We start from the raw sequence: 102,390 nt of genomic DNA, 5'->3' as shown, positions 1-102,390 counted from the left end.
CGCGAACGGCGACCTGTCGCAGAAGATCACTGTTGACGCGCAGGGCGAGATCCTGGAGCTGAAGAACACCGTCAACACGATGGTGGACCAGCTCTCGTCCTTCGCCGACGAGGTGACCCGGGTGGCCCGCGAGGTCGGCATCGAGGGCAAGCTGGGCGGTCAGGCCCAGGTCAAGGGTGTCTCCGGCACCTGGCGGGACCTCACCGAGAACGTCAACCAGCTCGCCTCCACCCTGACCACCCAGCTGCGCGCGATCGCCCAGGTCTCGACGTCGGTGACCCGGGGCGACCTCACCCAGCGGATCGCGGTGGAGGCGCAGGGCGAGGTCGCCGACCTGAAGGACAACATCAACCAGATGATCGTCACGCTCCGGGAGACCACCCACAAGAACGCCGAGCAGGGCTGGCTCGACTCCAACCTGGCCCGCATCGGCGGTCTGCTCCAGGGCCAGCGCGACCTCGGCGAGGTCTGCCGGATGATCATGATGGAGGTGACGCCACTGGTCGACGCGCAGCTCGGCGCGTTCTTCCTGGCGGACAACTCCGAGGGAGTGATGCGGCTGCGGTTGACCGCGTCGTACGGCTACGTGTCGCGCGGACACGATGTGACCTTCGGGCCGGGCGAGGGGCTGGTCGGGCAGAGCGCGCTCTCCCGGCGCACCATCCGGCTCGGCGCGGCGCCGGACAGCCGGATCACGCTGCGGTCGGGACTGGCCGACACCCCGCCGCAGGACCTGGTCGTGCTGCCGGTTCTCTTCGAGGGCGAAATGCTCGGCGTGATCGAGTTCGCCAGCGTGACCCCCTTCTCCGAGCTGCACCTCGCCTTCCTGGAGCGGCTGGTCGCCACCATCGGCATCGCGGTCAACACCATCCAGGCAAACCGCCGTACCGAGGAACTGCTCTCCCAGTCCCAGCGACTGGCGCACGAGTTGCAGGAGCAGTCGGCGGAGTTGCAGCGCACCAACGCCGAGCTGGAGGACAAGGCCAAGCTGCTGTCCGAGCAGAAGGCGAACATCGAGACCCAGAACCGGGAGATCGAACTGGCCCGGCTCGGCCTGGAGGACAAGGCGCAGCAGCTCACCCGAGCCTCGGCGTACAAGTCCGAGTTCCTGGCGAACATGAGCCACGAGCTGCGTACGCCGCTGAACTCGCTGCTGCTGCTGGCCCGGCTGCTCGCCGAGAACTCGGAGCGCAACCTGACCCCGAAGCAGATCGAGTTCGCCCGCACGATCCACAGCGCCGGCTCCGACCTGCTCTCGCTGATCGACGACATCCTGGACCTGTCCAAGATCGAGGCGGGCCGGATGGATGTGGAGCCGACCGAGGTCCGGTTCACGGAAATCCGCAGCTATGTCGAGCAGGCGTTCGCCCCGCAGGCCGAGGAGAAGGGCCTGGACTTCCAGGTGCGGATCAGCAAGGATCTGCCGCCTGCGGTGGTCACCGACGCCCAGCGCCTTCAGCAGGTCCTGCGCAACCTCCTGTCGAACGCGGTCAAGTTCACCGACAACGGTGCGGTCACGCTGCGCATCTCCCGGGCGCCGGAGCACGCGGTCTTCGACGTACCGGCGCTGACCAACGCCCGGCAGGTGATCGCGTTCACGGTGATCGACACCGGGATCGGCATCTACGACGACAAGCTGTCGCTGATCTTCGAGGCGTTCCAGCAGGCTGACGGCACCACCAGCCGCCGCTACGGCGGCACCGGGCTGGGCCTGTCGATCAGCCGGGATCTGGCCCGGCTGATCGGCGGTACGATCACCGTCAGCTCGGCGCCCGGCCAGGGCTCGACGTTCACTCTCTACCTGCCCGACGTGCTGGCACCGGACGCGGTGGTAGCGCCGGCACCACCCTCGCCGCAGCGGGCCGGTCTGCCCTCGTCGCTGCTGATGCCGCCGGTGGAGCTGATGCCGGAACGGCCGGAGGTGCCGACGACCCGCCAGTTGGACGGGGCCACCGTGCTGATCGTCGATGACGACGTGCGTAACGTCTTCGCCCTGACCAGCGCGCTGGAACTGCACGGCATGACCGTGCTCTACGCGGACAACGGGAACGACGGGGTACGCCTGCTGGCCGAGCACCCCGAGGTGGACATCGTCCTGATGGATGCCATGATGCCGGATCAGGACGGGTACGAGACGACCCGGCAGATCCGGCGCAACCACCGTTTCGCGGAACTGCCCATCGTCTTCCTGACCGCCAAGGCGATGCCCGGTGACCGGGAGTCGGCGATCGCGGCCGGGGCCAGCGACTACATCACCAAGCCGGTAGACCTGGACGAGCTGATCGAGTTGATGGGCTCCTGGATCAGTGGCAGCCGAACCGAGGAGGGCTCGTGACGCAGGTGGCGAAGGCGCTGCTGGTCGATGACCGCCGGGAGAACCTGATGGCACTGGAGGCGATCCTCCAGGGTCTGCCGGTGCAGTCGGTCGCCGTGGAGAGCGGGGAGGCGGCGCTGAAGCAGCTGCTGGTCGACGACTTCGCGGTGATCCTGCTGGACGCCCAGATGCCGGACATGGACGGCTTCGAGACGGCCAGCCACATCAAGCGGCGGGAGCGTACCCGGCACGTACCGATCATCTTTCTGACCGCCGCCGACCGGGACGCCCAACTGGCCCTGCGCGGCTACGCGGTCGGGGCCGTGGATTACCTGACCAAGCCCTTCGATCCCTGGGTGCTGCGTGCCAAGGTGTCCGTCTTCGTCGAGTTGTGGACCAAGACCCGGCAGCTGGCGGTGCAGTCGGAGATGGTGCGGGAACGCGATGCCCAGTGGCGGCTGCTCTCCGACGCGGTCGACGAGGCCACCACCCTCCTCCGCACCAACGAGGACGCCCCCGAACCCGACGCGATCTCCCGCGCTCTAGCCCTCCTGGAACAGGCCCGCTGGGGCCCCACCCCCGACTAGCCCGGTCAGGGGGTGTGGGTGTTGTTGCGGATCATCAGGGCGCTGCGGAGGCCGGTGATGTCCAGGACGCGGAGCAGGAAGTCGCCGACGTTGGTCAGGATCAGCAGGCTCTGCGAGTGACTGGCCTTGCGACTGAGGACCACCAGCGTCCCCAGGCCCTGCGAGTCGCAGAAGGTGACTCCGCCGAGGTCGAGCACGATCCGCGGCGGCGGCTCGGCGAGAATCTCATTGACGATGGTCGACAGCTGGGTGGCCGTGAGCATGTCGATCTCACCGGCGAGGCGTAACACGGCTTCGTCGCCAGCCCGGTGTACGGTGATGGACAGTTCGGCACGATCCACCTGGCCAGCCTATCGCGATCTCGCACGCCCGGCCTGTCGAGGCGAGCGGTCGCTCCATCGGCGTGCCGCAGGTGAGCCGGGTAACCCCGATCAGGGGTACCTGCCGATCCGCGATCAGGCGCTGACACAATGGCCACATCGTGACCGAGGTGTTTTCCGCCGGCTCCGACCGTTACCCGGTCGACGCGCCGGCCTCAGCGGCCCTGTTCGACCGCGCTCGCGCCATCGTGCCGGGCGGGGTGAACTCCCCCGTGCGCGCCTTCCAGGCGGTCGGCGGCACACCACGCTTCATGGTCCGGGGTGAGGGGCCCTGGCTCCACGACGCCGACGGGCGGCGCTACGTCGACCTGGTCTGCTCCTGGGGTCCGCTGATTCTCGGCCACGCCCACCCCGAGGTGGTGGCCGCCGTGCAGGCCGCCGCCGCGAAGGGCACCAGCTTCGGTACGCCGACCCCGGGCGAGGTCGAGCTGGCCGCCGAGATCGTCGAGCGCACCCCGGTCGAGCAGGTCCGGCTGGTCAACTCGGGCACCGAGGCGACCATGTCGGCGATCCGGCTGGCCCGCGGCCACACCGGTCGCTCGAAGATCATCAAGTTCGCCGGCTGCTACCACGGGCACGTCGACGCGCTGCTCGCCTCGGCCGGTTCCGGCGTGGCGACCCTCGGGCTGCCCGACTCTCCCGGCGTCACCGGCGCGGCGGCCGGCGAGACCATCGTGCTGCCGTACAACGACATCGCCGCGGTCGAGGAAGCGTTCGCCGCCGAGGGCCAGCACATCGCCGCCGTGATCACCGAGGCGGCGCCGGGCAACATGGGCGTCGTCGCCCCCCGCGACGGGTTCAACGGCGAGCTGGCCCGGATCGCCCATGCGCACGGCGCCCTGCTCATCGTCGACGAGGTGATGACCGGCTTCCGGGTGTCCCGCTCCGGCTGGCACGGCCTCGACCCGGTCGACGCGGATCTGTGGACGTACGGCAAGGTCATGGGTGGTGGGCTGCCCGCCGCGGCGTTCGGCGGGCGCGCGGAGATCATGTCGCGGCTGGCTCCCGCCGGCCCGGTGTACCAGGCCGGCACCCTCTCCGGTAATCCGCTGGCCTGCGCGGCCGGGCTGACCACCCTGCGGTTGGCCGACGACGCGCTCTACCGCCGGCTGGACGACACCGCCGCCGTCGTGGGCAAGCTCGCCGCCGACGCGCTGGCCGCCGCCGGGGTCCCGCACCGGCTGTCGTACGCGGGCAACATGTTCTCGATCTTCTTCACCGATGCCGACGTGGTCGACTACGACAGCGCCCGGACCCAGCAGGTGCCCGCGTTCAGGGCGTTTTTCCACGCGATGCTCGCCGCCGGGGTGTACCTTCCGCCGAGCGCTTTCGAGTCCTGGTTCGTCTCGGCGGCGATCGACGATGCCGCCCTGGAGCAGATCGCCGCCGCCCTGCCGGCGGCGGCCAATGCGGCGGCAGCGGCAGGTCACGGGGGGTAGCGGTGAGCGCGAGGAGTGAGCCGGTTTTGCGAGCCCCGCAGTCGCGAACGGAGATAAGCCCGGTGAGCGCGAGGAGTGAGCCGGTTTTGCGAGCCCCGCAGTCGCGAACGAAGGGGGCGCAGCCGTGAGTAAGACGGTGGTCCACGTGCTTCGGCACGGCGAGGTGCACAACCCGGACGGCATCCTCTACGGCCGACTGCCCGGGTTCCGCCTCAGCGAGCTGGGTGTCCAGATGGCCAAGGCCGCCGCGCAGGGGCTCGCCGACCGTGAAATCGTGCATGTGGTGGCCAGCCCGCTGGAACGCGCCCAGCAGACCGCCGAACCCGTCGCCGCCCAGTTCGGGCTCCCCGTCGGCGTGGACGAGCGACTGATCGAGAGCGCCAACTGGTTCGAAGGCAAGAAGGTCTCGCCCGGCGACGGCTCCTTCCGCGACCCGCGCAACTGGTGGGTGCTGCGCGACCCGCTCACCCCATCCTGGGGTGAGGCGTACCGCGCGATCGCCGAGCGGATGTTCGCCGCCCTGCACGCCGCCCGGGTCGCCGCCGAGGGACGCGAGGCCGTGCTCGTCTCACACCAGTTGCCGATCTGGACGCTGCGTCGGCACGTCGAGCGCAAGCGGCTCTGGCACGACCCGCGCCGCCGGCAGTGCGGGCTGGCCTCCCTCACCACCTTCCACTTCGACGGCGCCAAGGTCGTCGGCATCGGCTATTCCGAACCCGCCGCGCACCTGGTGGCGATGTCGCCGACCGGGCGGACGGCCAAGGGAGCCTGATGGCTGCCCGGAGGTTGGCCGCCGGCCTGTTCGCCGCCGTGACCGCCACGCTGCTTTTGACCGGCTGCTTCGGCGACGGCGGGAAGCCGGAGTGCGACAACGTCGACGGCATCGTGGAATGCCGCCCGGAGCAGCGCTCGGCCGCCCCCAAAATCGTGGGTGAGCTGCTCAAGGGCGGGTCGTACGACGTGGCGGAGCAGCGTGGTCAGGTCGTCGTGGTCAACTTCTGGGGTTCCTGGTGCGCGCCGTGCCGGGCGGAGGCCGACGACCTGGAGGGCACCTACCAGGCGACCAAGGACTCCGGGGTGACCTTCCTCGGCATCAACGTGCAGGACAGCCGGGACAAGGCGATCGCCTTCGAGGAAGGCCGGGTCAGCTACCCGAGCATCTTCGACCCGGGCAGCCGCCTCGCGCTCGCCATGGACGTCCCGCCGAACACCGTCCCGGCCACCGTCGTCCTCGACCGGGAGGGTCGGATCGCCACCGTGATCCGGGCGGCGGTCCGGCAGGAGGGCCTGCAACCCATCGTCGAGCGGGTCGCCGCAGAGTCGCCCGCCCCGGCCGGCCAGCGCTGATGGGCGAGACGTTCGGCCAGCTCGCCACCTCGGGCCCGCTGTTGCTGGCGGTGGGTGCGGCCGCCCTGGCCGGCCTGGTCAGCTTCCTGTCGCCCTGCGTACTCCCACTGATGCCCGGCTACCTCTCCTACGTGACCGGCCTCGCCGGTGCCGACCTCGAACGCCGAGGTGCAAGGAAGGGCACCTTATTAACGCCTGCGGTAGAGGAAGGGCCCCCTGTTAACACCGCCGGCGGTATGGGTACGGCGGTACGTGAGCACGCCCCGGCCCGCCGGACGGTGAAGGGCCGGGTGCTCGCCGGGACGCTGCTCTTCATCGCCGGCTTCACTGCCGTCTTCACCGCCACCGCCGTCCTGTTCAGCGGCATCGGCCGCGTCTTCTTCGACTACGAGCGGGCGCTGGAGATCGCCATCGGCGGTCTTGTGGTCGTGCTCGGGCTGGGCTACCTCGGGATGCTGCCCGGGTTCCAGCGTGAGTTCCGGATCAACCGGCTGCCCGCGGCCGGCCTGGCTGGCGCTCCGGTGCTGGGCGCGGTGTTCGCGCTGAGCTGGATCCCGTGCACCGGGCCCACCCTGGCCGCCGTGCTCGGCATGGCCACCACCAGCGGGCAGATGGACCGGGCGGTGGTGCTGGCCGTGGCGTACTGCCTCGGGTTGGGGATCCCGTTCATCCTCTTCGGGCTGGGCTTCGAGCGCCTGCTCGGCGTGTTCCGGACGGTACGACGACACAGTCGTTGGGTCACCCGGATCGGCGGCGTGTTGCTGATCATGATCGGCCTGGCGCTGGTCACCGGCGGCTGGACGAACGTGGTGATCTGGCTGCAGACCACCTTCGGCACCGGCGAGGTGAGCATCTGATGACCGCCGTGGACGACCGGCCGAGCGCGCCGGCTGCGGCACCCCGGCGCCGCCCCAACCCGCTGCTGGCCCTGCTGCGCAACTCGTGGCGGCAGCTGACCAGCATGCGTACCGCACTGGTGTTGCTCTTCCTGCTCGCGGTCGCCGCCATCCCCGGCTCGGTGCTGCCGCAGCGCGGCGTCAACCCGGAGGACGTGCGCGACTTCTACACCGCACACCCGGACCTGGCTCCGTGGCTGGACCGGGTCGGCGCGTTCGAGGCGTTCAGCTCGGTCTGGTTCTCCGCGATCTACCTGCTGCTGTTCACCTCGTTGATCGGGTGCATCACGCCCCGGCTGCGCGATCACGTCCGGGCGCTGCGCGCCAGCCCGCCGGCCGTACCAAGACGGCTGGAACGGCTGCCGCAACACGCGGTGCTGCCCGCGCCGGACGGCGGAGCGGCAGCGGTCGCCGAGACGCTGCGGCGCCGACGGTGGCGGGTGGTGGTCCGCGGCGACGAGGTCTCCGCCGAGAAGGGCTACCTCAAGGAGACCGGCAACCTGATCTTCCACACCTCGATGGTGGTGGTGCTGGTCGGTGTGGCGCTCGGCTCCTGGTACGGCTGGCACGGCAACCGGCTGCTCGTCGCCGGCGCGGATCACGTCTTCTGCAACACCGGTCAGCAGTACGCCGAGGCGTCGTTCGGTCCGCGCGTCGGCGACGACCTGCCCGGGTTCTGCATGCGGTTGGACGAATTCGACGCCCGGTTCCTGCCCAGCGGCCAGCCCTCGTCCTACAACGCAAAGGTGACCGTCGACGAGGACGGCGGTTCGCCCCGCCCGGCGGAGTTCTCGGTCAACTCGCCGTTGCGGCTCGACGGCGCGAACGTCTACCTGCTCGGGCACGGGTACGCCCCGGTGATCCGCTACACCGACCGGTTCGGCAACAGCCAGCACAGCGCCGTGCCCTTCCTCAACAGCGGCGACATCGGGCTGACCAGTGAAGGGCTGGCCGCCTTCCCCGACGCCAACGTCAACCCGGACACCGGCGAGCGGGACCCGAATCTCCAGGTGGCCTTCTCCGGCCTCTACCTGCCGACCGCCCCACAGGAACCCCCGTTCACCCGGTCGGAGCACCCGGCCGAGCAGAACCCGCTGCTCGGCCTGGTGGCCTACCGGGGCAACCTGGGCCTGGACGGCGGCATCCCCGGCTCGGTCTACCAGCTCGACCAGCGGCAGCTCCGCAACGGCCGTCTCACCGAGATCGGCACGAAGGAGCTGCGGGTGGGGGAGAGCTGGACGCTGGACGACGGCACCGTGGTCGAGTTCCTGGGCACCGAGCCGTACATCGTCCTGTCCGTGCGCCACGACCCGGGCGCGACGCTGCTGCTGGTCAGCTCCGTCGGACTGGTGCTCGGGTTGATGGGTTCGCTCTTCGTCCGGCGTCGGCGGGTCTTCGCGCGGGTGCTGCCGGCCGGTTCCGGCGACCCCGCCAGTGGGTCTCCGACGGACGGTAGTAGTTTGGTCGAGGTGGCGGGTTTGCCGCGTACCGAACATCCCGGTTTTGCTGACGAGTTCGCCGAGCTGGTGTCCGCGATCGGCGGCCGGCGGGCCGATGCCGCGACCGGGGCCGAGACGCCGGCCGCGACCGGGGCCGGAGCGCCGGCCGGCACCGGAGCCGGGGCGAGCGCCGAGGCGCGAGAAGGAGCCGAGTGATGTCCGCACTCTCCGACCGAGTGATGTCCGCACTCTCCGATCAGGTGGTGTCGATCGCCACCATGGTGTACCTGCTGGCGATGATCAGCCACGCCGTCGAGTACGCCCTCGGCGCCTCGCGGGCCCGGGCCGTCGCGGCACCCGCCCGCGAACTGGTGGGCGCGGCGATCGGCGGCTCGGCGGCCGACGCTTCGGCGGGCACGGCCGGTGGTGCGGTGATCGGCGTGGCCGACGGTGGTGCGGTGGTCGGCCCTTCGACGGGCGCGATCGGCGGCCCGGTGGCGGTCGGAGAGGCGGTGCCGGCGATCGGCGTCGCAGCCGACCCGGCCTGGCGTACGGCGCAACGGGCCGAACTGGCCGGCCGGATCGCGGTCGGGCTGACCGCCCTCGGCGCCGCGCTGCACCTGGTCGCGCTGGTCACCCGCGGTCTCGCGGCGGACCGGATGCCGTGGGGCAACATGTACGAGTTCGTGCTCACGGTCTCGTTCATCGGGGTCGCCGCCTGGCTGGCGGTGCTGGTGAAGGTGCCCTCGCTGCGCCGGCTCGGGCTCTTCCTGACCCTGGTCATGGTGCTGCTGGTGGCCACCGCCGAGCTGGTGCTCTACACGCCGATCGTGCCGCTGGTGCCAGCGCTCAACTCGTACTGGTTCATCGTGCACGTTTCGACCATCGTCTTCGCCTCCGGGCTGTTCCTGCTGGGCGTGGTGCCGGCGGTGGCGTACCTGATGCGGGCCGGCTACGAGCAGGGCAAGCGCAGCTTCCCGTACACCCTGGCCAAGCGGCTGCCGGCGGCGGCCAGCCTGGAGCGGCTGACCTTCGTGCTGCACGCCTTCTCGTTCCCGATCTTCACTTTCGCGGTGATCGCAGGGGCGATCTGGGCCGAGGCGGCCTGGGGGCGGCCGTGGGGCTGGGACCCGAAGGAGACCTGGGCCTTCATCTCCTGGGTGGTGTACGCCGGCTACCTGCACGCCCGCGCCACGCCGAGCGTGCGGCGCAACGTCGCCACCTGGCTGGCCATCCTCGGCTTCCTCACCGTGCTGATGAACCTCTTCGGCGTGAACATCTTCTTCGAGGGCCTGCACTCCTACGGCGGCCTCTGACCGTGATCGGCGGCCCGAGGGCCACCGATGACCTGCGTACGGCCAGCCGCGGCCGTCCCGACGTGATTCTCGTCGACCCTGCGCGCCTCTACTTCGGCGACTGACGGACGGTCGATGCGGGTCGGTGCCGGAGCGTCTCGCTCACCCGGAGGGTGACCTGGTAGGCGACCTCCGGCACGTCGGCCAGTTCGATCCGCTCCGACCGCAGCGCCAGCTGGGCGTGCAGTTCCCGAGCGATGGCGTCCCGCAACTCGACCTGCAACGGCGACAGCCCGTCCGGCTCGCCGACCACGTACGCATCCGACATGGCGCCAGCCTGGCACCGGCACGACCGGGCAGCCAGTTTCGGTGAGTTGTTCCACTGCCACGGCGTGCGTCAGCGACCACATGCATCTCGCCCGCCGAGACCGGTTCAGCGCCGGGGGGTGCGGGGGGCGGCCCAGCCGAGGAAGCGGTCGTGCAGGGCGGCGGGCTTCGGCACGTTCTGCGGGTCGAGGCGGTACAGGTCCTCGACGGCGTCGTACAGCCTCGCGGCGAGGTAGATGGACAGGGTGATGCGGTCGTTCCGGTAGTCGGTCAGCAGGGTGAGCCGGGCGGACGCGCAGGGCCAGGGCGCGGCGCAGGCCCGGCACAGCCAGAGCGGCCGGAGCGGCAGGTGGGACTGCGACGTCATCTGCGTACCTCCGCTGCGGGGTTCCCGGTTGGAGGCGGGGCCGTCCGTCGCCGACGTGCCGGACGGCCCCGCTTCGGTTCCACCCGTCCTTTTGGCGCGGATCCGGGCGGTTCCGATGTGCACAGTCTGGTGAGCAGACGACTACTGTCGGAAGGCATCCGGTCGCCCCGTGCGGTGGGCGCGGGCAACGGTGAAGGCCGTGAGAAACGCGGTCTGTGCTGGTGAGGAGTGGTGTGCATGGATGAGCGGTCGCGGATGCTGATCGAGGAACTGCGGCACATGCGGGCGGCGCGGAAGATGACCCAGGAGGAGTTGGCCCGAGCGATCAACTATTCGCCGTCGACCGTGGCCATGGTGGAGACGGAGGCGCGTAAACCGCCGCCGGGCTTCTGGGAGCGGGCGGACGTCGCGCTCGACACCGGCGGCGCGTTCACCCGGCTGCTGGCCCGGCTCGGGTCGCCACAGTGGATGCGCGACTGGGAGGCCAACGAGCGGCAGGCCACCGTGCTCCGCTCGTTCCAGAACACGGTGGTGCCGGGCCTGTTGCAAACTTCGGCGTACGCCCGCGCGCTGTTCCGCAGCATCGGTCTCTATGACGAGGAGGAGGTGGAGCGGCGGGCCTCGGCGCGACTGGCCCGGCAGGCGGTGCTGACCGGTGAAAATCCACCGCAGCTCGTTGCGGTGCTGGACGAGCACGTGCTGCGCCGCCCGGTCGGCGGCCCGCTGGTGATGTGCGAGCAAGTGCGCCGGCTGGTGAAGCTGGCGGTCGAACAGCCCCGGGTACGGCTGCATGTGGTGCCCGCCTCGGTCGGTGCATATCCGGGTGTCGCCGGGGCCTTCGTGCTGGCTACCCTTCCCGGTGGGGAGGACGTCGCATACCTGGATGATCAGCTCAAGGGTCAGGTGATCGACCACACCGAGGACGTGCTGGCGATCCGGGCCTCCTGGGAGGCGATCCAGGGCGAGGCGTTGCCGCCCCAGCAGTCGATCGAGTTGTTGACGGAGGTGGCGGAGTCATGGCGGAGCTGACCGGTGCCCGGTGGCGTACCAGCACCCGGAGCAGCACCAACGGCGGAGATTGCGTCGAGGTGGCGGACAATCTGCCCGGCCTGGTCGCGGTACGGGACAGCAAGGACCGCGACGGCGGAGTGCTCATCTTCGGCCCGGCGGCCTGGCGCACCTTCGTGGCCTCGACCCGCAGCCACTGACCGGCCGAGCGGAAGATCCTCGCCGTTTCGCCGGAATCGCGGTAACCGGCACCTGATACCGCCACCTTGCCGGAACGGCGTCAGCCGGGATCGGCCGGGGCTGACCGAGGGGTCAGCCGGCGAACCAGCCGGGTACGTCGAGCCGGAACCAGTTGGCGGGGGTGACGGTACGCAGGTCGTCCTCCAGCGCGGCGACTCGCTCCGCGCCGAGGATGGCTACCCAGCGCTGCCGCAACTCGTCGAAGATGACCGCAGACCGATGCAGGCCGTCGAGGCCGTGCGGAGTCAGTCGTACCAGCTTGCGCCGAGCGTCGTGCGGATCGTCGACGCGTTCCAGGTAACCGAGGGCGACCAGCCGGTCCACGGTCTTGCCGGCAGCCTGCTTGGAGACGCCCAGCCGGTGGCCCAGCTCAGAGGCGGTGGTGCCCTCGGCGCCGACGGCTTGGAGCACGAAGCCGTGCAGCGGGCGCAGCTCCGCGTGGCCCTGCCGGGCCAGTTCGGCGTGCAGGTCGTCGATGAGGGTACGGAAGCCGGCCAGCAGCAGCAGGGGCAGCAGGAAGCCGGGCCGCTGCGGGTCAGGCGTCTGCGGGTCAGGCGTCTGTGGGTCAGACGCTCCCGGGTCAGGCGTTGCCAAGTTCGACAACCTGGTTTACGGTTTGGTCAACCACGTTGACCAAGCTACGGCAAGGACCGTGTCATGTCCAAGCACGTCTTCACCGTCCACACCACCGACACCGCGCCAGAGGCCGCCCGGTCCACCATGAACGGCGTACGCCGCGCGCTCGGCCACCTGCCCGGCGCGGTCGGCCTGATGGCCGAGTCACCGGAACTGCTCAACGGCTTCCTGACCGTCAACGGCATCTTCGAGAACTGCGGGCTGAACGCGGTCGAGCGGGAGGTCGTGGTACTGACAGTCGCCGTTCGGAACGAGTGCCACCTCTGCGTCGCCATGCACACCGCCACCCTGACCCGGCACGGCGGCGCACCTGATCTGATCGACGCACTCCGCGCCGACGCGCCCCTGCGCGACGAGCGGCTGGAGGCGCTGCGGCGCTTCACCCACGCAGTGCTCGACCACCGGGGCGCGGTACCCGACAAGGAGCTTTCCGCCTTCTTTGCCGCCGGCTACCAGCCCCGGCACGCCCTGGATGTGGTGCTTGGCGTCGGCACCTACACCATCTCCACCTTCGCCAACCGGCTCACCCGGGCGCCGCTGGACCCGCCCGTGGCCGCGTACGCCTGGGAGCCGGCAGCGTGAGGAATGTTAAAAGGGGGCCCTTCCTCTACCGCAGGCGTTAAAAAGGGGCCCTTCCTTTCCGTCAGGCATTCAGGAAGGGCAGGAGGAGGGCGGTGAGTTCGGCCGGTTGCTCCTCGAAGAGCCAGTGGCCGCTGTCCTTGACGACCTCACCAGTCACCGAGTTGGCGTACCGGCGGACCTGTTCGGCCACCTGGCCGCCGAGGCTCGCCTGTGCGCCGATAGCGAGCACCGGCATGGCCAGCATCGACTTTCGGTACTCGGCGTTGTCCGCGATGTCCTGCGCGAACGCGCGGAAGCACTCGAAGCTCGCCCGCAGGTGAGCCTCGTCGCGCAGGTGCCGGGCGTACTCCTCGATGTCCGCCGCGTCCAGGCTGCCCTTGCGGATCATCAGCGAGTCGGTGAACCGGTCGACCCAGAGCGCCTCGCGGCCGGCGACGAGTTGTTCAGGCAGCCCGTTGGTCAGGTTGAAGAACCCGAAGTTCCACACCGCCGGGCCGGCGGCGGTCAGCGCCGGAAAGGTGTAGATGCTCTCGTCGGGGATCGGCGCCTCGCTGAGCACCAGCCGGCTCACCCGGTCCGGGTGCGCTGCGGTGTACGCGTACGCGACCATGGTCCCGACGTCGTGGCCGACCAGCCGGAGGTCGCGGTCCAGGCCCAGGTTGCTGAGCAGCCCGTGCAGGTCACCGGCGAGGGTCTTCTTGTCGTAGCCGCCGGGCGGGGCGTCGCTGCCGCCGAAGCCCCGCAGGTCCGGGGCGATCACCTCGAACGATCGCCCCAGCTCCGGCAGCACGTGACGCCACATGTACCAGGTCTGCGGATACCCGTGCAGCAGCACCAGCGTGGGCCCGCTGCCGCCCCGGACGTAGTTGACGGCGACGTCGCCGATCTGCGCACGCTGCTCGGTGAACCCCGCCGGAACCCGTCCGTCACCCATCGCCGCCTCCCGCCTCGTCGGGTGGCTCGACTACCCGGCCGGCTCCCGTCCATGCGGACTCCGGCTGCACCTGCAAAGATCGTCACCGTTCCGCCGGAATCGCGGTGACCAAGCGTCCTGGATACCGCCACACCGCCGAAACGGTGCGCATCTCAGCTGCCGATGGCCAGATTGGTTCGTCGCGGTCGCGTGTGCGGGCGGGCGATCTCCGCGGGATCCGGCGGCACGGCTTCGAGAAGCGAAGCGTACGTGCCAGCGGAGGTCAGCCGGCCCGGCCGCGTGTACCGGGAAAAGTTTGTCCGGTCGTGATCACTTTGCGCTCCTGCTCCGATGTCGAGCAGTAAGCATCGCAGAGCATTCCGGCAGGTGGTGTCCGCGGGCGACCCAATTGCCGCTCTCTGCCGGGTGTTAATAGGGGGCCCCTGCTCTACCGGAGGCGTTAATAGGGGGCCCTTCCTTGCATCTCACAGCACCCGGCGTGGGTGGGGTGGTGGGGGGTGGGGGAGACTTGCTGGCATGGCGGCTCGTGGGTTTCCGTACACCGACCTCAAGGACTTCCTGGCGGCGCTGGAGCGCGAGGGCGAACTACGCCGCGTCGGCGTGCCGGTCGACCCGACGCTGGAGATCAGCGAGATCGTCACCAGAACGGTCCGCGCCGGCGGGCCGGCGCTGCTCTTCGAGCAGCCCACCCGAGGCGAGATGCCGGTGGCGATCAACCTTTTCGGCACCGAGAAGCGGACCGCGATGGCGCTCGGTGTCGAGTCGCTGGACGAGATCGGCAACCGGATCGGCGAGATGCTCAAGCCGGAGCTGCCGGTGGGCTTCTCCGGGATGATGGGCGGCCTGGGCAAGGTGATGCAGCTCAAGTCGATGCCGCCGAAGAAGGTCAAGACCGCTCCCTGCCAGCAGGTGGTCTACCGCGGTGACGACGTCGACCTGAACCGGCTGCCCGGCCTCCAGGTCTGGCCGGGCGACGGCGGGATCTTCCACAACTTCGGGCTGACCCACACCAAGCACCCGGAGACCGGCAAGCGGAACCTCGGGTTGTACCGACTCCAGCAGCACAGCCACAACACACTCGGCATGCACTGGCAGATCCACAAGAACTCCACCGCGCATCACGCCGTCGCGGAGCGGCTCGGCCAGCGGCTGCCGGTGGCGGTCGCCATCGGGGCCGACCCGGTGGTCGCGTACGCCTCCACCGCCCCACTTCCCGCCGACATCGACGAATACCTGTTCGCCGGGTTCCTGCGCGGTGAGCGGGTGGAGATGGTCGACTGCCTGACCGTGCCGTTGCAGGTGCCGGCGCACGCCCAGGTGGTGCTGGAGGGCTACATCGAGCCGGGTGAGCGGCTGCCGGAGGGGCCGTTCGGCGACCACACCGGCTTCTACACCCCGGTCGAACCGTTCCCGGTCATGCACGTCGAGGCGATGACCATGCAGCGGAACCCGGTCTACCACTCGATCGTCACCTCGAAGCCGCCGCAGGAGGACCACGGCCTCGGAAAGGCCACCGAACGGATCTTCGCGCCGCTGCTGCGCTTCCTCATCCCGGACATCGTCGACTACGACCTGCCGTCCGCCGGGGTCTTCCACAACTGCGCGATCGTGTCTATTCGTAAGCGGTACCCCAAGCACGCGCAGAAGGTGATGAACGCCATCTGGGGTGCCCACATGATGTCGCTGACCAAGCTGATCGTGATCGTCGACGAGGACTGCGACGTGCACGATTACAACGAGGTCGCCTTCCGCGCCTTCGGCAACGTCGACTATGCCCGCGACCTGCTGCTCACCGAGGGCCCGGTGGACCACCTCGACCACGCCTCGTACCAGCAGTTCTGGGGTGGCAAGGCCGGAATCGACGCCACCCGCAAGCTGCCCGAGGAGGGCTACCACCGGGGTTGGCCCGAGGAGATGACCATGGCCCCCGAGGTGGTCTCGCTGGTCGACAAGCGCTGGAAGGAGTACGGCATCTGATGGCGACCGCCGCCGCCGACAACCCCCGCGATCATGCACTTTCGGTCGCCGATTCGCCGGATCTGTCCAACTCTGTCCCGACGGCAAGTGCAAGATCGCGGGGGCGGGTGGGGGCGTTTCTGAGGCTCGTGGCGATCGAGCACTCGGTGTTCGCGTTGCCGTTCGCTTATCTCTCGGCGTTGACGGCGATGACCGTGCACGGGGGGCGGGTGCGGTGGGTCGACCTGCTCCTGATCACGGTGGCGATGGTGGGGGCGCGGACGTTCGCGATGGCCGCCAACCGGATCCTGGACCGGCGGGTCGACGCGCGGAACCCGCGTACGGCCAATCGGGAACTGGTCACCGGTGCGGTGAGTCTGCGGACGGCCTGGACCGGCGCGGTCGTCGCCCTCGTGGTGTTCCTGGCCGCCGCCGCCCTGCTCAACCCGCTCTGCCTGGTGCTCGCGCCGCTGGCAGTGGTGCCGCTGGTGGTCTACCCGTACGGCAAGCGGTTCACCAACTGGCCGCACGCCATCCTGGGCGTCGCGCAGATGGTCGGCCCGGTTGGCGCCTGGCTGGCGGTGACCGGCACGCTCGCCGGCTCCGGGCCGGCCTGGCTGCTCGGCGCCGCCGTCGGCCTGTGGATCGGCGGCTTCGACCTGATCTACGCCTGTCAGGACGCCGAGGTGGATCGCCAGATCGGCGTGCACAGCGTGCCAGCCCGGTACGGCCTGCGGTTCGCGCTGCACGCCTCCACCGTCGCGCACGTGGTGACCTTCGCGCTGTTCGGCTGGTTCGGCGTGCTGGTCGGCTTCGGCTGGCTCTGGTGGATCGGGTTGGCGCTGACCGCGGTCGCCTTCGGCTACCAGCACCTGGTGGTGACGCCGACCGACCTGAGCCGGGTCAACCGGGCGTTCTTCACCGCCAACGGTTTCGTCGGCATCGCGCTGTTCCTCTTCGCCCTGCTCGACCTGGTCATCCGCCTCGGCCTGCGGGCCTAGCGGCAGGGGCGGCGGAATGCGCGAACCATGGGTGGTCGGTGTGTCCGGGGCGTCCGGCACGCCGTACGCGGCGGCGGTCGTTCGCGGGCTGCTCGACGCCGGTGCGTCGGTGGACCTGATCGTCTCCCGGGCCGCCCGGTTGACCGTGCTGGACGAGACCGGACGGCCGTTCCGTGACGCGCACTGGTCCGAGGACCTGGCCGCCTGGCTCGGCCGTGACCTCGACGGCGCGGACGTGCGGCACTGGCCCGCCGGTGATCTGGCGGCCGGGCCGAGCAGCGGCTCCTACCCGGCGCGCGGCATGGTGGTGGTGCCGGCCAGCACGGCAGCCTGCGCCGGCATCGCGATCGGCCTGTCGAAGGACCTGCTCCAGCGGGCCGCCGAGGTGAACCTCAAGGAACGCCGACGAGTGGTCGTGGTGCCCCGGGAGACGCCGGTGACCCGCAGCCACCTGGAGCACCTGATCACGTTGCACGATGCCGGTGCGGTGGTGATGCCGGCCAGCCCCGGCTTCTACGGCGCTGGAGCCGCCGCCAGCGCGGCCCAACTGGTGGACTTCGTGGCGGGCAAGGTGCTCGACGCACTCGGCGTGCCGCACACCCTGTTTCACCGCTGGACCGGGACGCTGAACGCGGACCGGCCCTGACGATTGGGACGCTGAACGCGGAGCGGCCCTGACGATTGGGACGTTGAACGCGGACCGGACCTGACGACCGGTCCGCGTCCCGATCCGGATTACTCAGTACATGCCGGCGTTGGCCGGTCCCGGCCCACTCGACGGAGCCGGGCCCGCGTTTCGCGGCCGGTCCATCTCGTCAGTCTCTTCCAGCATGCCCTCCCCCTCGAGCAGGGCCCGCACCTCGGATTCCCGAAACCGGCGATGCCCTCCTGGAGTCCGGATACTGCCGATCCGGCCCGCCGCCGCCCAGCGCGTCACGGTCTTCGGGTCAACCCGAAACAGCGCGGCGACCTCACCCGGTGTCAGCAGGCGATCTCCAGTGTCCACAGCCCCCTCCTCGCGTCGACGAAGCCCCCGGCTGAACACACTGCCCCCGGCCGGTGCGAGCCCAGAGCCGTCATGAGGGACGTATGGCAATTACAGCACCAGCGACCTGGCCTGTCCGCCAAACGCGAAAAACGCACTGAGTGGGAGGTTAGTAAATGGTAGCGGCTCTCCGCCCTCTCGACCCCGAGTATGCGAGCTGTAACCCACTGCCATGTGCAACGGATGTCGGAGTCCGAGTGTTACGCGGCGGCGACTAGGGTCTACAGTCCGTGGACGCCATCGACCTCAGCCTCGTGGACCTACTCCGCGGCAACGCCCGCCTGTCGTACGCCGAACTGGCCCGTCAGGTCGGACTCTCCGCACCGGCCGTGCACGAACGGGTCGGCAAGCTGGAAGCCGCCGGTGTCATCCGCGCCTACCGGGCGGAGGTCGAGCCGGAACGCATCGGGCTGAACGTGACGGCCCTGATCAGCGTCGTGGAGGATTCCGGCGCGGACACCGACGACGTGCTGGAGGCGTTCCGCGCGATCCCGGAGATCGAGTCGTGTTACTTCATGGCGGGCGTCGAGTCGTTCCTGCTCAAGGTCCGGGTGGGCACCATCGCCGAGCTTGAGCGGCTGATCGTACGGCTGAACCGCACGCCCGGCGTCGCCTCCACCCGGACCAGCATCGCCCTCTCCACCAAGTGGGAGAACCGTCCGCAGCCGGTGGTGCCGTCCTCCTGACCCGCTGCTACCCCGGCCCGCTCGGTCAGCGCCCGGTAGCCTTCCTGAGCGTGACTCAGCTTGACCGGTTCGACGAGGCCAGCCGGCGGTGGGTGATCGAGGCCATCGCGGCCGTCGAGGCGGACGCGAACCGGTCCGCCGACACTCACCTGCTGCCCTTCCCGCTGCCCAGACAGTGGGGGATCGATCTCTACCTGAAGGACGAGTCGGTCCACCCCACCGGGTCGCTGAAGCACCGACTGGCCCGGTCGCTGTTCCTGTACGGGCTCTGCAACGGCCGGATCGGGCCGGACACCACGATCGTGGAGGCATCCTCGGGCTCCACCGCGGTCTCCGAGGCGTACTTCGCCCGGATGCTGGGGCTGCCCTTCATCGCGGTGATGCCCGCCACCACCTCGCCGGAGAAGATCGCCCAGATCGAGTTCCAGGGCGGCCGGTGCCACCTGGTGCAGGACCCGGCGAAGGTGGTCGTCGAGGCTCGCTGGCTGGCTGAGGACTCCGGCGGCCACTTCATGGACCAGTTCACCTACGCGGAGCGGGCCACCGACTGGCGGGGCAACAACAACATCGCCGAGTCGATCTACGCGCAGCTCGCGCTGGAGCGTCATCCCGTGCCGGTCTGGGTGGTGGTCGGCGCCGGGACCGGCGGCACCAGCGCCACCATCGGCCGGTACGCCCGCTACCGGCGGCTGCCCACGAAGCTCTGCGTGGTCGACCCGGAGAACTCCGCGTTCTATCCCGCCTGGCAGGCGGCGGACTGGTCGGTGCGCACCGGGCGGGGCTCCCGGATCGAGGGGATCGGCCGGCCGAGCGTGGAGGCGTCGTTCCTGCCCTGGGTGGTGGATCGAATGGTGCAGGTGCCGGACGCTGCCTCACTGGCCGCCATGCGAGCCGGCTCGGCGGTGCTGGGCCGGCGGGTGGGCGGGTCGACCGGCACCAACCTGTGGGGCGCTTTCGGGCTGATCGCCGAAATGCTGGCCGCCGGGCGTACGGGCTCGGTGGTCACCCTGATCTGCGACGCGGGCGACCGGTACGTCGACACGTACTACGCCGACGAGTGGGTGGCCGCCCAGGGCCTCGACCTGGCTCCCCACCTGGCCACCATCGACCGTTTCCTGACCGACGGCACCTGGCCGGCCTGACGCCGACGGCCGCGCCACCGCACCTACCGCCCGCTACCGCACCTCGGCCCGCTACCGCACCTCGGCCCGCTAGCGCGCCGCCGCCCGCTCCGCCAAGCCGGGATATTTCAGCACGTACCCGTCGGCGTCCACATCGATCTCGGCGGCGAAGCTGCCGCTGGCGTAGCGGAACCGCTGCGGGCCCAGGGCGGTGTAGACCTGCTCGGCGGGCAGCACGGTGAGGCTTGGCAGCAGCACCCAGGCCACGCTGAGCCGGTGGCTCGTGTCCGCCGGGGCGGCGGCCAGGCCGAGCCGGCGCAGGGGCAGCGTGTTGAACAGCGGCGAGCCGCCCAGGTCCAGGTCGAGGGCGTCGGCGAGCCGGTCGGGGTCCTCGACGCCGGGCAATCCGGCCGGGGCGCGCCCGCCCGCGGCCAGGACCGCGTCCAGGTCGCCCTGCTCGGAGGCGGTCACCCGCCACCGCTGCGTCGCCCGTTCCAGGCGTACGCTGCGCCGCCACCCGGCTCCCTCGACCTCGACCTCCAGGCGGACGCTTACCCACTGCGGGTCGGTCACCAGGCGGTAGCGGCACGTGTAGGGAACCGGGTCGGCGGCCAGTTGGGTGCCGTGCGCGGTGAGCCCCTGGCCGTCGTCGACCAGAGCGTGCTCGGCGCCAGCGGTGTCGATCCGGGTCCACAGCAGCGACTTCGGCATGAGCCGGACGTTACGCCACCGAGGGCGGGCCGGGCAGTGCATGCGGCACAGCCCGCCCGCAACGGATGGTTCAGCGGGTGTGCGTACGCGGCCGTCCGCCGTACCGGCGTTCACCGGTGGGCCGATCGCCGAAGCGGCGCGGGCCACTCGGCCGGCTGGGCCGGCGAGGTGCCTCGGGCTCGACGCGTACCGGCACTCCGCTCGGCTCCCGTGCTCCGACCAGCTCGGCCAGGGCCGGGTCGCCGGCGCGTACCCGAACCTCCGCCGGCTGCACACCGGCCTTTTCCAGCATCGCCAGAGTGGTGCGGCGCTGCTTCGGCAGCACCAGGGTGGCCACCGCGCCCGTCTCACCGGCGCGGGCGGTCCGGCCCGCCCGGTGCAGGTAGTCCTTCGAGTCCTTCGGCGGGTCGACGTGCAGCACCAGCGAGATCCCGTCGACGTGGATGCCCCGCGCCGCCACGTCGGTGGCGATCAGGACGTTGGTCCGCCCCTCGCGGAACTCGGCCAGAGTGCGGGTACGCATCCGCTGGGTCTTGCCGCCGTGCAGCCCGCCGGCCCGTACGCCGACCGCCGCGAGCTGCGCGACGAGCCGGTCGACCCCGAGCTGGGTACGGGCGAAGACGATGGTCCGGCCGGCGCGCGCGGCGATCGACGCGGTCACCGGGAACTTGTCGCGCGGCGGGATGAGCAGCAGATGATGGTCCATGGTGGACACCGCAGCGGTCGGCGGTGCGGTGGAGTGGGTCACCGGGTCGGTCATGAAGCGCTGCACCAGCGCGTCCACGTCGGCGTCCAGAGTGGCCGAGAAGAGCAGCCGCTGCGCGTCCGCCGGAGTCTTGGCCAACAGTTCGGTGACCTCGGGGAGGAAGCCCATGTCGGCCATCTGGTCCGCCTCGTCGAGCACGGTGATCTCGACGTCGTCGAGGCGGCACACGCCACGGGCGATCAGGTCGGCGAGCCGACCCGGGGTCGCCACCACGATCTCCACGCCGCGCCGCAGGGAGTCGATCTGGCGGTCGTACGGCACTCCGCCGACCGCGGTCTTCAGGAACACGCCGACGGCCTTGCCGAGCGGCAGCAGCGCGTCGTTGACCTGCATGGCGAGTTCCCGGGTGGGCACCAGGACGAGGGCCCGCGGGTGCAGCGGCCGGGCTCGCCCGCCGTCGGCGATCCGGGCCAGCATCGGCAGCCCGAAGGCGAGGGTCTTGCCGGAGCCGGTCTGCCCGCGGCCCAGCACGTCCCGCCCGGCGAGAGTGTCCGGTACGGTCGCCCGCTGGATCTCGAACGGCGTGTCGATGCCCTGCCGGGCGAGAGCGCGGACCAGTGGCCGGGGCAGGCCGAGCGTTTCGAAGCTGATCGAGTCGTCGCGAGCGCTGGTGTCGGCCGGCTGTGGGCCCGCAGACAGGTCGAAGGAAAGGGAAGACGTGCTGAAATCAGCGGAGGTGGTCAAGAAATGCCTTTCGAGCGGGGCGCATCTTCGCGACGTCCCGCTGCGACGCGATGCCGCCGGATCTTCCGCAAGAACGCCCATGGGCGTGCGGTCGCACGCCGGGTCAATGATCACCGACAAGTGTACGGCGAACATCGCGTACCTGCCCGAGCCGCCCGGGGGCAGTGGGCCGACTCACCGGTTTGTCCGTAACCCGCCGCTATCCGGGCGGACCGCTGGCCACGCTGCTCAGCGCGTCGTTGGCCAGCAGCACGACCAGTACGCTGATCCCCACGAGCAGGGCCAGTGCGATGGCCATCACAATCACCACGCGGAGCGTGCTGGTGGAGGCCTCGCCTGCGCTCTCCGCCCAGCCCTGGGCCAGGATGTGCCCGGTCAGTGATCCGGAATTCTCCTCGCCCGCCGGGAACGCCACGGTGGCGGAGCTCGCCGCGTCGCCGTAGTACGCGCTCAGACCGGACCCACCGGAAGCCGGTGCGTCCGGCGTAGAGGCGCTGCCCGGGTGCTGCCGCCGGTCGGCCAGAGCCGAGGTCGACGCGGGCACGGCCGGCGGTAACTCGCCGTGCGGACCGGGCCCGACGCCGGCCGGCATCGGTGCCGGCGGAAGCAGGCCGGGGCGGGACGAGGGGCGCGGTGCTGCCCCCGGTGAGCTGGGCGACGGCTGGTCCCGCCGCCCGGTGGAAGAGGTCGGCGGCGGCCAGACCGGCAGCGCGGGAGAGGGTACCGGCACGCTCTCGCCCGCTCCGCCCGGCCCCGCTCCGACGCTCTGGGTCGCGGTGAGGGGCGGAGGCGGAAACGGCGGCGCTGGCATCGGTCCCGGCGGTGGTGGCGGCGACGGCAGGGGTGGTCCCGGGGGCGGCGTGGGTGGGCCGGGAGAGGGTGGCGTGGGACGGGGGCCGGGCGGCGGCGCGGGCACCGGCCCTGGCGGGTACGGCCCGGGTGCCGGTGGCGTCGGCGCAGGAACGGGCGGTGTCGGCGACGGTGGTGTCGGCCCGGGCACGGGCGGTGTCGGCGCGGGCGCCGGCTCAGGTGCCGGCGGCTCCACGGGCTCGGGTGCCGGCGGCTGGGCGGCTTCCGATGGTTCCGAGTCGACCGTCGAGCGGTAGACGCCCGAGGGTTTGCCGCCGATTCCGACGGCGTGCGCCTCGTCCACGCTCACCCGGCTCATCGCGGGCACTCGGACACTGGCTCGTGCCGGCTGCGGGGCGCCGTGCTCCGGGCGGTGCCCGGCCGGAACAGCCGGTGTGGCGGCTGGGTTGCGGGACCCTGCCGTGCCGTCGTCGGGTGTCGCGGCCCGGCGGACACCGGCCCGGCCCACCGCCGGTTGGCTTCCCGTCGCCGCCTTCACCGGGGAGCGTTCGTCAGTCGGGGCGGGAGCCGATCCACGGTAGCCCGCCGGAGTCTCGTGCTCGGTCATCCTCGCCTCCGCGCCACGCTCGCACCCGGACCCGTACCGCCGGACCGGGGAGTGCCTGATTGACACCGTGCCACATGCCGACGGCGTCGCACACCCGGAGTGCCCACAGTGCTCCCGTGGGGGGTGCCTCCTTACAGCGGAGCCCTCGACCTGACAGATCGAGGGCTCGGCGTGTGGGCTCAGGCGCGTCGCGACCTCTGTAGCGGCCACCCTGCCAGGCGGCCAATGCGGCGACCATCTGGGCGGCCACGGCGAACGCCAATAAGAAGGTGTCGACGTGTCTCATTGGGTCACCGACCGGATCCAGCCCAGGAATCGGCAGTACAGCTCGAAGCCGTCGGGCTTGGCTCCGAGCCGCTCCAAGTCGCCTGTCGCCTCCCAAAGCAGCTCGGCCATGTCGACAGCGAAGAGCTTGCCCCGACCGACGTACTCAGCGGCGATGTGGGGGCGCGCGACATCGCAGGGCCAGGGGTTGGCACAGGCGGCACAGAACCAGAACGGCTTGACGGCTACGTGATTTTGCATCTTGGGCTCCTCCCGGGCGGACGGGGGCGGCACCCCCACCCACCGGGCTCCGCCTCCAGCAGGCGGGGGGCCTACTCCGATCTCAACCCGGCGCTTGCCTCCCTGTCAATTGTGGCAGGCCCCTTTGTGCCGCCAGATATGGCAGCCGCATAGGGAACGCCGATTTGGGTAGGCACGGCCGTGTCTACCTTCACGGATATGGGCGATGAGGTACCCGGCCCGCTGGTCGGTCCGGGCGAGATTCAGCAAATGCTTGGCGTCGGGCGGTCACGGTTCCGCCAGCTCGTCTGGCATCCCGCCTTTCCCAAGCCGTTTCAGACCCTCATGGGCGGCTCCGTCTGGCTGAAATCCGAGGTCGAAGCCTGGATCGCCGAGTACCGGCAGCCACGCCCGCCCGCAGACGACGACGAGCAGGGCTGACGAGCCCTCCCGGAGCCACGGGGACAAACGGATGGAGGCCGGCGGGTGCCGTAGCACCCGCCGGCCCCTCGTGGCCTCCGGAAAACCGGTCAGGCCGGGCTTCACTTACCCTTCTCGGCAACCTTCCGGTTGCCCTTTTTGTCGTGGTAGATCGCCGAGCCGTCCGGCATCGGGGTGCCCGGGTAGGTCCAGCGCTCGACCTTGATCTCCTGGTTCAGCCACCGTAAAAGCGGGCCGGCTGTCCTCGCGGGGGGTGCCGGTTTCGGCGGAACCCTCCTGCTGATCTTCGCCGCGTTCCAGTTCGTCATGGGCGCGAACGCCTAACCGGTGTGGGTCGCGCGGACGCCCCGAGCGGGTGCGGTCCACCCGAGGACGTGGGGGTGGGGGGTAGGTCGGCATGCCCCGAACAGGAGTACCCCCTCCAGTTCAGACGGAAGGTTCTGGCCGACGGCGAGGGGGTAACGGCGCGGACAAAGCGGGACATGAAACCAACCCGGGGGGGCTATATCCAGAAATCCTTGACATGGCCAAGACCGGGCTGACATCTTGCGAAGCAAGGCGGAGCGCGCGTGGCAGTACCTCCTCCACAAGGGAGGATTCTGTCTCGAAAGGGGTACCCCCTCAGTGGGTAGCGACGTCACGACCCGGGTTCTGCTCTTGGTCTCCGCAATCCTGGCCGCCTGCCTCATCGGTCTGGCCGCTAGCTGGTCGGTCTGGTCGGCCGATCCTCGCGTCGGTAAGGCGCTCCTCACTTTCGGCGCGGCGTTCGGCGGCACGCTGGCTTTGATGATCACGGCGTTCAATTTCGTCATGCAGTCGGACGCCTGACACCCTCGCCTCCGGGCGATCCCTGGCGGGGGCTGGGGTCGCCCGGAGGGTGTCGGGCAGAACAAACAGCGTCCGTATCGCCACCCATGGACGTATTGCGACGATGTCCACAGTGCTCCCGGGTGTATCCCGTCGGTCTCGGTCGGCGGCCGCCCCAGCCCGGGAAGGCGATCGAGGCCGCGGCCGGTCAGGAACCGCCGAGAGTGGACGTGGTGACCGACGGGCTGCTCTCGTCAGGAGTGCGGCTGCTCGCCGCCGTGGTCGGTGCGGTGCTGCTGTCATCGTTGCCCGGCGGCTCGTCGTCCGACGGGCTCGGGACCGGCGGGGGGGTGCGGGTCGGACTCGGGGCGGGTGCGGTGGTGCGGCTCGGAGTCGGGCTCGGGGTGGGCGTGGTGGAGCCGGTCGGGCTCGGAGTCGGTGTGGTCGGCTTCGGCTTCGGCTTCGGCTTCGGTGTGGTCGGCGTCGGCTTCGGCGTGGTGCTCGGCGTCGGAGTCGGCTTGGCCGTCGGAGGCTTCGATGGCGTGGGCGAGGCCGACGGGGCGGGCACCGCTCCGACCACCCGGGTCGCGGCGTAGAGCCGGGACCAACTGGGGGTCGAGATCTTCACCACTTCCCTGCTGTTCGGTGCGTGGATCATCTTGCCGCCGCCGATGTACATCCCGACGTGGTGGATGCTCGTCCAACTGCTGCCGGAGGCGAAGAAGAGCAGGTCACCGGGGAGCAGGGCGGTCCGGGGCACGGTCCGGGACCGGGTCGCGCGGTACTGGTCGCGGGAGATGCGCGGCAGCTGGTAGTAGCCCGCCGAACGGTACGCCGCAAACATCAGCCCCGAGCAGTCGAACGTGTCCGGGCCTTCGGTGGCCCAGACGTACCTGTCGCCGAGCTGCTTGTGGGCGTACGCGACCGCGGCCAGCGCGGTGGGATGTGCGGCCAGCCCGTTCGTCGGCTGGTTGACATAGCCGGCACCGATCTGCTGCTCGGCACGCTCCTGCTGGCGGGCCAGCTCGACCAGTTGCGCGGCGTTGTCCTCGCGCAGCTTGAGCAGCTTCGCCTCTTCGTCCCGCAGCGCCTTCTGAGTGGCGGCGTACTGCTCCTGGACGCCCCGCAGCCGGGACTCGGCCGCCGCGTGCGCCTGAGTCGCCACCTGCTCGTCGGTGCGGGCGCGAGCCAGCTCACCGGCGGCCGGACCGGTGGCACCCTCGACCCGCTCACCGAGGTTGACCCGGCGGAGCAGGTCCAGATGCCGCAGGTCGGCGGCGAAGTCGCCGGGCGGCAGGGCGGCATCGACCTTGATCGCCTCGGCGGCGGCCTGGTCGGCGCGCTGCTGGGCCTGGGTGAGCGCGGCTCGGGCGAACTCCAGGTCGCGCTCGGCGGTGCGGAGTTGGCCCTCCGCCTCGACGCGCTGCTGCTCCAGCTCGAGCAGGCGGGTGCCCAGCTCGCCGACCCGGGCCTCGGCGGCGAGGATCTGGGTTTCGAGCGCACTGGCGCCGGTGGGGACGCTCACCGCGCTCGGGGCGCCGGCGGCGGGTGCGCCGCCGGGCAGCTGGAGCGGGCCGGTCAACACCGGGCGGGAACCGGTGTCGGGGACCGTGACGGGCACGCCGGGCTCGGCGTACGCCGGGGCGGCGAGGACGGCGCTGGCGACGGCGCTGACCAGGGCAGACCAGAGCATCGGTCGCAGCACCGGCGAGACCACCGGAACCCTCCGCCGCCGTCGCCCGTGTCCCCTGTCGACCATTCCGCCTCCCGTCCGGCGCGTTGTGCCCCGTCGTGATGAACGCGGCTGTTCGGGCGACGAGAGTGCCGTGCCCCACTCTGTCTTACCCCACCCGCCCCCACGGTGTCGATGTCCGGAGGGGCAACAGCAGCTGAGAGTTGCCTGAGCTCTCCGCAACGTTGACCCGTCCTTGCCCACCGTCGACGGACCGCGCTGTGAGCTGCCGCTGCGCCCGACGTAGGCTCGGTTGGTGACCGGGACCCGGTCGCGACCGCAGGGAAGGACGGGGCTTTCGATGGACGCCGGACTCAAGCGCGAGCTCGAAGCGAAGGTGTACGCCGGGGAGCGACTGACCCGTGAGGACGGGATCGCCCTCTACGCCAGCGACGACCTGAGCTGGCTGGGTCGGCTGGCCCACCACAGGCGTACCGAACTCAACGGCGACCGGGTCATGTTCAACGTCAACCGGCACCTGAACCTGACCAACGTGTGCAGCGCGAGCTGCGCGTACTGCTCCTTCCAGCGCAAGCCGGGCGAGAAGGACGCGTACACGATGCGCATCGACGAGGCGGTCCGCAAGGCCAAGGAGATGGAGGACGAGCAGCTCACCGAGCTGCACATCGTCAACGGACTGCATCCCACGCTGCCCTGGCGTTACTACCCGAAGGTGCTGCGCGAGCTGAAGGCGGCCCTGCCGAACGTCAAGCTCAAGGCATTCACCGCGACCGAGGTGCAGTGGTTCGAGAAGATCAGCGGACTGGGCGCCGACGAGATCCTCGACGAGTTGATGGACGCCGGCCTGGAGTCGCTGACCGGGGGCGGTGCGGAGATCTTCGACTGGGAGATCCGCCAGCACATCGTCGACCACGCCTGCCACTGGGAGGACTGGTCGCGCATTCACCGGCTGGCCCACAGCAAGGGCATGAAGACCCCGTCAACCATGCTCTACGGCCACATCGAGGAACCCCGGCACCGGGTCGACCACGTGCTGCGACTGCGTGAGTTGCAGGATGAGACCGGTGGCTTCGTGGTCTTCATTCCGCTGCGCTATCAGCACGACTTCGTCGACTCGGCGGACGGCAAGATCCGTAACCGGATCCAGGCCCGGACGACGATGGCCTCGCCGGCCGAGTCGTTGAAGACCTTCGCGGTGTCCCGGCTGCTCTTCGACAACGTGCCGCACGTCAAGTGCTTCTGGGTGATGCACGGGCTCTCGGTGGCCCAGCTGTCACTGAACTTCGGCGTGGACGACCTGGACGGCTCGGTGGTGGAATACAAGATCACCCACGACGCCGACGCGTACGGGACGCCGAGCACCATGCACCGGGACGACCTGCTGCACCTGATCTGGGATGCCGGATTCCGCCCCGTCGAGCGGAACACCCGCTACGAGGTGGTTCGCGAGTACGATGCCGCGCCGAGCCTGGCGCAGCGCCGGGCCGAGCCGCAGCAGGTATGGGCCTGAGCGATCCCTTCGGCGGACCGCGTGGGGCTGCGGACGATGGCGCGGCGGCAGGACCTGTCGTCCGGCTGACCGGCCGGCGAACCGGTGCCGCCGAAGGTTCGCGTACCCTCGTCAGGGATGAGTGAGCAGCAGAGCGCGTTTCCCCGCCGGGACGCCGACGGTCGCATCCGTGCCCTGGGCGACCTGCTCGGCGTCGGGCTCGCCGGGGTGGTCATCGGGCTGCTGGTGCTGGTGCTCTTCGACGCGGTCTTCGCCTCGTTCGGGGCCGGTGACGTCGGTCAGGCCAACGGCTGGTTGGCGGTGATTCTGCCCGCCTGGCTGTTCCTGGAGGATTTCCGCGCCTGGGAGTTCGGCGCCGCCCGGGTGGTGGCCGCACTGGTCGCCCTCGCGGTGGCGGGGGTCTCCGGGCTGGCGTTGGCCGGCCTGACCGCCGGGCTGCCGCCGCTGCTGTCCGGCGGGGTGGCGGCGGCGACGTTCACCGTGGTGTACGCGATGATCTGGTTCCCTGGCGTCCGCTGGCTGGTTCGGCGGACGGGCTGAGCCCGGTGGGCCGGCACGGCAGGATGAAGAGCGCCGTCGGCTGGACGGCGGAAAATGGAGTGACGACGTGAGCGAGGCGACAGCATGAGCGCGGCGGTCAAGTACACGCTGGGCCGGATTGGGCTGTTCGTGATCGTGGTGGCAGCCCTCTGGCCGGTCGACATGAACATCTTCCTGAAGCTGATGGTGGCGCTGCTGTTCTCCGCTGCGCTCTCGTTCTTCCTGCTCAAGCGCTGGCGCGACGAGATGGCCGAGGAGATGGCCGTTGCCGCCGTACGCCGTCGCTCGGAAAAGGAGCGGCTGCGGGCCGCCCTGGCCGGCGAGGAGCAGGCGACCGAGGAGCAGGCGACCGAAGAGCAGGCCGACCAGCCCGGCGGCTCCTCCCAGCAGGGGCGCGGCCCCTCGGCGTGAGCCGTCCGGCTCGCGGTGCCCGGCTCCGCGCAAGAGCGGGCCGGGGAACCATGTCGCCGACGGGACGATCCGACTGGGATGACCCCAAGAACGATCGATATTGATATGACCATGTGACCGGTGGTGGGCTGTCCACCACCGAGCGGGAACCCCCCGCGCCTCGAGGAGGTTGTCCATGGCCTTCCGCACAATCCCCGTCCGCCGCACACTGGCGCTCATCGTGGCCGCCGGGCTCGGCCTGCTCGCCGTCTCCGCGCCACCGGTCTCCGCCCGGCCCGCCCCCGACCGAAACGAGCAGCCGGCCGCCGCGCCCTACCGGGTGCTCGGTCCGAGGACGCTCGCCGACCGAACCGCGGTCGCCCGTACCGGCGCCTCGATCGACTACTCCGAGCACGGTGTGCTGCACGTCTCGGCCACCCGCGCCGAGGCCGCCGCCATCACCCGGCTCGGATTCCGGCTGGAGGAGGTCGCCGCGTTGCCGACCGACCGGGGCCACGCCCACGGGGCGGTCGGCACCCTGGCGTTTCCGCCTGCCGACGCGAACTACCACGACTACGCCGAGATGATGGCCGTGGTCAACCAGGTCGTCGCGGACCACCCGTCGATCGCCCGCAAGATCAGTATCGGCAGGTCGTACGAGGGCCGTGACCTGGTGGCGGTGAAGATCTCCGACAACGTCGCCACCGACGAGAACGAGCCGGAGATCCTGTTCAACGCACAGCAGCACGCCCGCGAGCACCTGACCGTCGAGATGGCGATCTACCTGCTCAACCTCTTCACCGACAACTACGGCTCCGACTCCCGGATCACCAGCCTGGTCAACAACCGGGAGATCTGGATCGTGCCGACCGTCAACCCGGACGGCAGCGAGTACGACATCGCCACCGGCTCCTACCGGTCCTGGCGCAAGAACCGCCAACCCAACAGCGGATCGTCGTACGTCGGCACCGACCTGAACCGGAACTGGGGCTACAACTTCGGGTGCTGCGGCGGCTCGTCCGGCTCGACCTCCTCGGAGACCTACCGGGGCCCGTCGGCGTTTTCCGCACCCGAGACGCAGGCGCTGCGCAACTTCGTCAACAGCCGGGTGGTCGGCGGCGTGCAGCAGATCAAGGCGAACATCGACTTCCACACCTACTCCGAGCTGGTGCTCTGGCCGTACGGCTACACCTACAACGACACCGCCCCGGGGATGACCGCCGACCAGTACAACACCTTCGCCACCCTCGGGCGGCAGATGGCGGCCACCAACGGCTTCACCCCGCAGCAGTCCAGCGACCTCTACATCACCGACGGCAGCAGCATCGACTGGATGTGGGCGACGCACGGCATCTGGGCGTACACCTTCGAGCTGTATCCGCGCTCGGCCTCCGGCGGCGGTTTCTACCCGCCCGACGAGGTGATCCCGCGTGAGACCTCGCGCAACCGCGAGGCGGTGCTCATCCTCGCCGAGTACGCCGACTGCCCGTACCGGGCGATCGGCAAGCAGGCTCAGTACTGCGGCGGTGGCGACGGGACCACGGTCTGGTCGGACACCTTCGAGACCGCGACCGGCTGGACGATCAACCCCAACGGCACCGACACCGCGACCTCGGGTCAGTGGGAGCGGGGCGCCGCGCAGGCCACCAACTCCAGCGGGGCCAAGCAACTCACCCCGTACGCCGGCAGCAACGACCTGGTGACCGGCCGGCTCGCCGGCGCCGCGGCGGGTGACCACGACGTGGACGGCGGCGTCACCAGCGCCCGGTCCCCGGCGATCACGCTGCCGTCCAGTGGCGCGTTGACGCTCTCCCTGGCCTGGTACCTGGCGCACGGCTCGAACTCGTCATCGGCCGACTACTTCCGAGTCAGTGTGGTGCACAGCGGCGGCACCACGGCACTGCTCACCCAGGCCGGCGCGGCCAGCAACCGCAACGGTGCGTGGACGGTGTCCAACCTGAACCTCACCCCGTACGCCGGGCAGTCCATCCGGATCCTGGTGGAGGCCGCCGACGCCTCCACCGCCAGCCTGGTCGAGGCGGCTGTGGACAACGTCACCATCACCGCCTCCTGAGCCGGCGGGGCCCCGCCACACCCCCTCGCGCGGGGCCCCGCCCCCGGGGGCCAAACGGACAAAGGGTTTCCCTTGGTCCTCCTCCGGGCACCGTTGCGCCGGGACCGTGGCCCGCTCGCCGGGCCGCGGTCCCGGCGTGCGCTACGGTCTTACCGACCCGCCGCAGCGAAGCCGGTGCGAAACCGGCGCTGTCCCGCAACTGTGATGCCCCCAACGGGGGACGAGCCAGGTCGCCTGGGGCGGGTCGCGACTCGCGCTCTCGAGGAAGGGCGCCTCGCGGACGGGCGCACAGGCTCCCTGTCGGCGAAGCACCGCACTCCTCGACCGACAGGAGGACCGATGTCCAGACGTACCCCCCGGATCTTCGCCGCCACCCTCGCGGTGGCCGCGCTCGCCCTCGGTGCCTGCGTCGAGCGGACCACCGAGACACCCGCCGCCAGTGGCAGCCCGACCGCCGCCGCCTTCCCCGTGACCGTCGGGTCGCTGACCCTGGAGCAGCGCCCCGAGAAGATCGTCTCGCTGGCGCCGACGGCCACCGAGATGCTCTTCGCGATCGGCGCCGGTCCGCAGGTCATCGCCGTCGACGACCAGTCGAACTTCCCCGCGGACGCGCCCAGGACCGACCTCTCCGGCTACCAGCCCAACGCGGAGGCGATCGCTGCGAAGGACCCCGACCTGGTGGTGCTCAGCGACGATCGCAACAAGATCGTCGAGCAGCTCGGCGCGCTGAAGATTCCGGTCTACCAGACTCCGGCGGCGCAGACGCTCGACGACTCGTACCGGCAGCTCACCGAATTGGGCACGCTCACCGGCAACGCCACCGAGGCGGAGGACGTCGTCCAGCGGATGAAGGACGACATCGCGAAGCTGGTCGCCGAGGCGCCGCAGCGGGACAAGGCACTCACCTACTTCCACGAGCTGGGCCCGGAGCTGTACACCGCGACCAGTAAGACCTTCATCGGCTCGATCTACGCTCTCGCCGGCCTGGAGAACATCGCCGACGCGGCCGACGCCGACGGCAAGAGTGGCGGTTACCCCCAGCTCTCCCAGGAGGTGATCGTCCAGGCCAACCCGGACTTCGTCTTCCTCTCCGACGTCAAGTGCTGCCAGCAGAGCACCGCGACGGTCAAGGCGCGCAGCGGTTGGTCCGGCATCAACGCGGTCCGGAACGACCAGATCGTGGAGCTCGACGACGATGTGGCATCCCGCTGGGGGCCACGCGTGGTGGACCTGCTGCGGACCATCGTGGACGCCACCGCCAAGGCGTCCGAGTGACCGACGGCAGCCGTCGCGTGCCGGTTGCCGTTCGTTGCGTGCCGGCTGCTCGTTGCGCGTCGGTTGCCGTTAATAAGGGGCCCTTTCCATGCACCAGGCGTTAAAAAGGGGCCCTTCCTTCCCGCCGGCCGTGATCGTGCGGCCGGCGGGGCTGCGGAAGCGTTGGCTTGCGGTCGGTGCGTTCGCGGTGCTCGTCGCCCTGGTGGCCGGCGTTTCGCTCGGCCCGGTCAGCCTGCCGCCCGGCAGCGTCGCGATCGAACTGCTCAACCTACTGCCCGGGGTACGCCTGGACAGCGGGCTGACCGAGCGGGAGATCGCCATCGTCACCGAGTTGCGGCTGCCCCGGGTGGTGCTGGGCCTGCTGGTCGGTGGGCTGCTCGCCCTCGCCGGCGGCGCGTACCAGGGGGTGTTCCGTAACCCGCTGGCCGACCCGTACCTGCTCGGCGTAGCCGCCGGGGCCGGGCTCGCGGTCACCGTGGTGCTGACCCTCGGCGTCGGGTCGGGCGGGGCGCTGAGTGGGCTGCCGGTCACCATCCCGCTGGCCGCCTTCGTCGGATCGCTCGGCGCGGTCACGATGACGTACCTGCTCGGGGCGGCCGGCGGACGCAGCCGCTCGCCGGCCACGCTGATCCTGGCCGGGGTGGCCGTCTCCGCGTTCCTTTCCGCCGGGCAGACGTACCTGCTGCAACGTCACGCGGAGAGCATCCAGGCGGTGTACTCCTGGCTGCTCGGTCGGCTGGCCACCGCCGGCTGGCAGGACGTCCGGCTGGTGCTGCCGTACTTCCTGGTCACCAGCCTGGTCGTCCTGCTGCATCGGCGTGAGTTGGACGTGCTCTCGGTCGGCGACGACGAGGCGGGCAGCCTGGGCCTGCACCCGCAGCGGTCGCGGTACCTGCTGATCGCCGCGGCCTCGCTGGGCACCGCCGCCGCGGTCTCCGCCTCCGGCCTGATCGGCTTCGTCGGCATCATCGTGCCGCACACCGTCCGGCTGCTCGCCGGGTCGAGCTACCGGGTCATCCTCCCGCTGTCGCTGCTGTTCGGAGGTGCCTTCCTGGCCCTGACCGACGTGGTGGCGCGGACCGTCGCCGCACCGCAGGAGATTCCCATCGGGGTGGTCACCGCGCTGCTCGGCGGCCCCTTCTTCGTCCTGGTGCTGCGCACCGCCCGGCGGGTGTTGACATGATCCCGACGCCACCCGGCCCGGGGACCGGGACCGAAGCCGCCAAGATCGGGGCGCCGCCGGCCGTGGAGGTACGTGATCTGCACGTTCGGCTGGACGGCGTACCGATCCTCACCGGCGTCGACCTGACCGTGGCAGCGGGCGAGTGGGTCACCGTGATCGGCCCCAACGGCGCCGGCAAGTCGACCCTGCTGCGCGCCGTCGGTGGGCTGCTCCCCGCGCCGGATGCCGTCCGGATCTTCGGTACGCCCCTGGGGGCCCTGCGTCGCCGGGAGCGGGCGCGGGTGGTGGCCACGGTCGCCCAGTCCCCGGTGGTGCCGCCCGGGATGGCGGTGCTGGACTATGTGCTGCTCGGGCGTACCCCGTACATCCCGCCGCTCGGCCGGGAATCCGCCGCCGACCTGGCCGTCGTGGACGAGGTGCTGGGCCGGTTGGATCTGATCGATTTCCGCACCCGCGAGCTGGCCACCCTCTCCGGCGGGGAACGGCAACGGGTCTTCCTGGCGCGGGCGCTTGCGCAGGGCGCCACCCTGCTCCTGCTCGACGAGCCCACCAGCGCGCTGGACATCGGTCATCAACAGGAGGTCCTCGAACTGGTTGACCGGTTGCGCGGCCAGCACGGCCTGACCGTGCTGGCCACCATGCACGACCTCTCGATCGCCGGCGAGTACGCAGATCGGATGGTGCTGCTCGCCGCCGGCCGGGTCGCCGCCGCCGGCCCTCCCCGTGAGGTCCTCACCGAGCAGTTGCTCTCCCGCCACTACCGCGCTCACGTGAAGGTCATCCCCACCCCCCACGGTCCCCTCGTCCTCCCCACCCGCCCTGGCCGCCACCCCTGAACCCTCGCGATCTTGCAGTTTCTGCCTCCACATAAGACTTGAAACGGGGCAAACAAGCGACCAAAAGTGCAAGATCGGCGCGGTCAGGGGGTGAGGGCGATGAGGGAGAAGAGGGCGCCGTCGGGGTCGCGGAGGGCGGCGATGCGACCGGCGGGGACGTCCCTGGGCGGGACCAGAATGGTGCCGCCGAGTTCGGCGGCGTGCGCCGCGGTGGCGTCGGCGTCGGCAACCGAGAAGTACACGGTCCAGTAGGCCGGTGAGTCCGCCGGGAACTCGTCGCTCAGCGGCGGCATCATCCCGGCCACCATCCGGTCGCCGAGCCGCCACCCGGTGTACGCGACCTGCCCCATCGGCTCCTCCTCGGGCTGCCACCCGAAGACCAGCTCGTAGAAGGCCCGTGCCCCCTCGGGGTCGGGAGTGACCAACTCGGTCCAGCTCATCGCGCCGGGGACGTCGAAGACCTCGGCACCGGCGAAGGTCATCGGCTGCCAGACGCTGAACGCAGCGCCGGCCGGGTCGGTGAAGACCGCCATCCGGCCCCGGTCGAAGACCTCCAGCGGGGGCACCACCACCTGCCCGCCCGCCCGTTCCACCCGACTGGTGACCAGGTCGGCGTCGTCGGTGGCGACGTACGTCGACCAGATCGGCACCTGCTCCGGCACGGCTGGCGGGCCGACTCCGGCGACGGCCCGGCCGCCCAGCAGGAAGACCGTGTACCCGCCCGCCTCAGGTTCCGGCTCCACCCGACCGGTCCAGCCGAACAGCTCCGGATAGAACCGCCGTGCCGCGTCCAGGCCGGGTGTGGCCAGGTCGGCCCAGCAGGGCGTGCCCGACGGGACGCTGGCCACGGCCACCCCTTTCCGACCTCGGGCGGCCACCGTCCGGCCACCCTCCCCGGCATCGTGGCACCGCGTGCCCGTCGCCCGGGGGGCAAATGGGGCGAACGTCAGCTGAACCGGCGACCCTCGTCCCGCCGATACGCCCAGGCGGCGAGTGCGGCCAGCACCACGACCCAGACACCGAGCATGACCAGCGACCACGGGTTGACCGAGTGATCGCCGACAGCGGCCCACATCAACTCCACGGCGCCTCGGGTGGGCAGGTACGGCGCGATCGACTCGATGAAGCCGGGTGCGGCACCCGGAGCCGAGAGCAGTCCGCCGCCGAAGGCGAGCGGGAAGAAGACGAGCTGGGCCACCACGATCGCCGCCTTGCTCGGCAGCGCGTACCCGATGCTCAACCCCATCAGCGTGAACGGCACCGAGATCAGCCCCACGGTGGCCAGTGCCAGCAGAAACGCCCCCGGGGCGATCCGGGCCTCGGTCAGCGTCGCCGCGATGACCACCACGGGAATCAGCGACAGGTACGTGATGACCAGGCCGGCCGAGATCCGGCCGGCGAAGCGCGGCGCCGGCCCGGCGGGAAGCGTACGGGTGAACGGATCCCAGGGCTGCGCCCGATCCTCGGCGACGCCGATGCCGTACTGGAAGATGTTGGCGCTCATCACCGAGAAGGTGACCATCGAGGCGGTGGCGAAGGTAGCGCCGACCGGATCCTTGCCGCCGAACGGCACCACGAAGAAGAGCATCGCGGCGGCCGGGAAGAACGCGCTGCCGAAGATCGCGATCGGGATGCGGACCGTCTCCAGCAGTTGGTAGCGGGCATGGGTCAGGGCGAGTGGCACGGCGATCTCCTCAGGCGGATGCCGGCGCGGCGGCGGTGTCGGCAGTATCGGCGGTGTCGGCAGTATCGGCGGTGCCGGCGGTGGTGATGGCGAGGAACGCCTCCTCCAGCGAGGTCGGCCTCACCTCCAGGTCGCGGAACTCGATCCCGCTGGTGACCAGGTCCCGGACCAGTTGGTCGGCGTCGGAGGTGAGCAGATGGGTACGACCGTCGACCCGCTCGGTGCGGATCACACCGGGCAGCGGCGGCAGGTCGTCGGCCGTGAGGCTGACCCGGCGTACGCCGACGACCGCCCGGATCGCGTCGACGCTGTCGTCGGCCAGCACGCGGCCGTGGCCGATCACCACCACCCGCTGGGCCAGCGCCTCCACCTCCTCCAGGTAGTGGCTGCTCAGCAGCACCGTGCCGCCGTCGGCGTGGAACGTCCGGATCGCCTCCCACAGGGCGTGCCGGGCCTCCACGTCCAGGCCGGTGGTCGGCTCGTCGAGCACCACCAGCCCGGGTCGACCGACGAAGGCCAGCGCCACCGCGAGCCGGCGCTTCTGCCCGCCCGAGAGACCGCCCGTCTGCCGACGCACCAGCTCGCCGAGGCCGAACCGGTCCAGCAGTTCGCCGCGCGGGATCGGATCCGGGTAGTGGGCGGAGACAAAGTCGACCACCTCACCGACCCGCAGCGTGCCGGGCAGCCCGGTCTCCTGCGGGGTGACGCCGAGGCGACGCCGTCTCGTCGGGTCACGCGGGTCACCGCCGAAAAGCTCCACCCGCCCGGAGGTCGGGCGACGTAGCCCGACCAGCAGGTTGATCAGCGTGCTCTTCCCGGCGCCGTTCGGCCCCAGCAGGCCGACCACCTCTCCCGCCCGCACGTCGAGGTCGACCTGGTTCAGCGCGAGGGTGCTGCCGTAGCGGCGGCTGACCCGGTCAGCTCTGGCGAGGGTCACCGGCGCCTCCTTTCAGTTGTTCAGTACCGGTCTACCCGGTGGGCGCAAGCGGGGACCGGTCGAGCAGCGGTGCGGGCAGCGGCTCGGCGTGCAGCACCGACAGCCGGGACACGGCGCGGGTGAGCACCACGTACAGCCGGTGCAGCCCGCGCGGCTCGGCCGACACGATAGCGGCTGGCTCGACGACGATGACGTGGTCGTACTCCAGGCCCTTCACCAGGGTGGCCGGCAGCACCGCGACCCGCGCCGCGGGCCGCAGGTCGTCGGCGGTCGCGGTCTCGACGCCCGCCGCCGTCAGCGCCGCCCGCAACGGCGCCACCGCCTCGTCCTCGACGATCACCCCGACCGAGCCCTCGTGCGCCAGCGCCGCCCGGACCTCGGCCACCGTCGCCCCCGGAAGATCGGTGACGGTACGCACCACGAGCGCGCCGTCGCGGCGCAGCGACTCGGCCGGCGGTACGTCGACGGCGAGCGCCGGCAGCAGCCGGTTGGCGAAGGCGAGCACGGCTGCGGGCACCCGGAACCCGACCGTCAACGGCACCACGGCCGCGTCCGGCTTGCCCAGATGACGCAGAGTCTCCCGCCAGTCGGTGGCAGCCCACGGCGCGGTCGCCTGGGCCAGGTCACCGAGCAGGGTGAGCGATCCGTGCTCGCTGCGTCGGGCGATCACCCGGCACTGCATCGGGGAGAGGTCCTGCGCTTCGTCCACCACGACGTGCCCGTATCCGGCGGGGCGCTCGATCAGCCCGGCCGCCTCGTCGATCAGGACGGTGTCGGCAATCGTCCACCGGGTGGCCTTCGGTGTCCGTCCCAACTTCGTGCCGCCGCTCGCCCTGCCGGCCGTGCCCGCGCCGACATCCGCCCGGCCGGTGGCCCCGCCGGCCGTGTCCGTGCCGGTCGTGCCGGTGAGCAGGGCCTGTTCCTCCGGGGTGAGCAGCCCGTCGGCCGCGTCGGCGAGCCGGGCGGGGTCGGCGTACAGCGCGTGCACCAGGCTCTCCGGGGTGAGCGCCGGCCAGACGGAGTCCAGGAAGGTGGTGACCGGCTTCGACCGGCCCATCCGGCGCAGCCAGGCGTCGCTCGGCGACTCCGCCCGCCGGGTTTCGGCCTGTCGTTGCAGCAGGCCGACCACCCGGGCCCGGACCCGCTCCCGGCCCACGGCGTACGGCAGCTGCTCGGCCCGGGTCTGCTGCACCAGCCGGTGCAGCGGCTCCAACCCGATCCGCCAGCGGAACGAGCCGTCGGAGACGACGATCGCTTCGGTCGGCTCGCCGACGTACGCGTCCATTGCCCGGCGCAGCACCTCGGCCATCCGCGCGTCGTGCTTGACCACGGCCACCGCCGGTGGGTCCACCGCCCGCACCGCGACCCGGTCGACCAGATCCTCGACGGTGGCCTGCGCGACCTCCACCTCGCCGAGGGCGGGCAGCACCGCCGCGATGTACGCCAGGAAGGTCCGGTTCGGGCCCACGATGAGCACCTTCGACCGGCGCAGCCGTTCCCGGTGCGAATAGAGCAGGTACGCGGCCCGGTGCAGCCCCACCGCGGTCTTCCCGGTGCCCGGCGCCCCCTGCACGCAGATCGAGTCGGCCAGGTCGGCGCGGACCAGTTCGTCCTGCTCCGGCTGGATGGTGGCGACGATGTCGCGCATCGGTCCGACGCGGGGCCGCTCGATCTCCGCGGTGAGGAGCCGGCTGGCGGTGCCCAGTTCCTCGCCCTGATCCAAGCGCTCGTCCTCGAAGCTGGTCAGCGTCTCGTCGCTGAAGCCGAACCGGCGGCGCACCGCGAGGCCCTGCGGGTCGCGGGCGCTGGCCCGGTAGAACGCCCGGGAGACCGGCGCCCGCCAGTCGAGCACCAGCGGTTCGCCCTGCTCGTCGGTGACGTGCCGGCGGCCGACGTGGTACCGCCGCCCGGCGTGGTCGGCGTCCGCGTCGCCGAAGTCGAGCCGGCCGAAGAAGAGCGGAGTACGCGGATCGTCGACCAGTTCGGCCACCCGCCGGGCGAGATGTCGGCCGAGCTGTTCGGCCGTGTACGCGTCACCGGCGACCCTGTCACCGGTGACGAAGAGCGCCTCGGCGCGCTCCCGCATCCGGCGTAACGCCCTGCGGGAGATGTCCATGTGTTCGCGTTCGGCCTTGAGACCGGCGTCGAGGTCGGGTGCGGGCACGATGCGATTCCTCACGGAGGTTTCTGTTGTTCGCTCGCGTGTCCGGGGGCGGTTGGCCGTCGCCCGGCGCGGGGACGTCCGCTGCGGTGCGTGCTCACCGCGGCCGTCAGGCGACGGGGAATCCTACTCCGCGCAGCGGCGCCGGCAACCGCATTCTCTTCCTGAGCAGGGATCATGAGGAGATGACGGAGGCCCACCCCGAGCTGCCCCGGGTGACGATCAGCGACCCGCAGACGCTGCGGGCGCTCGCCCATCCGGCCCGGCTCGCGATCATGGAACATCTCGCGACGACCGAAGGCGCGGTGACCGCCACCGAGTGTGCCGAGGTGGCGGGGTTGTCCCCGAGCGCGACCAGCTACCACCTCCGGGCGCTGGCCCGGTTCGGGCTGGTGGAGGCGGCGCCGAGCCGGGGGGATGCCCGGGAACGGTTGTGGCGCAGCACGGTGCAGTCGTGGACGATCGACGCCGGCCAGGCTGCCGCCCCGTCGACCCGCGAGGCCGAGCGGAGCCTCGTCGAGGTCTTTCTGGCTCGCGAGCTGGAGCGCAGCCGCGACTGGTTGCGTCGGGCGCCGGACGAGCCGGAGGAGTGGTATCGGAACTCGATGCTCAGCGAGTCGTTGCTGCTGCTCACGGCCGAGGAGTTGGCCGAGGTGAACCGCGCGGTGCTGGAGGTGCTGCGGCCGTATCGCAAGCGGAGCCGGACCGATCCGCCGCCGGGTGCCCGCCGGGTGGCGATCCAGTACAAGGCGCTGCCGCTGGACTGAGGGCTTGTATCGACCAGATGTGAAGCATTACTTTCGAAGTATGTCTTTCATATCTGGCGGATCGCGCTGGTCGGACGTCGGCCTCGCCACCGCCGCCCGGGGCATCGCCACATGCGGCGACTTCCTCGCCGCCAGCACGCTGACGCTGACCCTCCAGGCGGCTGGTGCCGGTGGCATCGCCGTCGCCGGGGTGTTGCTGGCGGCCACCCTGCCGCTGGTGCTGTTCGCCCCGTTGACCGGGCGGCTCGCCGATCGGGTGGACAGCCGGATCCTGCTGACCAGTGCCGGCCTGGCCCAGTCGGTGATCTGCCTCAACCTGGCGTACGCCGGGCACCCGCTGCTGGTCATCGGCCTGGTCGCGCTGCTCGCCACCGGCCTGGCGGTCACCCAGCCGGTGCTCTCCGCCCTGATCCCCGCGATGGTGCGTCCCGTCGACCTGCCTCGGGCGGTCGCGCTCAACCAGACCGCCGGCATGCTGGGCGCGCTCGCCGGTCCGGCCCTGGCCGGTTTCCTGGTGGGGTGGTTCGGCAGTCGGGTGCCGCTGTTGGTGGGCGCGGTGAGCTACCTCGCGCTCGTGGTCGCCGGGCTGCTCATCCGCACTCGTCGGGGCGGCGCCCGGCCTGCCACATCGGTATCGGCTGACACCTCGATGCCGGCCGTTGCGGATGCGAGCGCGGCCAACTGGCGGTTGCGCCGGGACCCACTGCTGGTGGCGATGGTGGCCACCCTGGCCGGGGTGGTTTCGGCGGTTGGGGCGATCAACGTTGTCGAGGTCTTCTACATCCGGGAGACCCTCGGCGCCTCCGCCGCCGTCTACGGCCTGGTGACCGGGGCCTGGACGCTGGGCATGCTCTGCGGTGCCTGGATCTTCGCCCGGCTGGCCCGGCGGTTCACCGACGACGCCACCCTGATCCAGGGCGGTCTGCTCCTGCTGGCCGGCTGCTGCGTGATGGTGCTGGTCTCGGTGACGGTGCCGGTGGCGCTGCTGCTGGTGCCGATCTGGTTGCTCGGCGGCGTGTGCAATGGCGGCGACAACGTCTTTCACAACGTGGTGGTGGCCCGGCGGGTGCCGGAGGCCGTACGCGGACGCGCTTTCGCCGCGATCGGCGCGGCCGTGCAGGGCGCGGCGATGGTCGGTTACCTCATCGGCGGGCTGCTGCTGGAGGTGAACGAGCCCCGGCCGCTGATCGTCGGCTGCGGGGTGGCCGGGCTGCTGGTGCTGCTCGGCTTCGTCCGGCCGGTTCGGCGGGCGATCCGGCTCGAACGGAGCCGTGTCGCCGCGATGTCGCCGGCTGCGGGGTTGGCCACTTCAGTGCCGGCCCGCTGAGCAGGTCACGGGCGGCGGAGATACGGTCAGGGAATGGTCGAGCGCGTCGCCCGCCCCCGGGTCGGGCACATCCAGTTCCTGAACTGCCTGCCGATCTACTGGGGGTTGATGCGCTCGGGTGCACTGCTCGACGTCGATCTGCACAAGGACTCACCGGACCGGCTGAACGCCGCGCTGGTCGCCGGTGACCTGGACATCGGCCCGATTTCCCTGGTCGAATATCTGCGCCACGCCGACGAACTGCTGCTCCTGCCCGACCTGGCGGTCGGCAGCGACGGTCCGGTGCTGTCGGTCAACCTGGTGAGCACCAGGCCGCCGGCCGAGCTCGACGGTGCCCGGGTGGCGCTCGGCTCCACCTCACGGACCGGGGTGCTGCTCGCCCAACTGCTGCTCCGCGAGCGGTACGACGTCCGGCCGGACTACTTCCGCTGCCCGCCGGATCTGACCCAGATGCTGCTGGAGGCGGACGCCGGAGTGCTCATCGGCGACGTGGCCCTGCGCGCTCTCTACGAGGCACCCCGCCGCGGGCTGGCCGTGACCGACCTGGGGCAGGCCTGGCGGGAGTGGACCGGGCTGCCGATGGTCTTCGCCGTCTGGGCGGTCCGCCGCGACTTCGCCGCTGCCCATCCCGGCCTGGTCAAGGAGGTGCACGAGGCGTTCCTGCGCTCGCGTGACCTGTGCCTGGCCGAGCTCGACCAGGTCGCCGAGTCGGCGGCCCGCTGGGAGTCCTTCGACGCGGCCACCCTCGCCTCGTACTTCCGGGCGCTGGACTTCTCGCTCGGCGACCGCCAGGTCGCGGGCCTGCGCGAGTTCGCCCGCCGCGCCGCCGCCCTCAACGAAACCCCCGCCCTCCCCCCCACCGGCCCCCTCTTCTTCCCCCACTGACCATCCACCCCACCCCCCCACCCCCACCCCCCCACCCCCACCCCCACCCCCACCCCTTACCCCCGCCTCCCTGCCCCGCGATCTTGCACTTTGGGTCGCCGTTACGCGGCTTATGCCCTAAATGCGGCGACGGAAAGTGCAAGATCGGCGGGCAAGGGGAGGGGGAAGAGGGGGAGGGGGAGGGCGGGGTGGTGGGGGTGGGGAAGGGGAAGGGGTTAGGGGCGGGTGAGGAGGGACTCGGTGATGGTTTGGCAGTTGTCCATGCCGTACTGGTAGCCCTTGTTGATGGGGTAGCGGAGCATCACGCCCATCGTCCAGGTGTCGCCGATGGCGAGGCAGTTGACGTGGATCTCCTGCTCCCGTGTGCGGTCGACCCAACCGTTCTTGATGGCGATCTTCTTGGCCTGGGCGGCCGGGAACGCCTTGCGGATGCCGAAGTCGCCGGCCCCGCGTACCAGCCGCATCTCGTTGAGCAGCCACTTGGTCCACTTCGGGCCGGCGGCGGTGCCCTCGGCGATGCAGTTGCCGAGCCGGGCGGTGTCACGGGGGGACAATTCGGTACGGCTCCAGCCGAGATCGCTGGAGACCTTGCTGTCGGTCAGGTCGCAGATCGACAGCAGCCGTTTGATCGAGGCGGACCGGCCGATCTGGGTGTAGAGCTGCTCCGTACGTTCGTTGTCGCTGTCCCTGATGATCCTCGTCAGGTCGTCCAGCTTCGCGTTGCTCGGGGTCTGCCCGGCGTCGGCGGTGCGACGCAGGTAGTCCGCCACGATCCAGGCCTTGATCAAGGATGCGGTGGTGTTGGTCTCGGCCATGTTCTTCGAGCCGATGATCTCACCTGAGCGTCGGTCCAGGACGCTCCAGCCGTACCAACCGTCGATGTCCAGGTCGAGCTTCTTCGCTTCGAACGGCAGCGGTTCGGGCTCGGGCGACGGACTCGGCGACGGCGACGGCCGGCTGCTGCGGTCGGTGAGGCTGCCGGTGCGCCCGGCCGGTGACTCCCCCCGACCCCAATCGGCAACGGCGGTGGATTCGAACGGCGAACCGGGCAACAGACGCAACGAGACCAGGACCAGTCCGATCAGCACGCAGGCGATGGCGATGAGACGTAACGGTGATGTCTCGCCCTCACGGCCGCCGCGGCCCCGGGCGGCCATCAGAGCTTCCCGATCGGCGGCTGCGGCACCTTGAGGGCGCCGCCGGGCTGTGGGGTCACGAGTTGGGACGCGACACTGGCGCAGACGTCCGATCCGTAGTCGAGCCCGCTGCTCTGCGGGTAACGCAGCATCACTGCGAGACTCCACTTCTCAGTCACTGCGAGGCAGTTGACGTGCCAGTTGCCGTCGTAGTTGAGGGGCGTCCAACCGTTCTTGATGCTCACCGGACCCTGACTGGTGATCGACTCGGGTAGACCGTCGATGATGCCCCACCTGCCGCCGCCGGATTGAAGATGCTGGTCCGAGGCGGCGGTGCTGCCGCGTACCTTGCTCATCTCGGCGAGCACCCACTTGGTCCACTTCCGGCCGGCGGCCTTGCCGTCGGCGATGCAGTCGCCGAGCCGAACAGCGTCGCGCGGAGACATCTGGGTGAAGCTCCACCAACCCTCGTAGCCGGGGACGTTGCCCCGCTTGGTGTCGGTGAGGTCGCAGATTTTGATCGCCCGTTGCATCACCGGCCCGAGCTTGCCGCCGGCTGGCACCGCGTACGAGCCGCCGGCGGCCGAGTAGACGCGGTTGGTGGCCTCGTCGTCGCTGTCCCGGATGGCCCGGCTGGCCGCCTTCTTCAACGACTCCGGCGGCTCCTTGTCGCCGAGTTGGCGCAGGTAGTCGGCGACGATCCAGGCCTTGATCATCGATTCGGTCGAACTGGTGTCGGCCAGGTTCTTGGAGCCGGAGATCTTGCCCGACTCGCGTTCCATCAGCGCCCAGGAGAAGAACTCACCCTTGAAGTTCACCGAGACTTTGCCGGCTGCGAGGGTCGGTGGCGGCGGAGGCTCGGGGGTGGGCACGGCGACGGTCTCCTGGCGGGCGGCCGCCGCGCCGGCGGAGAGCCGGGCGTACGCCGCCGGCACCAGCATGGCGCCGCCGAGCAGGACCGCCGTGACGGCGAACACCAGGATCACGCGAGATCGCATGAGCGGGTGAGCTCCAGATATTCAGGGCCGGGGGGACCGGCTTGCTGCCAGGACTGACCGGTGGGGATCGCCTCGGACCAAGGGGGAAGCCGGTCAGCCCGGCAATCGTCTTCAGCCGATCGGTATGACGTGGGAAGTCTACGTGCGGATTGGCGACGCGTCAGGATCCGGCACCGGGCAAATCGCCGTCAAGGCGGGACAACCGGCCGCTATGCGTTGGTTGCGAGGATTCGCCGCCTTCTGGTGACCCAAGTCATAGCGAGGTGGAGCTACAGCAGGCTACTGGATGGTGACGATCTGCGCTCTTCTAATGCTGTGACACCCCCTGGCATGTTTATGTCTCAGCTGTAACACTAAGGGCATGTACGGCAATGATTCCCCGGGCGAGGACGTGCCCGGCGATCTGCTCAGCGAGGTCGAGGCTGCGGAGGCGGCGCTGCGCGCCGCTGCGGAGCGGGATCGCGGCGCGGCCGACCCGGGCGCGGATTTGGCCGCCTACTTCGCTGAGATCATCGCCGCCGACCAGAAGATCGAGCCGCGCGACTGGATGCCGGAGCGCTACCGCCGGACGCTGATCCGGCAGATCGCCCAGCACGCCCACTCGGAGATCATCGGCATGCAGCCGGAGGGGAACTGGATCAGCCGTGCCCCGTCGCTCAAGCGCAAGGCGATCCTGCTGGCCAAGGTACAGGACGAGGCGGGCCACGGCCTCTACCTCTACGCCGCCGCCGAGACCCTCGGCGTCAGCCGGGACGAACTGGTCGAGCTCCTGCTGGACGGTCGACAGAAGTACAGCTCGATCTTCAACTACCCCACCCTCACCTGGGCCGACGTCGGTGCCATCGGGTGGCTGGTGGACGGCGCGGCGATCGTCAACCAAGTCCCGCTCTGTCGCTGCTCGTACGGCCCGTACGCCCGCGCCATGATCCGGGTCTGCAAGGAGGAGTCGTTCCACCAGCGGCAGGGCTACGAACTCCTGCACACCCTGGCGCACGGCACCCCGGCGCAGAAGGCGATGGCGCAGGACGCGGTGGACCGCTGGTGGTACCCGTCGTTGGCCATGTTCGGCCCCCCGGACAGCGACTCCACCCACTCCGCCCAGTCGATGGCCTGGAAGATCAAGCGCTTCTCCAACGACGAGTTGCGCCAGCGCTTCGTCGACATGTGCGTCGGCCAGGCGGAGGTGCTCGGGCTGACCATCCCCGACCCGGATCTGCGCTGGAACGACGAGCGGGGCGCGTACGACTTCACGCAGCCCGACTACGACGAGCTGATGCGGGTCATCTCCGGTGACGGGCCGTGCAACCGGCAGCGGATGGCCCACCGCCGGCGCGCCCACACCGAGGGCGCCTGGGTACGCGAGGCCGCCGCGGCGTACGCGGCAAAGCAGCGGAGCAGGGAGAAGGTAACGGCGTGAGTCAGGAATCCTCACCTCTCTGGGAGGTCTTCGTCCGGGCCCGGCGCGGGCTCGCGCACAGCCACGTCGGCAGTCTGCACGCGCCCGACGCCGAGGTCGCCCTGCGCAACGCCCGCGATGTCTACACGCGTCGCCAGGAGGGAGTGTCGATCTGGGTGGTGCCGGCGGGCGCGATCACCGCCTCCAGCCCGGACGAGAAGGACGCCTTCTTCGACCCGGCTGCCGACAAGGTCTACCGCCACCCCACCTTCTACGAGGTGCCAGAAGGGGCAGCCCACCTGTGAGCGCGAGGAGTGAGCCAGGTTTGCGAGCCCCGCGGTCGCGAACGGAGATGGCCCTGTGAGCGGTCCCTTCGCCTTCACCCTCGCTCTCGGCGACGACGCGCTGATCGCGGCGCAGCGGCTGGCCGAGTGGACCACCCGGGCGCCGGAGATGGAGGAGGACATCGCGCTGGCCAACATCGCCCTCGACCAGCTCGGCTCGGCGCGGCTCCTGCTGACGTACGCGGGCGAGCTGGAGGGCGCCGGCCGGGACGAGGATGCGCTGGCGTTTCTCCGCGACGACCGCGAGTTCCGCAACTGCCTGCTGGTCGAGCTGCCCAACGGCGACTTCGCGGTGACCATGGCGAAGCTGCTCGCCCTGTCGGCGTACCAGCTTCCGCTCTACACCGCGTTGGCCGGCTGTGCCGACGAGCGGCTGGCTGCGATCGGCGGCAAAGCACGCAAGGAGTCCGCGTACCACCTGGACCACGCGGCGCTCTGGGTGAAGCGGCTGGGCGACGGGACCGAGGAGTCGCACCGGCGGATGCAGGCCGGCATCGACCAGGTCTGGCCGTACGTCCACGAGTTGTTCGCCGCGCAGCCGGAGGCACCGGTCGACCCGGCCACCCTGCGGGGCGAATTCGACGCCACCGTCGCCGCCGTGCTCGCCGAGGCCACGCTCGCCGCGCCGCAGTCCGGCTGGACACCGGCCGGCGGGCGGGACGGAGTGCACACCGAACACCTGTCGTACCTGCTCGCGGAGATGCAGGTGCTGCACCGCGCCCATCCCGGGGCACGCTGGTGAGCAACGCTTTCCAGGTGGTGGCGGCGGTGGTGGATCCGGAGATCCGGGTGGTCACCATCGCCGATCTCGGCATCCTGCGAGCAGTCGAGGAGGACCCGGTGACGGGCCGGGTCGTGGTGACCATCACCCCCACCTACACCGGCTGCCCGGCGATGGACGTCATCCGGGCCGATATCCGGCGCGCGCTGGCCGCCGCCGGTCACCCCGACGCCGAGGTGCGTACGGTGCACAGCCCAGCCTGGAGCACCGACTGGATCACCGACGCCGGGCGGGCCAAGCTGGCCGCCGCCGGCACCGCCCCGCCGGCCCCGGTCCGGCGCGACGGGGTCGTACCGTTGACTCTGTCCGTCCGTTGCCCCCGCTGCGGCTCGCCGGAGACCGAGCAGCTCAGCCGCTTCGGCTCCACCGCGTGCAAGGCACTCTGGCGCTGCCGCGCATGCTCCGAACCCTTCGACCAGGTGAAGACGCTGTGACTGTCACCATCACCCGCCCGGTCCGCCGCCGGCCGGTGTTCCATCCGCTGCCCGTCACCGCCGTGGACCGGCTCACCTCCGATGCCGTCGCGATCACCTTCGCGGTGCCCGAGGAGCTGCGTCCGGCCTTCGCGTTCCGCGCCGGCCAGCACCTGACGGTGCGCCTGCCCGTCGGAGCCGGCGGCACGACCGGTGCGGACAGCCTCGCCGGCACCGCCGCCACGGGTGCCACCGGCACGGGCGGCACCGCCGACAGTGCCAGCACGGGCGGCACCGCGGGTTCCGGTGGCGAGGACGTGCGCCGCTCGTACTCCATCTGCTCCACCCCCGACGAGTTGGCCCGACACGGCCGGCTGCGGATCGGTGTGCGGGAGATTCCCGGCGGGGCCTTTTCCTCCTTCGCCTGCAAGGCGCTGCGGTGCGGAGACACCGTCGAGGTGCTGCCGCCGCTGGGGCACTTCACCACGGCGTACCGGCCGGACCGGGTCCGCCGCTACGGCGCGGTCGTCGCCGGTTCCGGCATCACGCCGGTGCTGTCGCTGGTCGCCACTGTCCTGGCCGTCGAGCCGGCCAGCACCTTCACCCTGGTGTACGGCAACCGCACGGTCAACAGCGTGATGTTCGCCGAGGAACTGGCCGACCTGAAGGACCGCTACCCGGCCCGGCTGCATCTGGTGCACGTGCTCTCCCGCGAGCAGGGCGAGTCACCCCTGCTGTCGGGCCGGATCGATGCCGAGCGGCTGGGCCGGCTACTGGACACCATCGTGCCCGGCGACGCGATCGAGGAATGGTTCCTCTGCGGCCCGTACGGGATGGTGGTGGACGCTCGCGCGGTGCTGACCGCGCGGGGCGTGGCGGAGTCGGCGGTGCACACGGAGCTGTTCCACGTCGACGCCCCGCCGGAGCCGGTCCGCCGCCCCGATGAGGCGATCAGCGGCACGGACGTGACGATCGTGCTGGACGGACGCTCGTCGAACTTCACCATGCGCCGGGACGAGCGGGTGCTGGACGCGGCGCTGAAGGTCCGCAGCGAGCTGCCGTACGCCTGCAAGGGCGGGGTCTGCTCGACCTGCAAGGCGAAGGTGGTCACCGGCGAGGTGACGATGGCCCGCAACTACGCCTTGGAGCCGGACGAGGTGGCCGCCGGCTATGTCCTGACCTGCCAGTCCAGCCCGCTCACCGACACCCTCACCATCGACTACGACGCGTGACCCGCGTTTGCGTCACCGTTTCGCCGTGACGGCGGTGTCCCGACCGCTTGGACACCGCCGTACCGAGGAAACGCAGTCGATTGCGGTCCAGTAGGTCAGGTCGGAGTGGTGCTCGGTCAGCGTCACCCGTTCGCCGCACGCCTCCTCGATCAGCTTCACGGCGTCGTCCAGGTGGGCCGGGTAGTGGTCCCAGTCCGTGTCGCGGAACAGGTGCAGGCCGGCCTCGCCCCGGTCGTCGCCGAGCGCTTCGGCAGCCTCCGGTGACACCAGTACCACCGTGTAGCGGGCCGCCTCGATCTCCGCCTCCGACGGCTGCGGCTGGTCGGGGCCCGGGCATCGGCGGAACCGCTCGATCACCGACGGGATCGGCCCCGGCGAGTCGGCCGGGTCGTACGGTTGAAGCCAAATTGGCTGATGTGCCTTCCGGATGTGTCGCTCCACAGACGACTCCTGCCGATGACAGCGAAGGAAAGCAACGTTGCTTGCAACGGTTGCGGATCGGCGAGATCAAGTCACCGCCGAGTCGGCGCGGCTCGTTGCGCACGGAGCACGAACGGGAGTGAGCCGTGATTATCGATGTCGAGCTGTCGGGCGCGGCCTGGCGCAAGTCCAGCCGCAGCGGCTCCAACGCCAACTGCGTCGAGGTGGCCGAGCTGACCCGGGCGGTCGCCATACGCGATTCCAAAGACCCGATCGGCCCGGTGCTGGCTTTCGAACACCCGGCCTGGGCATCCTTCGTCGCCGCCTTCGGGCGGCGCGGCTGAGCGGCCCGCAGCGGCCCTACTCCTTGTTGCGGTTTGGCGGGGCATGTTCGTTCTGGGCTGACGGCCATGCCGTAGAGGTCGAGTGGATCATCATTCCGGCTACCGCCCTTGTCCGGGGAGGGAGAGCCTGCCTGCGCCTTGGCTGCACGCAGGAGGCGATTTTTGCCAAGACTCGACGAAATGGCAGCGATGCCGACGCTCATGGGTGCGGTAGCGTGGACATGTGCTGATCAGGTTCGAGGCTAGCAACTACCGGTCGATCTCCAGGGGCATCGAGCTGTCGATGGTGGCTGTGGACCGAGAGCGGGAAGCAGCTCGGGACTACCCACACATCGGGGAGAGCCTGCTGACGCTGGCAGCGGTCTATGGCCCGAACGCGTCCGGAAAGTCGAACGTCGTCAGCGCGCTTGCCTGGTTGCGTGATGCGGTCGAAGATTCGCATCGTTTCTGGGAGGACGAGATTCCGCTGGAACCTTTCGTGCTTGGAGCGGGTGCGGCCGGATCCAGCGAATTTGTGCTCGACGCCACGGTCGATGGAGTGCGCTTTGAGTATGTTGTGGAGCTTGACCGAGAACGAATCCTGTACGAGGGTCTTTTCCACTATCCAGCGAAGAAGCGCCGCCGAATCTTCGAACGCGAAGGTGTCGAGTTGAAGCTGCAGCGTGGCCTTGGTGGCTTGTCGGGCACGCGTGAGTTGCTGACCGAAAGAACGCTGGTTCTTTCTGTCGCGCGACGCTTCGATGAGCCGTTGGTGTCGGACTTTGCTGGACAGTTATTGCGTTTCCAGGTGCTTGGCCAGGTGCCTGGGCGAGCTGATGCTGGAAATTTTTCCCCCGACGGCCGACGAAGGCTTAGGACAGTCGCATTCGGCGGGTCGAATACCCATTCTTGGTTCGACGGCCCGGATGTCGATCAACCATCACTTCTTTCACCTGCGGATGACGAAGAGGCAGGATGGTCTACCCTGAGTAGACGACAGCGGGCGCTTGCCCTGCTGCGCCTCGCCGATCTCGGGATTGAAGATGTCGTAATCGACGAGCAGAAAGTAGTCTACCCCGGTTCTGGTCAGGCGATGACTCAGCGTAGGTTGCGTCTTGTTCACAGATTTGGCGAAAGCTCCATGCCGCTCGACTTTATTGCCGAGTCGGAAGGAACGAGGACCTGGTTCGGGCTGATCGGGCCGGTGTTGACCGCGTTGCAGGCAGGATCGGTCGTCATCTTCGACGAGCTGGACGCCAGCCTCCATCCGACGCTTTCGGCCGAGTTGTTGCGCATTTTCCGCAGCCCGGTCACAAATCCGAATGGCGCTCAGCTCATCTTCACCTCTCACGACACCAGCCTGCTCAATCACCTCAACCGGGACGAGGTGTGGTTTACCGAGAAAGGGCTCGACGGTGCGACCCGCCTCGGCGCACTTGCCGACTTCGGAAGTGAACGGGTGCGCAAGTCGCAGAATCTCGAGAAAGCCTATCTGCATGGACGATTCGGCGCGCTGCCCTTTGTTGATCAGGCAGAGTTGCTGCGAGCGCTCGGTCTGATCGGCTGATCGCGATGACGCAGCGCCGACGCGGGGCAAGGTCTATTTCGCGTACTGTCGCCCGTCGCCCGGAACTCCGCACGATTGTGGTGTTTTGTGAGGGGAAGAATTCTGAGCCCGACTACGTCAACGGATTGAAGAGGCTTCCGGAGATTGTAGATAACACTGCCCTCAATCTAGAAATCCATCCTGAGCAAGGGGTGCCGCTGACTTTGGTCAAGATGGCCGCCGAACGGCTGGCCGACCCGGAGGTGGATGAATGCTGGTGCATTTTTGACGTAGAGTGGCCGAAAAATCACCCGAACCTGTTCGCTGCCAAGCAGCTTGCGCAGGCAAAAGGTGTTGGCTTGGTCATCTCGAACCCGTGCTTCGAGGTCTGGCTCATCCTGCACCACCGCGATTTGACAAAGTTCGTCAGCACCGCCGAGGCCGAGAGTATGAGCCGCAAGCTGGACGGGCGGGCCGGAAAGAGCGTAGACAGCGCAATCTATATGCCGCTACGGAAGCAGGCGGTTCGTCGCGCCGAACTCCTCGAGCGGCGGCATGCGCGAAACGATACTTCCTTCCCCGACGATAATCCGTCATCTGGAATGCACCACTTCCTTCGCGCGTTGGAGCAACGATGAAAGCCCCACGGGGCTTTGAGGCCTTGAAGGGGAGTGGGTCACAGGCCAGGAGCGCCCTCGGTGGCGCACCGAGGCTCGGCGTAGGCTCGGGGGCGTGATGGTCAGCCGGGAGATCGAGGACATCCTGCAGCGTGGCGCGGACGGTGGGCGGATCACGCCCGAGGAGGCGCTGCTGCTCTACACCGACGCGCCCTTCCACGCCCTCGGCGAGGCGGCCGACGCGGTACGGCGTCGCCGATACCCGGACAACATCGTCACGTACCTGATCGACCGCAACATCAACTACACCAACGTCTGCGTGACGGCGTGCAAGTTCTGCGCGTTCTACCGGGCGCCGAAGCACAAGGAGGGGTGGACCCACCCCACCGAGGAGATCCTGCGCCGCTGCGGCGAGGCGGTCGAGCTGGGCGCCACCCAGGTGATGCTCCAGGGCGGCCACCACCCGGACTACGGCGTGGAGTACTACGAGGAGCTCTTCTCCTCGGTCAAGAAGGCGTACCCGCAGCTGGCCATCCACTCGATCGGGCCGAGCGAGATCCTGCACATGGCCAAGGTGTCCGGGGTGAGCCTGGACGAGGCCATCGCCCGGATCAAGGCCGCCGGGCTGGACTCGATCGCCGGCGCCGGCGCCGAGATGCTGCCGGAGCGCCCCCGCAGGGCGATCGCGCCGCTGAAGGAGTCGGGCGAGCGCTGGCTGGAGGTCATGGAGCTGGCGCACCGGCAGGGCATCGAGTCGACCGCGACGATGATGATGGGCACCGGCGAGACCGCCGCCGAGCGGATCGAGCACCTGCGGATGATCCGCGACGTGCAGGACCGCACGCGGGGCTTCCGGGCCTTCATCCCGTGGACGTACCAGCCGGAGAACAACCACCTCAAGGGCCGGACCCAGGCGACCACCCTGGAATACCTGCGCCTGGTGGCGGTGGCCCGGCTGTTCTTCGAGACCGTGCCGCACCTGCAGGCGTCCTGGCTGACCACGGGCAAGGACGTCGGCCAGCTCGCGCTGCACCTGGGCGTCGACGACCTCGGCTCGATCATGTTGGAGGAGAACGTCATCTCCTCGGCCGGTGCCCGGCACCGGTCCAATCTGCACGAGCTGATCGGGATGATCCGCACCGCCGACCGGATCCCCGCCCAGCGGGACACCCTCTACAACCGGCTGGCCGTGCATCACACGCCCGCCGATGACCCGACCGACGACCGGGTGGTCTCGCACTTCTCCTCGATCGCGCTGCCCGGCGGTGGGGCCGCCCGTTCGCTGCCGCTGGTCGAGGCGAGCTGACCCAGACCCGGCAGACTACTGACCGTTACCGCTGGCGCGACATCGCGTCAGCGGTGTGAATCCCTGCTGTGGTCAGCCAAACGGCTAGGCGAATCATCCATCCGGTTTGAAGCATCGGCCGGCTCGACGCGCCGACGGGCGCGGCAGGGTAACAAGACCCGTCAATCGGACAATCCTTAAGTGGCCATTAGCAGAGCAGCTTGTAACGGTTGTGAATCGGGGTGGCGGGAGTGATCGTGGGCGGCTAACGTCCCCGCCCGTACGCTTCCATTCACCCCACGGGGGAGACCATTCCATGATCTTCCGTAACCGCCGCGCTGTCAGCGTGGCTGCGGCCGCGCTGCTCGCCTCGGGCGCCTTCACCGCCCTGGGCGCGCCGGCCCACGCCGCTGGCACCGAGACCGACCTGGCGGTCACCGCGGCCGGCACCCGGGTCACCTCCGGCGTCGCGGGCAAGGTTGGCTGGGTCAAGATCGCCAACCAGGGTGAGGGCACGCCGAGCAAGGTCCTCCTGAAGGTCGACACATCCAAGGTGGACGCGGCCAAGCTCGCGCTGGAAGTCTTCACCGACGAGGGCGAACTGTGCCGTCCCACGAGCGACCGGACCTCGGGGCTGTTCTCCTGCGAACTCGCCGCGATCCCCGGGCCGGGCGAGACGACCGAGGTTCCGTTCGTCCTGTTCAAAGCCACTGAAAAGGTCACCGAGCCGTACCGCGCCCCGGTGACGATCAGCATCGAGTCGGCCGACGACACCGACGACAGCAACAACAGCGTCGACGTGGACGTCGAGTTGACCCCGGAGAGCGGCGTCGACCTGGGCGTCTGGGTTCCTGACGTGAAAACCCGCTTCGACCTCGACACCTTCGAGGAAGGCCCGCTGCGTCCCGGCGACACCGCCGTCATCTACAGCCAGGTCATCAACCAGGGCGACCGGATCGCCAAGGGCGTCAAGCTGACCTACCAGCTGCCGAAGGGGGTCTCCTTTCTTCCGATCGAGGGCTGCGAGGTCAGCGCCGACGAGCGCAACGCCGTCTGCGTGGACAAGAACTTCCCGTTCGAGCCGGACACGATCCTGATCCTTCCGCTGCTGGTCGAGGTGAGCGAGGACGTCGAGGCTCCGGTCACGCTGAAGAACGGCTCGCTGGAGGCCACCTCCTTCGGCGTGATCTCGATCGACGCCCAGGTGACCCAGCAGCAGAAGAACCGCAAGCCGGCCTTCGCGAAGGCCGAGGTGCGCTCCGCTGAGGACCCGGAGTTCGCCGACCTCGACCCGTCCGACAACGTGGACGATTTCGCGGTGATCGTCTCCGCGCCGAGCGACGGTGGCGGGGGCGGTGGCGGCCTGCCGGTCACCGGCGTGCAGGCCGGCCTGATCGGTGCGGTCGGCGCGGGCGTCGTGCTCGCCGGTGTGGCGATGTTCCTGGTCGCCCGCCGTCGCCGGGTGGTCGTGGTCGCCCCCGCAGACGAGAAGACCAACGACTGAGGTTCGTCCTCTATCGGCCCCCACGGGCCGTTTACATAACGCAAGGCAGTGCGGGCGGGATGGGTCACCATCCCGCCCGCACTGTGTGGTGGGCGGGACCCGCCGACCCTGGGCGCGCGGGGCCGGAGGGCGGGCTGGCAGAGTGGAGGAGTGAGCCGTACCCCGCAGGGCCAGCGCGCCAGCCTGGACAAGCAGCCGCACGAGGTCGCCGCGATGTTCGACGGTGTCGCGGCCCGATACGACCTGACCAACACCGTCCTCTCCTTCGGACAGGACCGGTTCTGGCGGAGGGCCACCCGGGCCGCGCTCGAACTGCGTCCCGGTGACCGGGTGCTCGACGTGGGCGCGGGCACCGGTGTCTCCACCGAGGAGCTTTCCCACTCCGGGGCGTACGCGGTCGGCGCCGACCTGTCGCTCGGCATGCTGTACGCCGGCAAGCGGACCCGACCTGACGTGCCGTTGCTGGCCGGGGACGCCCTGCGGCTGCCTTTCGCCGACGCCAGCTTCGACGCTGTGACCATCTCCTTCGCGTTGCGCAACATCAACGACACCGATGCGGCGCTGCGCGAGCTGGCTCGGGTGACCCGGCCGGGTGGCCGTCTGGTGATCTGCGAGTTCAGTACCCCGGTCAATCCCGCCTTCCGCACCGTCTATTTGTCGTACCTGATGCGTTCCCTGCCGGCGGTGGCGCGGACCGTCTCCAGCAACCCCGATGCGTACGTCTACCTCGCCGAGTCGATCCGGGCCTGGCCGGATCAGCCCGCCCTGGCGGCGCGGGTGGGCGCGGCCGGTTGGCGCCGGGTGGCGTGGCGCAACCTGAGCGGTGGAGTGGTGGCCCTGCATCGCGCGATACGGGCCTAAATCCGACATTCGCCCCCGATGGGCTGATTTGGCCCTTTTGCCGGCGTAGGCTGGCCAGCATGACGGATCCGAGGGATGTGGCCACCGGCGATGCCGCTGAGTTGGTGGATCAGCTCCGGGAGTTGGCCGGCGTGGATCCTGCCGAGGTGCGCCAGGTGGTCTCCGAGGTGCTCGCGGCCCTCGACCGCGCGGCCGGCGGCGCGTTGCGCGAACACCTTCCGGAGACCATCCGCGCCGGTCTCGACGCCGTCAGCCCCACGCGTGGCTGACGAGCCGCCACCACGCGACGCGCCCTTCCCGTCGGACCGGCAAACCGAATATGATCAACATGGGAGGCGGCGAACCGGAGGAGGTTGCGCTGCCCGAGTGGCCTCCAGGTGCCGTATCTGGAGGCGATTCCGTCTGCCCCCAGCAGGTTAGGTTGCCCTAACAAGACGAGCGTACGGCGTTGGCATAGACTCGTCCCGGCTGGCTTGTGAACCATTTCACGAGCATGCGGGGAGGAGGCGCGGATGACCGCGGTGGAGAACGACGCCGACGTGATCGTCGTGGGCGCCGGTCCCGGTGGTTCGGCGACCGCGTACCACCTGGCGCGACACGGCGTGCGCGTGCTGCTGCTGGAGAAGACCGAGTTCCCCCGGGAGAAGGTCTGCGGTGACGGCCTGACCCCGCGTGCGGTGCGACAGCTCGTCCGGATGGGCGTGGACACCTCGCCCGAGGCGGGCTGGCTGCACAACCGTGGCCTGCGGGTGATCGGCGGCGGCGTCCGGCTGGAGCTGGACTGGCCGGATCTCGCGAGCTTCCCGAACCACGGTCTGGTGCGCACGCGGCTGGACTTCGACGACCTGCTCGCCCGGCAGGCCGTGAGCGCGGGCGCGGCTCTGCGTACCCGGGTCAACGTCATCGGCCCGGTGCTCGACGGCGACGGCCGGGTGATCGGGGTGCAGGCCGAGGAGGGCCCGGACAAGGCCCCCGCCACCTTCCACGCGCCGATCGTGGTCGCCGCTGACGGCGTCTCGGGCCGATTCCCGCTCGCCCTCGGACTGGCCAAGCGGGAGGATCGGCCGATCGGCGTGGCGGTGCGGCGCTACTACCGCTCCGAGGTCCGCCACGACGACGACTACCTGGAATCCTGGCTGGAGCTGCGGGCCAAGGGCACCGGCGAGCTGCTGCCCGGGTACGGCTGGATCTTCGGTCTCGGCGACGGCCGGGTCAACGTCGGCCTCGGCATCCTCAACTCGTCGTCGGCCTTCGGGAAGACCAACTACCGGCGGTTGCTCTCCGACTGGTTGGCCAACACACCGCCGGAGTGGGGGATGGCCGACGAGGCGAACGCCGAGGGGTCGATTCTCGGCGCGGCGCTGCCGATGGGCTTCAACCGGGTGCCGCACTACACCCGTGGGGTGATGCTGGTCGGCGACTCCGGTGGGATGGTCAACCCGTTCAACGGCGAGGGCATCGCGTACGCGATGGAATCCGGCGAACTGGCCGCGGAGATCGCGGTGCAGGCGCTGGCTCGACCGGCCGGTGCCGAGCGGGAGCGGGCGCTGATGGCGTACCCGCAGGAGCTGAAGACCCGGTTCGGCGGCTACTACCGGCTGGGCGGGATCTTCGTGAAGCTGATCGGCCGGCCGGAAATCATGCGCGTGGCGACGAAGCACGGCATGCCCCATCCGACGCTGATGCGCTTCGTGCTCAAGCTGCTGGCCAACCTCACCGACCCCCGTGGCGGTGACGCGATGGACCGGGTGATCAACGCGATGACCCGGGTGGCGCCAGCGGTCTAGGCGCAAGGTCGACCCCGCCGACCGCTGCCGGCTGGGATGTGAATAGTGTGAATTTCGCCAAGAACGAGGGCAGGGAAGGACGAGCAGGAGAAGAAGATGTCGCTCTCGCCTTACGTACCCATCATCGGGCTGTTCGCCCTCGCCGCGGCCTTCGCGCTGTTCTCGATAGCCGCCGCCCGGTTCACCGGACCGCGTCGATACAACAAGGCCAAGCTCGAAGCCTACGAGTGTGGGATCGAGCCCAGCCCGCAGCCGATCGGCGGGACCCGGATCCCGGTCAAGTTCTACCTGACGGCGATGCTCTTCATCGTCTTCGACGTGGAAATGATCTTCCTGTACCCGTGGGCGGTCTCCTTCAACGCCCTACCGCTGTTCGGGTTCGTGGCCATGTTGGTGTTCATCGGTGCGGTCTTCGTCGCGTACGCCTACGAGTGGCGGCGCGGCGGCCTGGACTGGGACTGAGAGGGGAACGCAGATGGGTATCGAGGAGAAACTTCCCGCCGGCGTTCTGCTCACCTCGGTGGAGAAGCTGGTCAACTGGTCGCGCAAGTCGTCGGTCTGGGGCGCCACGTTCGGCCTGGCCTGCTGCGCGATCGAGATGATGGCCGCCGGTGGCCCGCACTACGACATGGGCCGGTGGGGCATGGAGGTCTTCCGTGCCTCGCCCCGGCAGGCCGACCTGATGATCGTCGCCGGCCGGGTGAGCCAGAAGATGGCCCCGGTGCTGCGCCAGATCTACGACCAGATGGCCGAGCCTCGCTGGGTGCTCTCCATGGGCGTCTGCGCCAGCAGCGGCGGCATGTTCAACAACTACGCCATCGTGCAGGGCGTCGATCACGTCGTGCCGGTCGACATGTACCTTCCCGGCTGCCCGCCCCGGCCGGAGATGCTCATCGACGCGATCCTCAAGCTGCGCGAGAAGATCGGCCACGAGCCGCTCGGGCCGAACGGCCGCAAGATGCTGGCTGCGCGCGAGGCCCGTGGTGACGTGCCGGTGGTGCCGTACGGCTCGATGCCGTCGTCGTACCGCAGCGACAAGGCCCGCCGCGCGGAGTGGACGAAGGCTGTCCGCGAGGGGCGCGAGGAGCAGCTGCGGATCGAGAACTGGATGAAGGCCCAGAACCACCTCCAGCCGTACCGGGGGATCAAGTGACTGACTCCAAGCCGACCTCCGGCGGCGTCCCGGTTCCGGTGACGCCGGCCGGGGCCACCAGCGGCGCACCCGCCGAGTTTCCGCCGTCCAGCCCGGCCGGCCGCGGCATGTTTGGCAACCAGGGCACCGGTGACACCTCGGGCTTCGGCGGCCTGGTTCGCCCGCGCCAGCCGATCGAGGACTCACCCCGGCCGTACGGCGGTTACTTCGACGAGGTCCGCGACGCGCTGGAAGAGGCGTACCCGGCCTTCGGCGAGGCGATCGAGCACGTGGTGGTCGACCGCGACGAGCTGACCCTGCACATCCGCCCCGAGCGGATCGCCGAGGTCTGCCAGGTGATGCGGGACGACCCGGCGCTGCGGTTCGAGCTCTGCTCCTCGGTGTCCGGCGTGGACTACCTGGGCGCGGACGCCCGTCGGCTGCACGTCGTCTACCAGCTCACCTCGATGACCTACCGGCGGCGGGTGCGGCTGGAGGTCGCCGTCACCGCCGAGGACCCGCACGTGCCCAGTGTCACCTCCGTCTACCCGACCGCCGACTGGCAGGAGCGGGAGGCGTACGACATGTTCGGGGTCGTCTTCGACGGCCACCCGGCGCTGACCCGCATCCTCATGCCGGACGACTGGGAGGGTCACCCGCAGCGCAAGGACTACCCCCTCGGCGGCGTGCCCGTGGAGTACAAGGGCGCCGAGATCCCGCCGCCCGACAAGCGGAGGTCTTACCAATGACCACGTCCAACTACGCCACCGAGCGCGAGACCACCGAGGGCCGCGTCTTCACCGTCACCGGCGGGGACTGGGACGATGTGGTCTCCGGCGTCGACCCGATCAACGAGGGTCGGATCGTCGTCAACATGGGTCCGCAGCACCCGTCCACGCACGGGGTGCTGCGGCTGGTCCTGGAGCTGGAGGGCGAGACGGTCCGGGAGGTCCGCTCGGTCATCGGCTACCTGCACACGGGCATCGAGAAGAACCTCGAGTACCGCAACTGGGTCCAGGGCTCGACCTTCGTGACCCGGATGGACTACCTCTCCCCGATCTTCAACGAGACGGCGTACTCGCTGGCGGTGGAGAAGCTGCTCGGCATCACCGACGACGTGACCGAGCGGGCCAACACCATCCGGGTGCTGATGATGGAGCTGAACAGGATCTCCTCGCACCTGGTCTGGGTGGCCACCACCGGCATGGAGCTGGGTGCCATCTCGATCATGCTCTACGGCTTCCGGGAGCGCGAGTACATCCTGGAGATCTTCGAGCTGATCACCGGCCTGCGGATGAACCACGCGTACGTCCGGCCGGGTGGCGTCGCCCAGGACGTGCCGGACGAGGCGATCGTCAAGATCCGTGAGTTCCTGAAGGTGATGCCGAAGCGGCTCAAGGAGTACGAGGACCTGCTCTCCGGCCAGCCGATCTGGCTGGAGCGGACGCAGAACGTCGCGGTGCTCGACGTGACCGGCTGCCTGGCGCTCGGCGTCACCGGGCCGGTGCTGCGCTCGGCGGGCCTGGCCTGGGACCTGCGCAAGACGATGCCGTACTGCGGCTACGAGACGTACGAGTTCGACGTGCCGACGCACGCCGACGGCGACGTCTGGGGCCGCTACCTGGTCCGGATGGCCGAGATCCGCGAATCGCTCAAGATCATTGAGCAGGCGTTGGACCGGCTCAAGCCGGGTCCGGTGATGGTGGCCGACAAGAAGATCGCCTGGCCGGCGCAGCTGGCCATCGGCGTCGACGGCATGGGCAACTCGCTGGAGCACGTCGCCAAGATCATGGGGCAGTCGATGGAGTCCCTGATCCACCACTTCAAGCTGGTGACGGAGGGCTTCCGGGTGCCGCCGGGCCAGGTGTACGTCGGCATCGAGTCGCCCCGCGGCGAGCTGGGCGTGCACGCGGTTTCCGACGGTGGCACCCGGCCCTACCGGGTGCACTACCGGGAGCCGAGCTTCGTCAACCTCCAGGCCCTCCCGGCGATGGCCGAGGGCGGCCTGATCGCCGACGTTATCGCCGGCGGCGCCTCGCTGGACCCGGTAATGGGAGGTTGTGACCGGTGACTGCTTTCACGGACGAGACGCGGGCCCGGGCTCGGGAGATCATCGCCCGCTACCCGGCGGACCGGTCCCGCTCGGCGCTGCTGCCCCTGCTGCACCTCGTGCAGGCCGAGGAGGGCTACGTCTCCCCGGCTGGCGTGGCGTTCTGCGCCGAGGTGCTCGGCTTGAACAAGGCCCAGGTCGGTGCGGTGGCCAGTTTCTACACCATGTACAAGCGCCGGCCCACCGGTGACTGGCTGGTCAGCGTCTGCACCAACACGATGTGCGATGTGCTCGGTGGCCAGAAGGTGTACGACACCCTCGCCGAGCACCTGGGCGTCGGGCACGACGAGACCACCGCCGACGGGAAGATCACGCTGGAGCACGCCGAGTGCCTGGCGGCCTGCGACTACGGCCCGGTGATGACCGTCAACTACGACTACTTCGACGGCGTCGACCCGCAGACCGCAGTGGACCTGGTCGACGAGTTGCGCGCCGGCGGTCGGCCCACCCCGAGCCGGGGTGCCCGCCTCTGCACGCTCAAGGAGATGTCCATCCAACTCGCCGGCTTCGCCGACGAGCGCGAGGGCGCGGTCGCCGACGGCGTACCGGGCGAGCCGACCCTGCGCGGCCTGCGGCTGGCTCAGCAGCACGGCATCTCGGCGCCGGGCTTCGACCCGAACGCCCCGATCCGCAGCGGTCAGGCCGGCGACAAGCCGGCGCCGGCCACACCGGCGAAGGCCGCGCCGACCGGCAGCACCGCGCCCGACGTGCCGGCTCCGGACCGCAAGTCACCACAGGTACGTACCGCCGAGACCCGGCAGCCGGACGCGAAGACCGCCGTGCCGGACGCCCCCGGCACCCGGGTCCCGACCGGCGGCACGCCTCCCACGCCGCGCGACGCACAGGCGGCGGAGGCAGCCGGAGCGGCGGCCAACAAGCCGGCCGGTGACGCCAAGCCTGCCGGCGATGACGCCGAGGCGCAGAAGCGCAACCTCAGCGAAGCGGAGTCGACAGCCATCGGTTCCGCGAACGACAAGGGGGCCAAGAAGTGACCACGCCTCGGCCGGAGACCCTGGCCAAGCTGACGCCGGTGCTGACCAAGCGCTGGCTGTCGCCCGACGCCTGGCGGATCGGCACCTACGAGAAGCTGGACGGCTACGCGGCGCTGCGCAAGGCGTTCAAGGCACACCCGGACGACCTGATTCAACTGATCAAGGACTCCGGGCTGCGCGGGCGCGGTGGCGCCGGCTTCCCCACCGGCCTGAAGTGGGGCTTCATCCCGCAGGGCGACGGCAAGCCGCACTACCTGGTGGTCAACGCCGACGAGGGCGAGCCGGGCACCTGCAAGGACCTGCCGCTGATGACGCACGACCCGCACTCGCTGGTCGAGGGCGTGATCATCGCGTCGTACGCGATCCGGGCCAACCGGGCCTACATCTACATCCGGGGCGAGGCGGTGCACGCCGCGCGGCGGCTGCGCAACGCGGTGAACGAGGCGTACGCCAAGGGCTACCTCGGGCGGAACATCCTCGGCTCCGGTTTCGACCTGGACCTGGTGGTGCACTCGGGCGCCGGGGCGTACATCTGCGGCGAGGAGACGGCGCTGCTCGACTCGCTGGAGGGCTTCCGGGGGCAGCCCCGGCTGCGCCCGCCGTTCCCGGCGACGCACGGCCTGTACGCCAGCCCCACCGTGGTCAACAACGTCGGCACCATCGCCAGCGTGCCGTACATCGTGCTCGGTGGTGCGGACTGGTGGAAGTCCATGGGCACGGAGAAGTCCTCCGGGCCGATGATCTACTCCCTGTCGGGCCGGGTCGTCAACCCCGGTCAGTACGAGTGCGGGCTCGGCATCACGCTGCGTGAGCTGATCGAGCTGGCCGGCGGCATGCAGCCGGGCCACAGCCTGAAGTTCTGGACCCCGGGCGGCTCGTCGACCCCGCTGCTCACCGCCGAGCACCTGGACGTGCCGCTGGACTTCGAGGAGGTGGCCGCTGCCGGCTCGATCCTCGGCACCACCGCGACCCAGATCTTCTCCGACCAGGACTGCCCGGTCTACGCGACCTACCGGTGGCTGGAGTTCTACCACCACGAGTCGTGCGGCAAGTGCACCCCGTGCCGGGAGGGCAACTACTGGATGGTCCGGGTCTACCGGCGCATCCTCGCCGGCCAGGGCACCCACGAGGACCTGGACACCCTGCTCGACACCTGCGACAACATCCTCGGTCGCTCGTTCTGTGGCCTGGGTGACGGCGCTACCAGCTCGGTGACCTCGTCTCTGAAGTACTTCAAGCAGGACTACCTCGACTACATCGAGGGCCGGACCGCGCCGAGGTTGTCCGACAAGCAGCTGGTGGGAGCCCACTGATGACGGACGTTGCCAAGTCGACCGAGACGGTCACGCTCACCATCGACGGTGTCGAGGTCACCGCTCCCAAGGGGGCGCTGCTGATCCGCGTCGCCGAGCAGATGGGCACCGTGATTCCCCGGTTCTGCGACCACCCGCTGCTGGCCCCGGCCGGCGCCTGCCGGCAGTGCCTGGTGGAGGTGGAGGGGCAGCGCAAGCCCGTCGCCTCCTGCACCCAGACGGTTGCCGAGGGCATGGTGGTCCGTACCCAGCTCACCTCTCCGGTCGCCAAGAAGGCGCAGGAGGGGGTCATGGAGCTGCTGCTGCTCAACCACCCGCTCGACTGCCCGATGTGCGACAAGGGCGGCGAGTGCCCGCTGCAGAACCAGGCCATGTCGACCGGGCGTACCGACTCCCGGTTCCACGAGCACAAGCGGGAGTACCCGAAGCCGCTGCCGATCAGCACCCAGGTGCTGCTCGACCGCGAGCGGTGCGTGCTCTGCCAGCGCTGCACCCGGTTCTCCGAGGAGATCGCGGGCGACAAGTTCATCGACCTGATGAACCGCTCGTCGGCCGAGGAGATCAACATCTACCGGGACGAGGTGTACGGCGGGGAGGGCGACGAGGGAGACGTCCCGTTCAACTCGTACTTCTCCGGCAACACCGTGCAGATCTGCCCGGTCGGCGCACTGACCGGCACCCAGTACCGGTTCCGCGCGCGCCCGTTCGACCTGGTCTCCAGCCCGAGCGTGTGCGAGCACTGCTCGGCCGGCTGCGCCCAGCGCACCGACTGGCGGCGGGGCAAGGTGATGCGCCGGCTGGCCGGCGACGACCCGCAGGTCAACGAGGAGTGGAACTGCGACAAGGGTCGGTGGGCCTTCCAGTACGCTCGCGCCGCCGACCGGCTCACCACCCCGCTGGTCCGCGACCGGCGCACCGGTGAGCTGCGCGAGGCGTCCTGGAGCGAGGCGCTCAGCGTCGCCGCCGAGGGGCTGCGCGCCGCGCGGGACGGCGCCGAGGGCACCGCGGTGCTCACCGGCGGGCGGCTGACCGTCGAGGACGCGTACGCGTACGCCAAGTTCGCCCGGATCGCCCTGCGCACCAACGACATCGACTTCCGGGCCCGCCCGGTCTCCCGTGAGGAGGCCGATTTCCTGGCCAGCAGCGTCGCCGGCCGCACCGATGTCACCTACACCGATGTCGAGAACGCCCCGGCCGTGGTGCTGGTCGGTCTGGAGCCCGAGGAGGAGTGCCCGATCCTCTTCCTCCGGCTGCGCAAGGCGTACCTGAAGAACAAGCTGAAGGTGTACGCGATCGCGCCGTTCGCCACCCGCGGCCTGGAGAAGCTCGGGGCCAAGCTGGCCCGGGTGGTGCCGGGCGAGGAGGCCGGCGTGCTCGCCGAGCACGCGACGGTCGCCGAGGCGCTCAGCACCGAGGGCGCGATCCTGATCGTCGGCGAGCGGCTGGCCACCGTGCCGGGTGGTCTCTCCGCCGCCGCCGAGGTGGCCGCCCGGACCGGCGCGAAGCTGGCCTGGGTGCCGCGCCGCGCGGGTGACCGCGGTGCCGTCGATGCCGGCTGCCTGCCGAACCTGCTGCCCGGTGGGCGACTGGTCACCGAGCCGGCCGCCCGCGCCGAGCTGGGTGAGGCGTGGGACATCCCGGCCGGGGTGATCCCGAGCCAGGCCGGCCGGGACACCGACGGCATCCTCGCCGCCGCCGCCTCCGGCCAGGTCGGTGCCCTGGTGGTGGCCGGGGTCGACCCGGCAGACCTGGCCGACCCGCGCCTGGCCGAGCAGGCCCTGGACGCGGTGCCGTTCCTGGTCAGCCTGGAGCTGCGGGCCAGCGCCGTGACCCGCCGGGCGGACGTCGTGCTGCCGGTGGCGCCGGTGGTCGAGAAGGCCGGCAGCTTCCTGGACTGGGAAGGCCGGCTGCGTCCGTTCGACGCGGTGCTGGACACCGCCGCGATGACCGACGGCCGGGTGCTCGACGCGCTCGCCGCCCAGTTGGACGTGCGGCTGGGCACCGGGGACGTGCTGAGCGTCCGGCGCGAGCTGGGCGCTCTGCCGGCGACCCGCACGGATCGCCCGACCGCCCCCACCGTCGAACCGGGCACCATCCGACAGCTCGGCTCCGGTGAGGCGATCCTGGCCACCTGGCACCAGCTGATCGATCTGGGCAGCCTCACCGATGGTGACGAGCACCTGGGCGGCACCGCCCGCCCGCCGGTGGTCCGGCTCGGCAAGGGCACCGCTGAGGCGCTCGGCGTCGCCGACGGTGACCCGGTGACGGTGGGCACCGACCGAGGAGCCCTCACCCTTCCGGCGGCGATCACCGAAATGCCGGACGGCGTGGTCTGGCTGCCCACCAACTCGCCCGGCTCGACCGTGCGCCGCAGCCTGGGCGCGACCTCCGGCGCGGTGGTGCGGATCTCCGTACCCGACAGGACCGGGTCGGTCGCTGCCGACGTGGCCGGCCGGCCGGGACCGCTCCTCAACTCCGGGGGTGTCGCATGAACCTGGCCCAGGCGCCGTCGCTGACCGACTTCGGCCACGATCCGTGGTGGCTGATCCTCGGCAAGATCGTCTTCGCTTTCGTCGTCGCCCTGCTCGGCACGCTGCTCGGTGTCTGGTTCGAGCGACGGGTCGTCGGCTTCATGCAGGTGCGGCCCGGCCCCAACCAGCTCGGCCCGTTCGGTCTGCTGCAGACGCTCGCCGACGGCTTGAAGATGGCCTTCAAGGAGGACATCCTCCCGAGGGCGGCGGACAAGGTCATCTACTTCTTCGCCCCCGCCATCTCGATGATCTGCGCGGTCACCATGTTGTCGGTGATCCCGTTCGGCCCGATGGTGAGCGTCTTCGGTCACCAGACGCCGTTGCAGGTCACCGACGTGCCGGTGGCGGTGCTGGTGGTGCTGGCGCTCTCGTCGATGGCGGTGTACGGCATCGTGCTCGCCGGCTGGGCCTCCGGCTCGACCTACCCGCTGCTGGGTGGTCTGCGCTCCACCGCCCAGCTGATCTCGTACGAGGTGGCGCTGGGGCTGTCCATCGTGGCGGTGTTCATGCTCTCCGGCACGATGTCGACCAGCGAGATCGTGGCCGCTCAGGGCACCGGTCCCCAGCTGAGCCTGTTCGGCGCCGACATCACGATGCCGGGCTGGTACGCGCTGCTGCTGTTCCCGAGCTTCGTCATCTTCTTCATCTCCATCGTCGGCGAGACCAACCGGCCGCCGTTCGACCTGCCCGAGGCGGAGTCGGAGCTGGTGGCCGGCTTCATGACGGAGTACAGCTCCCTGAAGTTCGCGCTGATCATGCTCAGCGAGTACGTCGCGATGGTGGCCATGTCGGCCTTCACCGTGACGCTCTTCCTGGGCGGCTGGCACGCGCCGTGGCCGCTGAGCATCTGGTCGGGCGCCAACTCCGGCTGGTGGCCGCTGCTCTGGTTCTTCGGCAAGGTCGTCCTGCTGGTCTTCGTCTTCGTCTGGCTGCGCGGCACGCTGCCCCGGCTGCGGTACGACCAGCTCATGCGCCTCGGCTGGAAGGTGCTGATCCCGATCAGCCTGGTCTGGGTCGTGGTCCTGGCCTGGCTGCGCACCGTCGACGACTGGGAGACGAAGAGCCGCCTGTACGCCGTCGGCATCCCGGCCGGCATCCTGCTGCTCGCGGCAATGTTCTGGCCGAGCCGTAAGCCGCAGCCGCAGCCGACCCTCGCCGAGCAGGTCGAGAACCGGCCGCCGGGCAGCTTCCCGCTGCCCCCGATGGATCTTCAGGTACCACCGAGCCCGCGCACCCGGCGCATGGTCGCCGAGCGGGAGCCGGCCAACGTTCCCGCCGGCCAGGACTCTGAGGAGGTGTGACGTGGGCGCGATCACCGGAACGTTCAAGGGCTTCGGGGTCACCTTCTCGCACATGTTCAGGAAGGTCGTCACCACCGACTACCCGTTCAAGCCGCCGACGCCGGCGCCCCGTTACCACGGGCGGCACATCCTCAACCGGCACCCGGACGGGTTGGAGAAGTGCATCGGCTGCGAGCTGTGCGCCTGGGCCTGCCCGGCGGACGCGATCTACGTAGAGGGTGGCGACAACACCGACGAGCAGCGGTTCTCGCCGGGTGAGCGGTACGCCAGCGTCTACCAGATCAACTACGCCCGGTGCATCTTCTGCGGGCTCTGCATCGAGGCCTGCCCGACCCGCTCGTTGACCATGAGCAACGAGTACGAGCTGGCCCGGGACAACCGGCAGGACCTGATCTTCACCAAGGAGCAGTTGCTGGCGCCGCTGCTGCCGGGGATGGAGCAGCCGCCGCACCCGATGCGCCTGGGAGACAGCGAGAAGGACTACTACGTCGGCAGCCTGACCAACCCGGGCACCTCGGCCGGGGCCGAGCACTCGCCGATGGGGCCGGGTCGCTACCAGGTGGACGAGCACCCGGGCGTCACCTTCCCCGGTGCCGAGCAGGCCGCCCAGCGGGCCGCGGCGGAAAAGGGAGAGACGGCATGACCACGTCGACGGTGCTCGCCGCCACGGGGGCGGTCTCCGGCGGCGAGGCGGTGGCCTTCTGGATCCTCGCCCCGCTCGCGCTCGCCGGCGCGATCGGCATGGTCGCCGCCCGCAACGCCGTGCACTCGGCGCTCTGGCTGGTGCTGACCATGCTCAGCCTGGGCGTGTTCTACGTGCTCCAGGCGGGGCCGTTCATCGGCATGGTGCAGATCATCGTCTACACCGGCGCGATCATGATGCTCTTCCTGTTCGTGCTGATGCTGGTGGGTCGGGACGCCTCGGATTCTCTGATCGAGGTGTTGCGCGGCCAGCGCATCGCCGCGATCGGCCTGGGGATCGGCTTTGCCGCCCTGCTCGGCAGCGGGATCCACCGGGCCACCCAGGGCACCCCGCCGGTCGGTCTGGAGCAGGCCAACGCAGGCGGGAACGTGCAGGGCATCGCCCGGCTGCTCTTCACCGACTACCTCTTCGCGTTCGAGCTCACCGCAGCGTTGCTGATCACCGCCACCATCGGCGGCATGATCCTGGCGCACGTCGAGCGGCGCAAGGAGGACAAGCGCGACCAGGTGGCCACCATGAAGGCCCGCTTCGCGCCCGGCAACTACCCCGGGCCGAAGCCCGGCCCGGGTGTCTTCGCCACCTCCTCGTCGGTCGCCACCCCGGCCCGTCTGCCGGACGGGCGGCTGAGCGACCTGAGCACGCCGGACATCCTTCCGCTGCGGGAGTTGACCGCCGAGGAGACCTCGCTGAAGGGCACGGAAAAGTGAGCGACTTCTTCTCGGTCGAGCCGAACTACTACCTGGTCCTCGCGGCGGTGCTGTTCACCATCGGTGCGGCCGGGGTGCTGGTTCGGCGCAACGCGATCGTGCTGTTCATGTGCGTCGAGCTGATGCTCAACGCGGCCAACCTGACGTTGGTCACGTTCAGCCGGATGAACGGTGACCTCAACGGCCAGATCATGGCGTTCTTCGTGATGGTGGTTGCGGCGGCCGAGGTCGTGGTCGGGCTGGCCATCATCATGGCGATCTTCCGCTCCCGACGCTCCGCCAGCGTCGACGACGCCAACCTGCTGAAGTACTAGAGGGGCCCACCGGTGGACGAAATCTTGACGTACGCCCAGGCTGCTCCGGCCGAGACGGTCTCGTACGCGACGGCCGACGGCCTGCTGAGCAACGTCTGGCTGCTGGTGGCGATCCCACTGGTCAGCGCGGCGGTGCTGCTGCTGCTCGGTCGGCGGGCCGACCGTTGGGGGCACTGGCTCGGCGTGGCGGCGGTGGGTGCCGCGTTCCTGCTCGGCCTGGCTTCCTTCCTCGGCCTGCGTGGCCTGGAGAACAAATCGGTCCAGCTGAGCCTCTGGGACTTCATGGTGGTCGGCGGCCTGCACGTCGACTTCGGCCTGCTGTTCGACCCGCTGGCCGGGGTCTTCGTCCTGCTGATCACCGGCGTGGGCTTCCTGATCCACCTGTACGCGGTCGAGTACATGGCCGTCGACGCGGGCCGGCGACGGTTCTTCGCGTACTTCAACCTGTTCATCGCGGCCATGCTGTTGCTGGTTCTCGGCAACAACTACGTGATGCTGTACTTCGGCTGGGAGGGCGTCGGTCTGGCGTCGTACCTGCTGATCAACTTCTGGTACACCAGGCCGGCTGCGGCCACCGCCGGTAAGAAGGCGTTCCTGATGAACCGGGTCGGCGACGCCGGCCTGGCGATCGCCATCTTCATCATGTTCGCCACCCTGGGCACCACGCAGTACGACGAGGTGTTCAACGGCGTCGGCGCGTTGACCGGCGGCACCGTGCTGGTGCTCGGCCTGCTGCTGCTGCTCGGCGCGGCCGGCAAGTCCGGCCAGTTCCCGCTGCAGGCGTGGCTGCCGGACGCGATGGAGGGCCCGACCCCGGTGTCGGCGCTGATCCACGCCGCGACGATGGTCACCGCCGGCGTCTACCTGATCGCCCGTTCCAACATCATCTTCTCGGCCAACAGCACGCTGCAACTGGTGGTGGTCAGCGTCGGTGCGCTGACCCTGCTGCTCGGCGCGATCATCGGCTGCGCCAAGGACGACATCAAGCGGGTGCTGGCCTGGTCGACGGTGAGCCAGATCGGCTACATGTTCCTCGGCGTCGGCCTGGGCGGCGCGGCGTACGCGCTGGCCATCGTGCACCTGCTGGCGCACGGCTTCTTCAAGGCCAACATGTTCCTCGGCGCCGGCTCGGTGATGCACGCCATGAAGGATCAGGTGGACATCCGCCGCTTCGGCGGCCTGTCCAAGTACATGAAGATCACCTGGCTGACCTTCGGCGCCGGCTGGGTGGCCATCATCGGCATGTTCCCCTTCTCCGGCTACTTCTCAAAGGAGCCGATCATCGCCGCCGCATTCCAGCGGGAGGACTGGACGGCCTGGCTGTTCGGCGGCGCGGCGGTGCTCGGCGCCGCACTGACCGCGTTCTACATGACGCGGCTGTTCGTGCTCACCTTCCACGGCCCGAAGCGTTGGACCACGGACATCGAGCACCCGCACGAGTCCCCGCCGCTGATGACCGTCCCGCTGATCCTGCTCGGCATCGGCTCGCTGGGCGCCGGCTGGCTGCTGGCCACCTCGGTTCCCGACTGGCTGACCGCCACCGGTGGCCTCGCGGCCACCGAGACGCACCACGAGGCGGTGCTGCCGCACTGGGCGATCGTGGTGCTGTCGCTGGGCGTCACGGTGCTCGGCGCGGTGCTCGGCTGGTTCCTGTTCCGCAACGGCACGGCGACCGCGCCGCAGCCGGCCGGGGTGCTGGTCACCGCCGCCCGCAAGAACCTTTACACCGACGCGGTCAACGAGGCGGTGTTCGAGAAGCCGGGCATCTTCCTCACCCGGGCGCTGGTCTACCTCGACAACCGGGGCATCGACGGGCTGGTCAACGGGCTGGCCGCCGGAATCGGCGGTGGCTCGGGTCGGCTCCGGCGGTTGCAGACCGGCTTCGTCCGGTCGTACGCCACCTCGATCCTGACCGGCGCGTTGCTGGTGATGGCCGCGTTCCTGGCCGTACAGGCGGGGTGGTTGGCGTGATCGACCTCAGGAGGCTGTCGGCCTCTCAGGCGGCCGTCGTCGACGGACCGCGCTTCGACGACGGAGGTAAGGCCGCATAATGTCCGACTTCCCGTTCCTCTCGGTGCTCACCGCGGCGCCGCTGGTCGGCGCAGTGGTGGTCGCCCTCCTGCCGCGCAGCCGGCCGACCCTGGCCAAGCAGGTCGCGCTCGGCTGGTCGCTGCTGGTGCTGGCGCTGTCGGTGGTCATGTGGGTGACCTGGCAGGTTGATGGCCACCGCTTCCAGTTCCGCGAGTCGTACCCGTGGATCCCCAACTGGGGGGTCAACTTCACCTTCGCCGCCGACGGCATCGCGCTGGTCATGCTGATGCTGATCGCGGTGCTGGTGCCGCTGGTGATCCTCGCCTCCTGGCACGACGCCGAGTCCTCGAAGCGGTCCGTGCCGACCTACTTCGCGCTGCTGCTCGTCCTCGAGTGCACGATGCTCGGTGTCTTCGCCGCCGCCGACGTCTTCCTGTTCTACGTGTTCTTCGAGGTCATGCTGGTGCCGATGTACTTCCTCATCGGCAGCTACGGCGGCCACCAGCGGCAGTACGCGGCGGTCAAGTTCTTCCTCTACTCCCTGGTCGGCGGCCTGTTCATGCTGGCCGCGGTGATCGGCCTCTGGGTGCTCGGCGGAAAGACCTTCGACTGGGTCGCGCTGTCCCAGGTGGACATCTCCACCGGTGCGGAGCGCTGGCTGTTCCTCGGGTTCTTCGTCGCCTTCGCCATCAAGGCGCCGTTCTTCCCGTTCCACACCTGGCTGCCGGACGCCGGTGGCGCGGCCCCGGCCGGAGCCGCCGCGCTGCTGGTCGGCGTGCTGGACAAGGTCGGCACCTTCGGCATCCTGCGCTACTGCCTGCCGCTGTTCCCGGAAGCGGCCCAGTGGTTCGCGCCCTGGGCGCTGGCGTTGGCGCTGGTCGGCATCATCTACGCCGCGCTGCTGGCGGTCGGTCAGAACGACCTGAAGCGGCTGGTGTCGTACACGTCGATCGCCCACTTCGGTTTCATCGGCGTGGGTATCTTCGCCTTCACCACCCAGGCGGGCACCGGCGCGGTGCTCTACATGCTCAACCACGGCCTCGCCACCGGCCTGCTCTTCCTGGTGGTGGGCATGCTGGTCGCCCGCCGGGGCTCGGCGCTGGTCAGCGACTTCGGTGGCGCCGGCAAGCTGGTCCCGGTGCTGGCCGGGGTGTTCTTCTTCGCCGGTCTCGCCTCGCTGGCGCTGCCCGGCACCGCGCCGTTCGTCTCCGAGTTCCTGGTGCTGATCGGCACGTTCACGGTGAACAAGCCGGTCGCGGTGATCGCCACGCTGGGCATCATCCTGGCCGCGGCGTACGTGCTGTGGATGGTGCAGCGCACCACGCAGGGCACGCTGAACCCGGCACTGACCGAGATCGACGGCATGAAGCGCGACCTCAACCTGCGCGAGAAGGTCGTGGTCGCCCCGCTGATCGCGCTGATCGTGCTGCTCGGCTTCTACCCGAAGCCGGTGACGGACGTGATCAACCCTGCCGTCCAGGCGACCATGGAGGACGTCGGCCGCACTGACCCGGCCCCGTCGGTAGACACCGTCCAGGAGGCAAGCCGATGACCGAGTTCGAACTGCCGCCGATCGACTATGTGGCGATCGCACCAATTCTGATCATCATGGGCGCGGCGGTGCTCGGGGTGCTGGTCGAGGCGTTCGTGCCCCGGCGGCTGCGGCACCCGGTCCAGCTGCCGCTGGCGCTGCTGGCGGTGCTCGCCGCGCTGACCATGGTGGTGGTCAACGCCGACAAGCGGGTGATCACCTTCGGTGTGATCGCCATCGACGGCCCGACGCTGTTCCTCCAGGGTGCGATCCTGGTGCTGTCGGCGGTGGCGCTGCTGCTGGTCGGTGAGCGGGCGATCGAGCGGGGCGGGGCGTTCGTCGCCCAGGCCGCCATCACCGCTGACTCGCCGGACGACCGGCGGCAGGCCGAGCGCGCCGGTGGGGCGGGCGAGGTCTACCCGCTGGTCACCTTCGCCGTCGGCGGCATGCTGATCTTCGTGTCGGCCAACGACCTGCTGACCATGTTCATCGCGCTCGAGGTCTTCTCGCTGCCGCTCTACCTGCTCTGCGCGCTGGCCCGCCGCCGGCGGCTGCTGAGCCAGGAGGCGGCGATGAAGTACTTCCTGCTCGGCGCGTACGCCTCGGCCTTCTTCCTGTTCGGGCTGGCGCTGCTCTACGGCTTCACCGCCGGCATGGGCGACCGCCAGGCCGGGGTCGACTTCTCCACCATCCACGCGGCGGTGGCCAACTCGACGCAGAGCCGGGTACTGCTCTTCGCCGGCATGGCGCTGGTCGCGATCGGCCTGCTGTTCAAGGCGGCTGCCGCGCCGTTCCACGTCTGGACGCCGGACGTCTACCAGGGCGCGCCGACCCCGATCACCGGCTTCATGGCGGCCTGCACCAAGGTCGCCGCCTTCGGCGCGCTGCTGCGGGTGTTCCACGTCGCCTTCGAGGGGGCCCGCTGGGACTTCACCCCGGTACTCGGCGCGGTGGCGGTGCTCACCATGCTGGTCGGCGCAGTGCTCGCGGTCACCCAGACCGACATCAAGCGGCTGCTGGCGTACTCCTCCATCGCCAACGCCGGATACCTGCTGGTCGGCGTGCTGGCACCGGGCCCGGAGGGGCTCTCGGGCACCATGTTCTACCTGGTCGCGTACGGCTTCACGGTGCTGGCCGCGTTCGCGGTGGTGACTCTGGTGCGCGACGCCGACGGGGAGGCCACCCACCTGTCCCGCTGGGCCGGCCTCGGGCGGCGCTCGCCGCTCTACGCCTCGCTGTTCACCTTCATCCTGCTCGCCTTCGCGGGCATCCCGCTGACCAGCGGCTTCATCAGCAAGTTCGCGGTGTTCGGCCCGGCCCTCAGTGGTGGGCAGGTCTGGTTGGTGATCGCCGGCGTGCTGACCAGCATGGTGCTGGCCTTCCCCTACCTGCGGGTCGTGGTGATGATGTGGCTCTCGGAGCCCGGCGAGACGACCCCGACCGTCACCGTGCCTGGCGGGCTGACCTCGGCGGCGCTGGCCATCGGGGTGATCGCCACCCTGGTGCTCGGCGTCGTTCCGGGGCCGCTGCTCGACCTGGCCACCGGAGCTGCGGACTTCGTTCGGTAGCCGCGAAAGCGGTTCCCGCGAGGGCCGGTCCCGCACCTGTGGGCTGGCCCTCGCCGCGCCTCCCCGGTCCGGTGCAGGTAGAGCCCGTGTGGCATGGTGGAGACGTGGTGATTCGGGGTGACGAGCGTGCAGGTGCCACCGCTTCCGGCGGCCGCCGGGGCGGAGGCGGCCCGGTTCATTTCGGCGCGCTCGGCCTTCGTCTCGTCGATGCCCGCACCGAGGAATCCGTGCTGGGCCTGCTCGAGGGCGTCGAGGCGGAGCTGCGGGACACCGTCGCCAGTGCCGATCCGTTCGTGACCGAGGCGGCCCGGCACCTGGTGGAGGCCGGCGGTAAGCGGTTCCGGCCGCTGCTGGTGGCGTTGGGTGCCCAGTTCGGCGATCCGACCCGCGCGGAGGTCGTCTCGGCCGCCGTGGTGGTGGAGCTGACCCACCTCGCGACGCTGTACCACGACGACGTGATGGACGAGGCTTCGGTGCGCCGGGGGGCGCCGAGCGCCAACTCGAGGTGGACCAACTCAGTGGCCATTCTGGTCGGTGACTACCTCTTCGCCCGGGCCGCGGACGTCGCCGCCGAGCTGGGCCCCGAGGCGGTACGCCGGCAGGCGCGCACCTTCGCCCGGCTGGTGCACGGTCAGATCGCCGAGACCGTCGGTCCCCGCCCCGGCGACGACCCGGTGGCCCACTACCTGCACGTGATCGCGGAGAAGACCGGCTCGCTGATCGCCACCAGCGCGCACTTCGGCGGCCTGTTCAGCGGGGCCGCGCCGGAGCACGTGGCGGCGCTCGCCGGGTACGGCGAGACCATCGGGCTGGCGTTCCAGCTCTCCGACGACCTGCTCGACATCGCCAGCGAGTCGGCGGAGTCCGGCAAGACGCCCGGCACCGATCTGCGGGAGGGTGTGCCGACCCTTCCGGTGCTCTACGCCCTCGCGTCGGACGACGCGGACGCCGCGTCCGTGCGGCTGCGGGAGATCCTGGCCACCGGCCCACTGACCGACGACGCCCTGCACGCCGAGGCGCTCAACCTGCTTCGCGAGAGCCCAGCGCTCAAGCACGCCCGCGAAACCGTCCGCAGTTACGCCGAAGACGCCCGCGCCCAGCTCGCACCTCTGCCGAACACCCCCTCCCGGCAGGCTCTCGAGTTCCTCTGCGACCACATCGCCGATCGCACCAACTGAACCGCACCCACTACGGCCACGGCGACCGCGCTGGTGCGGACGGGATGCGCGACGGCTTCGAGGGTGCGGATCGGGGCGGTGTGGGGCATAGTGAGGCCAACCTATGCCAGCCGCATCTCCGCGACGCAAAGTGCGGCCGAAATCACCTCGCGTACGTGATGACCTTGGACGCTCCACCCGATCAGGCATTTCGCGACGGGCCGCTTTTTCATATGGTGTAAGTCCCCGGTGGCGGAGGTGGTTGTGCGTGACCCCCTGGCGGAACCTTCGGATCTGATCCGGAGCGTCTCCCGCGCACTGCGAGTGCTCGAGTCGGTCGGTCGTGCCCCCCGCGGGCTCACGGTGAAGCAGATCGCCCGGCGATGCGAGCTGACTGTGGCGACCACGTACCACCTGGTTCGCACCCTCGCGTACGAAGGCTATGTGATCCGCCGGGAGGACGGCACCTACATCGTCGGCTTGGAGGTCGCCGACCGCTACCGCGAACTGGTCGCCGCGTTCCGCGGTTCACCCGCGATCGGGGAGAACCTGCGCCGGACGGCCCTGGAGACCGGTTGGAGCCACTACCTCGGCCGGTTCGTGGGCGGCCAGGTGGCGATCACCGCCGTGGCGGAGGGAAGCCGCTCGCCGCACCTGGAGGAACTCATCCCCGGGTTCGACGAGGGGGCGCACGCGACCGCGCTGGGCAAGGCCCTGCTCGCCACGCTCACCGCCGAGCAGCGCCTTCGCTATCTGCGCGACTACGGCATGCGGCCGTTCACCAGCGCCACCCTGACCACTCCCGAGGCGTTCGAGGCCGACCTGGCCGCAGGGGAGCGGCGCGGGATGCAGTTGGAGATGGGCCAGTACCGGCAGGGGGTGGCCTGCGCCGCGGTGCTGATCAGCCCGGACAAGGACATGGAACGGCGGACGGTGCTGGCCTGCGCGCTGCCGGCCAGCGAGATGATGACCTCCGCCCGGGTGGTCCGGACGAGACTGCTCGCTGCCGCCCGTACGCTCGCCGAGTGTCTGGCCGCCGAGAACTGAGCACGACGGCCCTCTCCCTGGTGGGAAGAGGGCCGTCGGCCAGCGGCGGTCAGCTACCGATCGGTCCGCCGTCCAGCCGCCAGGTGACCACCACGCCCGGCTTGGCGTAGTCGCCGTCGGGCCAGGTGGAGGCCGGGTTCTCGACCGTCGCGCCGGTGATCTCGCCAGGGTGCTGCACGGCCACGAAAACCGAGCGGTTGTCGTCGGTGATGAACGGTCCGCAGGTCTCCGCGCCGTACGGCACGGTCAGGAACTGCTTCAGGTGACCCCGCTCCGGCCCCTGAAGGGCGGTGGCGAAAAGGCCGTCGTTGCTGCCCAGCGCGTTGCCGTCAGTGGAGATCCACAGGTTGCCGGTGGCGTCGAAGGCCACGTTGTCCGGGCAGGAGATCGGCGAAACCTTGGTCTTGTCGTATCCGGCGAAGTAGGTGGACTCGTCCGCCGGATCGCCGCAGACGATCGGCAGCGACCAGGTAAAACTCTCGGCGGTGTTGTCCGCCCGGTCCTCGACCAGCTCGAGGATCTGCCCGTGCCGGTTGGCGGTACGCGGGTTGGCCTCGTCCGGCTTAGGGTTGCTGCCGACACCCCGGGCGGTGTTGTTCGTCAGTGCCACGTACACCTTGCCGGTGAGCAGGTTCGGCTCGACGTCCTCGGGCCGGTCCATCTTGGTGGCGCCGACCTTGTCGCCGGCGAGCCGGGTGAAGGTGAGCACCTCGGCGGCGGTCATCCCGGCCACGTGCGAACGCGTGCCGCTGACCAGCTTGATCCAGCGGCCCTTGCCGTTGAAGGCCCCGTCGCTCGGCAGCCTGCCGGACCCGTCGATCTCGTCGGCGCTGGTCTGCTCCAGCCGGGCGACGTATAGGGCGCCGGACTCCAGCAGGGTCAGGTTGTGCCTGCGGGCGACCGGAGAGGAGCCCTTCATGAACTTCTTGTCCGAGACGAACTTGTAGAGGTAGTCGAAGCGCTCGTCGTCGCCCATGTACGCGACCACGTGCCCGCTTCGGGCAACGATGACGTTCGCGCCCTCGTGCTTGAACCGTCCCAGCGCGGTGTGCTTACGCGGGCGGCTGTCCGGGTCGTACGGGTCGATCTCCACGATCCAGCCGTGCCGGTTCGCCTCGTTCGGGTGCTTGGCGAGGTCGAAGCGGTCGGCGGCGCGGTCCCATTTCCGGTTGCCGCTGGGGTAGCGGGCGGTGGTGTTGATGCCGTAGCGGGCCAGCCGGGATTTCTCGGCCTCCGGCGCACCGTCGCCACCGACGAAGTACTGGTTGAAGTTCTCCTCACCGGAGAGCACCGTGCCCCAGGGGGTCACCCCACCGGCGCAGTTGTTCAGCGTACCGATGACGGTGCGGCCCAACGGGTCGGCCGCAGTCTTCACAAAGGCCGAGCCGGCCGCCGGGCCGGTCAGCTCGAAGGTGCTGCTCAGCGCATCGACCCGACGGTTGTACTGGCGGCGGCCGGAGGTGACGGTCCGCCACTGGCCGGTGCCGTCCACCCGCTCGATCTCCACCACCGACATGCCGTGCGCGGCCATCGCCACCCGTACCTGCTCGACGGTGAGCGCGTCGTGGCTGGTGAAGCCCGGGAACATCAGGTCCTCGTTGGTGTACTCGTGGTTGACCACGAGCAGTGCGCGCCGGCCGGCCTTGTCCAGCGGCAGCACGCCGACGTAGTCGTTGTTGTAGCCGAACTGCCGGGCCTGAGCGGCGGCGGTCTGCCGGCGCAGGTCGAACTTCGGCGCGCCGGGCAACACCGGGTCGCCCCAGCGGATCAGCACGGCGTGGTCGTAGCCGTTGGGCACCACGAAGGTGTCCAGGGTGTTCGGCGGGATGGGCTGGAAGGTCAGCGCACCGCTGCCGATGCCCTTGCCAGCACCGCCACGCGACGCGGCGGCTGCGGGCGGCGCCGGAGAGTTCGGCGCCGCGGCGGCGGCACCGGCACCGGCCGCCGTCCCGGCGGCACTGCCGAGGCCGAGCACCAGGGCGCCGACCGTACCGGCGCGGACCACGCCGCGGCGGGAGACCTCGGCGCTCACCAGATCGCCGAAGTACGCGTTGTCCGAGGTGTTGGGGACCGGGTGATCACAAGCGTTGCCACAGCGGTAGAGACAGGTCATGACGTCGCGACTGCCGTGGCGGGGGGTGGCCAGCAGCGGCAGCAGTCGGGGACGGTCGCTCATGTGCGAAAGCCTCCTGAGGTTCGGAGCACGCCGGCGCAGCTCACCGGCGCATACCCGCCGGACGCTAGGAGGGCCTGGTGAGCGCGGGTCGGCCTCGATCTGAACCGGCGATGAACCTCGCTGGGAATCCCAGGTTGAGCTGGGGCTGAACCGATCGGCGTGACCGCACGTATCTCCGGTCGTAACGCCGCGCCCGCTCATACGAGAGCGAGGAGAGGACCATCAGCGACCACGACGCCCACCTGCTGCGCGCCCTGCACGACGAGCACGGCGAGGCGCTGTACGCGCACGCCCTGCGGCTGGTCAACGGTGACCGGCAGCGGGCCGAGGATCTGGTGCAGGAGACCCTGCTGCGGGCCTGGCGGCATCCGGAGTCGCTCGACCCGCGTCGTGGCTCGGTGCGCGCCTGGCTCTTCACCACCGCGCGCAACCTGGCCATCGACGCCTGGCGGCGGCGTTCGACCCGCGTCGGCGAGGTCTACACCGATGAGCTGCCCGAGCCGCCGGAGGTGGTCGACGAGACCGAACGCGCCGTCGAGGCGTGGACCGTCGCCGAGGCGCTCAACCGGCTCAGCCCATCCCATCGAGACGTTCTGGTCGAATGCTTCTACCAGGGACGATCGGTGGCCGAGGCGGCTTCCCGACTCGGCGTGCCGCCGGGCACGGTGAAGTCCCGGACGCACTACGCCCTGCGCTCACTACGGTTGGTTCTGGCCGAGATGGGGGTGACCGGATGAGCCGCTGCGACTTCGCGTACGACGACGGGGCGTACGTGCTGGGCGCCCTCTCGCCCGCCGACCGGGCGGCCTACGAACGGCACCTCGTCGACTGCCCCGCCTGCCAGCAGTCGGTGTCCGAGATCGCCGTGCTGCCCGGCCTGCTCGGCCGGCTGGATCCGGCCAGCCTGGAGCAGTTCCTTCCGCCACCGGAGAACCCCCGGGTGCCCGAACTGCTCAGCGCCGCCCGGGAGCGCCGACGCCGCGAGCGGCAGGCCAACCGCCTGCGGTACGCGGTCACCGGCCTGGCCGCGGCCGCGTTCGCGCTGATCGTCGGTTTCGGCGTGGCCACGGTGCTGCCTGGCGAACAGCCGGCCACGCCGCCGGTGGCACAGCTGCGGATGGTCGAGATGGAACCGGTGGCCGGGGTGGTGCCGGTGCACGCCGAGATCGGCTTCCGGGGCACCGACTGGGGCACCGAGGTGACCATGCACTGCGGGTACGACGAGCGGGCCGGCTACGGCAAGGCGCACGCTTTCCGGCTGGTGGCGCACGCCGCGGACGGCACGACCGAGCAGATCGGCTCGTGGCGGGCCGCTCCCGGCGACGATCTGCGGATCACCGCAAGCACCCAGTTCACCAACGCCGAGCTGGTCCGCCTGGAACTGATCCGCGCCGACGGCACGCCCGTCCTCGCCTACGACGTCCGCTGACCGGTGATCCGCTGCCGGCCTGCGGACACCCGGCCTGCGTCAGCGGAGAGTGGGAAGCGCGTCCGGTGCGGTAGCGAGGGTGGCGGTCAGGTGCGCGCGGCGGGAGCGCCGGGTGTGCCGGACGGCGTCGGCGGTGAAGACGATCAGAGCGAGCCAGACCAGGGCGAAACCGGCCAGGCGTGCCGGTGGCATCGGCTCGTGGAAGATCAGCACTCCGCAGCCCAGCTGGAGGATCGGGGTCACGTACTGGATCATCCCCAGGGCGGTCAGCGGAAGCCGGTTGGCGGCGCCGGCGAAGAGCAGCAACGGGATGGCGGTCATCGCGCCGGCCAGCACCAGCAGCACCGTGTGCCCGGCCGAGACGTGGCCGAAGGCGATGTCGCCGGTCGCCGTGAGCCAGCCGAGGTACGCCAGCGCGGGCAGGGCCAGGACGGCCGACTCGACGAACAGGCCCTCGGCGGCGGGCAGGCCGAGCCGCTTCTTCACCAGGCCGTACCCGGCGAAGGTGAAGGCCAGCGTCAGCGCGAGGTACGGCAGCCGGCCGTAGTCGACGGTCAGCACGGCCACCGCCACCGCGCCGACACCCAGCGCGACCCACTGCGCGGGACGCAGCCGCTCGCGCAGCACCAGCACCCCGAGCAGGACCACCACCAGTGGGTTGATGAAGTACCCGAGAGCGGTCTCCACCACCCGGTCGGAGTTGACGCCGTAGATGTAGGTGAACCAGTTGAGTCCGATCAGGATGGCAGCGGCAGCGATTCCGGCCAACGTATGCGGCCGGCGTGCCAGCGCGCGCAGGGAACCAATGTTGCGCATCGCGGCCAGCAGCAGGGCGACGAACGCGACCGACCAGACCACCCGGTGGGCCAGGATCTCCAGCGGACCGGCCGGGCGCAGCAGCTTGAAGTAGAGCGGGAAGAACCCCCAGAGCAGGTACGCACCGAGGCCGTAGAGGTATCCGAGGCGGAGCGGGGTCACGGCTCCACGGTAGGGGGCTGGCCGGGCCGCTGATCCTTGCCGGTGAGCGGGCTCACGGCCGGGTGCGCCGGTCGAGTTCCATCCAGCACTCGGCGCGCACCGGCTCGAAGCCGATCTTCTCGTACACCCCGTGCGCGTCGTTGGTGGCCAGCAGCAGCCGGCGTACGCCCAACTCGGCCAGGTGGTCGCGGACCGTGCCGGCCAGCCAGGTGCCCAGCCCGCGACCCCGCTCGGCCCGGTCGACGTAGACGTCGCAGAGGTAGCCGAAGGTGGCCCGGTCGGTGACCACCCGCGCGACGGCGACCTGTCTGCCGTCCACCGGCCGGTACACCCCGAAGCCGATCGAGCCGGCGAACGCCGCCCGCACCGTCTCGCGGTCCCGCCCGAGCGCCCAGTACGCGTCGGTGGTCAGCCAGTGGTGCACCAGATCCAGGTCGAGCCGGCTCGGGTCGGTGCTGATCGTGTAACCGTCGTCGCGGCTGCGGGTGAACACAGCATGACCCTAGCCACCGAATGAGCCGGGTCGCAGCCGTCGGGCCTGATGATGCTGTGCCTGAGGTGGTGGGGTGGCGCGGGATACGGCATGCCGGGGTGTTCGGGCCGATCGGGTGGGCGCGAGTTGCGGTATGTCGCGGTGTTCGGTCCGGTGGGCGGTGCGGGTTGCGGTATGTCGGGGTGTCCGGGCCGACTGAGGCCGCGAGTTGCGGCATCTCGTGCGCAGGCCACGAGTTGCGGCATTCTGTGCGGTGGCGCCGGGTAAGAACCTCTCAGGCTGATTTGCCGATCGCTGCAGGCGTCAGGACTTGCCTCGTCGCCACCGCCCTTTTGCCGGACTCCCTAAAAACAGCAGCGATGGTGGCGACGCGGGCCAGGATCATGTTCGGAATTCGCGTCGCGAGGCGGTCCGGGCGGTTGGCCCGAAGACCGCGTTTCGTCACTCCCGCGTCGCTCTCTCGGCGTACGAGGCGTTTACACGCCGCCCGACGCTCTCCGGGCGCGAAGACCCGCCCCGGGCGCGGCCGGGGGATTGGCCGCTTCAACCGGGGCGGGCGTCTACTTCGGCCGGACCGGAACCCAGTCCGTGAAGCGCCGATGAAGATCAGCCGGCGGCGTGCCGGAGTTCAACTCGGCGAGCTGTTCGGCGGCATCCTCGCGTTGCGTCACGAGGTAGACCATGAGCCCCGGCATATTGCCCTTGTACTCCGCCAGCAGACGTACCTTTGCCGCACCGCATGGCCAGTGCGCGCCGCACGCGTGGCAACGCCACGTAGGACGTGACGGCACATGCTCCCTGGCCGGCTGCGCGGTCACCGCTCGGCCCTCGCCGCGTTGCGGGGCGCCCTCACGCGACGGGTAACCGGGTCGGTAACGGGCCGCAGCCCGGCCGGCATCACGAACAGCTCGCGGCGGTCGATCGCATCGCCCTTCGCGTCGAGCACGTAGCAATCGACCCACGTCCAACCGTGGTACGTGTGCCGCTCCGTACGCTCACGGATCACGCGAACCGTGATCGGCCGGCGAAACTGCACTGACGCCTCACGGGTTAGCAGATATACGCCGGGCGAGACCCGGGGCGTGCCATCGCTACGCGGGGCTCCCTTCGGCGGGGAGCCGTTGTGAGGCTGCCATCGCGCCGCGGGGGCGGCGTTCGCGGAACGTTGCACGAGCACGAGCTGACCTCCGTCTACGCGCGGCCAAGGGAAGGGGCCGTCCCCGCGAGTGATCGCCCGGGTAGGGGCGGCCCCTTGCGCACACCCGCAGAGGCTGGCTTGTCGGCCTCTGCGGGTGTCGCCTGATGACACTGTGGTCAAGGTGCCACTACTCTCGGAAGGTGCTATCGGTGTCTGGGCTGGGCTGGCGCAACGGACGCCGTTTTTGTGGCGACGTAGGTAGTCGATCTTTAGTGTGGGGAGCCCTGAATGCCTGACATTCCAAACCCCGTGGCGTCCTTCATCGTTGGCGAGATTCGACGGGCGCGGGGCGGGGCCGGCATGACGCAAGAGGCGTTCGGTCGCGGGGCTGGCTTCAGTGCCTCCCATGTCAGCGCTGTTGAAGGCGGCACTCGGGCACTCACTTTGGACTTCATCCGAGGTGCCGACCGCTCGCTGAGCAATGGTGGACTGTTCGAGCGGCTAGCAGTCCAACTCGGCGCCCCTTCCTGGTTCCTGCCGTGGCTCGACGCGGAACGCGGAGCGACGCAGCTTCGCTACTTCGAGCCGAACCTGATCCCGGGCCTGTTGCAGGTGGAGCACTACGCCCGCGCCGTACTGCGGGCCGTGGACAGCCTGACCGACGACGAGGTCGAGCAGCGCGTTAAGGGGCGCATGGACAGGCAAGCAATCCTGACCGGCGATCGTCCGCCGCAGTTTGTCGCCGTACTCGACGAGGCCGCGCTTCGCCATACGGGCGACGGCCTCGGCGGGATTATGGCCCAGCAAGTCGCCCACCTGATCGCACTGGCCGAGCTTCCGCACGTTCACGTCCACGTCATCCCCCTTGGCAGCGGCCTGCACGTCGGGCTGTCTGGACCGTTTGCGCTGGCGCGGTCCCGCGAAGGCATCTGGGTCGGGCACCTTGAAAATCAGCTCGGCGGGGATGTCGTCGACAAGGACGATGATGTGGCTACGCTTCAGGCGAGGTGGGAGAGTGTCCGGAATGAGGCGCTACCGCGCCGGCAGTCCATCGATCTTTTGAAGGAAGTTGAGAGCCATCATGGACCCCAGTAACGCCCGGTGGCGCAAGAGCACCCGCAGCGGCGCGAGCGGCGGCAACTGCGTCGAGGTTGCCGACAACCTTCCCGGCGTCGTCGGCGTGCGGGACTCGAAGGACCCGAACGGCCCGGCACTGACCTTCAGCCCGGCGGCGTGGCGCGGCTTCGTCGAGATGGCGAAGACCGGCCCGACCGTCTGACCGACCTACACGCGAAGCCCCCGGCAAGCCGGGGGCTTCGCGCTGTCCGCCCCTCGGGCACAACAGGACCGGTCTGCACATTTGAGGCAGCCTGCTGCAGACATTGGCGACTTCGTTTGGGACATCGAAGGGTGGACTCATGTGGCCTCGGATGGACGTGGGGCGGGCCGCTGAAGATTGACTACTCGCCGTCTAGGCGCAGGAACTGTGGTGACCAAGGAGACCTCCGGCAAGCTGCGGTAAGGCGACAGAAGATCGACGATGTCTCCGAAACGTCAACCGGATGGGCCTTCCGGCGAAGAATCTTGAGATGGAAAGACTTCCCAGCTCAGCGGCGAGAAACGTTTTTGATCCCTAACGGTGCCCCCTCAGAGAGGGGGCGCGGAATCCGCCGCTGTGTACGAGTCGCTCGATATGGTTCCTCGACAGCGCGCACCGGCCTGCATCTCTGGGTCGAGGCGGCAGGTCCCCCGGGTCGCACCCCGGGGGCCGCCTTGAACGGTCGCGCCCACCAACGTCCGAGCCACGGACCGACAACAGGAGGAACGAGACCAGGTGACCACGGTAACGAGGGAGACCGGACCGCACCAGCCCGGAGACCCGCTCAGCACGGACAATCGCCTGATCAGGGCACTCATGATGGTCGCGACCATGTCCATCGGGGCGGTGCTCTGGATCGCCCTGGCCTACAGGGGGCAGATGGATACCGTCGGCCAGACGGCGATCACGGTGATCGGCGGAGTCGGGCTGGCCGCGATCAGCGCCATCACGGTGGTTCTCCGCAGGCGACCACCGAGGAGGCGAAGTTAACCGCAAGGGGATCGGGGTGAGCAAGGAGCGATGACGTCTCCGAATCGGCACCCGAGAGCGTCGGCGCGGCACGGGCCGCAGTTGTGGACAGGGCTCCGCGATGCTTCGGGCACTGCCCGGCGCGGGGGTCGGTCGGCAGCGCACACCCACCCCGAAGGGGCGGGTGTGCGGGGAGAGTTCCTTGATGGTCAAGGACGGTTCCTCCGGAGCACGCTTCGCCCCGCTCGGTGGCCGGTGGCGGCACCTCGGCCGGGCGTCTTGCATGCGGCTCGGCGAACGGGCCGAGCGCGCCGGGCAGCGGTCGGCGGCGCTCCATCGCGAGGTCGTACACAACGGGCAGACGGTCGGTCGGCAGGAATGCCGTGTGCCGTTGGTCGCCGCGACGGATCAGTCCGAGCGCGGCGAGGGTCACGATCGGCACGCCGAACAGCGCGGCATAGACAGGCTCGGAAAAGTCCTCTGCGCCGGGCAGCGTCATCACGGCGTCCAGCGAGCCTCTTTCAGATCCGTGCCCCGGGGGTGTTGGCGCACCCGCCGGGGCGTTTCCATCTACGTCAGCAGGTGGTGTGGGACTGCTTCACACCCCGCGTGTTGCGGCAGGATGCCCGGAGGTCAGTCGCGGTCGAGGGCGGCGCCGAGAATCCAGGTGACGACGCCGACGAAGAGCGCGCCCAGCACGGCGGCCGGCCAGAAACCGTCCACGTCGAACGGGAGCCCCACCTGGTCGGCGATCCAGCCGGTGAGCAGGAAGAGCAGGCCGTTGACCACGAGTGCGATCAGGCCGAGGGTGAGCAGGTAGAAGCCGCAGCCGACGGTCTTGATGATCGGCTGGAGCACCCCGTTGACCACCCCGAAGATGATCGCGACGAAGATCAGCGTCAGCACCGTTTCGCTGACCGATCCCGTGTCGAGCGAGATGCCGGGAATGACCAGTGTGGCCAGCCAGAAGGCCACCGCCGTGGCACCGATCCGAATCAGTAGACCTTTCAGAAAACCCATGGCGGGCATGGTGTCATGGCCGGACTGCCGGCGGAACCCGCGCAACGTCGGGTGGTCAACGCCGAGACGGGCGGCCGATCAGCTGCGCCTCGATGGGAGTGCCGGTGAGCATCGCCCAGCGCAGGGCGCGCCGGTTCACCACGGCCACCATGTCGTGCCGGATCCGGGTCAGCCACTGCGCGGACTCGCCGAGCCCCAGGGTGGTACCGGCGATGGCCGCCTCTGCCGGACTCAACGGCTGGAGCACCGCCAGGTCGGCCCGGCCCAGCGCGTCGGCGTCGGCCGTGGTGAGCTGGTCGCGTACCAGCAGGGTGGTCTGCCAGGCGACACCCGGCCGTGGACCGGCCGGCGGCGGCGCGTCCAATATCACGAGCAGCGGAGCCAGCGGCGTCACCGGCCCACCCGGCACCGGTCGCCCCGGCGGGAGCAGTGGGATCGTCGTGCCCGGCATGCTCAACGCGCGGACGAACGGTTCCCAGGCGTGTGGCCGGGTGGTCTGGACAACCACCCGGGCGCCGAGCGCCAGCGTGCGCATGGCCACCAGTTGGGCGGCGGGTAGCCCGCCGACGAGCAGCACCCGGGTGCCAGCCGGCCGGAACAGCCGGACGGTCACGGCGCTGCCGTGCCGGTTGGCGCCCAGCATCAGCCCGGCCGATCCGTACGGCAGCGTCAGCTCTGCCGGGCCGGGGATCGGGCTCGCTCCGGGCCGAGCGAGCGGCAGAGTGGCGGCGAGGCCGGCAAGGTGCGCGCCGTCGAGCCGCTCCACGGCACCGCCACCGGTTGCCACCACCCTTCGCAACGCCCGGGCGGCGGCGGACAGCTCCGCAGCGGTCACCGCGCTGAGGCGTACGGTCAGCCCGGTCGACGCCGTCCGGTCGCTCTCGGCGTGCAGCGACACCGTGGTCGCGGTCGCCGGCAAGGTCAGCAATCGAGGCACCAGCAGGGGTGCGACGTCCGCCGCCGGCCATCTCTGCAGCCGGAAGGTGGTCTGCAACAGCCCGCCGGCTCGGACGACCTGCCAGGATTCCCGCACTTCTCGCCCGTCGTAATGGGCGAACTCGGCGAGTATCCGCAGCGTCGGCTCCTCACCCAGGGGTCGGACGGCCATTGGTGCCAGCCTGCGGACGAGCCGACGTACGGCGCCGACGAGGACCTGTCGCAGCGCCTCCTCCGGCCAACCCTGGATCCGGGACACCCGTACGGCCAGCACCGCCCGTTCCCAGCCGGCCAGGTGCCCGTCGGTGAGCTGCCGGTACGAGGTGGCCGCCGCGCCGTTGCCGACGCCGACCGCCGGGGCCGCCGCGCCGGCCAGCACCAGCTGGACCCGCACGGACGGGGCCGGCTCGCTGCTCGTCGGCAGCAGGCAGGTGGGGGACGGTAGCTGCTGTGCGCCGTCACCGAGCAGGTCGGCCGGATCACCGATCTCCAGCAGCGCCACCAGGCCATCCGGGTCGTCCAGCAGCGCGACGGGCGACCCGGCCAGCTCGACGGAGCGGAGCACGCCGCCCGGGTGCACCAGGTCGAGCAGCGCCCTCGGACCGGCCTTCGCCGCGATGGCGCGTCGACGGGTCAGGTAGCCCAAGCCGATGCCCAGCCACTCGTACAGCCATCGTTGCCGGATCCGGCACCAGGCCAGGGCGAGCAGCACCGCCGCCGACAGGGCCGCCGCCAGCACCGGCAGCGTGCCCCGACCAAGTGCGGCGACGATCGCGGCCAGCGCCACCTGGGCGGTGGCGACCTGCCCGGCCCGTGGCCGGCGAGCCGGCCACAAGGCACCGTGCCGCCTCTGTGCTGTTTGGATCCGGTGCCCGGTCGAGGGCGGCCGGCCCGGCGGCGCCGCGCGTGGGGCCGCCACCGGGCGGGTCGGGGTGTCGGTCGTCGCCACCGCTCCTCCTCGCCCGATCACCCGCCGCGACCTCGCTGCCGCAAATGGTAGCGACCGCCCCCGGGTGCGTTGTCCACAGGGGAGCCGGCGGGGGTAGCAGAAACGCGACAACGCCGCTACCGTCAGCGACGAGTTCTCGTTGGCCCGTCCCACGCCGCGCTCGTCCTCCGGCGACGTGGGTGGTGCACCCCCACCGCAGGGCCAGCCACGACCGAGGAGACGAGGTGACGTCGGGGTGTCCCAGACCCAGACAGAGGCCGCGGTGATGCAGCAGACCGCGGTGAAGTTCGAGCAGGTGGACCAGTCGTTGCAGTCCATGCTCAGCGGATTGATGGCCCAGCTGGAAGTCCTCCAGCAGGCCTGGCGCGGGGCGGGCGGCCGGTCGTTCGAGCAGGTCAAGCAGCAGTGGGCGCAGGATCAGGCGAGCCTGCAGCAGGCGCTGCGGGAGACCGCGGGCGCGATCCGGACCGCCGGCGTCCACTACGACGCGTCGGACGCCGAGGCGGCCAGCCGGGTGTCCGCCACCAACCGCGGCGGCATCCAGCTGCCGCTCTAGACCACGACTGAGGGGGAGACATTCGATGGAGCACGGTGTGCTGGTCGTCAACTTCGCCGCGTTGCAGCAGGCCAGCGCGGACATCCAGCGGGCGTCGAACACGCTCGAGTCGCAGCTCGGCCAGTTGGAGCGCGACGCCGCCCCGCTGGTGGCCACCTGGTCCGGCGAGGCGCAGCAGGCGTACGAGCAGCGGCAGTCCCGGTGGCGCAACGCCTCGCAGGACCTCCAGGCGATGCTGCGCGACATCAAGGTGGCGGTGGACGAGTCCGCGGCCGACTACCTCGACACCGAGAAGAAGAACGTCGGGCTATTCCAGTGAGCTACCGCCGGCCGCCTTCGGCCGGCGTCAGTCCACCATCGATCGAGCGCCGGTCGGGACCCGATCCGGCCGGCATGCTCAGCGCGGGTCGGCGGGGCGCCAGCGCCGGCGAGTGCCGGCGGGCACGATCACGGCCGCCAGCACGATGGCGGCCACCACCAGCACGCCCGTGCCGGCCAGCCGCACCGCGCGCTGCCGGGCGTCGGCACGCCGGGCCTGCTGTGCGAGCCGAGCCGGATCGACCCGGTCATCGGCGAGCGTGGCGGCCGGTTCAGCGGGGCCCGGGACGCCGCCGGCCTCGGTGATCGCCCGGTACGGGTTGAGCACGCCCGTGCCGTACCCGTCGTCCGGAGCCGGATCGGTGGTGGCGACGATCCGGGTGGCCACCTCCGCGGCGGTCAGCTCGGGACGATACTGGCGCAGCAGCGCCGCGGTAGCGGCCACGAAGGGCACGGCATAGCTGGTCCCCTCGGCTCGGTGATGGCCCCTGCCGGGGGCCGCGATCAGCACGTCCGTGCCCGGGGCGACCAGGTCGAGATAGGAACCGGCCTGGGAGAAGTCGGCCCGAACCCCGTCCGCACCCATCGCGCCGACCCCGAGCACCCCCTCGTACGCGGCCGGGTAGGGACGCGGGTCACCGCTGCCGTGCAGGTTACCGACGGCGGCGACCACCACCACGTCCCGCGCGACCGCGTCGGCGACCGCTGCTCGCACCGCTGGATGGTCGGCGTACAGCACGACGGAGAGGTTGAGCACGTCGGCGTCGTTGTCGACCGCCCAGCGGATCGCCCGGGCGAAGTCGTCCGGTCCGACCGTACGGCCCGCGCCCCGGCCGTCCACGACCTGCTGCTCACTGACGCGTACCGGCAGGATCCGAGCGTCCGGGGCCAGCCCACGGAAGGTGATCCCGTCCTGCGGCGCGGCGGCGATGACGCTCGCCACCCCGGTGCCGTGGCCGACGCAGTCCAGGGTCCCGTCGCCGCCCGGGTCGAGCAGATCGATACCGGCCAGCACGCGCCCGGCGAGTTGGGGGTGTCGCCGGTCCACGCCCGAATCGATCACCGCCACGGTTACTCCTGACCCGGTCGCCAGCGGCGTCAACCTCTCCGGGGCGTACCGCTGTTGGGGCCACGGGACGGCGGAGACCGGGCGGACCGGGGCTGGTGGTGACGACGTGCAGTGCGGCGCGGCGCGCGACCCGACCAGCTCGGCTCTGGCGTCTGGTATGCCGGTCGTCGGGCCGGCCAGCAGACCGACGGCCAGACCCGCGAGGATCAGGCGGGGGCTGCACCGGGACATCGACCGCCTCCGTATCGTGGCGACATCGGAACGGGATGTTATCTCCTTGAACTTCACCTGGCGCCCCGCCGCCGGGGTGACATTGTGATCTTGGGGTCACCTTGTAGGTTGTAACCGGCACTAATGGCCGGTGCCCGGGAGGAGGGGTGGCCGTGACCGACTGGGAGCCGGCCACCGAGGCCGAGGTGGCGATGCGGGACGCGCTGCGCAACAACGATCAGCAGCTCTACTTCCGTATCTTGTCCCGCGTCGAGCTGCTGTTGCCACTTGCGGCTGAGGCGCCGGGTCACGCGCCAGCGGGTTGGGGCACCTGGACCACCGGTGGCCGCACCCACGTGCTGGCCTTCACCTCGGTCGAGGCGATGCGGGCCTGCCTCGGTGAGCACGCCGGGCCCAGCCGGCGCATCGGCTACCCGGAGCTGGCCGCGAACTGGCCGAATCACGAATGGTGGCTGGCGGTCAATCCCGGCCTGCCCGTCGAGGGCTACCTGCCGGCCTGGTACGTCACCCAGTTGTCCCGCGGTGACGTACGCCTGCCCGGCCGGACGGTGGGCACCCGAGCCCGACTGGAACGCGTCGAGGCGCTGAACCGAGCGCGTGCCGCCGCCACGGCCGGACCAACAGCCCAGCGGGCCCCGGACCAGCGGCCGGCCGATGTGGGCCCGAGCCCTGCGCCGCCGCCGGTGGTTCCCGCGGCCTTCCACCTTCCCGAGGTGCCTCCGTCGACACCGAGCACGGTCGCCGAGCCGCACCGTCCGCGCCCCGCCGGCCGGGCACCGGGGCAACCGGATGCCGGCCGGATTGCTCCGGAGGGTCCACGGCCGGCCGGCGGGGACCGGTTGGCTCCGCCGGGCGGTGACCGGCCGGGTGCTACGGGGCCGACTCGGCCTGCCGGCGTGGGTGTGCCCGTCGGCGGCGTGGGGCCGGATGGCCGAGGCGTTCTGCCTCCGCGCCGGCCGATGCCCCCCGCCGAAGGGGTTGGTTTGCCGGGGCGGGGATGGCCGGCGGCGCCCGAACGATCCGGGGCACCGGCCAACGGGGGGCCCGCTGAGCCCGGCGTCGACCAGGCGGGCCGGCGGTCGTTCTTCGAACCGGCGGCCGCAAGGCCCGCTTCCCGCAGCGACCGGCTGGCCGATCGGGCCACCCCGCCGCCCCGGCTTGGGCGCAGCGGGCAGCCATTCCCACGGCGAGGGCCGGCCGCGGGGCCGCCCGGCGGAGGTGAGCCGCGAGCCTTCGTCTTCACCGACGACGCCCGGTCCGGCGGCGCGGCTCGGCCGGAGCCGGGCGGGGAGGTCACCCAGCTACTGGCGTCGCAGGCCGGTTCCACGTCGGAGCCGACCCGCCCGCTGGGGCTGGCTCCCGAGGTCAGCCGGACGGCCTCGCCGGGTGCGAACCCCACCGGCGCGGAGGCGACCCAGGCGCTGCCCCGTCGCCGAACAACGGAGCCCACGGAGGAACCGCCGTCGATCGCGGAGCCGGTCTCCGGCCCGCCCGCGCCACGGCGTGATTTCAAGCCGATCGTCATCGAGGGCACCATCATCGAGGCCCGGGACCTGACCGCGGCACCGGCCTTCGAGGACCACCCGCACCCGGCCGTTGGGGAAACCCGGACGGGACGGCCCGAGGCCGACGTGCCGCTGGACAGCAACGTCGGAGCCGATGCCGAACGGACCGTTCCGACGCCGACGATCGAGCCGGAGCCCACGGTGCCGATTTTGCCGTCGCCCGTCGGGGTGTCGGCGGAGCCCACCGTGCCGATCGCACCCGAGTCGCCCGTCGGGGTGTCGGCGGAGCCCGCGGTGCCGATCGCACCCGAGCCGCCCGTCGGCGTGCCGGCGGAGCCCACCGCGCCGGCCCAGGAGGTGCCGGCGGCCGTCGTGGCCGATTTCCAGCCCGCCAACGAGGTGGAGAAGGAACTGCTCAGCGCGGCGAACGCCGGAAACACCGACACCTTCCTGTCCACGCTGCTGCTGGCTCGGGTCCTGATGCCGGTGGCCGCCGACTCCGCACCGGGCAGCCGACCCGGCGACCCGGGTTTCGTCTGGCCGGCCGTGGAACTGGACGGCCAGACGTTCGTGCTGGGCTACACCTCGCCACAGCGCTTCGCCGACCACACCGACCCGGCCGCCGACACGATCCAGGTCCGCTTCGTCCAGATGATCAGCCGTTGGCCCGACCCGTCGTGGTCGTTCGCCGTCAACCCCGGTACCCCGGTCGGGGCGAAGCTACCCGGTGAGCAGATCGTCGGGCTGTCCAACTGGGCGACCGAGTTGGGCCTGGGCGACGACCCGGAGAGCGAGCCCGAGCCGAGCGCCGACCCACCAGCGCCATCGGGCGGCCAAGAGAAGAAGCCCGCACCGGTGGCCGACCCCGCCCGGCCGATCGTCATGCAGAAGGCGGTCGCGCCGAGCCAACTCGGCTACTACCTGGAACGGGGCTACGACCGGGTCTCCGGTTTCGTGCACCGGGCGACCGAGCTGGCCCACCTCACCACCCCTGCCCAGTTGTACCGCGCGCTCGGTCTGCACCATCCGGAGTCGCCGTTCACTCCGGACGCCGACGAGATCTACGTGCTGCGGTGGCCCGCGTACCGTCCCAGCCTCTACCGGATCCCGTACGGCGGGCAGAACGAGGCCGCCATGCGGGCCATGGAGGGCTGGGTCATCGAGCGTCCGCCGTTTCGGGGCAACGGCTTCGCGCCCGGTGAGAGCAGCGACGTACTGGCCGAGTTCAAGGTGGACAGTGTCCGGCTCCCGCACGGCGCACAGTTGCTGCGCCTCGGTGCGGACGGGACGGAACGCCTGGTCGCGGTCCTCGACGCCGACACGGTTTCCTGGCGACGGGTCGGTGAGCAGTGATCCGGGACGGCTACGTGGCCCGCTGGCGGGGGCGGGAGTACCATGCCAGCCCCGACGGCGGCGAGGTCCGGCTCTACCGGCCGGAGCCGGGCGACGGCTTCACCGAGGTACGGCCCGGCCGGCACGTCCGGGTCGTACCGGCCGCCGAGATCGAGGAACTGGCGTACGTGCGGACGACCTGCACCTGGAAAGGCCAGCCGTTCATCGTGCTCGGGGAACACGAGGGCTGGCTGCGGGTCGAGTACACCGGTGGACGCTGGCCGGTGGCGCAGGCGATGCGCCTGGAGGCCTTCGACTTCGGTGTCTATCAGGGATGGGCACCCGCCACGGAGGTCACCGACCTGCGCGAACAACGGGTCTGAATCTTCGCCGTCAGGATTTCGCCCAGCGCAGCACCTCGCCCAGCACCAGTTCCGGCGCCTCCAGGTGCGGGAAGTGCCCGATCTGGTCGAGCAGCCGCCACTCGTACTGCGCGCTGACGTAGCGGCCCGAGCCCTGGGCGGTACGCGGCAACGAGGCCTCGTCCAGCGCGCCGTGCAGTTGCAGGGTGGGGGTGACCAGCGGTCGCTGCATCAACTTGACGAACCGGTAGCCCTGCAGCCGCAGCACCGACCGGAACGCCCACCGGTAGCCCTCCAGCGCACAGAACGCGGCCTGCGGGATGCGCATGGCCTCCCGGTAGCGCCGCGCGTACCCGGCGAAATCCGGGCCGGCGACCCACCGAGGGCCACCCCAACGTCGCAGGATCTCCTCCACCGCCCGGCCCTCGTTGCGGGTGAGGACGTGCTCGTAGCGGGGCAGCTGGAACTTCAGCGCGGGCGTGGAGGCGGCGAACTGCCCACGCGGATCGGCGAAGATCGCCGCGCGTAGCCGCAGCGGGTGCGGGGCACCGAGCACCATCAGCCGGCGGACCAGCCTGGGGTGGAACGTCGCCACGGTCCAGCCGATCATCCCGCCGGCACCGGTGCCGACCACGGTGGCCGAGCGTTCGCCCAGGGCCCGGATCATGCCGGCCACGTCGGCGGCGAGGGTGTAGCCGTCGTACCCCCGCGGTGGTTTGTCGCTGGCCCCGTAGCCCCGCAGGTCGACGGCGACGGCGCGGAAGCCGGCGTCGGCGAGCGCCGGGAGCATCTGGTGCCAGGCCCACCAGTGCTCGGGAAAACCGTGCAGGAAAAGCACCATCGGCCCGGTGCCGGCCTCGACGACGTGGAACCGGCTGCCGTTGGCACCGACGAACCGGTGCGTCCACGGCCCTTCGGTGAGGACGCAGGACTCGTCGACGGCATCGCCACGCTGCTCGGTCATGACCGACAGCCTATGACCCGGGCGCCGCTCGCCCGGCTAGGCGGGCGATGCCCCGGGCAGGTGACCTGCCCGGGGCATCGTTCGGTCGGCTCAGCGGCTCAGGAGAACCGGACCTTGGTGTGGATGCCCTTCTGCTCGAGCACCCTGATCCTGGTGCCGGTGGCCGGAAGCTTGACGCCGTGGTTCGGCAGCTCCGGGAACCAGTACTGCTTCGTGTCGTCGAACAGCGGCTGCGCGGCCTGCCCGCGGATGTGCTGCGGCTGGCTGTTCAGGTGCAGCGTGAACGAGTCCGCCTTCTTCAGGCTGAACGGCGCGTCGTAGACCTGGATCCGGGCCCGCCAGGGCTGCCCGGTCAGGTTGTAGATCGGCCGGGGGCGGGAGTCGATGATCAGGTTTCGGCCCTCGCCCGGGTGTGCGAACGTGTCGTTGTCCGCCCACCGGGTGTTCCAGTAGGAGATCAGCAGACCCTCCTGGTACGGGTAGTGGTCCACCAGGTCGGGCTTGGTGTTGGCGTACCCGAAGAAGTACGGGCCGGTCTTGAGGTACTTGTCGTACGAGATGTACTGCCGGGTGCCCGCGATGTAGTAGTTCGCGAAGCTGCGCGTGTAGGTCTCCTCGACCACCTCGAAGCCACCGGCCAGCGTCCAGCCCGCCCCGCCGTCCTCGGCACCGTCGGTGAAGACCGTCTCGCCGTCGGCGGTCAGCGTGGCCGCGTCACCGAAGAACCCGCCCTCGGAGACCGCACCGTCGGTCTGGTAGCGCAGCCGGAACCCGACGACATCGCCGACCATCGCGTCCAGCGGGATCTGGATGTCCACCCACTCGTCGTCCGAGCTGCCGTACAGGGCGAAGCGGCCGGGGGAAATCTCCTTCAACGGCTCGCCGTCGACCGTGCCGGGCTGCGGGGTCCAGGTCCGCCCACCGTCGGTCGAGGTCTCGAAGAAGAGGTAGTCGTACTCCGCCTCGATGTTGTAACGGCCCTTCAGCGACACTGCCGCCGACGACTTCCCGGTCAGGTCCAGCGTACGGGTCAGGGTGCTGTTCAGGTCGTCGGCGTTGCCGGAGAAGAACTGTTTGGTGCCCTCGAACGGCGTGCCATTGTCGAAGGTGTACTCCCGCTCGGGCAGCACCACCACGGCGGCCTGGGCCTCGTCGGTGTGGTACTCCTGCGGGCCGAGGACCAGGGTGCGCTTCTGCCCGGCCTTGATCACCTCGTAGTCGAGCCAGCCGAGCTGGAGCTTGTTCCAGGCGCCGAGGTCGCCGCCGCGCTCGCCGATACCGCCGTCGTTCTTGGCGCCGAGGCGGCTCTGGGCCATCAGGGTCCAGTGCTCGTTGTTGTTGTCGCCGCCGTTGATGACGTTGTAGTCGTCTGGCAGGCCGAGGTCGTGGGCGTACTCGTGGTAGAAGACGCTGCGGCCGCCGTTCTCCGGCTGGATCGTGTAGTCACCGATCCAGACACCGGTGTTGCCGATCTGGGTGCCGCCGGCCGGGAAGTTCGGCGGGCCGGTGCGACCCTGGTCGGAGGCGTACGCGTACCAGCGGTGGCTCCAGATGGCGTCCTCGCCGTAGATCGGGTCAACGTCGGCCATGTCGCCGCCGGCATGCACGATCTGGAAGTGGTCGATGTAGCCGTCCGGCTCGTTGAAGTCGCCGTCACCGTCGTGGTCGTACCGGTCCCATTTGTCCATCGCCCGTACGTCGGCGGCGATCTCCGCGTCGCTCCGGCCGGCCGCCTTCTGGTCGGCGACCCACTGGTTGGCCGCGTCACGCACCAGCGCCCAGACGTTGGAGCAGATGATCTCCGCACACGGGTAGCCGCTGGAGCGGCCGTACCGGGCCTGGTTGTAGTTGACCTTCACCCAGTCGGTGACCACACCGTCGACGCTGTAGCGGCCGGAGGACTGGGCCTCGAAGTACTGCTTCACCGACTCGACGCCGGGCCCGGTGCCGAAGTAGAGCTTCCGGTAGTGGTCGGCGTCGTAGTCCGGCTGCCAGACGGTGGAGTTGTCCACCCGCCGGTCCGGCTTCGGGATCTCGTTGTGCAGCGGCCCGTCGAACCGCGCCGGGCCGGGCACCTCCGGGTCGGTGTCCTGGTCGGGGAAGTTCGGGTGCCGTTCGTCGCCGAACTCGGCGAGGATCACGAAGATCTGGTCGGTCTTCTCCCGGGACAGTTCGACGTACTGCTTCTCGGCGGGGCCCTTGCCGTGTTTGGTGGTCCTGGCGTTGCGACCGGCCTTGCCGCCACGGATGGCCCGGTCGCCGACCCTGACCACGGTGCTGCCGTTGATCCGTTCCGGCGTGGCGCGGCCCGAGAGCACCTCGCTCAGACCCTCCTGACGCAGGGCGCGGCGCTTCTCCTCCAGCGGATTCGGCAGATCGTGTTCGGCGTGGGCGGGCTCGGCGACCGACGGGGCGGCTGCCGGCGACTCTGCCACCGGCGCGGCGGCGGCAGATGCGCCGACCGTCAGTCCAGTCGCCGTCAACGAGAGCCCGAGCAGACCCACTGCGACTTTCCGCACGTGGTACCTCCGGATCGAGGGAACCGACCCATCGGGGGTTGTGGGCCGGTGGAATGGCCTCCACAAATGGGGCCACTGGTGAACTTATGCACTACTGGGGCCGCTGGGAAGAGGGCTGCGTCGATTTGATGGGGGTTTCTTGGTGGCTTGATGGGGGTTCGCCTTGGTGGCGGCGCCCGCCGAGACGACGACGGGTGGCGGTCCCTTCGGACCGCCACCCGTCCCGGTGGTACGCCTGCCGTCAGTCCTCGTCGGACTTGCCGCCGCTCATGCCGGACGCGATCAGCTCCATCACGGACGAGTCCTGCAACGTGGTCACGTCGCCCAGCGAGCGGTTCTCCGCCACGTCCCGCAGCAGGCGGCGCATGATCTTGCCGGATCGGGTCTTCGGCAACTCCGGCACCAGCATGATCTGCCGGGGCTTGGCGATCGGCCCGAGCGTCTTCGCCACGTGGGCCCGCAGGTCGGCGATGAGCTGCTCGCCCGTCTCCCCGGCGGTCTCCGCGGTGCCGCGGGGAATGGCGAAGGCGACGATCGCCTGGCCGGTGGTCGGGTCCGTGGCGCCGACCACCGCCGCCTCGGCCACCGACGGGTGCGACACCAGCGCCGACTCCACCTCAGTGGTGGAGATGTTGTGCCCCGACACCAGCATCACGTCGTCGACCCGGCCGAGCAGCCAGATGTGCCCGTCGTCGTCCTTCTTCGCGCCGTCTCCGGCGAAGTAGACCCACTCCGCGCCGGTGGCGCCACCCGCGCCCGCGCCAAAGCGCGACCAGTACGTCTCGATGAAGCGGTTGTCGTCACCCCAGACGGTGCGCAGCATCGACGGCCACGGCTCACGCAGCACCAGATAGCCACCGCCGCCGTTGGGCACCGACTGGCCCTGGTCGTCGACCACGTCGGCGTCGATGCCGGGCAGCGGGGCCATCGCCGAGCCCGGCTTGGCGGCCGTGACACCCGGCAGCGGCGAGATCATGATCGCGCCGGTCTCGGTCTGCCACCAGGTGTCCACCACGGGCAGTTCGCCGCGGCCGATGTGCTGCCTGTACCACATCCACGCCTCGGGGTTGATCGGTTCGCCGACGCTGCCCAACAGCCGCAGCGAGGACAACTCGTACCCGGCGGGGATCTCCTCGCCCCACTTCATCATCGTCCGGATCAGGGTGGGCGCCGTGTAGAGGATGGTGACCCCGTACTTGTCGACGAGTTCCCAGAGCCGGCCCTTGTGCGGGGTGTCCGGGGTGCCCTCGTACATGACCTGGGTGGCGCCGTTGGCGAGCGGACCGTACACAATGTACGAGTGGCCGGTGACCCAGCCGATGTCGGCGGTGCACCAGTAGACATCGGTCTCCGGCTTCAGGTCGAAGACCGCGTGCGTGGTGTACGCCACCTGCGTCAGATAGCCGCCGGTGGTGTGCAGGATGCCCTTCGGGCGGGCGGTGGTGCCGCTGGTGTAGAGGATGAACAGCGGGTGCTCGGCGTCGAACGCCGCCGCGGTGTGCTCGGCAGACGCCGTCTCCACCGTCTCGTGCCACCAGCGGTCCTTCGCCGACCAGGCGACCTCCTCGCCGGTGCGCCGGACCACCAGAACGTGCTCGACTGACGGGCAGTTCGCCACCGCCTCGTCCACGGTCGGCTTCAGCGCGGACGGCTTGCCCCGCCGGTAGCCACCGTCGGCGGTGATCACCACCTTGGCCGAGGCGTCCTGGATCCGGTTGGTCAGCGACTCGACGGAGAACCCACCGAACACCACGCTGTGCGTCGCGCCGATCCGGGCGCAGGCCAGCATCGCGACCGCCGCCTCCGGGACCATCGGCAGATAGATCGCCACCCGGTCACCGGCGACCACGCCGAGTTCGGTGAGGGCGTTCGCCGCCTGGCAGGTCAGCCGGTGCAGCTCGGCGTACGTCACGGTGCGGGTGTCACCGGGCTCGCCCTCCCAGTGGATCGCCACCTTGTCGCCCCGGCCGGCCTCGACGTGCCGGTCGAGACAGTTGTACGCCACGTTCAGTTGCCCGCCGACGAACCACTTCGCGAACGGCGGATTCGACCAGTCCAACACCTGGTCCCACTGCTTCGCCCAGATCAGCCGCCCGGCTTGGCGCTCCCAGAAGGCCAGCCGGTCGGCCTCGGCCTCGGCGTACGCGTCGGCGGTGACGTTGGCGTCAGCGGCGAGTTCGGCCGGCGGCGGGAACTGGCGCGTCTCGTTCAGCAAGTTGGCCAATGCCTCACTCATGCCGTTACTCCTCGTCGCTAAGGGGGGTGGCCTGCGTCTCTTCGGGGCAGGTTAGCCGGGGCGAACGACCGAAGCGACCGCACCCACCCGCCCCCGTCGCCCAACGGCCACTCCCACGCGCCGAGGTGCAAGGAAGGGCCCCTTTTTAACGCCTCCGGTAGAGGAAGGGCCCCTTATTAACACCGCAAGCCGGCTGCCGACGTGCCGCAGGCCGGTGGCGCGCGCCGCGTCGTCGGTGACCCGTGGCCCGGCGAGGGCGCGAGGTCGCTAGCGTGACGGGGTGACGACCGACCCGCTCGCGCCCCTGCTCGCCCTCGCCGACGTCGCCGACGCCGTCGAGCAGGCCCGCACCCGCTTCGACCAGGCGCTCGGCCACCGCGCGCTGCGCCGGCACGGGGGCCAGGTCGCCGCCGAGGTCAGCCTGCGGTCCGCGGTGGCCAGCGCCGCCCTGGAGGGCCGGATCCACGAGCGGGAGGCGGTACGCGCCGGCACCGTGACCGAGCCGGTGCTGCAGGGCGCCCTACGGGTCGCCGGGGCGCTGCCCGGGTTGAGTGACCTCTGGCCGAAGGCCCCCCGGCAGGCACTGGCGAAGCTGCACGTACTCGCCGCCCGAGACCTGGTCACCGACGCCGAGCTGGGCCGGCCGGTCGACGATCCGGTGGTCGCCGCCCGGCTGGACGTCCTGGCCGGGCTGGTGGCCGGCGGCACCAAGGTCACCCCACTGGTGCTGGCCGCCGTCGTACACGGAGAACTGCTGAACCTACGCCCGTTCCCCGGACCCTCCGGCGTGGTGGCCCGGGGCGCCGCCCGCCTGGTGTTGCTCTCCAGCGGGTTCGACCCGCGTGGGCTGCTCGCCGTCGACGTCGGCCACCACGAGCGTGAACCGGAGTACGTCGGTGCGGCCGGCGCCTTCGCCACCGGCACCCCGGACGGGCTGCGGTCCTGGCTGCGCCACTACATGGCCGCCGTCGAGGTGGGCGCCGACCAGCTCAAGGTCATCGGTGACGAGGTGCTGGCCACCACCTGACGGGCCGCCGCCGCGACCCGGACCGCCGGTGGGTGCCGGCACCGTCCTGGCACCGTCCTGGCGCCGGCTGCGGCGAGGCGAGTACGGCGGCGGAAGCTCAGGCCGGGGTGGCGCTGGCGCGGATGCGACGGTGGCGGCCGTACCAGGCGATACCGATCGCCACCCCGACGCCCACGCCGAGCGCGGCCGCCGCGACCGGAACGGCCGGCCGTTCCCGCAGCCGCCGGCCCAGCGGGACCGGGTGCCGGAACTCCAGCACCGGCCAGGCGTTCTCGACGGCCAACCTGCGTAGCTGCCGGTCCGGGTTGACCACCGTCGGGTGGCCCACGCACTCCAGCAAGGGCCGATCGCTGTACGAGTCGGAGTAGGCGTACGAGTCGGCCAGGTTGTAACCGCGCTCGGCGGCGAGTTCGCTGACCGCCTCGACCTTGCGCGGGCCGGCCGCGTAGAACTCGACCTCGCCGTTGTACCGGCCGTCCAGCACACCCATCCGGGTGGCGATCACGTCGGTGATGCCGAGCAGTGCGCCGATCGGGCGCACCATCTCCTCACCCGAGGCGGAAACCAGGACGACGTCCCGACCGGCAGCCTGGTGCTCCTCGATCAGGGCAGCGGCCTCGGCGTACACATAAGGGTTGATCAGCTCGTGCAGCGTTTCCGCGACGATCTGACGGACCTGCTCCACCTGCCACCCCTTGCAGAGCGTGGCAAGGTAGTCCCGGGTCCGGGCCATGGTCTGCTCGTCGGTGCCGCCCAGCCGGAACATCAGCTGCGCGTACGCCGACTTGACCACGTCTCGCCGGGTGATGAGGCCGTCCCGGTAGAACGGCCGACCGAACGCCAAGGCGCTCGACTTGGCGATCACGGTCTTGTCGAGATCGAAGAAAGCGGCACTTCGGCCCACGGCGCGAAAGTCTAGCCCGATGGTCTATCGTCGGCGGGTGCCCGGGGGCCGAAGACCGCTCGAACCTGCGGTACGGCCGCAGCGCGCCTGCGAAGAGTGACTGCGGTCACACTCTCCGAACCGGAATTCGCAGGGAGTGGAGGCTACACCACTCGACGTACACAGGTCTGCTCAGGCAGACTTGTCCATAAGACGAGCACTCATATCTCGTACGACCGGCAGACCCTCGGCGGTTGCACCCCCCGTGACCGCTGAGCGGGTTCGGCTCGACCCCCCCGGAGCCGAACCCTTGACGACCCCCGTCTCCCCCCGACGGGGGTCGTCCCTTTCCCATGGAAACGCTCCGACGCAAGTCACAGGCCGTCTCCGATCTCGTCGGCGCCGTTAGTGAGTCCGGCGAAGGGCGTGGTGACGTCCCGGACCGTGCAGCGACCGGCCGATCAGCCTGAGGCGCTTGTATCCGGCACCGTCGCACAGGACGCCGCAAGTCGCGGGTCTGGGCACGAGATGCCGCGACTTGCGGCCTCCGCGGGCCCGTACACCCCGACATGCCGCAAGCCGCGCCGCTTCACCGGACGGGATACACCGGCATGCCGCAACTCGTGCCCACCCGATCGGCCGGAGCACCCCGACATGCCGCATCCCGCGCCATCCACCACCCCAGGCACAGAGCATTACCGGGCATTGACCCCGACCTCGCCTATTGCCGGTCTCTTTTATCCTGCGGCGATTCCTCGGCCAGAGGTAGCAGAGAGGAGGTCTACGAGCGCCGCGAACTGCGACCCGATGACGCGGCCGACGCGTGGCCGCAGGCGCTCTCTTCCGCAACGACGAAGGCCACGTGCTGCTCGTACCCCTCAGCTACAAGAACCACTGGGACATCCCCGGCGGCTACGTCGAACCCGGCGAGTCACCCCGCGCCGCATGCCTGCGCGAAATTGAAGAAGAACTCGGCCTCACGGCCCCTGTCGGCTCGATGCTGCTCGTGGACTGGGCACCCGCCGAGAATGAAGGCGACAAGCTCCTCTTCATCTTCGACGGCGGCACACTCGACGCCGAGCAGGAACGCGACATCCGCTTTACGGACGGGGAAATCACCGAATGGCGCTACGTGCACGGCGACGACTTGGAACAGCACGGCCCACCCCGACTCGCTCGTAGAATCCGGGCCGCGATCGCCGCCCACAGCAACGGCGGTTCCACGTACGCCGAGCACGGCATCTCTATCTAGGTCACAGTTTCGATACACGTTCAACGCGGCCTGGATCGGACCGCACGCGCCGCCGCCAGGGCGCGTGGCCTGAACGCCGCTGCCGCTCTGTTCCGGCCACGCAACACGGCAGCGCACGGCCTGCTGGCGGCCTGCGGCTGGCATCGGCCGGCGGGCTGGGCTCTGTGGCTTACCCGCGTCGCTCTGATGCTCTGCGGCGATCCGCGTCCTCAAGGGCGTGGCGCACAGCTGTCCGGATCACGATGTACAGGACGGCCTGCCCAGCCAGCCATAGAACCAGGGCGAAGACGATCTGTGCGAACGGGAGACCATCAAACAGCATGGGCGGCACGATAGTTCGGAGCGGTTTTCCCTGCTGTCCCTGCGTTACCAGCGCCCGCCTGCACCCGCCTCGCCGGCGAGAATGCCGATTTCAGGGACAGGGATGGTCGCGGAAGTGGTTGGCCGACGAAGCGCACCGTGACGAAGGCCGACGCCGACACCGATCTACCGCAGTGAGGGCGTGGTCTGATGCGCGTGGCAACCGCTTCCGAAGCCGGCGACCCGAGGTTGCCGAACGAAGACTGGGTCATGGCCAGCGACCCGCGATCTCAACCACCCCGGCACGCCAGCGGCGGCAGCGGCGATGCTGCGGCTCAAGGACACCTCGTAGGAGTACCTGGTACTCGGCGACGTCACGGTGCTCATCGACACCGTCGACGGCATCCCGGTCATCACCGATGACCGGGTGGACAGGACCGCCCGCGCCGAACGCGACGAAGCCGACCGGCATCCGTTCGGCTCGGCCGAGAAGCAGGCCTTTTGCTGCGGATGAAGCACGCCGAGTTGGCCGCCCGCAACCGGCCCGGCGGCTACTGGGTCGCCGCTACCTGTCGCCTTTCTTGGTCTCGACCACGGCAGTACGGCGGCGATCTACCTCCGCAGTGATCTTCTTCATGTACCAGCACATGACCTCGTAGGGGATGTCGCGCTCCCCAACGGTGGAGATGCTGATCGTCGGTTCCCTCGCCGGATCCTCGTCGGGTACCACTGCGAGAAGGAAAGCTGGGCCGGGCAGATGGGTCATGGCAGTGGGGATGTCCGCCCAGGACGCAGGAGCTGGCACAGCCTCACTCAACTCGACGTGCCAGGCGTCGTCAGGAACGGCGTACATGAACTGCACTGCGTAACGCGTTCCACCGTGATCCAGATACTCCGGCATGCCCCAAGGATGGCATTGGGAACCTGGTGCGGTCATCTGAAAACCCGATCGCTGAACACGCGGCGAGCCGTGAAGATGGCGCTTCCACAAGCCGAAGCATCAGCGGCCGTGATGGGCGCGAGCGGGGCGGGCCGGGTCGTGGTCGTGGCGACGACCCCACCGTCCTTCGTCGACGGCACCGGGTTCCCGCCTACACCGCTTCGAAGAACTCGCTGAGCACCGACACAATCTGTGTCGCTCTGTCACGTTGCTGGCATTCGGTGGGATTGCTCGGTATCAGCCCCTAGCGGATCTCGGCTCGGGCCGGGGTGCGGATCGGCTCGAAGCAGGCCAGGGCTCGGCCCCGACGGTCGGTCACCACCCAGGGGTGGCCGACGTACGTGTGCTGGCGGTGGGACGCGGACGGTGGGATGACCGCGTACTGCCGGCGCTGGCCGTGGTGGTCGAGCCAGTACAGGACGACCGGCCGTGACCTG

General features: G+C 70.2%; 101 protein-coding genes, 2 pseudogenes and 1 riboswitch (1 of these 104 cut by a window edge). Of the genes and pseudogenes, 69 read left to right on the top strand and 34 right to left on the bottom strand.

The genetic code is table 11. The features are described 5' to 3' along the window. Both Vqi01_RS08745 and Vqi01_RS08740 read left to right on the top strand, forming a co-directional pair. Positions 1-2,335, top strand: a 2,335-nt coding sequence (locus tag Vqi01_RS08745; protein ID WP_204034120.1) for an ATP-binding protein, incomplete at its 5' end; no start/stop codon positions are given. Next, the gene (locus Vqi01_RS08740; RefSeq protein ID WP_204034119.1) at positions 2,332-2,901 is read left to right on the top strand and encodes a response regulator; all 570 of its coding nucleotides are present in this window, start codon (positions 2,332-2,334) and stop codon (positions 2,899-2,901) included. The genes Vqi01_RS08745 and Vqi01_RS08740, both read left to right, overlap by 4 nt. A gap of 5 nt (positions 2,902-2,906) precedes the next feature. On the opposite strand, the gene Vqi01_RS08735 is transcribed toward Vqi01_RS08740, so the two are convergent. Then, positions 2,907-3,242, bottom strand: a complete 336-nt coding sequence (locus tag Vqi01_RS08735; protein WP_204034118.1) for an STAS domain-containing protein — start codon at positions 3,240-3,242, stop codon at positions 2,907-2,909. 140 nt (positions 3,243-3,382) lie between these two features. Between Vqi01_RS08735 and hemL the strand changes: the two genes are divergently transcribed. From hemL to ccsB, 6 genes are all read left to right on the top strand, one after another. Further along, the gene (hemL, locus tag Vqi01_RS08730) at positions 3,383-4,720 is read left to right on the top strand and encodes a glutamate-1-semialdehyde 2,1-aminomutase (RefSeq protein ID WP_204034116.1); all 1,338 of its coding nucleotides are present in this window, start codon (positions 3,383-3,385) and stop codon (positions 4,718-4,720) included. A 124-nt stretch (positions 4,721-4,844) separates the two neighbouring features. After that, positions 4,845-5,492, top strand: coding sequence for a histidine phosphatase family protein (locus Vqi01_RS08725; RefSeq protein WP_204034115.1), 648 nt, complete (start codon positions 4,845-4,847; stop codon positions 5,490-5,492). Beyond that, positions 5,492-6,067 carry a TlpA family protein disulfide reductase gene (locus tag Vqi01_RS08720; protein ID WP_204034114.1) on the top strand — a complete coding sequence of 192 codons (576 nt, stop codon included), beginning with the start codon at positions 5,492-5,494 and terminating at the stop codon, positions 6,065-6,067. The genes Vqi01_RS08725 and Vqi01_RS08720 overlap by 1 nt, the downstream gene beginning before the upstream one ends. Further along, positions 6,067-6,924, top strand: coding sequence for a cytochrome c biogenesis CcdA family protein (locus tag Vqi01_RS08715; protein ID WP_204034113.1), 858 nt, complete (start codon positions 6,067-6,069; stop codon positions 6,922-6,924). Before Vqi01_RS08720 ends, Vqi01_RS08715 begins: the two co-directional genes overlap by 1 nt. Then, positions 6,924-8,618 (top strand): cytochrome c biogenesis protein ResB, encoded by a 1,695-nt coding sequence (locus tag Vqi01_RS08710; protein WP_204034112.1) that lies wholly within the window; start codon positions 6,924-6,926, stop codon positions 8,616-8,618. The genes Vqi01_RS08715 and Vqi01_RS08710 overlap by 1 nt, the downstream gene beginning before the upstream one ends. A gap of 23 nt (positions 8,619-8,641) precedes the next feature. Then, the gene (gene ccsB, locus Vqi01_RS08705; RefSeq protein ID WP_204034139.1) at positions 8,642-9,718 is read left to right on the top strand and encodes a c-type cytochrome biogenesis protein CcsB; all 1,077 of its coding nucleotides are present in this window, start codon (positions 8,642-8,644) and stop codon (positions 9,716-9,718) included. A gap of 88 nt (positions 9,719-9,806) precedes the next feature. Here the strand turns inward: ccsB and Vqi01_RS08700 are convergent, their stop codons facing one another. Both Vqi01_RS08700 and Vqi01_RS08695 read right to left on the bottom strand, forming a co-directional pair. Then, on the bottom strand, positions 9,807-10,025 hold the full coding sequence (locus tag Vqi01_RS08700) for a hypothetical protein (RefSeq protein WP_204034111.1): 219 nt from the start codon (positions 10,023-10,025) through the stop codon (positions 9,807-9,809). A gap of 105 nt (positions 10,026-10,130) precedes the next feature. Beyond that, positions 10,131-10,391, bottom strand: coding sequence for a hypothetical protein (locus Vqi01_RS08695; protein ID WP_204034110.1), 261 nt, complete (start codon positions 10,389-10,391; stop codon positions 10,131-10,133). Positions 10,392-10,628: 237 nt separating this feature from the next. Between Vqi01_RS08695 and Vqi01_RS08690 the strand changes: the two genes are divergently transcribed. Together Vqi01_RS08690 and Vqi01_RS08685 are read left to right on the top strand one after the other, a co-directional pair. After that, positions 10,629-11,420 carry a helix-turn-helix domain-containing protein gene (locus Vqi01_RS08690; RefSeq protein WP_239098257.1) on the top strand — a complete coding sequence of 264 codons (792 nt, stop codon included), beginning with the start codon at positions 10,629-10,631 and terminating at the stop codon, positions 11,418-11,420. Then, positions 11,408-11,599 carry a DUF397 domain-containing protein gene (locus Vqi01_RS08685; RefSeq protein ID WP_204034109.1) on the top strand — a complete coding sequence of 64 codons (192 nt, stop codon included), beginning with the start codon at positions 11,408-11,410 and terminating at the stop codon, positions 11,597-11,599. The genes Vqi01_RS08690 and Vqi01_RS08685 overlap by 13 nt, the downstream gene beginning before the upstream one ends. 112 nt (positions 11,600-11,711) lie before the next feature. Here the strand turns inward: Vqi01_RS08685 and Vqi01_RS08680 are convergent, their stop codons facing one another. Beyond that, complete coding sequence (locus Vqi01_RS08680) at positions 11,712-12,233, bottom strand: MarR family winged helix-turn-helix transcriptional regulator (protein ID WP_204034108.1); 522 nt, start codon at positions 12,231-12,233, stop codon at positions 11,712-11,714. A 63-nt stretch (positions 12,234-12,296) separates the two neighbouring features. Between Vqi01_RS08680 and Vqi01_RS08675 the strand changes: the two genes are divergently transcribed. After that, a complete protein-coding gene (locus Vqi01_RS08675) occupies positions 12,297-12,857 on the top strand; it encodes a carboxymuconolactone decarboxylase family protein (RefSeq protein ID WP_204034107.1) in 561 nt (186 codons plus the stop codon). 61 nt (positions 12,858-12,918) lie between these two features. Here Vqi01_RS08675 and Vqi01_RS08670 read toward each other — a convergent pair whose 3' ends face one another. Further along, complete coding sequence (locus Vqi01_RS08670) at positions 12,919-13,791, bottom strand: alpha/beta fold hydrolase (protein ID WP_204034106.1); 873 nt, start codon at positions 13,789-13,791, stop codon at positions 12,919-12,921. Positions 13,792-14,307: 516 nt separating this feature from the next. On the opposite strand from Vqi01_RS08670, the gene Vqi01_RS08665 reads away from it, so the two are divergent. The 3 genes from Vqi01_RS08665 to Vqi01_RS08655 are packed head-to-tail and all read left to right on the top strand — an operon-like array spanning position 14,308 to position 17,394. Next, complete coding sequence (locus tag Vqi01_RS08665) at positions 14,308-15,768, top strand: menaquinone biosynthesis decarboxylase (RefSeq protein ID WP_204034105.1); 1,461 nt, start codon at positions 14,308-14,310, stop codon at positions 15,766-15,768. Then, positions 15,768-16,748: a menaquinone biosynthesis prenyltransferase MqnP gene (gene mqnP / locus Vqi01_RS08660; protein WP_204034103.1), complete on the top strand. Its 981-nt coding sequence runs from the start codon at positions 15,768-15,770 to the stop codon at positions 16,746-16,748. Before Vqi01_RS08665 ends, mqnP begins: the two co-directional genes overlap by 1 nt. 16 nt (positions 16,749-16,764) lie before the next feature. After that, positions 16,765-17,394: a UbiX family flavin prenyltransferase gene (locus Vqi01_RS08655; protein ID WP_204034102.1), complete on the top strand. Its 630-nt coding sequence runs from the start codon at positions 16,765-16,767 to the stop codon at positions 17,392-17,394. 93 nt (positions 17,395-17,487) lie between these two features. On the opposite strand, the gene Vqi01_RS08650 is transcribed toward Vqi01_RS08655, so the two are convergent. After that, the gene (locus Vqi01_RS08650; RefSeq protein WP_204034101.1) at positions 17,488-17,754 is read right to left on the bottom strand and encodes a BldC family transcriptional regulator; all 267 of its coding nucleotides are present in this window, start codon (positions 17,752-17,754) and stop codon (positions 17,488-17,490) included. Positions 17,755-18,023: 269 nt separating this feature from the next. On the opposite strand from Vqi01_RS08650, the gene Vqi01_RS08645 reads away from it, so the two are divergent. Both Vqi01_RS08645 and cds1 read left to right on the top strand, forming a co-directional pair. Next, on the top strand, positions 18,024-18,479 hold the full coding sequence (locus Vqi01_RS08645; RefSeq protein ID WP_204034100.1) for an Lrp/AsnC family transcriptional regulator: 456 nt from the start codon (positions 18,024-18,026) through the stop codon (positions 18,477-18,479). A 50-nt stretch (positions 18,480-18,529) separates the two neighbouring features. Further along, positions 18,530-19,621, top strand: a complete 1,092-nt coding sequence (cds1, locus tag Vqi01_RS08640) for an L-cysteine desulfhydrase Cds1 (RefSeq protein ID WP_204034099.1) — start codon at positions 18,530-18,532, stop codon at positions 19,619-19,621. Positions 19,622-19,690: 69 nt separating this feature from the next. Here cds1 and Vqi01_RS08635 read toward each other — a convergent pair whose 3' ends face one another. The 4 genes from Vqi01_RS08635 to Vqi01_RS08620 form a co-directional block, all read right to left on the bottom strand. Further along, positions 19,691-20,311 (bottom strand): putative glycolipid-binding domain-containing protein, encoded by a 621-nt coding sequence (locus tag Vqi01_RS08635; RefSeq protein WP_204034098.1) that lies wholly within the window; start codon positions 20,309-20,311, stop codon positions 19,691-19,693. A gap of 70 nt (positions 20,312-20,381) precedes the next feature. Continuing rightward, positions 20,382-21,716, bottom strand: coding sequence for a DEAD/DEAH box helicase (locus Vqi01_RS08630; protein WP_372444331.1), 1,335 nt, complete (start codon positions 21,714-21,716; stop codon positions 20,382-20,384). Positions 21,717-21,960: 244 nt separating this feature from the next. Next, positions 21,961-22,491, bottom strand: coding sequence for a hypothetical protein (locus Vqi01_RS30645; protein WP_239098265.1), 531 nt, complete (start codon positions 22,489-22,491; stop codon positions 21,961-21,963). Positions 22,492-23,460: 969 nt separating this feature from the next. After that, complete coding sequence (locus Vqi01_RS08620; protein ID WP_204034097.1) at positions 23,461-23,703, bottom strand: flavin reductase; 243 nt, start codon at positions 23,701-23,703, stop codon at positions 23,461-23,463. A gap of 198 nt (positions 23,704-23,901) precedes the next feature. Between Vqi01_RS08620 and Vqi01_RS08615 the strand changes: the two genes are divergently transcribed. Further along, positions 23,902-24,123, top strand: coding sequence for a helix-turn-helix transcriptional regulator (locus tag Vqi01_RS08615; RefSeq protein ID WP_204034096.1), 222 nt, complete (start codon positions 23,902-23,904; stop codon positions 24,121-24,123). 101 nt (positions 24,124-24,224) lie between these two features. Here the strand turns inward: Vqi01_RS08615 and Vqi01_RS08610 are convergent, their stop codons facing one another. Further along, entirely contained in the window at positions 24,225-24,431 is a 207-nt protein-coding gene (locus tag Vqi01_RS08610) for a hypothetical protein (protein WP_204034095.1), read from the bottom strand. Positions 24,432-24,747: 316 nt separating this feature from the next. Here Vqi01_RS08610 and Vqi01_RS08605 point away from each other — a divergent pair, with 316 nt between their 5' ends. Beyond that, positions 24,748-24,951, top strand: a complete 204-nt coding sequence (locus Vqi01_RS08605) for a hypothetical protein (RefSeq protein WP_204034094.1) — start codon at positions 24,748-24,750, stop codon at positions 24,949-24,951. A 187-nt stretch (positions 24,952-25,138) separates the two neighbouring features. On the opposite strand, the gene Vqi01_RS08600 is transcribed toward Vqi01_RS08605, so the two are convergent. Next, positions 25,139-26,689 carry a C40 family peptidase gene (locus Vqi01_RS08600; RefSeq protein ID WP_204034093.1) on the bottom strand — a complete coding sequence of 517 codons (1,551 nt, stop codon included), beginning with the start codon at positions 26,687-26,689 and terminating at the stop codon, positions 25,139-25,141. Between the two features lie 274 nt (positions 26,690-26,963). On the opposite strand from Vqi01_RS08600, the gene mqnE reads away from it, so the two are divergent. The 7 genes from mqnE (at position 26,964) to Vqi01_RS08565 (ending at position 34,431) form a co-directional block, all read left to right on the top strand. After that, positions 26,964-28,133: an aminofutalosine synthase MqnE gene (gene mqnE, locus Vqi01_RS08595; RefSeq protein ID WP_204034092.1), complete on the top strand. Its 1,170-nt coding sequence runs from the start codon at positions 26,964-26,966 to the stop codon at positions 28,131-28,133. Positions 28,134-28,250: 117 nt separating this feature from the next. Next, positions 28,251-28,673 (top strand): hypothetical protein, encoded by a 423-nt coding sequence (locus Vqi01_RS08590; RefSeq protein WP_204034091.1) that lies wholly within the window; start codon positions 28,251-28,253, stop codon positions 28,671-28,673. Positions 28,674-28,757: 84 nt separating this feature from the next. Next, the gene (locus Vqi01_RS08585; RefSeq protein ID WP_204034090.1) at positions 28,758-29,084 is read left to right on the top strand and encodes a DUF4229 domain-containing protein; all 327 of its coding nucleotides are present in this window, start codon (positions 28,758-28,760) and stop codon (positions 29,082-29,084) included. Positions 29,085-29,259: 175 nt separating this feature from the next. After that, positions 29,260-31,137: a M14 family metallopeptidase gene (locus tag Vqi01_RS08580; RefSeq protein WP_204034089.1), complete on the top strand. Its 1,878-nt coding sequence runs from the start codon at positions 29,260-29,262 to the stop codon at positions 31,135-31,137. Between the two features lie 170 nt (positions 31,138-31,307). Continuing rightward, positions 31,308-31,367, top strand: a riboswitch (cobalamin riboswitch). Positions 31,368-31,476: 109 nt separating this feature from the next. Next, a complete protein-coding gene (locus tag Vqi01_RS08575) occupies positions 31,477-32,412 on the top strand; it encodes an ABC transporter substrate-binding protein (protein ID WP_204034087.1) in 936 nt (311 codons plus the stop codon). A gap of 88 nt (positions 32,413-32,500) precedes the next feature. Further along, entirely contained in the window at positions 32,501-33,595 is a 1,095-nt protein-coding gene (locus tag Vqi01_RS08570) for a FecCD family ABC transporter permease (RefSeq protein WP_204034086.1), read from the top strand. Continuing rightward, positions 33,592-34,431, top strand: coding sequence for an ABC transporter ATP-binding protein (locus tag Vqi01_RS08565; RefSeq protein WP_204034085.1), 840 nt, complete (start codon positions 33,592-33,594; stop codon positions 34,429-34,431). The genes Vqi01_RS08570 and Vqi01_RS08565 overlap by 4 nt, the downstream gene beginning before the upstream one ends. A gap of 83 nt (positions 34,432-34,514) precedes the next feature. On the opposite strand, the gene Vqi01_RS08560 is transcribed toward Vqi01_RS08565, so the two are convergent. From Vqi01_RS08560 to Vqi01_RS08545, 4 genes are all read right to left on the bottom strand, one after another. Beyond that, the gene (locus Vqi01_RS08560) at positions 34,515-35,279 is read right to left on the bottom strand and encodes a VOC family protein (RefSeq protein ID WP_204034084.1); all 765 of its coding nucleotides are present in this window, start codon (positions 35,277-35,279) and stop codon (positions 34,515-34,517) included. A gap of 98 nt (positions 35,280-35,377) precedes the next feature. After that, positions 35,378-36,115, bottom strand: coding sequence for an ABC transporter permease (locus Vqi01_RS08555; RefSeq protein ID WP_204034083.1), 738 nt, complete (start codon positions 36,113-36,115; stop codon positions 35,378-35,380). Positions 36,116-36,125: 10 nt separating this feature from the next. Then, the gene (locus tag Vqi01_RS08550; RefSeq protein ID WP_239098256.1) at positions 36,126-37,052 is read right to left on the bottom strand and encodes an ABC transporter ATP-binding protein; all 927 of its coding nucleotides are present in this window, start codon (positions 37,050-37,052) and stop codon (positions 36,126-36,128) included. A gap of 31 nt (positions 37,053-37,083) precedes the next feature. Further along, on the bottom strand, positions 37,084-39,168 hold the full coding sequence (locus Vqi01_RS08545; RefSeq protein ID WP_204034134.1) for a HelD family protein: 2,085 nt from the start codon (positions 39,166-39,168) through the stop codon (positions 37,084-37,086). 230 nt (positions 39,169-39,398) lie between these two features. Between Vqi01_RS08545 and Vqi01_RS08540 the strand changes: the two genes are divergently transcribed. The 3 genes from Vqi01_RS08540 to Vqi01_RS08530 are packed head-to-tail and all read left to right on the top strand — an operon-like array spanning position 39,399 to position 42,192. Then, positions 39,399-39,980 carry an ArsR/SmtB family transcription factor gene (locus Vqi01_RS08540; protein WP_204034082.1) on the top strand — a complete coding sequence of 194 codons (582 nt, stop codon included), beginning with the start codon at positions 39,399-39,401 and terminating at the stop codon, positions 39,978-39,980. Positions 39,981-40,020: 40 nt separating this feature from the next. Then, a complete protein-coding gene (locus Vqi01_RS08535; protein WP_204034081.1) occupies positions 40,021-41,307 on the top strand; it encodes an MFS transporter in 1,287 nt (428 codons plus the stop codon). 33 nt (positions 41,308-41,340) lie between these two features. Next, the gene (locus Vqi01_RS08530) at positions 41,341-42,192 is read left to right on the top strand and encodes a menaquinone biosynthetic enzyme MqnA/MqnD family protein (protein WP_204034080.1); all 852 of its coding nucleotides are present in this window, start codon (positions 41,341-41,343) and stop codon (positions 42,190-42,192) included. Positions 42,193-42,407: 215 nt separating this feature from the next. Here Vqi01_RS08530 and Vqi01_RS08525 read toward each other — a convergent pair whose 3' ends face one another. Both Vqi01_RS08525 and Vqi01_RS08520 read right to left on the bottom strand, forming a co-directional pair. Then, the gene (locus Vqi01_RS08525; RefSeq protein ID WP_204034078.1) at positions 42,408-43,349 is read right to left on the bottom strand and encodes a serine hydrolase; all 942 of its coding nucleotides are present in this window, start codon (positions 43,347-43,349) and stop codon (positions 42,408-42,410) included. Next, a complete protein-coding gene (locus Vqi01_RS08520) occupies positions 43,349-44,326 on the bottom strand; it encodes a hypothetical protein (RefSeq protein WP_204034077.1) in 978 nt (325 codons plus the stop codon). The genes Vqi01_RS08525 and Vqi01_RS08520 overlap by 1 nt, the downstream gene beginning before the upstream one ends. A 361-nt stretch (positions 44,327-44,687) precedes the next feature. Here Vqi01_RS08520 and paaA point away from each other — a divergent pair, with 361 nt between their 5' ends. From paaA to Vqi01_RS08495, 6 genes and pseudogenes are all read left to right on the top strand, one after another. After that, positions 44,688-45,743 carry a 1,2-phenylacetyl-CoA epoxidase subunit PaaA gene (gene paaA / locus Vqi01_RS08515; protein WP_204034076.1) on the top strand — a complete coding sequence of 352 codons (1,056 nt, stop codon included), beginning with the start codon at positions 44,688-44,690 and terminating at the stop codon, positions 45,741-45,743. Then, positions 45,740-46,027 carry a 1,2-phenylacetyl-CoA epoxidase subunit PaaB gene (paaB, locus tag Vqi01_RS08510; RefSeq protein ID WP_204034075.1) on the top strand — a complete coding sequence of 96 codons (288 nt, stop codon included), beginning with the start codon at positions 45,740-45,742 and terminating at the stop codon, positions 46,025-46,027. The genes paaA and paaB overlap by 4 nt, the downstream gene beginning before the upstream one ends. Before the next feature lie 55 nt (positions 46,028-46,082). Further along, complete coding sequence (gene paaC / locus Vqi01_RS08505; protein WP_204034074.1) at positions 46,083-46,808, top strand: 1,2-phenylacetyl-CoA epoxidase subunit PaaC; 726 nt, start codon at positions 46,083-46,085, stop codon at positions 46,806-46,808. Next, positions 46,805-47,281 (top strand): 1,2-phenylacetyl-CoA epoxidase subunit PaaD, encoded by a 477-nt coding sequence (paaD, locus tag Vqi01_RS08500; protein WP_204034073.1) that lies wholly within the window; start codon positions 46,805-46,807, stop codon positions 47,279-47,281. Before paaC ends, paaD begins: the two co-directional genes overlap by 4 nt. Continuing rightward, positions 47,278-47,445 (top strand): annotated as a pseudogene (locus Vqi01_RS31775) (phenylacetic acid degradation protein); the annotation flags it as partial. The gene paaD and the pseudogene Vqi01_RS31775, both read left to right, overlap by 4 nt. A gap of 123 nt (positions 47,446-47,568) precedes the next feature. After that, a pseudogene (locus Vqi01_RS08495) lies at positions 47,569-48,492 on the top strand (2Fe-2S iron-sulfur cluster-binding protein); the annotation flags it as partial. A gap of 12 nt (positions 48,493-48,504) precedes the next feature. Here the strand turns inward: Vqi01_RS08495 and Vqi01_RS08490 are convergent. Then, positions 48,505-48,933: a hypothetical protein gene (locus Vqi01_RS08490; protein WP_204034071.1), complete on the bottom strand. Its 429-nt coding sequence runs from the start codon at positions 48,931-48,933 to the stop codon at positions 48,505-48,507. Positions 48,934-49,061: 128 nt separating this feature from the next. Between Vqi01_RS08490 and Vqi01_RS08485 the strand changes: the two genes are divergently transcribed. From Vqi01_RS08485 to Vqi01_RS08370, 24 genes are all read left to right on the top strand, one after another. Further along, positions 49,062-49,256, top strand: a complete 195-nt coding sequence (locus Vqi01_RS08485; protein WP_204034133.1) for a DUF397 domain-containing protein — start codon at positions 49,062-49,064, stop codon at positions 49,254-49,256. 223 nt (positions 49,257-49,479) lie between these two features. Next, positions 49,480-50,802 (top strand): AAA family ATPase, encoded by a 1,323-nt coding sequence (locus Vqi01_RS08480; protein WP_204034070.1) that lies wholly within the window; start codon positions 49,480-49,482, stop codon positions 50,800-50,802. Between the two features lie 5 nt (positions 50,803-50,807). After that, positions 50,808-51,419, top strand: coding sequence for an RloB family protein (locus tag Vqi01_RS08475; RefSeq protein WP_204034068.1), 612 nt, complete (start codon positions 50,808-50,810; stop codon positions 51,417-51,419). Positions 51,420-51,513: 94 nt separating this feature from the next. Next, positions 51,514-52,704: a cyclic dehypoxanthinyl futalosine synthase gene (mqnC, locus tag Vqi01_RS08470; RefSeq protein WP_204034066.1), complete on the top strand. Its 1,191-nt coding sequence runs from the start codon at positions 51,514-51,516 to the stop codon at positions 52,702-52,704. Positions 52,705-52,999: 295 nt separating this feature from the next. Further along, positions 53,000-54,187, top strand: a complete 1,188-nt coding sequence (locus Vqi01_RS08465) for an LPXTG cell wall anchor domain-containing protein (RefSeq protein WP_204034064.1) — start codon at positions 53,000-53,002, stop codon at positions 54,185-54,187. 150 nt (positions 54,188-54,337) lie between these two features. After that, the gene (locus Vqi01_RS08460; protein WP_204034062.1) at positions 54,338-55,048 is read left to right on the top strand and encodes a demethylmenaquinone methyltransferase; all 711 of its coding nucleotides are present in this window, start codon (positions 54,338-54,340) and stop codon (positions 55,046-55,048) included. Positions 55,049-55,107: 59 nt separating this feature from the next. Next, a complete protein-coding gene (locus tag Vqi01_RS08455) occupies positions 55,108-55,317 on the top strand; it encodes a DUF2267 domain-containing protein (protein WP_204034061.1) in 210 nt (69 codons plus the stop codon). 243 nt (positions 55,318-55,560) lie between these two features. Beyond that, a complete protein-coding gene (locus Vqi01_RS08450) occupies positions 55,561-56,835 on the top strand; it encodes a geranylgeranyl reductase family protein (protein ID WP_204034060.1) in 1,275 nt (424 codons plus the stop codon). A 96-nt stretch (positions 56,836-56,931) separates the two neighbouring features. Continuing rightward, positions 56,932-57,297 carry an NADH-quinone oxidoreductase subunit A gene (locus tag Vqi01_RS08445; protein ID WP_204034059.1) on the top strand — a complete coding sequence of 122 codons (366 nt, stop codon included), beginning with the start codon at positions 56,932-56,934 and terminating at the stop codon, positions 57,295-57,297. Between the two features lie 13 nt (positions 57,298-57,310). Continuing rightward, entirely contained in the window at positions 57,311-57,988 is a 678-nt protein-coding gene (locus Vqi01_RS08440; RefSeq protein WP_119578786.1) for a NuoB/complex I 20 kDa subunit family protein, read from the top strand. Continuing rightward, positions 57,985-58,716 carry an NADH-quinone oxidoreductase subunit C gene (locus tag Vqi01_RS08435; protein WP_204034058.1) on the top strand — a complete coding sequence of 244 codons (732 nt, stop codon included), beginning with the start codon at positions 57,985-57,987 and terminating at the stop codon, positions 58,714-58,716. Before Vqi01_RS08440 ends, Vqi01_RS08435 begins: the two co-directional genes overlap by 4 nt. Continuing rightward, on the top strand, positions 58,713-60,038 hold the full coding sequence (locus tag Vqi01_RS08430; RefSeq protein WP_204034056.1) for an NADH-quinone oxidoreductase subunit D: 1,326 nt from the start codon (positions 58,713-58,715) through the stop codon (positions 60,036-60,038). The genes Vqi01_RS08435 and Vqi01_RS08430 overlap by 4 nt, the downstream gene beginning before the upstream one ends. Further along, complete coding sequence (gene nuoE, locus Vqi01_RS08425; protein WP_204034055.1) at positions 60,035-61,069, top strand: NADH-quinone oxidoreductase subunit NuoE; 1,035 nt, start codon at positions 60,035-60,037, stop codon at positions 61,067-61,069. Before Vqi01_RS08430 ends, nuoE begins: the two co-directional genes overlap by 4 nt. Beyond that, a complete protein-coding gene (nuoF, locus tag Vqi01_RS08420; protein WP_204034054.1) occupies positions 61,066-62,382 on the top strand; it encodes an NADH-quinone oxidoreductase subunit NuoF in 1,317 nt (438 codons plus the stop codon). Before nuoE ends, nuoF begins: the two co-directional genes overlap by 4 nt. After that, the gene (locus tag Vqi01_RS08415) at positions 62,382-64,874 is read left to right on the top strand and encodes an NADH-quinone oxidoreductase subunit G (RefSeq protein ID WP_204034053.1); all 2,493 of its coding nucleotides are present in this window, start codon (positions 62,382-62,384) and stop codon (positions 64,872-64,874) included. Before nuoF ends, Vqi01_RS08415 begins: the two co-directional genes overlap by 1 nt. Next, positions 64,871-66,214 carry an NADH-quinone oxidoreductase subunit NuoH gene (gene nuoH, locus Vqi01_RS08410; protein ID WP_204034051.1) on the top strand — a complete coding sequence of 448 codons (1,344 nt, stop codon included), beginning with the start codon at positions 64,871-64,873 and terminating at the stop codon, positions 66,212-66,214. Before Vqi01_RS08415 ends, nuoH begins: the two co-directional genes overlap by 4 nt. Position 66,215: 1 nt before the next feature. Further along, positions 66,216-66,857, top strand: coding sequence for an NADH-quinone oxidoreductase subunit NuoI (gene nuoI, locus Vqi01_RS08405; RefSeq protein WP_204034050.1), 642 nt, complete (start codon positions 66,216-66,218; stop codon positions 66,855-66,857). Beyond that, positions 66,854-67,624 (top strand): NADH-quinone oxidoreductase subunit J, encoded by a 771-nt coding sequence (locus tag Vqi01_RS08400; RefSeq protein ID WP_204034049.1) that lies wholly within the window; start codon positions 66,854-66,856, stop codon positions 67,622-67,624. Before nuoI ends, Vqi01_RS08400 begins: the two co-directional genes overlap by 4 nt. Further along, positions 67,621-67,938, top strand: coding sequence for an NADH-quinone oxidoreductase subunit NuoK (nuoK, locus tag Vqi01_RS08395; RefSeq protein WP_204034048.1), 318 nt, complete (start codon positions 67,621-67,623; stop codon positions 67,936-67,938). Before Vqi01_RS08400 ends, nuoK begins: the two co-directional genes overlap by 4 nt. 12 nt (positions 67,939-67,950) lie before the next feature. Beyond that, positions 67,951-69,909, top strand: a complete 1,959-nt coding sequence (gene nuoL / locus Vqi01_RS08390) for an NADH-quinone oxidoreductase subunit L (protein WP_204034046.1) — start codon at positions 67,951-67,953, stop codon at positions 69,907-69,909. Positions 69,910-69,988: 79 nt separating this feature from the next. Next, entirely contained in the window at positions 69,989-71,521 is a 1,533-nt protein-coding gene (locus tag Vqi01_RS08385) for an NADH-quinone oxidoreductase subunit M (RefSeq protein ID WP_204034045.1), read from the top strand. After that, the gene (gene nuoN, locus Vqi01_RS08380) at positions 71,518-73,068 is read left to right on the top strand and encodes an NADH-quinone oxidoreductase subunit NuoN (protein WP_204034044.1); all 1,551 of its coding nucleotides are present in this window, start codon (positions 71,518-71,520) and stop codon (positions 73,066-73,068) included. Before Vqi01_RS08385 ends, nuoN begins: the two co-directional genes overlap by 4 nt. Before the next feature lie 104 nt (positions 73,069-73,172). Continuing rightward, a complete protein-coding gene (locus Vqi01_RS08375; protein WP_204034043.1) occupies positions 73,173-74,246 on the top strand; it encodes a polyprenyl synthetase family protein in 1,074 nt (357 codons plus the stop codon). Positions 74,247-74,489: 243 nt separating this feature from the next. Next, positions 74,490-75,272 carry an IclR family transcriptional regulator gene (locus Vqi01_RS08370; RefSeq protein WP_204034042.1) on the top strand — a complete coding sequence of 261 codons (783 nt, stop codon included), beginning with the start codon at positions 74,490-74,492 and terminating at the stop codon, positions 75,270-75,272. 49 nt (positions 75,273-75,321) lie between these two features. On the opposite strand, the gene Vqi01_RS08365 is transcribed toward Vqi01_RS08370, so the two are convergent. Further along, positions 75,322-77,448: a PhoX family protein gene (locus tag Vqi01_RS08365; protein ID WP_204034040.1), complete on the bottom strand. Its 2,127-nt coding sequence runs from the start codon at positions 77,446-77,448 to the stop codon at positions 75,322-75,324. Positions 77,449-77,702: 254 nt separating this feature from the next. On the opposite strand from Vqi01_RS08365, the gene Vqi01_RS08360 reads away from it, so the two are divergent. Both Vqi01_RS08360 and Vqi01_RS08355 read left to right on the top strand, forming a co-directional pair. Next, on the top strand, positions 77,703-78,185 hold the full coding sequence (locus tag Vqi01_RS08360) for a sigma-70 family RNA polymerase sigma factor (RefSeq protein WP_239098263.1): 483 nt from the start codon (positions 77,703-77,705) through the stop codon (positions 78,183-78,185). Then, positions 78,182-78,877, top strand: coding sequence for an anti-sigma factor family protein (locus tag Vqi01_RS08355; RefSeq protein WP_204034039.1), 696 nt, complete (start codon positions 78,182-78,184; stop codon positions 78,875-78,877). The genes Vqi01_RS08360 and Vqi01_RS08355 overlap by 4 nt, the downstream gene beginning before the upstream one ends. Before the next feature lie 39 nt (positions 78,878-78,916). Here the strand turns inward: Vqi01_RS08355 and rarD are convergent, their stop codons facing one another. From rarD to Vqi01_RS08335, 4 genes are all read right to left on the bottom strand, one after another. After that, positions 78,917-79,855 carry an EamA family transporter RarD gene (gene rarD, locus Vqi01_RS08350; RefSeq protein WP_204034038.1) on the bottom strand — a complete coding sequence of 313 codons (939 nt, stop codon included), beginning with the start codon at positions 79,853-79,855 and terminating at the stop codon, positions 78,917-78,919. A 52-nt stretch (positions 79,856-79,907) separates the two neighbouring features. Further along, positions 79,908-80,348: a GNAT family N-acetyltransferase gene (locus Vqi01_RS08345; RefSeq protein WP_204034037.1), complete on the bottom strand. Its 441-nt coding sequence runs from the start codon at positions 80,346-80,348 to the stop codon at positions 79,908-79,910. Between the two features lie 560 nt (positions 80,349-80,908). After that, positions 80,909-81,166: a flavin reductase gene (locus Vqi01_RS08340; protein WP_204034036.1), complete on the bottom strand. Its 258-nt coding sequence runs from the start codon at positions 81,164-81,166 to the stop codon at positions 80,909-80,911. Next, on the bottom strand, positions 81,163-81,384 hold the full coding sequence (locus tag Vqi01_RS08335; protein ID WP_239098255.1) for a hypothetical protein: 222 nt from the start codon (positions 81,382-81,384) through the stop codon (positions 81,163-81,165). The genes Vqi01_RS08340 and Vqi01_RS08335 overlap by 4 nt, the downstream gene beginning before the upstream one ends. 390 nt (positions 81,385-81,774) lie before the next feature. Here Vqi01_RS08335 and Vqi01_RS08330 point away from each other — a divergent pair, with 390 nt between their 5' ends. Together Vqi01_RS08330 and Vqi01_RS08325 are read left to right on the top strand one after the other, a co-directional pair. Beyond that, a complete protein-coding gene (locus tag Vqi01_RS08330) occupies positions 81,775-82,581 on the top strand; it encodes a helix-turn-helix domain-containing protein (protein ID WP_204034035.1) in 807 nt (268 codons plus the stop codon). Further along, positions 82,568-82,765, top strand: coding sequence for a DUF397 domain-containing protein (locus Vqi01_RS08325; protein ID WP_204034034.1), 198 nt, complete (start codon positions 82,568-82,570; stop codon positions 82,763-82,765). Before Vqi01_RS08330 ends, Vqi01_RS08325 begins: the two co-directional genes overlap by 14 nt. A gap of 766 nt (positions 82,766-83,531) precedes the next feature. On the opposite strand, the gene Vqi01_RS08320 is transcribed toward Vqi01_RS08325, so the two are convergent. The 3 genes from Vqi01_RS08320 to eccE form a co-directional block, all read right to left on the bottom strand. Further along, positions 83,532-84,056 carry a hypothetical protein gene (locus Vqi01_RS08320; protein WP_204034033.1) on the bottom strand — a complete coding sequence of 175 codons (525 nt, stop codon included), beginning with the start codon at positions 84,054-84,056 and terminating at the stop codon, positions 83,532-83,534. Between the two features lie 131 nt (positions 84,057-84,187). Then, positions 84,188-84,574, bottom strand: coding sequence for a phage holin family protein (locus Vqi01_RS08315; RefSeq protein ID WP_204034032.1), 387 nt, complete (start codon positions 84,572-84,574; stop codon positions 84,188-84,190). 55 nt (positions 84,575-84,629) lie between these two features. Beyond that, entirely contained in the window at positions 84,630-86,459 is a 1,830-nt protein-coding gene (eccE, locus tag Vqi01_RS08310; protein WP_239098254.1) for a type VII secretion protein EccE, read from the bottom strand. A 235-nt stretch (positions 86,460-86,694) separates the two neighbouring features. Here eccE and Vqi01_RS08305 point away from each other — a divergent pair, with 235 nt between their 5' ends. Continuing rightward, positions 86,695-87,015: a WXG100 family type VII secretion target gene (locus Vqi01_RS08305; protein ID WP_204034029.1), complete on the top strand. Its 321-nt coding sequence runs from the start codon at positions 86,695-86,697 to the stop codon at positions 87,013-87,015. A gap of 25 nt (positions 87,016-87,040) precedes the next feature. Next, positions 87,041-87,334, top strand: a complete 294-nt coding sequence (locus Vqi01_RS08300; RefSeq protein WP_204034028.1) for a WXG100 family type VII secretion target — start codon at positions 87,041-87,043, stop codon at positions 87,332-87,334. A 78-nt stretch (positions 87,335-87,412) separates the two neighbouring features. On the opposite strand, the gene mycP is transcribed toward Vqi01_RS08300, so the two are convergent. Next, a complete protein-coding gene (gene mycP, locus Vqi01_RS08295) occupies positions 87,413-88,633 on the bottom strand; it encodes a type VII secretion-associated serine protease mycosin (RefSeq protein ID WP_204034027.1) in 1,221 nt (406 codons plus the stop codon). Positions 88,634-88,785: 152 nt separating this feature from the next. Here mycP and Vqi01_RS08290 point away from each other — a divergent pair, with 152 nt between their 5' ends. Next, positions 88,786-91,491, top strand: coding sequence for an SseB family protein (locus Vqi01_RS08290; RefSeq protein WP_204034026.1), 2,706 nt, complete (start codon positions 88,786-88,788; stop codon positions 91,489-91,491). Beyond that, positions 91,488-91,853 (top strand): UCP033725 family protein, encoded by a 366-nt coding sequence (locus Vqi01_RS08285; protein ID WP_204034025.1) that lies wholly within the window; start codon positions 91,488-91,490, stop codon positions 91,851-91,853. Before Vqi01_RS08290 ends, Vqi01_RS08285 begins: the two co-directional genes overlap by 4 nt. A gap of 10 nt (positions 91,854-91,863) precedes the next feature. Here Vqi01_RS08285 and Vqi01_RS08280 read toward each other — a convergent pair whose 3' ends face one another. From Vqi01_RS08280 to acs, 3 genes are all read right to left on the bottom strand, one after another. Further along, the gene (locus tag Vqi01_RS08280) at positions 91,864-92,796 is read right to left on the bottom strand and encodes an alpha/beta fold hydrolase (RefSeq protein WP_204034023.1); all 933 of its coding nucleotides are present in this window, start codon (positions 92,794-92,796) and stop codon (positions 91,864-91,866) included. A gap of 98 nt (positions 92,797-92,894) precedes the next feature. Then, positions 92,895-95,300 carry an immune inhibitor A domain-containing protein gene (locus Vqi01_RS08275; RefSeq protein ID WP_204034131.1) on the bottom strand — a complete coding sequence of 802 codons (2,406 nt, stop codon included), beginning with the start codon at positions 95,298-95,300 and terminating at the stop codon, positions 92,895-92,897. Positions 95,301-95,556: 256 nt separating this feature from the next. Beyond that, positions 95,557-97,551, bottom strand: a complete 1,995-nt coding sequence (gene acs, locus Vqi01_RS08270; RefSeq protein ID WP_204034022.1) for an acetate--CoA ligase — start codon at positions 97,549-97,551, stop codon at positions 95,557-95,559. A 280-nt stretch (positions 97,552-97,831) separates the two neighbouring features. Here acs and Vqi01_RS08265 point away from each other — a divergent pair, with 280 nt between their 5' ends. Then, a complete protein-coding gene (locus Vqi01_RS08265; RefSeq protein WP_204034021.1) occupies positions 97,832-98,578 on the top strand; it encodes a Fic family protein in 747 nt (248 codons plus the stop codon). A gap of 97 nt (positions 98,579-98,675) precedes the next feature. Here the strand turns inward: Vqi01_RS08265 and Vqi01_RS08260 are convergent, their stop codons facing one another. Further along, on the bottom strand, positions 98,676-99,482 hold the full coding sequence (locus Vqi01_RS08260; RefSeq protein ID WP_204034020.1) for an HAD family hydrolase: 807 nt from the start codon (positions 99,480-99,482) through the stop codon (positions 98,676-98,678). Positions 99,483-100,284: 802 nt separating this feature from the next. On the opposite strand from Vqi01_RS08260, the gene Vqi01_RS08255 reads away from it, so the two are divergent. Both Vqi01_RS08255 and Vqi01_RS31245 read left to right on the top strand, forming a co-directional pair. Then, positions 100,285-100,713, top strand: coding sequence for an NUDIX domain-containing protein (locus Vqi01_RS08255; RefSeq protein WP_204034019.1), 429 nt, complete (start codon positions 100,285-100,287; stop codon positions 100,711-100,713). A 679-nt stretch (positions 100,714-101,392) separates the two neighbouring features. Next, positions 101,393-101,527, top strand: a complete 135-nt coding sequence (locus Vqi01_RS31245; protein WP_275408744.1) for a hypothetical protein — start codon at positions 101,393-101,395, stop codon at positions 101,525-101,527. Between the two features lie 51 nt (positions 101,528-101,578). On the opposite strand, the gene Vqi01_RS08250 is transcribed toward Vqi01_RS31245, so the two are convergent. Both Vqi01_RS08250 and Vqi01_RS08245 read right to left on the bottom strand, forming a co-directional pair. Then, a complete protein-coding gene (locus tag Vqi01_RS08250) occupies positions 101,579-101,914 on the bottom strand; it encodes a hypothetical protein (RefSeq protein ID WP_204034018.1) in 336 nt (111 codons plus the stop codon). 283 nt (positions 101,915-102,197) lie between these two features. After that, positions 102,198-102,390: the final stretch of a VHL beta domain-containing protein gene (locus Vqi01_RS08245; protein ID WP_204034017.1), read on the bottom strand. Its footprint extends 584 nt past the window's final position; only the last 193 of its 777 coding nucleotides appear in the window; the start codon falls outside the window, past its right edge — the gene reads right to left on this strand; it ends in the stop codon at positions 102,198-102,200.

Origin of the sequence: Micromonospora qiuiae (assembly GCF_016863555.1) — a bacterium.
In the GTDB taxonomy this organism is placed as follows: domain Bacteria; phylum Actinomycetota; class Actinomycetes; order Mycobacteriales; family Micromonosporaceae; genus Micromonospora; species Micromonospora qiuiae.
This window is presented reverse-complemented; position numbering and strand designations above follow the sequence as displayed.

Bases quoted from the DNA above. Each gene is read 5' to 3' on its own strand.
- Vqi01_RS08720 (WP_204034114.1), top strand. From the start codon at position 5,492: ATGGCTGCCCGGAGGTTGGCCGCCGGCCTGTTCGCCGCCGTGACCGCC.
- Vqi01_RS08715 (WP_204034113.1), top strand. From the start codon at position 6,067: ATGGGCGAGACGTTCGGCCAGCTCGCCACCTCGGGCCCGCTGTTGCTG.
- Vqi01_RS08710 (WP_204034112.1), top strand. From the start codon at position 6,924: ATGACCGCCGTGGACGACCGGCCGAGCGCGCCGGCTGCGGCACCCCGG.
- ccsB (WP_204034139.1), top strand. From the start codon at position 8,642: ATGTCCGCACTCTCCGATCAGGTGGTGTCGATCGCCACCATGGTGTAC.
- Vqi01_RS08700 (WP_204034111.1), bottom strand. From the start codon at position 10,025: ATGTCGGATGCGTACGTGGTCGGCGAGCCGGACGGGCTGTCGCCGTTG.
- Vqi01_RS08695 (WP_204034110.1), bottom strand. From the start codon at position 10,391: ATGACGTCGCAGTCCCACCTGCCGCTCCGGCCGCTCTGGCTGTGCCGG.
- Vqi01_RS08690 (WP_239098257.1), top strand. From the start codon at position 10,629: ATGGATGAGCGGTCGCGGATGCTGATCGAGGAACTGCGGCACATGCGG.
- Vqi01_RS08685 (WP_204034109.1), top strand. From the start codon at position 11,408: ATGGCGGAGCTGACCGGTGCCCGGTGGCGTACCAGCACCCGGAGCAGC.
- Vqi01_RS08675 (WP_204034107.1), top strand. From the start codon at position 12,297: ATGTCCAAGCACGTCTTCACCGTCCACACCACCGACACCGCGCCAGAG.
- Vqi01_RS08670 (WP_204034106.1), bottom strand. From the start codon at position 13,791: ATGGGTGACGGACGGGTTCCGGCGGGGTTCACCGAGCAGCGTGCGCAG.
- Vqi01_RS08665 (WP_204034105.1), top strand. From the start codon at position 14,308: ATGGCGGCTCGTGGGTTTCCGTACACCGACCTCAAGGACTTCCTGGCG.
- mqnP (WP_204034103.1), top strand. From the start codon at position 15,768: ATGGCGACCGCCGCCGCCGACAACCCCCGCGATCATGCACTTTCGGTC.
- Vqi01_RS08655 (WP_204034102.1), top strand. From the start codon at position 16,765: ATGCGCGAACCATGGGTGGTCGGTGTGTCCGGGGCGTCCGGCACGCCG.
- Vqi01_RS08635 (WP_204034098.1), bottom strand. From the start codon at position 20,311: ATGCCGAAGTCGCTGCTGTGGACCCGGATCGACACCGCTGGCGCCGAG.
- Vqi01_RS08620 (WP_204034097.1), bottom strand. From the start codon at position 23,703: ATGCAAAATCACGTAGCCGTCAAGCCGTTCTGGTTCTGTGCCGCCTGT.
- Vqi01_RS08615 (WP_204034096.1), top strand. From the start codon at position 23,902: ATGGGCGATGAGGTACCCGGCCCGCTGGTCGGTCCGGGCGAGATTCAG.
- Vqi01_RS08610 (WP_204034095.1), bottom strand. From the start codon at position 24,431: ATGACGAACTGGAACGCGGCGAAGATCAGCAGGAGGGTTCCGCCGAAA.
- Vqi01_RS08600 (WP_204034093.1), bottom strand. From the start codon at position 26,689: ATGGTCGACAGGGGACACGGGCGACGGCGGCGGAGGGTTCCGGTGGTC.
- mqnE (WP_204034092.1), top strand. From the start codon at position 26,964: ATGGACGCCGGACTCAAGCGCGAGCTCGAAGCGAAGGTGTACGCCGGG.
- Vqi01_RS08590 (WP_204034091.1), top strand. From the start codon at position 28,251: ATGAGTGAGCAGCAGAGCGCGTTTCCCCGCCGGGACGCCGACGGTCGC.
- Vqi01_RS08585 (WP_204034090.1), top strand. From the start codon at position 28,758: ATGAGCGCGGCGGTCAAGTACACGCTGGGCCGGATTGGGCTGTTCGTG.
- Vqi01_RS08580 (WP_204034089.1), top strand. From the start codon at position 29,260: ATGGCCTTCCGCACAATCCCCGTCCGCCGCACACTGGCGCTCATCGTG.
- Vqi01_RS08575 (WP_204034087.1), top strand. From the start codon at position 31,477: ATGTCCAGACGTACCCCCCGGATCTTCGCCGCCACCCTCGCGGTGGCC.
- Vqi01_RS08570 (WP_204034086.1), top strand. From the start codon at position 32,501: ATGCACCAGGCGTTAAAAAGGGGCCCTTCCTTCCCGCCGGCCGTGATC.
- Vqi01_RS08565 (WP_204034085.1), top strand. From the start codon at position 33,592: ATGATCCCGACGCCACCCGGCCCGGGGACCGGGACCGAAGCCGCCAAG.
- Vqi01_RS08545 (WP_204034134.1), bottom strand. From the start codon at position 39,168: ATGGACATCTCCCGCAGGGCGTTACGCCGGATGCGGGAGCGCGCCGAG.
- Vqi01_RS08540 (WP_204034082.1), top strand. From the start codon at position 39,399: ATGACGGAGGCCCACCCCGAGCTGCCCCGGGTGACGATCAGCGACCCG.
- Vqi01_RS08535 (WP_204034081.1), top strand. From the start codon at position 40,021: ATGTCTTTCATATCTGGCGGATCGCGCTGGTCGGACGTCGGCCTCGCC.
- Vqi01_RS08530 (WP_204034080.1), top strand. From the start codon at position 41,341: ATGGTCGAGCGCGTCGCCCGCCCCCGGGTCGGGCACATCCAGTTCCTG.
- Vqi01_RS08525 (WP_204034078.1), bottom strand. From the start codon at position 43,349: ATGGCCGCCCGGGGCCGCGGCGGCCGTGAGGGCGAGACATCACCGTTA.
- Vqi01_RS08520 (WP_204034077.1), bottom strand. From the start codon at position 44,326: ATGCGATCTCGCGTGATCCTGGTGTTCGCCGTCACGGCGGTCCTGCTC.
- paaA (WP_204034076.1), top strand. From the start codon at position 44,688: ATGTACGGCAATGATTCCCCGGGCGAGGACGTGCCCGGCGATCTGCTC.
- Vqi01_RS08475 (WP_204034068.1), top strand. From the start codon at position 50,808: ATGACGCAGCGCCGACGCGGGGCAAGGTCTATTTCGCGTACTGTCGCC.
- Vqi01_RS08465 (WP_204034064.1), top strand. From the start codon at position 53,000: ATGATCTTCCGTAACCGCCGCGCTGTCAGCGTGGCTGCGGCCGCGCTG.
- Vqi01_RS08455 (WP_204034061.1), top strand. From the start codon at position 55,108: ATGACGGATCCGAGGGATGTGGCCACCGGCGATGCCGCTGAGTTGGTG.
- Vqi01_RS08450 (WP_204034060.1), top strand. From the start codon at position 55,561: ATGACCGCGGTGGAGAACGACGCCGACGTGATCGTCGTGGGCGCCGGT.
- Vqi01_RS08445 (WP_204034059.1), top strand. From the start codon at position 56,932: ATGTCGCTCTCGCCTTACGTACCCATCATCGGGCTGTTCGCCCTCGCC.
- Vqi01_RS08440 (WP_119578786.1), top strand. From the start codon at position 57,311: ATGGGTATCGAGGAGAAACTTCCCGCCGGCGTTCTGCTCACCTCGGTG.
- Vqi01_RS08430 (WP_204034056.1), top strand. From the start codon at position 58,713: ATGACCACGTCCAACTACGCCACCGAGCGCGAGACCACCGAGGGCCGC.
- Vqi01_RS08415 (WP_204034053.1), top strand. From the start codon at position 62,382: ATGACGGACGTTGCCAAGTCGACCGAGACGGTCACGCTCACCATCGAC.
- nuoH (WP_204034051.1), top strand. From the start codon at position 64,871: ATGAACCTGGCCCAGGCGCCGTCGCTGACCGACTTCGGCCACGATCCG.
- Vqi01_RS08400 (WP_204034049.1), top strand. From the start codon at position 66,854: ATGACCACGTCGACGGTGCTCGCCGCCACGGGGGCGGTCTCCGGCGGC.
- Vqi01_RS08385 (WP_204034045.1), top strand. From the start codon at position 69,989: ATGTCCGACTTCCCGTTCCTCTCGGTGCTCACCGCGGCGCCGCTGGTC.
- nuoN (WP_204034044.1), top strand. From the start codon at position 71,518: ATGACCGAGTTCGAACTGCCGCCGATCGACTATGTGGCGATCGCACCA.
- Vqi01_RS08365 (WP_204034040.1), bottom strand. From the start codon at position 77,448: ATGAGCGACCGTCCCCGACTGCTGCCGCTGCTGGCCACCCCCCGCCAC.
- Vqi01_RS08355 (WP_204034039.1), top strand. From the start codon at position 78,182: ATGAGCCGCTGCGACTTCGCGTACGACGACGGGGCGTACGTGCTGGGC.
- Vqi01_RS08330 (WP_204034035.1), top strand. From the start codon at position 81,775: ATGCCTGACATTCCAAACCCCGTGGCGTCCTTCATCGTTGGCGAGATT.
- Vqi01_RS08325 (WP_204034034.1), top strand. From the start codon at position 82,568: ATGGACCCCAGTAACGCCCGGTGGCGCAAGAGCACCCGCAGCGGCGCG.
- Vqi01_RS08315 (WP_204034032.1), bottom strand. From the start codon at position 84,574: ATGGGTTTTCTGAAAGGTCTACTGATTCGGATCGGTGCCACGGCGGTG.
- Vqi01_RS08300 (WP_204034028.1), top strand. From the start codon at position 87,041: ATGGAGCACGGTGTGCTGGTCGTCAACTTCGCCGCGTTGCAGCAGGCC.
- mycP (WP_204034027.1), bottom strand. From the start codon at position 88,633: ATGTCCCGGTGCAGCCCCCGCCTGATCCTCGCGGGTCTGGCCGTCGGT.
- Vqi01_RS08280 (WP_204034023.1), bottom strand. From the start codon at position 92,796: ATGACCGAGCAGCGTGGCGATGCCGTCGACGAGTCCTGCGTCCTCACC.
- acs (WP_204034022.1), bottom strand. From the start codon at position 97,551: ATGAGTGAGGCATTGGCCAACTTGCTGAACGAGACGCGCCAGTTCCCG.
- Vqi01_RS08250 (WP_204034018.1), bottom strand. From the start codon at position 101,914: ATGCCGGAGTATCTGGATCACGGTGGAACGCGTTACGCAGTGCAGTTC.